General features: G+C 62.8%; 103 protein-coding genes and 1 pseudogene (2 of these 104 only partly in view). 48 read left to right on the forward strand and 56 right to left on the reverse strand.

What is annotated here, in order from left to right; all coding sequences use genetic code 11:
• The 4 genes from WDX12_RS27710 to WDX12_RS27725 form a co-directional block, all read right to left on the reverse strand.
• Positions 1-386, reverse strand: the 5' end (the start) of a protein-coding gene (locus tag WDX12_RS27710) for a transglutaminase family protein (protein WP_320295750.1). The gene continues 409 nt to the left of window position 1, outside the view; the window shows 386 of its 795 coding nt (coding positions 1-386); it begins with the start codon at positions 384-386; its stop codon lies beyond the left edge, outside the window.
• 21 nt (positions 387-407) lie between these two features.
• Entirely contained in the window at positions 408-1,349 is a 942-nt protein-coding gene (locus WDX12_RS27715; RefSeq protein WP_434722720.1) for an alpha-E domain-containing protein, read from the reverse strand.
• A gap of 141 nt (positions 1,350-1,490) precedes the next feature.
• Positions 1,491-2,903: a circularly permuted type 2 ATP-grasp protein gene (locus WDX12_RS27720; RefSeq protein ID WP_320295752.1), complete on the reverse strand. Its 1,413-nt coding sequence runs from the start codon at positions 2,901-2,903 to the stop codon at positions 1,491-1,493.
• 168 nt (positions 2,904-3,071) lie between these two features.
• A complete protein-coding gene (locus WDX12_RS27725; RefSeq protein ID WP_040995065.1) occupies positions 3,072-3,308 on the reverse strand; it encodes an Lrp/AsnC ligand binding domain-containing protein in 237 nt (78 codons plus the stop codon).
• A 214-nt stretch (positions 3,309-3,522) separates the two neighbouring features.
• On the opposite strand from WDX12_RS27725, the gene WDX12_RS27730 reads away from it, so the two are divergent.
• On the forward strand, positions 3,523-3,942 hold the full coding sequence (locus WDX12_RS27730) for a DUF4864 domain-containing protein (RefSeq protein WP_434722721.1): 420 nt from the start codon (positions 3,523-3,525) through the stop codon (positions 3,940-3,942).
• Positions 3,943-3,952: 10 nt separating this feature from the next.
• On the opposite strand, the gene WDX12_RS27735 is transcribed toward WDX12_RS27730, so the two are convergent.
• From WDX12_RS27735 to coaD, 10 genes are all read right to left on the reverse strand, one after another.
• Entirely contained in the window at positions 3,953-4,309 is a 357-nt protein-coding gene (locus tag WDX12_RS27735; RefSeq protein WP_434722722.1) for a hypothetical protein, read from the reverse strand.
• A gap of 106 nt (positions 4,310-4,415) precedes the next feature.
• Positions 4,416-4,706: a hypothetical protein gene (locus WDX12_RS27740; RefSeq protein ID WP_434722723.1), complete on the reverse strand. Its 291-nt coding sequence runs from the start codon at positions 4,704-4,706 to the stop codon at positions 4,416-4,418.
• A 203-nt stretch (positions 4,707-4,909) separates the two neighbouring features.
• Positions 4,910-6,238: a hypothetical protein gene (locus tag WDX12_RS27745; RefSeq protein ID WP_434722724.1), complete on the reverse strand. Its 1,329-nt coding sequence runs from the start codon at positions 6,236-6,238 to the stop codon at positions 4,910-4,912.
• 346 nt (positions 6,239-6,584) lie between these two features.
• On the reverse strand, positions 6,585-7,715 hold the full coding sequence (tgt, locus tag WDX12_RS27750) for a tRNA guanosine(34) transglycosylase Tgt (protein WP_434722725.1): 1,131 nt from the start codon (positions 7,713-7,715) through the stop codon (positions 6,585-6,587).
• Positions 7,708-7,977, reverse strand: a complete 270-nt coding sequence (locus tag WDX12_RS27755) for a hypothetical protein (RefSeq protein ID WP_434722726.1) — start codon at positions 7,975-7,977, stop codon at positions 7,708-7,710. The genes tgt and WDX12_RS27755 overlap by 8 nt, the downstream gene beginning before the upstream one ends.
• Positions 7,967-9,055, reverse strand: a complete 1,089-nt coding sequence (gene queA, locus WDX12_RS27760; protein ID WP_434722727.1) for a tRNA preQ1(34) S-adenosylmethionine ribosyltransferase-isomerase QueA — start codon at positions 9,053-9,055, stop codon at positions 7,967-7,969. The genes WDX12_RS27755 and queA overlap by 11 nt, the downstream gene beginning before the upstream one ends.
• On the reverse strand, positions 9,055-9,504 hold the full coding sequence (locus WDX12_RS27765; RefSeq protein WP_434722728.1) for a DMT family transporter: 450 nt from the start codon (positions 9,502-9,504) through the stop codon (positions 9,055-9,057). Before WDX12_RS27765 ends, queA begins: the two co-directional genes overlap by 1 nt.
• Positions 9,505-9,514: 10 nt before the next feature.
• Entirely contained in the window at positions 9,515-10,027 is a 513-nt protein-coding gene (locus WDX12_RS27770) for a peptidylprolyl isomerase (RefSeq protein ID WP_040987166.1), read from the reverse strand.
• 30 nt (positions 10,028-10,057) lie between these two features.
• Entirely contained in the window at positions 10,058-10,663 is a 606-nt protein-coding gene (locus WDX12_RS27775; protein ID WP_434722729.1) for a peptidylprolyl isomerase, read from the reverse strand.
• Between the two features lie 17 nt (positions 10,664-10,680).
• Positions 10,681-11,181: a pantetheine-phosphate adenylyltransferase gene (gene coaD / locus WDX12_RS27780; RefSeq protein ID WP_320295760.1), complete on the reverse strand. Its 501-nt coding sequence runs from the start codon at positions 11,179-11,181 to the stop codon at positions 10,681-10,683.
• 192 nt (positions 11,182-11,373) lie between these two features.
• On the opposite strand from coaD, the gene WDX12_RS27785 reads away from it, so the two are divergent.
• Positions 11,374-11,526, forward strand: coding sequence for a hypothetical protein (locus WDX12_RS27785; RefSeq protein WP_127883694.1), 153 nt, complete (start codon positions 11,374-11,376; stop codon positions 11,524-11,526).
• Positions 11,527-11,577: 51 nt separating this feature from the next.
• On the opposite strand, the gene gyrA is transcribed toward WDX12_RS27785, so the two are convergent.
• A complete protein-coding gene (gene gyrA, locus WDX12_RS27790; RefSeq protein WP_320295762.1) occupies positions 11,578-14,364 on the reverse strand; it encodes a DNA gyrase subunit A in 2,787 nt (928 codons plus the stop codon).
• A gap of 173 nt (positions 14,365-14,537) precedes the next feature.
• On the opposite strand from gyrA, the gene WDX12_RS27795 reads away from it, so the two are divergent.
• Positions 14,538-16,265, forward strand: coding sequence for a SulP family inorganic anion transporter (locus WDX12_RS27795; protein WP_434722730.1), 1,728 nt, complete (start codon positions 14,538-14,540; stop codon positions 16,263-16,265).
• On the forward strand, positions 16,262-16,885 hold the full coding sequence (locus WDX12_RS27800; protein WP_320295764.1) for a ParB-like protein: 624 nt from the start codon (positions 16,262-16,264) through the stop codon (positions 16,883-16,885). The genes WDX12_RS27795 and WDX12_RS27800 overlap by 4 nt, the downstream gene beginning before the upstream one ends.
• Positions 16,886-16,912: 27 nt before the next feature.
• Here WDX12_RS27800 and WDX12_RS27805 read toward each other — a convergent pair whose 3' ends face one another.
• Positions 16,913-17,740: a helix-turn-helix transcriptional regulator gene (locus tag WDX12_RS27805; protein WP_320295765.1), complete on the reverse strand. Its 828-nt coding sequence runs from the start codon at positions 17,738-17,740 to the stop codon at positions 16,913-16,915.
• A gap of 85 nt (positions 17,741-17,825) precedes the next feature.
• On the opposite strand from WDX12_RS27805, the gene WDX12_RS27810 reads away from it, so the two are divergent.
• The 3 genes from WDX12_RS27810 (at position 17,826) to WDX12_RS27820 (ending at position 19,488) form a co-directional block, all read left to right on the forward strand.
• Positions 17,826-18,356: a hypothetical protein gene (locus tag WDX12_RS27810; protein ID WP_434722731.1), complete on the forward strand. Its 531-nt coding sequence runs from the start codon at positions 17,826-17,828 to the stop codon at positions 18,354-18,356.
• A gap of 32 nt (positions 18,357-18,388) precedes the next feature.
• Positions 18,389-18,766, forward strand: coding sequence for a VOC family protein (locus tag WDX12_RS27815; protein WP_434722732.1), 378 nt, complete (start codon positions 18,389-18,391; stop codon positions 18,764-18,766).
• A 92-nt stretch (positions 18,767-18,858) separates the two neighbouring features.
• On the forward strand, positions 18,859-19,488 hold the full coding sequence (locus tag WDX12_RS27820) for a MarC family protein (protein WP_126082577.1): 630 nt from the start codon (positions 18,859-18,861) through the stop codon (positions 19,486-19,488).
• A 76-nt stretch (positions 19,489-19,564) separates the two neighbouring features.
• Here the strand turns inward: WDX12_RS27820 and WDX12_RS27825 are convergent, their stop codons facing one another.
• From WDX12_RS27825 to WDX12_RS27835, 3 genes are read right to left on the reverse strand one after another with little or no spacing between them, the layout of a single operon-like run.
• Entirely contained in the window at positions 19,565-19,990 is a 426-nt protein-coding gene (locus tag WDX12_RS27825) for an OsmC family protein (protein ID WP_434722733.1), read from the reverse strand.
• Positions 19,991-20,018: 28 nt separating this feature from the next.
• Positions 20,019-20,417, reverse strand: a complete 399-nt coding sequence (locus WDX12_RS27830) for a DUF2306 domain-containing protein (protein WP_320295769.1) — start codon at positions 20,415-20,417, stop codon at positions 20,019-20,021.
• A gap of 28 nt (positions 20,418-20,445) precedes the next feature.
• Positions 20,446-20,970, reverse strand: coding sequence for a single-stranded DNA-binding protein (locus WDX12_RS27835; RefSeq protein WP_112098449.1), 525 nt, complete (start codon positions 20,968-20,970; stop codon positions 20,446-20,448).
• Between the two features lie 236 nt (positions 20,971-21,206).
• Here WDX12_RS27835 and WDX12_RS27840 point away from each other — a divergent pair, with 236 nt between their 5' ends.
• The 11 genes from WDX12_RS27840 (at position 21,207) to WDX12_RS27890 (ending at position 31,563) form a co-directional block, all read left to right on the forward strand.
• Positions 21,207-21,521: an ArsR/SmtB family transcription factor gene (locus tag WDX12_RS27840; RefSeq protein WP_042642786.1), complete on the forward strand. Its 315-nt coding sequence runs from the start codon at positions 21,207-21,209 to the stop codon at positions 21,519-21,521.
• Positions 21,518-21,991, forward strand: coding sequence for an SRPBCC family protein (locus WDX12_RS27845; protein WP_434722734.1), 474 nt, complete (start codon positions 21,518-21,520; stop codon positions 21,989-21,991). The genes WDX12_RS27840 and WDX12_RS27845 overlap by 4 nt, the downstream gene beginning before the upstream one ends.
• Positions 21,992-22,017: 26 nt before the next feature.
• A complete protein-coding gene (locus WDX12_RS27850) occupies positions 22,018-22,620 on the forward strand; it encodes an ATP-dependent Clp protease proteolytic subunit (protein ID WP_434722735.1) in 603 nt (200 codons plus the stop codon).
• A gap of 69 nt (positions 22,621-22,689) precedes the next feature.
• Positions 22,690-22,971: a hypothetical protein gene (locus WDX12_RS27855; protein ID WP_434722736.1), complete on the forward strand. Its 282-nt coding sequence runs from the start codon at positions 22,690-22,692 to the stop codon at positions 22,969-22,971.
• Between the two features lie 316 nt (positions 22,972-23,287).
• Positions 23,288-24,214 carry an IS110 family transposase gene (locus WDX12_RS27860; protein WP_434725596.1) on the forward strand — a complete coding sequence of 309 codons (927 nt, stop codon included), beginning with the start codon at positions 23,288-23,290 and terminating at the stop codon, positions 24,212-24,214.
• Between the two features lie 971 nt (positions 24,215-25,185).
• Entirely contained in the window at positions 25,186-28,107 is a 2,922-nt protein-coding gene (uvrA, locus tag WDX12_RS27865; protein WP_434722737.1) for an excinuclease ABC subunit UvrA, read from the forward strand.
• A complete protein-coding gene (locus WDX12_RS27870) occupies positions 28,107-28,517 on the forward strand; it encodes a DUF302 domain-containing protein (RefSeq protein WP_320295774.1) in 411 nt (136 codons plus the stop codon). Before uvrA ends, WDX12_RS27870 begins: the two co-directional genes overlap by 1 nt.
• Positions 28,514-28,972 carry a GNAT family N-acetyltransferase gene (locus tag WDX12_RS27875; protein ID WP_434722738.1) on the forward strand — a complete coding sequence of 153 codons (459 nt, stop codon included), beginning with the start codon at positions 28,514-28,516 and terminating at the stop codon, positions 28,970-28,972. Before WDX12_RS27870 ends, WDX12_RS27875 begins: the two co-directional genes overlap by 4 nt.
• Before the next feature lie 28 nt (positions 28,973-29,000).
• On the forward strand, positions 29,001-29,804 hold the full coding sequence (locus tag WDX12_RS27880; RefSeq protein WP_434722739.1) for a DUF72 domain-containing protein: 804 nt from the start codon (positions 29,001-29,003) through the stop codon (positions 29,802-29,804).
• Between the two features lie 246 nt (positions 29,805-30,050).
• Positions 30,051-30,305 (forward strand): hypothetical protein, encoded by a 255-nt coding sequence (locus WDX12_RS27885; protein WP_434722740.1) that lies wholly within the window; start codon positions 30,051-30,053, stop codon positions 30,303-30,305.
• A 112-nt stretch (positions 30,306-30,417) separates the two neighbouring features.
• Positions 30,418-31,563, forward strand: a complete 1,146-nt coding sequence (locus WDX12_RS27890) for a diguanylate cyclase (RefSeq protein WP_434725717.1) — start codon at positions 30,418-30,420, stop codon at positions 31,561-31,563.
• Between the two features lie 23 nt (positions 31,564-31,586).
• Here the strand turns inward: WDX12_RS27890 and WDX12_RS27895 are convergent, their stop codons facing one another.
• From WDX12_RS27895 to urtA, 6 genes are all read right to left on the reverse strand, one after another.
• Complete coding sequence (locus tag WDX12_RS27895) at positions 31,587-31,763, reverse strand: hypothetical protein (protein ID WP_095765283.1); 177 nt, start codon at positions 31,761-31,763, stop codon at positions 31,587-31,589.
• Positions 31,764-32,029: 266 nt separating this feature from the next.
• A complete protein-coding gene (gene urtE, locus WDX12_RS27900) occupies positions 32,030-32,725 on the reverse strand; it encodes an urea ABC transporter ATP-binding subunit UrtE (protein ID WP_140830182.1) in 696 nt (231 codons plus the stop codon).
• 70 nt (positions 32,726-32,795) lie between these two features.
• Entirely contained in the window at positions 32,796-33,542 is a 747-nt protein-coding gene (gene urtD / locus WDX12_RS27905; RefSeq protein ID WP_320295779.1) for an urea ABC transporter ATP-binding protein UrtD, read from the reverse strand.
• 6 nt (positions 33,543-33,548) lie between these two features.
• The gene (urtC, locus tag WDX12_RS27910; protein ID WP_434722741.1) at positions 33,549-34,772 is read right to left on the reverse strand and encodes an urea ABC transporter permease subunit UrtC; all 1,224 of its coding nucleotides are present in this window, start codon (positions 34,770-34,772) and stop codon (positions 33,549-33,551) included.
• On the reverse strand, positions 34,769-36,385 hold the full coding sequence (urtB, locus tag WDX12_RS27915) for an urea ABC transporter permease subunit UrtB (RefSeq protein WP_434722742.1): 1,617 nt from the start codon (positions 36,383-36,385) through the stop codon (positions 34,769-34,771). Before urtB ends, urtC begins: the two co-directional genes overlap by 4 nt.
• Before the next feature lie 108 nt (positions 36,386-36,493).
• Positions 36,494-37,804: an urea ABC transporter substrate-binding protein gene (gene urtA / locus WDX12_RS27920; protein WP_320295782.1), complete on the reverse strand. Its 1,311-nt coding sequence runs from the start codon at positions 37,802-37,804 to the stop codon at positions 36,494-36,496.
• A gap of 308 nt (positions 37,805-38,112) precedes the next feature.
• On the opposite strand from urtA, the gene WDX12_RS27925 reads away from it, so the two are divergent.
• Positions 38,113-38,502, forward strand: a complete 390-nt coding sequence (locus WDX12_RS27925) for a hypothetical protein (protein WP_320295783.1) — start codon at positions 38,113-38,115, stop codon at positions 38,500-38,502.
• 59 nt (positions 38,503-38,561) lie between these two features.
• Here WDX12_RS27925 and WDX12_RS27930 read toward each other — a convergent pair whose 3' ends face one another.
• The 3 genes from WDX12_RS27930 to WDX12_RS27940 all read right to left on the reverse strand — a co-directional run bounded on the left by WDX12_RS27930 (position 38,562) and on the right by WDX12_RS27940 (position 41,201).
• Positions 38,562-40,133: a GMC family oxidoreductase gene (locus WDX12_RS27930; RefSeq protein WP_434722743.1), complete on the reverse strand. Its 1,572-nt coding sequence runs from the start codon at positions 40,131-40,133 to the stop codon at positions 38,562-38,564.
• A 48-nt stretch (positions 40,134-40,181) separates the two neighbouring features.
• On the reverse strand, positions 40,182-40,730 hold the full coding sequence (locus WDX12_RS27935) for a gluconate 2-dehydrogenase subunit 3 family protein (RefSeq protein ID WP_320295785.1): 549 nt from the start codon (positions 40,728-40,730) through the stop codon (positions 40,182-40,184).
• A gap of 75 nt (positions 40,731-40,805) precedes the next feature.
• Positions 40,806-41,201, reverse strand: a complete 396-nt coding sequence (locus WDX12_RS27940) for a VOC family protein (protein ID WP_434722744.1) — start codon at positions 41,199-41,201, stop codon at positions 40,806-40,808.
• Positions 41,202-41,543: 342 nt separating this feature from the next.
• On the opposite strand from WDX12_RS27940, the gene WDX12_RS27945 reads away from it, so the two are divergent.
• Entirely contained in the window at positions 41,544-41,849 is a 306-nt protein-coding gene (locus WDX12_RS27945) for a ribbon-helix-helix domain-containing protein (protein WP_320295788.1), read from the forward strand.
• An 89-nt stretch (positions 41,850-41,938) separates the two neighbouring features.
• Here WDX12_RS27945 and WDX12_RS27950 read toward each other — a convergent pair whose 3' ends face one another.
• Together WDX12_RS27950 and cckA are read right to left on the reverse strand one after the other, a co-directional pair.
• The gene (locus WDX12_RS27950; protein ID WP_434722745.1) at positions 41,939-42,646 is read right to left on the reverse strand and encodes a DeoD-type purine-nucleoside phosphorylase; all 708 of its coding nucleotides are present in this window, start codon (positions 42,644-42,646) and stop codon (positions 41,939-41,941) included.
• 167 nt (positions 42,647-42,813) lie between these two features.
• The gene (gene cckA, locus WDX12_RS27955; RefSeq protein ID WP_434722746.1) at positions 42,814-45,393 is read right to left on the reverse strand and encodes a cell cycle histidine kinase CckA; all 2,580 of its coding nucleotides are present in this window, start codon (positions 45,391-45,393) and stop codon (positions 42,814-42,816) included.
• 211 nt (positions 45,394-45,604) lie between these two features.
• Here cckA and WDX12_RS27960 point away from each other — a divergent pair, with 211 nt between their 5' ends.
• A complete protein-coding gene (locus WDX12_RS27960; protein WP_434722747.1) occupies positions 45,605-46,327 on the forward strand; it encodes a hypothetical protein in 723 nt (240 codons plus the stop codon).
• Positions 46,328-46,540: 213 nt separating this feature from the next.
• On the opposite strand, the gene dksA is transcribed toward WDX12_RS27960, so the two are convergent.
• The gene (gene dksA / locus WDX12_RS27965) at positions 46,541-46,957 is read right to left on the reverse strand and encodes an RNA polymerase-binding protein DksA (RefSeq protein ID WP_095765270.1); all 417 of its coding nucleotides are present in this window, start codon (positions 46,955-46,957) and stop codon (positions 46,541-46,543) included.
• Positions 46,958-47,206: 249 nt separating this feature from the next.
• On the opposite strand from dksA, the gene WDX12_RS27970 reads away from it, so the two are divergent.
• From WDX12_RS27970 to WDX12_RS27985, 4 genes are all read left to right on the forward strand, one after another.
• Entirely contained in the window at positions 47,207-47,710 is a 504-nt protein-coding gene (locus WDX12_RS27970; protein WP_320295792.1) for a SixA phosphatase family protein, read from the forward strand.
• Positions 47,711-47,773: 63 nt separating this feature from the next.
• The gene (locus WDX12_RS27975; RefSeq protein ID WP_434722748.1) at positions 47,774-49,240 is read left to right on the forward strand and encodes a YcjX family protein; all 1,467 of its coding nucleotides are present in this window, start codon (positions 47,774-47,776) and stop codon (positions 49,238-49,240) included.
• A complete protein-coding gene (locus WDX12_RS27980; RefSeq protein WP_434722749.1) occupies positions 49,237-50,319 on the forward strand; it encodes a YcjF family protein in 1,083 nt (360 codons plus the stop codon). The genes WDX12_RS27975 and WDX12_RS27980 overlap by 4 nt, the downstream gene beginning before the upstream one ends.
• 165 nt (positions 50,320-50,484) lie before the next feature.
• On the forward strand, positions 50,485-51,039 hold the full coding sequence (locus WDX12_RS27985; RefSeq protein ID WP_320295795.1) for a hypothetical protein: 555 nt from the start codon (positions 50,485-50,487) through the stop codon (positions 51,037-51,039).
• A gap of 76 nt (positions 51,040-51,115) precedes the next feature.
• Here WDX12_RS27985 and WDX12_RS27990 read toward each other — a convergent pair whose 3' ends face one another.
• From WDX12_RS27990 to WDX12_RS28000, 3 genes are all read right to left on the reverse strand, one after another.
• On the reverse strand, positions 51,116-51,382 hold the full coding sequence (locus tag WDX12_RS27990; protein WP_434722750.1) for a hypothetical protein: 267 nt from the start codon (positions 51,380-51,382) through the stop codon (positions 51,116-51,118).
• Positions 51,383-51,563: 181 nt separating this feature from the next.
• A complete protein-coding gene (locus WDX12_RS27995) occupies positions 51,564-52,772 on the reverse strand; it encodes an MFS transporter (RefSeq protein WP_434722751.1) in 1,209 nt (402 codons plus the stop codon).
• A gap of 59 nt (positions 52,773-52,831) precedes the next feature.
• Complete coding sequence (locus WDX12_RS28000) at positions 52,832-53,821, reverse strand: AraC family transcriptional regulator (protein WP_434725718.1); 990 nt, start codon at positions 53,819-53,821, stop codon at positions 52,832-52,834.
• 142 nt (positions 53,822-53,963) lie between these two features.
• Here WDX12_RS28000 and WDX12_RS28005 point away from each other — a divergent pair, with 142 nt between their 5' ends.
• Both WDX12_RS28005 and WDX12_RS28010 read left to right on the forward strand, forming a co-directional pair.
• The gene (locus tag WDX12_RS28005) at positions 53,964-55,799 is read left to right on the forward strand and encodes a monovalent cation:proton antiporter-2 (CPA2) family protein (protein ID WP_434722752.1); all 1,836 of its coding nucleotides are present in this window, start codon (positions 53,964-53,966) and stop codon (positions 55,797-55,799) included.
• Positions 55,800-55,809: 10 nt separating this feature from the next.
• Positions 55,810-56,358, forward strand: a complete 549-nt coding sequence (locus tag WDX12_RS28010) for a DUF924 family protein (RefSeq protein WP_434722753.1) — start codon at positions 55,810-55,812, stop codon at positions 56,356-56,358.
• 10 nt (positions 56,359-56,368) lie between these two features.
• Here WDX12_RS28010 and folK read toward each other — a convergent pair whose 3' ends face one another.
• Genes folK through folP form a run of 3 tightly spaced genes read right to left on the reverse strand, consistent with a single transcriptional unit; the run spans position 56,369 to position 58,081 of the window.
• The gene (gene folK / locus WDX12_RS28015) at positions 56,369-56,881 is read right to left on the reverse strand and encodes a 2-amino-4-hydroxy-6-hydroxymethyldihydropteridine diphosphokinase (RefSeq protein WP_320295800.1); all 513 of its coding nucleotides are present in this window, start codon (positions 56,879-56,881) and stop codon (positions 56,369-56,371) included.
• Entirely contained in the window at positions 56,865-57,224 is a 360-nt protein-coding gene (gene folB / locus WDX12_RS28020) for a dihydroneopterin aldolase (protein WP_140642958.1), read from the reverse strand. Before folB ends, folK begins: the two co-directional genes overlap by 17 nt.
• A 2-nt stretch (positions 57,225-57,226) precedes the next feature.
• Positions 57,227-58,081 carry a dihydropteroate synthase gene (folP, locus tag WDX12_RS28025; RefSeq protein ID WP_434722754.1) on the reverse strand — a complete coding sequence of 285 codons (855 nt, stop codon included), beginning with the start codon at positions 58,079-58,081 and terminating at the stop codon, positions 57,227-57,229.
• 84 nt (positions 58,082-58,165) lie between these two features.
• Between folP and WDX12_RS28030 the strand changes: the two genes are divergently transcribed.
• Complete coding sequence (locus tag WDX12_RS28030; protein WP_320295802.1) at positions 58,166-58,786, forward strand: DUF922 domain-containing Zn-dependent protease; 621 nt, start codon at positions 58,166-58,168, stop codon at positions 58,784-58,786.
• 200 nt (positions 58,787-58,986) lie between these two features.
• Entirely contained in the window at positions 58,987-60,462 is a 1,476-nt protein-coding gene (locus WDX12_RS28035) for an MDR family MFS transporter (protein WP_320295803.1), read from the forward strand.
• Positions 60,463-60,687: 225 nt separating this feature from the next.
• Here WDX12_RS28035 and WDX12_RS28040 read toward each other — a convergent pair whose 3' ends face one another.
• The 3 genes from WDX12_RS28040 to WDX12_RS28050 all read right to left on the reverse strand — a co-directional run bounded on the left by WDX12_RS28040 (position 60,688) and on the right by WDX12_RS28050 (position 62,807).
• Entirely contained in the window at positions 60,688-61,719 is a 1,032-nt protein-coding gene (locus WDX12_RS28040) for an NAD(P)/FAD-dependent oxidoreductase (protein ID WP_320295804.1), read from the reverse strand.
• 299 nt (positions 61,720-62,018) lie between these two features.
• Positions 62,019-62,339, reverse strand: coding sequence for a 2Fe-2S iron-sulfur cluster-binding protein (locus tag WDX12_RS28045; protein ID WP_127253704.1), 321 nt, complete (start codon positions 62,337-62,339; stop codon positions 62,019-62,021).
• 99 nt (positions 62,340-62,438) lie between these two features.
• On the reverse strand, positions 62,439-62,807 hold the full coding sequence (locus tag WDX12_RS28050) for an Hpt domain-containing protein (protein WP_320295805.1): 369 nt from the start codon (positions 62,805-62,807) through the stop codon (positions 62,439-62,441).
• A gap of 301 nt (positions 62,808-63,108) precedes the next feature.
• Between WDX12_RS28050 and WDX12_RS28055 the strand changes: the two genes are divergently transcribed.
• A complete protein-coding gene (locus WDX12_RS28055; RefSeq protein ID WP_434722755.1) occupies positions 63,109-69,525 on the forward strand; it encodes a kinesin in 6,417 nt (2,138 codons plus the stop codon).
• A gap of 89 nt (positions 69,526-69,614) precedes the next feature.
• Here the strand turns inward: WDX12_RS28055 and WDX12_RS28060 are convergent, their stop codons facing one another.
• Genes WDX12_RS28060 through WDX12_RS28075 form a run of 4 tightly spaced genes read right to left on the reverse strand, consistent with a single transcriptional unit; the run spans position 69,615 to position 73,692 of the window.
• A complete protein-coding gene (locus WDX12_RS28060; protein ID WP_434722756.1) occupies positions 69,615-70,268 on the reverse strand; it encodes an ABC-type transport auxiliary lipoprotein family protein in 654 nt (217 codons plus the stop codon).
• A 37-nt stretch (positions 70,269-70,305) separates the two neighbouring features.
• Entirely contained in the window at positions 70,306-71,679 is a 1,374-nt protein-coding gene (locus tag WDX12_RS28065) for an MCE family protein (protein ID WP_320295808.1), read from the reverse strand.
• 14 nt (positions 71,680-71,693) lie between these two features.
• Complete coding sequence (locus WDX12_RS28070; protein ID WP_434722757.1) at positions 71,694-72,506, reverse strand: ABC transporter ATP-binding protein; 813 nt, start codon at positions 72,504-72,506, stop codon at positions 71,694-71,696.
• 1 nt (position 72,507) lies between these two features.
• The gene (locus tag WDX12_RS28075; RefSeq protein WP_434722758.1) at positions 72,508-73,692 is read right to left on the reverse strand and encodes an ABC transporter permease; all 1,185 of its coding nucleotides are present in this window, start codon (positions 73,690-73,692) and stop codon (positions 72,508-72,510) included.
• 77 nt (positions 73,693-73,769) lie between these two features.
• Here WDX12_RS28075 and dgcA point away from each other — a divergent pair, with 77 nt between their 5' ends.
• Positions 73,770-74,753, forward strand: coding sequence for an N-acetyl-D-Glu racemase DgcA (gene dgcA, locus WDX12_RS28080; protein ID WP_434722759.1), 984 nt, complete (start codon positions 73,770-73,772; stop codon positions 74,751-74,753).
• Here the strand turns inward: dgcA and WDX12_RS28085 are convergent.
• Together WDX12_RS28085 and WDX12_RS28090 are read right to left on the reverse strand one after the other, a co-directional pair.
• The gene (locus WDX12_RS28085) at positions 74,724-75,938 is read right to left on the reverse strand and encodes an MFS transporter (RefSeq protein WP_434722760.1); all 1,215 of its coding nucleotides are present in this window, start codon (positions 75,936-75,938) and stop codon (positions 74,724-74,726) included. The two genes, dgcA and WDX12_RS28085, sit on opposite strands and share 30 nt — an antisense overlap.
• Positions 75,939-76,128: 190 nt before the next feature.
• The gene (locus tag WDX12_RS28090; protein WP_434722761.1) at positions 76,129-76,959 is read right to left on the reverse strand and encodes a UDP-2,3-diacylglucosamine diphosphatase; all 831 of its coding nucleotides are present in this window, start codon (positions 76,957-76,959) and stop codon (positions 76,129-76,131) included.
• Between the two features lie 121 nt (positions 76,960-77,080).
• Here WDX12_RS28090 and WDX12_RS28095 point away from each other — a divergent pair, with 121 nt between their 5' ends.
• On the forward strand, positions 77,081-77,860 hold the full coding sequence (locus tag WDX12_RS28095; RefSeq protein ID WP_434722762.1) for an SDR family oxidoreductase: 780 nt from the start codon (positions 77,081-77,083) through the stop codon (positions 77,858-77,860).
• A 164-nt stretch (positions 77,861-78,024) separates the two neighbouring features.
• Entirely contained in the window at positions 78,025-80,349 is a 2,325-nt protein-coding gene (locus WDX12_RS28100; RefSeq protein ID WP_434722763.1) for an NADP-dependent malic enzyme, read from the forward strand.
• Positions 80,350-80,366: 17 nt separating this feature from the next.
• Here the strand turns inward: WDX12_RS28100 and WDX12_RS28105 are convergent, their stop codons facing one another.
• A complete protein-coding gene (locus WDX12_RS28105; RefSeq protein WP_434722764.1) occupies positions 80,367-81,101 on the reverse strand; it encodes a DUF1287 domain-containing protein in 735 nt (244 codons plus the stop codon).
• A gap of 230 nt (positions 81,102-81,331) precedes the next feature.
• Between WDX12_RS28105 and WDX12_RS28110 the strand changes: the two genes are divergently transcribed.
• Positions 81,332-82,567 carry a DUF2865 domain-containing protein gene (locus WDX12_RS28110; protein ID WP_434722765.1) on the forward strand — a complete coding sequence of 412 codons (1,236 nt, stop codon included), beginning with the start codon at positions 81,332-81,334 and terminating at the stop codon, positions 82,565-82,567.
• Here WDX12_RS28110 and gltX read toward each other — a convergent pair.
• Positions 82,485-83,858, reverse strand: coding sequence for a glutamate--tRNA ligase (gltX, locus tag WDX12_RS28115; protein WP_434722766.1), 1,374 nt, complete (start codon positions 83,856-83,858; stop codon positions 82,485-82,487). The genes WDX12_RS28110 and gltX overlap by 83 nt on opposite strands.
• A 711-nt stretch (positions 83,859-84,569) precedes the next feature.
• On the opposite strand from gltX, the gene WDX12_RS28120 reads away from it, so the two are divergent.
• The 4 genes from WDX12_RS28120 to WDX12_RS28135 all read left to right on the forward strand — a co-directional run bounded on the left by WDX12_RS28120 (position 84,570) and on the right by WDX12_RS28135 (position 91,649).
• The gene (locus WDX12_RS28120) at positions 84,570-88,346 is read left to right on the forward strand and encodes a vitamin B12-dependent ribonucleotide reductase (RefSeq protein ID WP_434722767.1); all 3,777 of its coding nucleotides are present in this window, start codon (positions 84,570-84,572) and stop codon (positions 88,344-88,346) included.
• Between the two features lie 371 nt (positions 88,347-88,717).
• On the forward strand, positions 88,718-90,250 hold the full coding sequence (locus WDX12_RS28125) for a transcriptional regulator (protein ID WP_434722768.1): 1,533 nt from the start codon (positions 88,718-88,720) through the stop codon (positions 90,248-90,250).
• A gap of 5 nt (positions 90,251-90,255) precedes the next feature.
• Positions 90,256-91,062, forward strand: a complete 807-nt coding sequence (locus WDX12_RS28130) for an E2 domain-containing protein (protein WP_434722769.1) — start codon at positions 90,256-90,258, stop codon at positions 91,060-91,062.
• 8 nt (positions 91,063-91,070) lie between these two features.
• A complete protein-coding gene (locus WDX12_RS28135; RefSeq protein ID WP_434722770.1) occupies positions 91,071-91,649 on the forward strand; it encodes a Pycsar system effector family protein in 579 nt (192 codons plus the stop codon).
• Between the two features lie 295 nt (positions 91,650-91,944).
• Here the strand turns inward: WDX12_RS28135 and WDX12_RS28140 are convergent, their stop codons facing one another.
• The gene (locus WDX12_RS28140) at positions 91,945-92,211 is read right to left on the reverse strand and encodes a helix-turn-helix transcriptional regulator (RefSeq protein WP_434722771.1); all 267 of its coding nucleotides are present in this window, start codon (positions 92,209-92,211) and stop codon (positions 91,945-91,947) included.
• Between the two features lie 230 nt (positions 92,212-92,441).
• Between WDX12_RS28140 and WDX12_RS28145 the strand changes: the two genes are divergently transcribed.
• From WDX12_RS28145 to WDX12_RS28160, 4 genes are all read left to right on the forward strand, one after another.
• Complete coding sequence (locus WDX12_RS28145; protein WP_434725719.1) at positions 92,442-92,801, forward strand: DUF6634 family protein; 360 nt, start codon at positions 92,442-92,444, stop codon at positions 92,799-92,801.
• A gap of 293 nt (positions 92,802-93,094) precedes the next feature.
• Positions 93,095-93,931: a metallophosphoesterase gene (locus WDX12_RS28150; protein WP_434722772.1), complete on the forward strand. Its 837-nt coding sequence runs from the start codon at positions 93,095-93,097 to the stop codon at positions 93,929-93,931.
• Entirely contained in the window at positions 93,928-96,180 is a 2,253-nt protein-coding gene (locus WDX12_RS28155; RefSeq protein ID WP_434722773.1) for an AAA family ATPase, read from the forward strand. Before WDX12_RS28150 ends, WDX12_RS28155 begins: the two co-directional genes overlap by 4 nt.
• A 93-nt stretch (positions 96,181-96,273) precedes the next feature.
• Positions 96,274-97,038: a metallophosphoesterase gene (locus WDX12_RS28160; protein WP_434722774.1), complete on the forward strand. Its 765-nt coding sequence runs from the start codon at positions 96,274-96,276 to the stop codon at positions 97,036-97,038.
• Positions 97,039-97,242: 204 nt separating this feature from the next.
• On the opposite strand, the gene WDX12_RS28165 is transcribed toward WDX12_RS28160, so the two are convergent.
• The 5 genes from WDX12_RS28165 to WDX12_RS28185 all read right to left on the reverse strand — a co-directional run bounded on the left by WDX12_RS28165 (position 97,243) and on the right by WDX12_RS28185 (position 108,045).
• The gene (locus tag WDX12_RS28165; RefSeq protein ID WP_434722775.1) at positions 97,243-99,075 is read right to left on the reverse strand and encodes an ATP-binding protein; all 1,833 of its coding nucleotides are present in this window, start codon (positions 99,073-99,075) and stop codon (positions 97,243-97,245) included.
• Positions 99,072-100,118: an SIR2 family protein gene (locus tag WDX12_RS28170; protein WP_434722776.1), complete on the reverse strand. Its 1,047-nt coding sequence runs from the start codon at positions 100,116-100,118 to the stop codon at positions 99,072-99,074. The genes WDX12_RS28165 and WDX12_RS28170 overlap by 4 nt, the downstream gene beginning before the upstream one ends.
• Before the next feature lie 778 nt (positions 100,119-100,896).
• Positions 100,897-101,991 carry a GTP pyrophosphokinase gene (locus WDX12_RS28175; protein WP_434722777.1) on the reverse strand — a complete coding sequence of 365 codons (1,095 nt, stop codon included), beginning with the start codon at positions 101,989-101,991 and terminating at the stop codon, positions 100,897-100,899.
• Positions 101,992-102,109: 118 nt separating this feature from the next.
• The gene (locus WDX12_RS28180; RefSeq protein WP_434722778.1) at positions 102,110-105,412 is read right to left on the reverse strand and encodes a UvrD-helicase domain-containing protein; all 3,303 of its coding nucleotides are present in this window, start codon (positions 105,410-105,412) and stop codon (positions 102,110-102,112) included.
• Complete coding sequence (locus WDX12_RS28185; protein WP_434722779.1) at positions 105,412-108,045, reverse strand: PD-(D/E)XK nuclease family protein; 2,634 nt, start codon at positions 108,043-108,045, stop codon at positions 105,412-105,414. The genes WDX12_RS28180 and WDX12_RS28185 overlap by 1 nt, the downstream gene beginning before the upstream one ends.
• Positions 108,046-108,588: 543 nt before the next feature.
• On the opposite strand from WDX12_RS28185, the gene WDX12_RS28190 reads away from it, so the two are divergent.
• From WDX12_RS28190 to WDX12_RS28210, 5 genes are all read left to right on the forward strand, one after another.
• On the forward strand, positions 108,589-108,762 hold the full coding sequence (locus WDX12_RS28190) for a hypothetical protein (protein WP_434722780.1): 174 nt from the start codon (positions 108,589-108,591) through the stop codon (positions 108,760-108,762).
• Positions 108,763-108,968: 206 nt separating this feature from the next.
• A complete protein-coding gene (locus tag WDX12_RS28195) occupies positions 108,969-109,154 on the forward strand; it encodes a hypothetical protein (protein ID WP_434722781.1) in 186 nt (61 codons plus the stop codon).
• 183 nt (positions 109,155-109,337) lie between these two features.
• Positions 109,338-109,763 carry a hypothetical protein gene (locus tag WDX12_RS28200; RefSeq protein ID WP_434722782.1) on the forward strand — a complete coding sequence of 142 codons (426 nt, stop codon included), beginning with the start codon at positions 109,338-109,340 and terminating at the stop codon, positions 109,761-109,763.
• Positions 109,764-109,883: 120 nt separating this feature from the next.
• A complete protein-coding gene (locus tag WDX12_RS28205; RefSeq protein WP_434722783.1) occupies positions 109,884-110,018 on the forward strand; it encodes a hypothetical protein in 135 nt (44 codons plus the stop codon).
• A 737-nt stretch (positions 110,019-110,755) separates the two neighbouring features.
• The gene (locus WDX12_RS28210) at positions 110,756-111,370 is read left to right on the forward strand and encodes a hypothetical protein (RefSeq protein WP_434722784.1); all 615 of its coding nucleotides are present in this window, start codon (positions 110,756-110,758) and stop codon (positions 111,368-111,370) included.
• Positions 111,371-111,387: 17 nt separating this feature from the next.
• Here the strand turns inward: WDX12_RS28210 and WDX12_RS28215 are convergent.
• Positions 111,388-112,349: pseudogene (locus WDX12_RS28215) on the reverse strand (IS3 family transposase); the annotation flags it as partial.
• Between the two features lie 110 nt (positions 112,350-112,459).
• Here WDX12_RS28215 and WDX12_RS28220 point away from each other — a divergent pair.
• Entirely contained in the window at positions 112,460-112,933 is a 474-nt protein-coding gene (locus WDX12_RS28220; RefSeq protein WP_434722785.1) for a hypothetical protein, read from the forward strand.
• A 160-nt stretch (positions 112,934-113,093) separates the two neighbouring features.
• Here WDX12_RS28220 and WDX12_RS28225 read toward each other — a convergent pair whose 3' ends face one another.
• Positions 113,094-114,037, reverse strand: partial view of a hydantoinase/oxoprolinase N-terminal domain-containing protein gene (locus tag WDX12_RS28225; protein ID WP_434722786.1) — the final stretch only. The gene runs 1,075 nt beyond the window's last position; 944 of the gene's 2,019 nt are visible here — the last part of the coding sequence; its start codon lies off the right edge, out of view; it ends in the stop codon at positions 113,094-113,096.

Raw genomic sequence — 114,037 nt, forward strand, 5'->3', positions numbered from 1 at the left:
CGCTCGATTTCGGTGCCCTGCCCGACCGCGCCGGCCAATTCGCGTATGCCCTCGCCGGCTGTGGTGAGCTGCGTCTGCTGTCCGAACAGCCAAAGCGGCGCAAAGCCCTGATGCGGACCCGTTATGCCCGCCGTATCATGCGTGGTCACGTCACCGGCGGCCTCGACGGTGATCGCGTTCTGGCCGCTCTCGGCGCTCACCAGCCGCGTGTCGTTACCGAAATGGTCGGTGAAGCGCACCTCCTCGCGAGCCCCTTCAACCTTGATCGCCCAGGAGCCGACGGTCTGCGTACGCCCGCTCAACGGCAGCAGGCGCAGCCGCTGCAGCAGATACTGCACCGGCTGATCGTAGTGGTACTCGGTGCGATGGGTGATCTTGAGCCGCATAGCGCTCGCCCTCGGCTGTGCTCAATTGAACCGGTAATCCTGGGCGATCTCGTCGCCCAGCCTGGTGTTGTCGCGAATGAACTCGGCCAGGAATTCATGCAGGCCGTGATCGAATATGTCCTTGATCGACCCCCTTTTGAGCAGCGCCTGGATCTTCTCGGCCGTTCCATGGCAGGCATGGCGTTCGCCGTAATCGTCGGCGAGGAATTTCAGATGCTCGCCGAGGAAGCGATAGCAGAAGGTCAACGAGCGCGGCATGCGCACATTGAGGATCAGATAGTCGGCGATGTTGGTCGGCTTGTAGTCGGCCTCATAAACCCAGCGATAGGAGCGGTGCGCCGACACCGAGCGCAGGATCGACTCCCACTGGTAGTTGTCCAGCGTCGAGCCGACCCAGGAGAGCGAAGGCAACAGCACATAATATTTCACGTCGAGGATGCGCGCCGTGTTGTCGGCGCGCTCGACATAGGTGCCCAACTGCGAGAAATCGAAGATCTCGTTGCGCAGCATCGTACCGTAGAACGAACCGCGGATCAGTGCCGTCTCGCGCTTGATGGCATCGAGCACGGTCGGCAGGTCGCGCTCGTCGATCGGCCTCGCCAGCATGCGCTTCAGCGACATCCAGGCTTCGTTGATGCTTTCCCAGGTCTCGCGCGTCAGCGCCGTGCGCACCATGCGGGCATTGTTGCGCGCCGTCTCGATCGACGACATCGTGCTCGACGGGTTCGAGGTGTCGCGCAGCAGGAAGTCGGAGACGTTGGCGGCGGTATAATCCTGGTACTTCTGGCTGAAGGCGATGTCCGAGCCGGCGCTGAGCAGCACCGAATTCCATTCCTCAGAAGCGCTCTGCGTGCGCGTCAGCGCCATGCGCAGGCCGGCGTCGACCAAGCGCGCCATGTTTTCGGCCCGCTCGATATAGCGGTTCATCCAGTAGAGACCGTTGGCGGTGCGGCCGAGAAGCATGGGAACGCCCTTCGGGCTAGTGAGTAGGGAATAGGCAGTAGGGAGTAGTAAACATTTGAACCTCAATGGAATATGGCATTTCCCTGTCCCCTATCCTTCCACTACTGCCTACTGCCTACTCACTACTCGCTATTCGCTGTTTCAATCATCCAACACCCACGTGTCCTTCGTCCCGCCACCTTGTGATGAGTTCACAACCAGCGAGCCTTCCTTCAGGGCGACACGCGTCAAGCCGCCCGGCACGATCTGGATGCGATCGGAGACCAGCACGTAAGGCCGAAGATCGACATGGCGTGGCGACAGGCCCTTTTCGGTCAGGATCGGGCAGGTCGACAGCGCCAGTGTCGGCTGGGCGATGTAGTTCGAGGGTTTTGCCTGCAGCTTCTTGGCGAACTCCTGGCATTCCTTCTTGGTCGCCGCCGGGCCGACCAGCATGCCGTAGCCGCCTGAGCCATGTACTTCCTTGATCACCAGCTCGCTGATGTGCTCCAGGACGTATTTCAGGCTGTCCGGCTCCGAGCATCGCCAGGTCGGGATGTTGCCGAGGATCGCCTTGCGTCCGGTGTAGAACTCGACGATCTCCGGCATGTAGGAATAGATCGCCTTGTCGTCGGCGATGCCGGTGCCGGGCGCATTGGCGATGGTGATGTTGCCGGCGCGGTAGACATCCATGATGCCCGGCACGCCGAGCGCGGAGTCCGGCCGGAAGGTCAGCGGATCGAGGAAGTTGTCGTCGACGCGCCGGTAGAGCACGTCGATCTGCTTGTAGCCTTCGGTGGTGCGCATCGCGACATGGCCGTCGACGACGCGCAGATCCTGCCCCTCGACGAGCTGCACGCCCATCTGGTCAGCGAGGAAGGCGTGCTCGAAATAGGCCGAGTTGTAGGAACCCGGCGTCAGCACGGCGATGGTCGGTGCGCCTTTGGCGCTTTGCGGCCGCACCGCGGCGAGCGATTGGCGCAGGAGTTGCGGATAGTTCTCGACCGGCCGCACCTTGATCTTCTGGAACAGCTCCGGAAAGAGCTGCATCATCGTCTCGCGGTTCTCCAGCATGTAGGAGACGCCGGACGGCGTGCGGGCATTGTCCTCCAGCACGTAGAACTCGTTCTCCGAGATGCGCACGATATCGACGCCGATGATATGGGTGTAGACGCCGGCCGGAGGCCTGACCCCGATCATCTCGGGCAGGAAGGCCTCGTTCTTGGCGACGAGCTCCCTCGGCACGCGCCCGGCGCGCAGGATCTCCTGGCGGTGGTAGATATCGTCGAGAAATGCGTTCAGCGCCTGCACGCGCTGCTCGATGCCTTGCGTCAGCCGGCGCCATTCCTGGCCGGAGAGGATGCGCGGGACGATGTCGAAAGGGATCAGCCGCTCGGAAGCTTCCTGCTCGCCATAGACGGCGAAGGTGATGCCGGTCTTGCGAAAGACGCGCTCGGCGTCCTGCATTTTCTGGGTAAGCCTGGCCGGGTCCTGCTCCTTCAGCCAGCGATCGTAAGCCTCATAAGGTCTTCTCAATCCGGAAACTTCCGGAAGCATTTCGTCGAAAGCTGCCAATCGCTTACTCCCCTCTCAGGCCATTTCACTGGCCTAGCCGGAGAAAATCAAGGGCAATCGGTGATTTAAGAGCCGATGGGGTCCGCTCTATGCGAATTGCCTAAATTTAAGGCACCAGCGGCAAGGCCGGGTCAGCTGCTGCTTCCCGGCGGGGCATCGCCAGGTCCGTCAGAACGCCCGGAAGGTCACGATCGTGAAGGTGTCCTTGATTCCAGGCAGAATCTGCACCCGCTCGTTGACGAAGTGGCCGACGTCTTCCTCGTCGTCGATATAGAATTTGGCGAGCAGGTCGTAATTGCCGGCGGTCGAGTATATCTCGGAGGCGATCTCGGCATCGGCGAGCGCGCTGGCGACCTCATAGGACTTGCCCAGGTCGCACTTGATCTGCACGAAAAATGCCTTCATTGCCCGGTCCTGCCAGCCTGCTTCAAGATTAAGCGGCCCTTGTGGCAGACTGCCGCCCGGCTTTCAAGCTTCACGCACCGCGCACCTCAAAGAGTAGCTGATCCCGCCTCCCGACGCCGAAATGGCGGAATCTTCGCAGCTCGGTGAAACCAGGCCATGCCGAAGCGCGTATGTTAGATTGCATTCGCCAAGCGCGAGTTCCGGGAGGCAGGCCATGCGCCGCGCATTGTTCGCACTAGCTCTTGTTCCGATGTTGATAGCTTCGCTTGCCTTTGCCGGCGATGCCGAGATCAAGGCCGCGCAGACGGCCATAGACGGCCAACTGAAAGCCTTCATCGCCGATGACGGCGCCACCGCCTACAGCTTCGCCGCGCCGAACGTGAAGCAGATCTTTCCGACCGTCGACACCTTCATGAACATGGTGACCAATGGCTACGCGCCGGTGCGCAAGCCCCAATCCTATTCCTTCGGCAAGGTCGAAGAGACCGGGCCCGGTTCGATCGTCCAGCAGGTGCTGATCGTCGGGCCCGACGGCAAGGACTATGAGGCGGTCTATACGCTGCAGCAGCAGGCGGACGGCAGTTTCAAGATCACCGGCTGCAGCCTGCGCGCTTCGACTTCGGTCAGCACCTGAGGGGGAACGACTAATTCTTTTTCGTGTTTCTAAAAAGAACCCAGGAAGCGAAGGCTCTTCGGTCCTTTGTCGAGGCCATGGAAAAATTATCGATAACAATCTTGACGCTTTCGATGTCAGCAAGGACGTCAGACCTGTAGAACTTTGCTTCCGGATTGTAATCCGCCTCGTGCCGCTTGCTCTGCATTTCGACAAATTTATTAGCGAAATCATCAATTTGAGCTGGGAATTTACCCATCGTTTTCTTGTCTTCACAAGCGCTTTTCGCAGTGCCATGCGCCAGGGAGCGATAAACCTCTACCCAAGCGTGTTTACTTCTTTCCGCACCAACGCCCCCTATCAGGAGATTCGCACAGGTACGAGCCATGCAATGAAACATCGCATAGTACGTGGTGCTGGCAGAGCGTCGCAGATTGGCCTGAGACGGCTTACCCTTCCCCGCGGTAGCTAGAAATTTCGCCGTATTGAGAAGATCACTTGGCCTCAGCTAAGTCTCCCGCCTCCGACTTTTCAACATAGAAGAAAATTGGAAAGCTTTCTTCACCGATTTCTGAAAGGTTATTTCGAACTTGCCGAGTAATTCCGACGGTTTCTTTTGCGTCTATCTTATTATTTTTACTCTCAAATACCACAAAAACATTTAGAATATTATCGCCGTCGGTAGTCGTATCTCTATTGACAACGACATTTAGAATTTTCCCACTATGAATCTTCTCACGAACCACCTTCGAGATCGCGGATTTCACTTTTTTGTCGGCCACCATAGCATGTACTTCCTCGAGGGTCGGCTCCGCCCACCGTCAATCCTAGATCGGCAAAAGCTTTGCACAATTCAAGAGAGTTGTCGCGCTTGCCGATCCACAATTATAGCGCAGCCAGGTCGCCTCTCGCCCAGCCTTCGGTGATCTCGGCGGGGTCGCTTCAAAGCCCGCACCTCGACGGCCGCCCGGATGTCCTGCATCACCGCTCAATCCCGGCGGCTATAGAGTGTCCTGCCCAAACCGGAGAGACCCCAGTAGGTCGAGGCTCCGGCTCGTTCGTAGGCAAGCGCGCAATCGAAGCCCACGCGCTCCGGCTGTTTTTGGGGATCACCTTCGAGAACGAGCCAGTCGGCGCGCCCGGCGCAAATCTTGTCCTGGGTGACGAGCGAGGCCTGGCGGCCCATGCGCGCCGCGAAATAATCGACAACCATGCCGGTGCGGAAATCGGCGTTGGTGGCATATGTGGCGGCGCCGCTCCTTGTCATCTCGTCCACCATGCTGGAATAGGAACCGCGCCCTTGCTCATAGAAACGAGCCAGCAACGCCACGTTGCCGCCGGCCACAAGCATGAGCACCCCGGCGGCGCAAAGCCTTCTCACACCGCCGGCGTCGAAGCCGCGTCCGATCATCTCTCCAGCCCAAAGCAGCAACAAGGCTCCGCTGACGATGAAATAGCGCGGGAATTCGAGATTCGGCAGATGCGCGGCCGCCATCAAGGCAGGCAGCCCGACGACGCCGACAACATAGAGACTGGCCCGGCGATCGCGCGAGACGCCTGCATATGCCAAAACCAGGGCGCAAACGATCGCGACGCATGTCCAGTCGCCGATCCAGTCCGGCAGACCGAAAAGATAGCGGATCATTCCGCCATAGCCGGCGGCGAACTTCTCAAGCGAGAAGGACGAATACCCGCCGACGTTGAAGCTGAACAATCGCGCGCCCACGAGGATTGCCGCGGCGAGCGGAAGCACGGCTAGGAAAGCAGGCAGGAAGGCCTGGATAACGTCCCTGTTGACGACAATCAGGCTGCGGCTGCGTCGCCAGCTTAGCCACATTGTCCAGACCGCGAGCACCGCTACCGCTTCGATCATCGTCAGATGGGAAAGGAAGCCAAGCAGAATGGCGATGGCAAGAGCGATGCTATACGGCCCCCGCTTGTCGAACCAGCGCTCCAGAAGACCCACGGAAACGATCGTGAACAGCACCAGGCCGGCATAGCCGCGCGCCTCCGAGCCGTAGTGGACCATCGGGTAGCTCACGGCAAACAGCAGCGCCGACGCAACCATGGCCCAGCGTCCGCGCGATATCGCCGCGGCCGCAATGACGGTGCACGCACCAAGCGTTATCGACAGGCCGCGCTGGACGAGCGGCGCGGCATCGGGGCCGACGACATACTGATATATCGAATTCAGGAAGTGATTGTTGTCGTGGTTTATGCGCCAGAATATCTGGTCGACCGACGTCAGGGGCTTCAGCAGCACGATGCTCCAGATCTCATCGTGCCAGAGGTCCCCGCGCGCGCCGAGCAGACGCAAGGTCAAGCCGGCAAGAACGACCGCTGAAATTACGAGTAATAGACTGTAGCTCCATGGCCGGATCGCCGCCGATCCTGACCGGCCGACATTAGCGCCTGCTACATGATCGTCAGCAGTCGACGCGTCTATTTTCACCAAAGCCGTGCCGCCCTTTGCCTCGATATGGCAAGGGATACTTACTCCTCATCTGATTTATGAAAGGTTCTCTGACGGCTTCACTGGTGCGTTTCACCGTTTCATAGAAACGGCGAAACGCCCCATCTCTTTGTTTGACGCAATTCCGGACGGAAGGCTACGGCGAAGTCGCCGAGCCCAACCGCTCACGCTTTTCCTGGAATTGCTCCAATCAAAGGGCCGGGATATCGCCCCGTGCCCAGCCTTCGGTGATCTCGGCGGCGCGCGCTTCAAAAGCCTGCGCCTCGACGGCCGCGCGGATGTCCTGCATCAGCCTCTGATAATAGGACAGGTTGTTCCAGGTCAGCAGCATGGCGCCGAGCGCCTCCTGCGAGCGTACGAGGTGATGCAGGTAGGCGCGCGAATAATCGCGCGCGGCCGGGCAATCGCTTTCCTCGTCGAGCGGCCGCGGATCGTCGGCATGGCGGGCGTTCCTGAGATTGACCTTGCCGCGGCGCGTATAGGCAAGGCCATGGCGGCCGGCGCGCGTCGGCATTACGCAGTCGAACATGTCGATGCCGCGCGCCACCGATTTCAGGATATCGTCAGGCGTGCCGACGCCCATCAGGTAGCGCGGCTTGTCGGCCGGCAGCTCCGGGCAGGTGATGTCGAGCATCTCCAGCATCACCGGCTGCGGCTCGCCGACCGCCAGCCCGCCGACGGCATAGCCTTTCAAGTCCATCGCCTTCAGCGCCTGAGCGGAGCGCACGCGCAAGGCCGCGCTGTCGCCGCCCTGGACGATGCCGAACATCGCCTTGCCCGGCTGGTCGCCGAAGGCCGCCTTGCAGCGCTCGGCCCAGCGCAGCGACAATTCCATGGCGCGCTCGATCTCCTTGGGCTTGGCGGGAAGCGCTGTGCATTCGTCGAGCTGCATCTGGATGTCGGAATCGAGCAGCCCCTGGATCTCGATCGACCGCTCCGGCGACATCTCGTAGGGCGCGCCGTCGATATGCGAGCGGAAGGTGACGCCCTGTTCGGTCAGCTTCCTCAGCTTCGACAGCGACATCACCTGGAAGCCGCCGCTGTCGGTCAGGATCGGATAAGGCCAGCGGGCGAACTCGTGCAGGCCGCCGAGCCGGGCCACGCGCTCGGCGCCGGGCCGCAGCATCAAATGGTAGGTGTTGCCGAGGATGATGTCGGCGCCGACGCCGCGCACCTGGTCCATATACATGGCCTTGACGGTGCCGCCGGTGCCGACCGGCATGAAGGCCGGCGTGCGGATCTCGCCGCGCGGCATCGAGACAAGGCCGCGCCGTGCCTTGCCGTCGGCGGCAAGCACCTTGAAGGAAAAAGTCTCAGCCATTGAATTCCTTGTCGTGCACCGGAGCGCCGGCCGCCTGCTCGTCGAGCGACTGCCGGTAGCGGATGCAGCCGCGCATGAATTTCGGCCATGGCGGCACGGCGATCGACGGCTCGGTCTTTTCCGGCAAAAGGTCCCAGAGGTCGGGGTGATGCCAGCACAGATCATGCCCGGTCGTGTCGCGATGAGCGCGGATGCCGGCGCGCAGCTTCTTCACCTCCGCGGTCAGCATATCGCGGTCCATGCTGTCGAGATCATCGTCCATCGCTCGTCTCCGCCCGGTAAAGCAGGCTTGCGTCGCCGTAGGAGTAGAACCTGTAGCGGTTCTCGATGGCATGCGCATAGGCCGAGCGCATCGTCTCAAGCCCGCTGAAGGCCGAGACCAGCATGAAGAGCGTCGAGCGCGGCAGATGGAAATTGGTCATCAGCATGTCGGCCGTCCGGAAGCGGTAGCCGGGCGTGATGAAGATGTCGGTCGGTCCGGACCACGGGTCGATCCCGCCGTCGTCGCGCGCGGCACTTTCCAAAAGCCGCAGCGATGTCGTGCCGACGCAGACGATCCGCCTTCCCCGTGCCTTGGCCGCGTTGAGCGCCGCCGCCGTCTCCGCGCTTACCGAGCCAGTCTCGGCATGCATCTTGTGATCGACCGTGTCGTCCGCTTTGACCGGCAGGAAGGTGCCGGCGCCGACATGCAGCGTGACGAAGCGGCGATCGACACCCCTGGCGTCGAGCGCGGCAAACAGCTCCGGCGTGAAATGCAGGCCGGCGGTGGGGGCAGCGACCGCGCCCTCTTCCCTGGCATAGATGGTCTGGTAGTCGGCGCGGTCGCGCTCGTCGTCGTCGCGCTTCGAGGCGATATAGGGCGGCAGCGGAATATGGCCGACGGCGTGCAGCGCCTCGTCGAGGAATGGCCCGGAAAGGTCGAAGCCGAGCAGCGCCTCGCCCGCCTCGCCCTTCTCGATCACCGTGGCGTCGAGCTGGCCCAAAAAGCAGGAACTGCCGTCATGGCCGAAATGGATGCGGTCGCCGGCGGCGATGCGCTTGCCCGGCCGCATGAAGGCCTGCCAGCGGTCCGGCGCCACGCGCATATGCAGCGTCGCCTCGACCTGCGCCACCGCCTCGCCGCGCTTGCGCACGCCCTTCAATTGCGCCGGGATAACCTTGGTGTCGTTGAACACCAGCACGTCGCCTTCGCGAAGCAGAGCCGGCAATTCGCTGACAAGCCGGTCTTGCATCGTTTCGCCCGGTTTGACGACCAGAAGCCTGGCGCCGTCGCGCGGCTCGGCCGGGCGAAGCGCGATGCGCTCTTCCGGCAGGTCGAAGTCGAACAGGTCGACGCGCATCAGTAGAGCCGGATGAGCAGCGCCCCGGCAAGCAAGAGCACGGCGCCGGCGACGCGGCCAAGCGAGATTTCGCGCACCGCCACGCCAAGGAAACCGGCGCGGTCGATCAGCATGCCGGCAAGCAGCTGCCCGGCGACCAGGAAGGCCATCAGCGCCGCCGCGCCGATGCGCGGCGTAAGAATGGTGGAGAGCGTGACATAGAAGCCGCCGAGCATACCGCCCGCGATGAACAGCCAGGGTGCCGGCGCCTTCCAGTCGAGCGATATGCCCTGCAGCCTCACCACCGCGAAGGCGATAATGCCGAGAACGATAGCGCCCGACAGGAAGGAGAATGCCGCCGCCGCGACCGGAAGGCCGAGGCCCTTCGCCAGCTGCGAATTGATCGGCGCCTGGATGGCGATGAAGGCGCCGGACAATATGCCGAGCAGGGACCAGACAGCGCCCATCATCGTTCCGCCTTTACTTGACGTCCGCCGCGACTTTCAGCGAGACGATCTTGTCGGGATCCTGCACCGGCTCGCCGCGCTTGATCTTGTCGACATTCTCCATGCCTTCGATGACCTGGCCCCACACCGTGTACTGGCGGTTGAGGAAAGCGGCATCGTCGAAGCAGATGAAGAACTGCGAATTCGCCGAATTCGGGTTCTGGGCTCTGGCCATCGAGCAGGCGCCGCGACCGTGATTGGCGTTGGAGAACTCGGCCTTCAGGTCCGGCTTGTCGGAGCCGCCCATGCCCGCGCGCGACGGCGCATAGGTGGGCTTGCTTGAATTGCCGAACTTGACGTCGCCGGTCTGCGCCATGAAGCCGTCGATGACGCGGTGGAACACCACGCCGTCATAGGCGCCTTCACGCGCCAGTTCCTTGATGCGCGCGACGTGGCCGGGCGCCAATTCAGGGTACATCTCGATGACGACCTGTCCCTTGGTCGTTTCCATGATGAGCGCGTTCTCGCGATCCTTGATCTCAGCCATGTCAGGAAATCCTTTTGAAAATTGAGGGAGTTATTTGCTGTCGGCGGCGATGCGAACCTTGATCATGCGGTCGGGGTCGGTGACCGTGCCGTTGTCGGCCTCGTCGCCCTTCTTGATCTTGTCCACGAGGTCCATGCCGCCGACGACCTTGCCGACGATGGTGTACTGGCCATCGAGGTTCGGCGCCGGCGCGAACATGATGAAGAATTGCGAGTTCGCCGAATTCGGGTCCTGCGAACGGGCCATGCCGAGCACGCCGCGCGTGAACTGCTCGCTCTGCGAGAACTCGGCCGGCAGGTCGGGAAGATCGGAACCGCCGGTGCCGACGGCTTCGGGGTTGAACCCCTTCTTCATGTTGCCGAACTTGACGTCGCCGGTCTGCGCCATGAACCCGTCGATGACGCGGTGGAAGGCGACATTGTTATAAGCGCCGTCGCGCACCAGCTTCTTGATCTGCGCGACATGCTTCGGCGCCAGATCGGGACGCAGCGCAATCGTCACGTCGCCATCCTTGAGCGTGATGATCATGGTGTTTTCCTTGTCGGCGGCGACGGCCGGGCCGGATGCCGAAAAAATGGATGCCGCGAAAAGGCCGGCAAGCACGACAAGGAACGAAGCGAGCTTCTTCAGCTGCATAGGAATCTCCGGAAAGCCTATTTGGTGAACTTGGCGGTGAGCGCGCCGGCAACGGCCGCTGGCACGAATGGGCGGATGTCGCCGCCCATCGACGCAATCTGGCGCACAAGTGTGGCGGTAATGGTGCGCACCGACGGGCTGGCGGGCAGAAAAACCGTCTGCAGTTCCGGCGCCATCGTCTCGTTCATGCCGGCCATCTGCATTTCGTAATCGAGGTCGGTGCCGTCGCGCAGCCCCCGGATCATGATCGAGGCGCCATGCTTGCGGGAAGCGTCGATGACCAGCCCGTCGAAGGACACGACCTTGATGCGGTCGCTGTCGCGGCCGAATTCGGCCTTGGTCGCGGCCTCGATCAGCTTCACGCGTTCCTCGAAGGAAAACAACGGCTTCTTGCCAGGATGAATGCCGATCGCCGCATAGACGGTATCCGCCACCGCTAGCGACGCCTTGAGCACGTCGAGATGGCCATTGGTCAGCGGGTCGAAGGAGCCGGCGTAAAGGGCGGTGCGTTCGGTCATGGCAGGCTTCTAGCGAGCCTCTCAAACAAAGGCAAATCCGATTGACGAGGCGTGCGTGAACCTTTTCGCCCCGATGAACGACAGATGAATGCGACGATCACGAACGTTTCACGCAGCGTTCACTAGGTTGCCGCTTCAAGGGATGAAACCAAATTCCCATCTTATCGTTGTAAGGTGCAGGAGAACACGCAAATGCTGATCTACATGCTTGCTACAGCAATGACCATCGTGATGCTGATCGCGACTGCATTCGGGTTGCATCAGGAAGCAGCGCGGGTGCGCGTCAAGGTCAATACCAAGCGGCTCGATGGTTTCGCCCATCGCAACGTTTACCGTCGCCACTGATCCCCGCCATGACCGAACCGGCCCAAACGGGCCGGTGAAACCTGGACGAACCTATTCGCTTTCGCCCGTATCGTCCGCGCCGCTTTCGCCCGAGGCTACGTCCTCGGCCTCTTCGTCCGACTGCGGCTCCGAAATCCGCTCCACCGACACAACCTTCTCGCCTTCGGCCGTATTGAAGATCGTCACGCCCTTGGTGGCGCGGCTGGCGAAGCGTATGCCGTTGACCGGCACGCGGATGACCGTGCCGCCGTCCGAAACCAGCATGATCTGATCGTCATTGCCGACCGGGAAGGTCGCGACCAGCCGGCCGATCTCAGCTACCTTCGACACATCGGTGGCGCGGATGCCCTTGCCGCCGCGGCCCGTCAGGCGGAAATCGTAGGACGACGACCGCTTGCCGTAGCCATATTCGGTCACCGTCAGCACGAGCTTTTCATGCGCCTTGAGGAATTCGTAGCGCTCCTCGGAGAGCTCGGCCTCCTCGCCGATTTCCTCATTGGTCAGCGCGATTTCTTCTTCCTCGCCGGCAGCGCCGACTGCCAGCCGACGCTCGGCCGCGGCGCGCTTGAGATAGGCGGCCCGCTCGGCGGGTGACGCATCCACATTCTCGATCACCGACATCGAGATGATGCGGTCGGTCTCGGCCATGGTTATGCCGCGAACGCCGACCGAATTGCGGCTCTGGAAGACACGAACATCGGAGACCGGGAAGCGGATGCACTGGCCGGAATTCGCCGTCAGAAGCACATCGTCATTGTCGGTGCAGGTCTCGACGCCGAGAATCTCGTCGCCCTCTTCCTCCAGCTTCATGGCGATCTTGCCGTTGCGATTGACCTGGACGAAGTCGCTGAGCTTGTTGCGGCGCACGGTGCCGCGCGTGGTGGCGAACATCACGTCGAGCTCGCCCCAGCTGGTCTCGTCCTCCGGCAGCGGCATGATCGTGGTGATGCGCTCGCCCTGCTCCAGCGGCAGCATGTTGATCAGCGCCTTGCCACGCGATTGCGGGTTGCCGATCGGCAGCCGCCAGACCTTCTCCTTATAGACGATGCCGCGCGAGGAGAAGAACAGCACCGGCGTATGCGTGTTGGCGACGAACAGCCGGGTGACGAAATCCTCTTCCTTGGTCGACATGCCGGAGCGGCCCTTGCCGCCGCGGCGCTGCGCCCGGTAGAGCGAGAGCGGCACGCGCTTGATGTAGCCGGAATGGCTGACGGTGACGACCATGTCCTCGCGCTGGATCAGATCCTCGTCTTCCATATCCGAGCCGCCGTCGGAGAGCTCGGTGCGGCGCGGCGTGCCGAACTCGTCGCGGACAGCGACCAGCTCGTCCTTGACGATTTGCTGGATACGAGCACGCGACGACAAAATGTCAAGGAAATCAACGATCTCGGCGCCGATCTGGTTCAACTCGTCGGCGATCTCGTCGCGACCCAGCGCGGTCAGGCGCTGCAGGCGCAGTTCGAGGATGGCGCGAGCCTGCTCCTCGGAGAGATTGTAGGTGCCGTCCTCGTTGATGCGGTGGCGCGGATCGTCGATCAGCTTGATCAGCGGCGCGACGTCGTGCGAGGGCCAGCGCCGCTCCATCAACTGCTCGCGCGCCGTCTGCGGATCGGGCGCGGTGCGGATGAGCTTGATCACCTCGTCGATATTGGCGACGGCAATCGCCAGACCGACCAACACATGCGCCCGCTCGCGCGCCTTGCGCAGCAGGTACTTCGTGCGACGGCTGACGACTTCCTCGCGGAAGCTGACAAAGGCCTTCAGCATGTCGATCAGCGTCAGCACTTCCGGCTTGCCACCGTTGAGCGCCACCATATTGGCGCCGAACGACGTCTGCAGCGGCGTGAAGCGATAGAGCTGGTTGAGGACAACGTCGGCCACGGCGTCGCGCTTCAGTTCGACGACGACACGGTAGCCCTGGCGGTCGCTCTCGTCGCGGATGTCGGAGATACCCTCGATGCGCTTGTCGCGCACCAGTTCGGCCATCTTCTCGATCATCGAGGCCTTGTTCACCTGATAGGGAATCTCGGTGACGATGATGGATTCACGGTCATTGCCGCGCTGCTCGATCTCGACGCGGCCACGCATGACGATCGAGCCGCGGCCCGTCGAATAGGCGTTGTAGATGCCGGAACGGCCGAGCACGATGCCGCCGGTCGGGAAATCCGGACCGGGCACGATCTCCATCAACGCCGTCAGGTCGATCGCCGGATTGTCGATCAGGGCGATGGCGCCGTTGCAGACCTCGGTGAGATTGTGCGGCGGGATGTTGGTGGCCATACCGACGGCAATGCCGCCGGAGCCATTGACCAGAAGGTTCGGGAAACGGGCCGGCAGCACCTTGGGCTCGCTGCCGGACGCATCGTAAGTGTCCTGGAAATCGACGGTTTCCTTGTCGATGTCCTCCAGGAGCTCATGCGCGACCTTGGTGAGCCTGGACTCGGTATAGCGCATCGCCGCCGGCGGATCGCCGTCGATCGAACCGAAATTGCCTTGACCGTCGATCAGCGGCACGCGCAGCGACCAGTCCTGCGCCATGCGTACCAACGCATCATAGATCGAGGCGTCGCCATGCGGATGGTATTTACCCATCACGTCGGCGACCGGGCGGGCCGACTTCACATATTTGCGGTTCCAGTGGTAGCCGCTCTCATGCGAGGCATAGAGGATGCGGCGATGCACGGGCTTCAGGCCATCGCGCACGTCGGGAAGCGCGCGGCTGACGATCACGCTCATGGCGTAATCGAGATAGGAGCGCTGCATCTCCTCGATGATCGAAATCGGCTCGATGCCGGTGGGGCCGCCGTCCGGCCCGCGCGGTGTCTTCTGGTCGGTCAAATCAGGTCACAATCCAGTCGGGAATCACTGCATGCTTATATAGGAAGCCTTGCCGAAACTCCAATCTCGGCCGGACTTTTCCAGAGACAATTTTGATGGTAATTTCAAATGGATACCGCTGATTGCGACGATATGGCCACCGTCGTTTTCGCCGTCATGCGGCAAGGTCGGCGATGGATCGGGCAAAAACCGCAAGTGCTGTGAACCTGGCCTCATGGCTGCCCTTGCGGGCGCTGAGCGGCTGGAGCGTCAAGGACCTCAACGGCGATCTGGCGGCCGGCATCACACTGGCCGCGATCGCCATTCCCGAGCAGATGGCGACGGCGCGCCTCGGCGGCTTCGCGCCGGAGATCGGCTTCTTTGCCTTCGTCGCCGGCTCGCTGGCCTTCGCGCTGTTCGGCGCCAACCGGCATTTGTCGGCCGGGGCGGATTCGACGATCACGCCCTTGTTCGCCGGCGGGCTGGCGCTGATCGCCACGTCCGGCTCGCCGCATTACCTGGCGCTGGCGGCCATGCTGGCGCTGATGGTGGGGCTGCTGGTGACGCTCAGCGGCGTTTTCCGTCTCGGCTGGATCGCCGATCTCCTGTCCGTGCCAGTCACGACCGGGTTCCTCGCCGGCATTTCCGTCCATATCATCGTCTCGCAGCTGCCGGGTCTGCTTGGTCTGCCGACGGAAGGTGGCGAGACGGTGCGGCGCATCGGCGAAATCGCGACCAATCTCCACCTCACCAATCCGTGGAGCCTGGCGCTTGGGCTCGGCGTGTTCGGCATCGTCTTCGTCTCGGAGCATATCAGCGCTCGGATTCCGGCCGCGTTGATCGGCATGGTTCTGGCGACGCTTGCAGTCATCGCCTTCGACTTGAAGAACCGGGGCGTCGAAGTGCTCGGCGCCTTGCCGAACGGGTTGCCGGCCCCAGGCATGCCGACCGTTGACTTCCAGGACGCACAGGCGCTTGTCCCTCTCGCGCTGCTGATCGCCATCGTCGTCATGGTGCAGACGGCGGCCACCAGCCGCTCCTTCGCGCCGCGGGACAGCGACGCGCCGGACGTCAACCGCGACTTCGTCGGTGTCGGCGCGGGCAGCATCCTGTCCGGCCTGTTCGGCGCCTTTGCCGTTAACGCCAGCCCGCCGCGCACGGCCATCGTCGCCCAGACAGGTGGTCACTCGCAGTTCTCGGGCCTGATCGCGGCGGCCATCGTCTTGGCGCTCGGCGCCTTCGGTGGCGGCCTGCTTGCCAATGTGCCGCAGGCCGCGCTCGCCGGCGTGCTGATGTTCGTGGCCCAGCATATCCTGCGCTGGCAGGTGTTCGCCAAGGTCTGGCGCCAGGCGAAGGGCGAGTTCGCGCTGATCCTGATCACGATGATCGCCATCGTCGTCCTGCCGATCGAAACCGGCGTCGCGATCGGCATCGGCCTGTCGCTGCTGCACGGGATCTGGGGCTCGACGCGCACCGAGCCGATCGAGCTGGCGCAGGTACCGGGCACGTCGGTCTGGTGGCCGCCGGGCGATTTCAGCGCGGGCGAGCAGCATCCCGGCGTGCTGGTGGCAGCGTTCCAGGCACCGCTTTCCTTCGTCAATGCCGACCGTTTCAAGCGTGGCCTGAGTAACCTGATCGACGCCAGCGAGGAACTGAAACTGGTGGTGCTGGAAGCCAGCAACATCGTCGAGATCGACTACACCGCCGCCCAGGCGCTGATCGACACCATCCGCCATTGTCGCGACAAAGGCGCGGTCTTTGCGATCGCGCGCATGGAATCGCTGCGCGCCCAGGCGGCGCTGAAGCGGTTCGGCATCGCTGAAATCGTCGGCACAGAGCGCATATTCCACAGCGTCGACGCGGCGATCAAATCACTTGGTCCGGGAAAACCGCAACAGCAGAAACAGGATGGAGTGCCATGATCGATCCCCGAGAACCCATTGTGACCCCGGTCCCCGTCGAGGACTTGCGGCCTACGCAGATAACGGTCGGCATGCGGGAGGTCGGGCTGAAGCGCCAGATGATCCGGGCGCAAGACGCAAAGAAGAAGACCGGCGCCTTTCTCGGCAGACACATGGTGCCGGTGGTGCTGGGCCCCAAAAACCGCAACTACGTCACCGATCACCATCATCTCGCCCGCGCCCTGCTCGAGGAAGGCGTCAAGGACGTGCTGGTGACCGTGATCAGCGACCTGTCCGCGCTCGACAAGGACGCGTTTCTTTTCGTGCTCGACAATCGCGGCTGGATGCACCCGTTCGACGAGAACGGTCGGCGCCGCGATTACGCGGCGATCCCTAAGACCATCGGCGAGCTGGTCGACGATCCCTACCGGAGCATGGCGGGCGAACTGCGCCGCCAGGGCGGTTACGCCAAGGACACGACGCCGTTCAGCGAGTTCATCTGGGCGGATTTCCTGCGCCGCCGCATCGACCGCAACGCGGTCGCGAAGAATTTCGACAAGGCGATGAAGGATGCCTTGGCGCTCGCCAGGAGCAAGGACGCGGACTATCTGCCTGGCTGGTGCGGCCCGACATCGGATTGACCGCGCACCCGCCGAAAGTGGCAAACCTCATTGGCCCGCGCGGCGGGAGCGATAGGCGCCGGGATTTTCTCCCATTTCGCGCCGGAAGCGGCGGTTGAAGGTCGACAGGTCGCTGAAACCGGCATCGAACGCGATCGTCGAGATCGCGGCGTTCGACGCGCGCAGTCGCACCGCGGCCCGATGCAGCCTCGTCCTCAGCAGGAATTGATAGGGCGTCATGCCGGCGACGTGCCGGAAAATGCGCAGGAAATGAAAAGGGCTGGTGGCCGTGCCGTCGGCCAGCTCGGTCAGCGACAAGGGTCGATCGGCGTTGATTTCGATCAGGCGCACCGCCTCGGCAACGCGTTTCTGGTCGCGGCGGCTGGGTGTCCGGGCAGTCGTGGAAGATCCGGCCGCGGCTAGGGCGACCGCGCCGGCGATGCGCAGGCCGAGTTCCTCGAACGCTTCGCCGTCGCCCGTTTCCCGCGCGGCTTCCGCCTCGGCGAGCAAAGGCGCCAGCGCCGGCAAGGGCGGCAGGCGCGGATCGGCAAAGCCGAGCCGTGTCACGCCCGGCAAGTCGGCCAGAACGCGCTCCAGATAGGCCGGCGAGAAATGGAAGGAGATGCAGCGGTCACCGGCGCCGTGCTCATGGCCGCATTCATAGCAGGCGCCGGGATTGCCGAGCAGGATGGCGCCCGGCGCCAGCATCGCCGTGCCTTGGCGCGTGCGATAGCGGAACGTGCCTCTGGTCACGGCAGCGACGCAGAAGCTGCGATGCTCTTCCTCGAATGGCCTGTCGCCGGCGACCGCAGCGCACACCACGTCGGACACCTGCCAGCCATGCCCGGAAGCAAAAGTTCTCTGGGTGGTCGTCATGGCGAAAAGATAGCAATTTTTCCCAAGCGAAGAACCCTGCTGCGCCCCTATTGCTTGGCCTCTCCTGACAAACGAGGCCGCAACAATGACCGATCCTTTTGCCGAGGCCCTGCACAGCGACAGGCCCAATCCAGATCTCGCCGAAAAACTCAAGCTCTATGGCCGCTTCATCGGCGCCTGGACATTCGACGCCACGCGCATTCTCGAGGATGGAACCAGGCTCACGGGTCGCGGCGAGGTGCATTTCGGCTGGGTTCTCGAAGGCCGCGCCGTGCAGGATGTCTGGATCCTGCCCGCGCGCGATGCGGGCCCCTCCCCGTCGCTCGGGCCATGGACCTTCTACGGCACGACATTGCGCGTCTACGATCCCGCCGCCGACACGTGGCACATCTTCTGGAGCGATCCGCGCAACCAGTATTACAGCCGGCAGCAAGGCCGCGCCGAGGGCGAGACGACCGTCCAGATCGGCGCCGACGGCACCGGTGCCTCGGTGCGCTGGAGCTTTTCACGCATCACCGGGAATTCGTTCCGCTGGCTCGGCGAACGCTCGCATGACGGCGGCTCAACCTGGCGCATGGAGGTCGAATTCCTGGCCCGTCGCGCGACTCCAGCCTGAGCGACCAACCAATTGTAATCATGGAGGAAACAATGCTTGACCACATCTCGATCGGCGTCCGCGACGCGGGCGCTTCGAAACCCTTCTACGACGCGGCGCTCAAGCCGCTCGGCTATTCCTGTCTAAGCCAGTCGCCCGGTTCCCTCGGCTACGGCGCCCAAGCGATCCAGCTTTGGGTGAACGACGCCGGGCGGCCGGTTCCGGCCGAAACGGAGTCTGGCCTGCATTTCTGTTTCGCGGCGCCGACGCGCGCCAGCGTTGACGCTTTTCATGCCGCGGCATTGCGCCAAGGCGGTAAGGACAATGGCCCGCCTGGGCTCCGAGCGGCCTATGGAGACAACTATTACGCCGCCTTCGTCATCGACCCGGACGGCTACCGCCTGGAGGCCTATTGCGGCAGGCCCGAATAGCCGGCTGATTTCCTCTTCCGCGCTGTTTTCAGCGCCCCGGCTTTGCTCTACCAATTGGTAGCCTGGCTTCGCCCGGCGGGAGGGGACCAGCGATGCCGAGTTTCGACAGCCTGTTCAACGCCTTCGTCACCATACTGGTGACCATCGACCCGCCGGGCCTGGCGCCGCTCTTCCTCGCCGTGACGCGCGGCATGAACCGCGAGGAGCGTCAGCAGGTCTCGGTGCGCGCTTCGGTGATCGGCTTCCTGGTCATGGCGCTGTTTGCGGTTGCCGGCGCCTCGATCCTTTCGGTGTTCGGCATAACGCTGCCGGCCTTCCGCGTCGCCGGCGGCTTTCTGTTGTTCTTCATCGCCTTCGAGATGGTGTTCGAGCGCCGCCAGGACCGCAAGGAGAAGATCGGCGACGTCGCCATCACCAAGGACATGATCCACAACATCGCCGCCTTCCCGCTGGCGATCCCGCTGATCGCCGGTCCGGGCGCGATTTCGGCGACTGTGCTTTTGTCGGGCCATTTTGAAGGCTTTGCCGCCCAGGCAGCGCTGGTCGGCATCATCTTCCTCTGCCTCGTCATCACCTATCTGGTGTTCGTGCTGTCCGAACGCATCGACCGCATCCTCGGCCAGACCGGCCGCTCGATCCTGACCAGGCTGCTGGGCGTCATCCTGGCGGCATTGGCGGTGCAGTTCGTGGCCGACGGCGTCAGGGCGCTGATGGCGGCCTAACCGGCTGCGAAGCAGTCGCCCTACTGCCTACTGCCTACTGCCTACTGCCTACCGCCTACTGCCTACTGCCTACTGCCTACTTCGCCGCCGTATCGACCACCTCGAAGTCATGCGTGATCGTCGCCGTCTTCGCCATCATGGCGCTGGCCGAGCAGTATTTCTGGATCGACAGATCGATCGCGCGCTTCACCTTGTCGTGCGACAGCGCGCGGCCCTTGACGATGAAATGCATGTGGATACGGGTGAACACTTTGGGATCGGTCTCGGCCCGATCGGCATCGAGCTCGACCACGCAATGCTCGACCGCCTCGCGGCCTTTCTCGAGGATGTGGACGACGTCAAAGGCCGAGCAGCCGCCGGTGCCGATCAGCACCAGCTCCATCGGGCTCGGTCCCGGCGTCTTGCCGTCCGGTCCGTGCGCGGTGCCCAGCACCACTTTGTGGCCGCTGCCGGATTCGCCGACAAAAGTGCGTTCCTCGACCCATTTGACACGTGCTTTCACGATGATCTTCCTTACTGAGCTGGCCGCCTTATTGGCCAAACACCACGGCGTGCATGATCCGGCCGGGCAGCAACGTGAAAACGCCCGCGCCAATCAGTGCAAAGACATACAGCGAGATCATCACCTTACGATGCTTTGCCACCCGATGGTTATGCGCGTGCCAGACCGCTAGCGGCACCGTAATCAGCACCAGGATCGACAACAGATGGATCGGGCTGAACGGACCGATGAGCCGGATCTGCTGGATCCAGAAGCTCGATATGGCGATGACCAGCATCAGCGCCACCCAGGCATAACCCAGCACGCGGTGACGCATCGTCCCTTTCGGCAGCGCCAGCTGGGCGCCGCCCACCGCCAACGCGGCCAAGGCCGCGAAGGCATGCCATGGAATGGGAGGCGGCGCCGACAGAAGCGGTCCGAGCGACATCGCGCCTTCCCCTCAAACGACCAGACGCTTAGAACGGGATCTCGTCGTCCAGCTCGCGCGACGAGCCACCGCCACCGCCGCCCCTGGAGCCACCGCCGCCGCCGCGGCTGAAACCTTCATTCGGGCCGGACTGGCCGAAATCCGAGCCACGGCTGCTGCCGCCGCCGGAATAGTTGCCGACCTGGCCGCCGCCGCCCTCGCCGCGCGCGTCAAGCATCTGCAATTCGCCACGGAACTTTTGCAGCACGACCTCGGTCGTGTATTTGTCGGCACCGGTCTGGTCCTGCCATTTGCGGGTCTGCAACTGGCCCTCGACATAGACCTTCATGCCCTTCTTCAAATACTGCTCCGCCACCTTGGCGAGCTGGTCGTTGAAGATGACGACATTATGCCACTCGGTCTTTTCCTTACGCTCGCCCGAGTTCTTGTCGCGCCAGCTTTCCGACGTGGCGATACGGATGTTGACGACCGGATCACCGGAATTCAGGCGGCGGATTTCAGGGTCCGCCCCAAGATTGCCGACCAGAATGACCTTGTTGACGCTACCCGCCATCTTATTTCTCCGCGCTCATCCGAAACAAATTTTAAGTCGCTCACCTTACAGCCTGCGGGTCGCCGCCGCCCGCAAAGGCTGGCTTTTCCCACAAGGTTTTTGTTCTCTTTTCGTTCTAGTCGCGACCGCCCTTTCTGTCAAGGAATGTCAGCAAAGGCCTTGGCTGAACATGCTCCTTGATATGGCGATCAAATGGAGGCTTGCCAAATCAATAAGTATCGACTTATGCTTTATCCATGATCGAAGCAGAGATTTTCCGGGCGCTCGCCGACCCGACACGGCGCGCCGTTTACGAGCGGCTTACCGCCAGCGAGATGAGCGTGAGCGAGCTGCGCGCCGGCATGAGCGTGTCGCAGCCGGCGGTCTCGCAGCACCTTGCCGTGCTGCGCGGCGCCGGTCTGGTGGTCGAGCGACGCGCCGGCCGCAACGCCTATTATCGCGCCGATCCGCAAGGGCTCGACCCGCTGCTCGGCTGGATCGAACGCTACCGCGCCTTCTGGCCGGAACGCATCGAGAAGTTGAAGACGGTTCTGAAGGGAATGGACCAATGACCAAGAGAAAGAACCCAACAACGGCCGACGTGCCGCTCAGCTTCGAATGCGAGCTTGCCGAGCCGCCGGAAAAAGTCTGGCGCGCGCTGACCGAACCGGAACTGCTCGCCGCCTGGCTGATGCCGAACGACATGATGGCTAAGGCCGGCACCCGCTTCGCCTTTGCCGGACCGGATGCGCCGATCGAATGCGAGGTGCTCGAGGCCGAGCCCGGCAGGGTGCTGCGCTATTCGTGGCGCGAGCGGCCCGGTGCCGATGATGCCAGCCGGCTGCCCGCTTTCGATAGCGTCGTCACCTTCACGCTGGCGCGCACTGCCTCGGGCGGCACGCATCTCAGCATCGTCCATGACGGCTTCGTGCGGGTGGCTGAGCCCGTTGCCATTGCCGGCGCCGGATGCGGGCTTTCGCTCGACGCGCGCAGGAATCCGATCGCCGCCAATGCGCCCTCAATGATGCTGCGCGCGGCCTGATCAAAAGAGAACCGAGGAAACCCGTCATGAGCATTGCCAATCTGGTGCCGATGGTCATCGAACAGTCGAGCCGCGGCGAGCGCTCCTTCGATATCTTTTCGCGGCTGCTGCGCGAGCGCATCGTCTTCATCAACGGCGAGATCAACGACAACGTCTCGGCGCTGGTCTGCGCCCAGCTTCTGTCGCTGGAATCGGACCATCCCGACAAGGAGATCTCGCTCTACATCAACTCGCCGGGTGGCATGGTGACCAGCGGCTTCGCCATCTACGACACGATGCAGTACATCTCGTGCCCGGTCTCGACGGTGTGTATGGGTTTTGCCGCCTCGATGGGCTCCTTCCTGTTGATGGCAGGTGCCCTGGGGCGGCGCATCGCGCTGCCCAACACGAGGATAGTGCTGCATCAGCCGCTTGGCGGCTTCCAGGGCCAGGCCTCCGACATCCAGCGCCATGCCGAGGACATCGTGCGCACCAAGCAGCATATGACCGAGCTCTATGCCAGGCATTGCGGCCGCAGCTACGAGGAGGTCGAACGCACGCTCGACCGCGACTATTTCATGAGCGCGGCGGAAGCCAAGGAATGGGGCCTCGTCGACCACGTCTACGACACGCGCAAGAAGGCGGCCTGACGACAAACACGCGGCAATTTGATTGCCGCGCGTCTGGCATCGCCCCAGCCGCATCCCTATAGTCCGCGCATGACCAATCCGCTTCAATCCAGGCATTTGTGCGCTGCCCTCGCCGCGCTTGCCGGCGTGCTGATGGCTGGCTTCGCCTTTGCCGACGACAACTCGTCGCAGAAACTGCCGGGCGTCAGCGGCGACTACCGCATCGCCAAGCCGGCGCCGCAACCGGAACCGGACGACGCGCTGCCAGCCGGCAACGACGGCACGTTCAAAATCGGCAATACCGATGTCAGGATCGGCGGCAGCATAACGATCGACATGGCAACGGGCGGCATGAAGCTGCCGAACCACTGATCATCCTGCACAGAAATTTTGCCGGATTGGGTGTGTCCCCTTAGCACTGTCAGCGCCCTGTGGCGATTGGCCGAGGCGCTTCTCAACTCGTCATTCTATGGCGAAGCAAGGAGCGAAGCGACGCGGTGTAGACCATAGAATCCTGTGTGTTGGTTCTGGTGTATGGTTGAAGTGGGAAGGAGACCGAGTGGATCCTGGTCGTCCTTTCGGACAGGCCGTGGCATGGCCCGGTCCCTTCCCACCGGTGAACCATCAACCTGAACAGTTGCACGGGGCTGTTCGAAGCAGACCCCGCACCACAGGAAGAGGCGTGGACATGATAGCCCAGAACTATGTCGGCTGCGACATCTCCAAGCAGTGGCTCGACTTTTTTGATGAGACAAGCGGCCGTCTTCGGCGCATCGACAACCAGGCCGATGCGATCGCGGCCTATGTGGCGGGTCTTGATCCCAGTCGGGACTTCGTCGTCATGGAGGCGACAGGGGTGCATGACCGGCTCCTGCGCCATGCGCTGGCCAAGGCCGGCGTGCCGTTCTCGCGGCACAACCCGGCCCATACCCACCACTATTCGAAGTCGACGCGCCGGCGCGCCAAGACCGATCCTCTCGATGCCAGGATGCTGAGCGACTACGGCCGTCGCTATAGCCCTGAAGCCGAGCCGGCGCCGAGCGAAGAAGTCGAGCGGCTTCAATCGCTTGCCGGCCACCGCGATCACTTGGTCAATATGCGGGCAGCGCTGAAGAAGCACCTCGCCGAGGCTTTCGAGGAGGTCGTCATTGCCGATCTGGAAGAGACGATCGCCTTCCTCGACACGCGCATCAAGGCGTTCGAGAGCCAGATTGCCGAAGTCATTCGTCAAAACCAGGACACCGCTCGCGACCATGCGCTGATGGTCTCCGTGCCCGGTGTCTCCAAGGTCGGCGCGCTCTCGCTGCTGGCGCTCCTGCCCGAGCTCGGCCAGCGCTCACCCAAGGCGATCGCAGCACTCGTCGGCCTTGCCCCGTTCGACAACAAGAGCGGCAAGCTCAACCGCAGGAGCCAGATCCAAGGCGGGCGATCACGCGTGCGCCGCGCCCTCTATATGGCAGCCCTCACGGCCATCAGAACCTGCGACCGGTTCAAGTCCTTCTACACAGCCCTTGCTGCCCGGTCGGGCTCCAAGAAGCTCGCCATCATCGCCGTCGCAAGGAAGCTCTTGGTCGTCCTCAACGCTATCATTCGCGACAAAACTGCGTTTGCGTGAACACAGTTGCCATGCCGTTACGCCAATGCGATGCGACGGTGCAGAATTTTGCACCGTTGTGCCCCTCGGCTGAGGTAACGGCATGGATCCTAGGGTCTGCGCTACGCTTCGCGTCGCTCCGCCCTAGAATGACGACGTTGCGAAGGCTCCGGCCAACTGCGAACCTGGCAGTGTCACAAAGCAGTGCCACAAAATGTAAGCCCCATCCCTGCTTGGCAGATGGATGGGGCTTCATGGATCTGAAATCCAACTTTAGCCGGGAGTGGACAGCCGGCGTTTGATTTCGGATGCAACGCGGCGTTCAGCCGACGATCCGACTATCGTCTCTGATTGTTGGGAATCGGCGAGTCACGGTTTGTCGGGCTGGCGTTTCAAGTCTGCCCTGGCACTTATGCCCGCCGCGGCTCCATCTCCGTGTGGAGCCTCAAGGGACTGTCCGGTGGCGTCATGCTCCGCTCCTGGGTCCGTTGCGACAATGTCGTTCGAAGCGCAAATCGCTATCGCCTGCGGCGTCTCGCAGGCCGCCTGTTGGGCGGCGAGGCCATCGAAAGACGGCCGGCTTCGTTGACGCCTTCGAGACTGCTCCCCAGGGCCTGGCACGTCAACCGTTGAATAGCCGGTTACCGAAAAATGTGATCGCGCGGAGGTTACGTACAGGTAAGTCCAGCGTCTTTGTGGATCAACGAGCCGGGTATCGGCGGCACTTGTTTCCACAACGCTTTCGATAACGCTTAGGGCGACTGTTTCCACAGCGCCCAACGCGGCTGTTTCCACAACGCTTTGTCAGGAGCGTGTTCGACCTTTGTTCTTTCCGCTTGCCCGCTCGCGCGAAAGACGGTTAAACCCATCATTGGCTTCTTCCGTCGAGATTGTGGCGTCTCTCGACGCGGCGGCAAAACAACCTACATAAGGGATGGCCGGGACAAACCCGCCCAATCCAGCAAATTCCAGATCTGAGGCGGCGACCGGCGATGGCCGACCATAAATACCTTTCCGTTCGCGGGGCGCGCGAACACAATCTCAAGAACGTCGATCTCGACCTGCCGCGCGACAGCCTGATCGTCATGACCGGCCTGTCGGGCTCGGGCAAGTCGTCGCTCGCCTTCGACACCATCTATGCCGAGGGCCAGCGCCGTTATGTCGAGAGCCTGTCGGCCTATGCCCGCCAGTTCCTGGAGATGATGCAGAAACCGGATGTCGACCAGATCGATGGCCTGTCGCCCGCCATCTCGATCGAGCAGAAGACCACTTCGAAGAACCCGCGCTCGACGGTCGGCACCGTCACCGAAATCTACGACTACATGCGGCTGCTGTTCGCGCGCGTCGGCATCCCCTATTCGCCGGCTACCGGCCTGCCGATCGAGAGCCAGACGGTCAGCCAGATGGTCGACCGCGTGCTGGCCCTGGACGAAGGCACGCGCCTGTTCCTCTTGGCGCCGATCGTGCGCGGCCGCAAGGGCGAGTACCGCAAGGAACTGCTGGAACTGCAGAAGAAGGGCTTTCAGCGCGTCAAGGTCGACGGTGTCTTCTACGAGATCGCCGACGTGCCGGCGCTGGACAAGAAGTACAAGCACGACATCGACGTGGTGGTCGACCGCATCGTCGTGCGCGGCGACCTGGCGACGCGGCTCGCGGATTCGATGGAAACGGCGTTGAAGCTCGCCGAGGGCCTGGCGGTGGCCGAGTTTGCCGACCGGCCGCTCGATGCCAGCCAGACCGGCGACGATGCCGTCAACAAGTCGAAGAACGAGACGCATGAGCGCATCCTGTTCTCGGAAAAATTCGCCTGCCCGGTATCCGGCTTCACCATTCCCGAGATCGAGCCGAGGCTGTTCTCCTTCAACAATCCGTTCGGCGCTTGCCCGACCTGCGATGGCCTCGGCAGCCAGCGCGCCATCGATCCCAACCTCGTCGTGCCGGACGAGAACGTCTCGCTGCGCGATGGCGCCATCAGCCCGTGGGCGAAATCGAGCTCGCCCTATTACGCGCAGACGCTGGAAGCGCTCGGCAAGGCCTATGGCTTCAAGCTCGGCGACAAGTTCAAGGATCTGAGTGCGGAGGCTAAAGAAGCCGTGCTGCATGGCACCGGCGAGCGCGAGATTACCTTCCAATATGATGACGGCCTGCGCTCCTACAAGACGACCAAGACTTTCGAGGGCGTCATCCCCAATCTCGACCGGCGCTGGAAGGAAACGGAATCGGCCTGGATGCGCGAGGAGATCGAGCGCTTCATGTCGGCCACCCCTTGCCCCGCCTGCAACGGCTACCGGTTGAAGCCCGAGGCCCTGGCGGTGAAGATCGGCGGCAAGCATATCGGCGAAGTCACCGAGCAGTCGATCCGCAAGGCCGACCAGTGGTTCACCGATCTGCCGGCGCAGCTCAACGAGAAGCAGAACGAGATCGCGGTCCGCGTGCTCAAGGAAATCCGCGAGCGCCTGCGCTTCCTCAACGATGTCGGCCTCGACTACCTGACGCTGTCGCGCAACTCCGGCACGCTGTCGGGCGGCGAGAGCCAGCGCATTCGCCTGGCCTCGCAGATCGGCTCCGGCCTTACCGGCGTGCTCTATGTGCTGGACGAACCGTCCATCGGCCTGCACCAGCGCGACAACACGCGCCTGCTCGACACGCTTAAGCACCTGCGTGACATCGGTAACACGGTCATCGTCGTCGAGCATGACGAGGACGCCATCCTGCATGCCGACTATGTCGTCGATATGGGTCCGGCCGCCGGCATCCATGGCGGCGAGATCATCGCGCAGGGCACGCCGCAGCAGGTGATGGCCAATCCCAATTCGATCACCGGCAAATATCTGTCGGGCGCGCTCGAAGTGGCGACGCCTGGCGTGCGGCGCGAGGCCAAGAAAAACCGGCGGCTGAAGATCGTCGGCGCGCGCGGCAACAATCTGAAGAACGTGACCGCGGAGATCCCGCTCGGCACCTTCACTGCCGTTACCGGTGTCTCAGGCGGCGGCAAGTCGACCTTCCTGATCGAGACGCTGTTCAAGGCGGCCTCGCGCCGCATCATGGGCTCGCGCGAGCATCCGGCCGAGCACGACCGTATCGAGGGGCTGGAATTCCTCGACAAGGTCATCGACATCGACCAGTCGCCGATTGGACGAACCCCGCGCTCGAACCCGGCCACTTACACCGGCGCCTTCACGCCGATCCGCGACTGGTTCGCGGGCCTGCCGGAGGCGAAGGCGCGCGGCTATCAGCCGGGCCGCTTCTCCTTCAACGTAAAGGGCGGCCGCTGCGAGGCCTGTCAGGGCGACGGCGTCATCAAGATCGAGATGCACTTCCTGCCCGATGTCTACGTCACCTGCGACGTCTGCCACGGCAAGCGCTACAACCGCGAGACGCTCGACGTGTTGTTCAAGGGCAAGTCGATCGCCGACGTGCTCGACATGACGGTCGAGGAAGGCGTCGATTTCTTCGCGGCGGTGCCTGGCGTTCGCGACAAGCTGGAAACGCTGAACCAGGTCGGCCTCGGCTATATCCATATCGGCCAGCAGGCGACGACGCTGTCGGGCGGCGAGGCGCAGCGCATCAAGCTCGCCAAGGAACTGTCGCGCAAGGCGACCGGCAAGACGCTCTACATCCTCGACGAGCCGACCACCGGCCTGCATTTCCACGACGTGGCGAAGCTGCTCGAAGTGCTGCACGAACTGGTTGACCAGGGCAACACGGTGGTTGTCATCGAGCACAATCTCGAGGTGATAAAAACCGCCGACTGGGTGCTCGATCTCGGCCCAGAAGGCGGTGACGGCGGCGGCGAACTGGTGGCATCGGGCACACCGGAAGCGATCGTGCGCGAGAAGCGCAGCTACACCGGCCAGTTCCTCAAGGAGCTTCTGGAACGGCGCCCCGGAGGCAAACGCGAAGCGGCCGAGTGATGGCAGGTAACGGCCTAGTCTCCATCGAAAGCCGCTTCGGTGTCGGTGAAACCATCGATCGGCTGGTCGAGACGGTCACTGGCGCCGGGCTGCGCGTCTTCGCGCGGATCGACCATGCCGCCGGCGCGCATGAGGTCGGCGCGCCACTGCGACCGACCGAATTGCTGATCTTCGGCCATCCGAAGGGCGGCACGCCGCTGATGCAGGACCGCCAGTTTGCGGGCATCGATCTGCCGATCAAGGCGCTGGCCTGGGAAGACGAGAACGGCAAGGTCTGGTTGTCCTACAATGATGCGCGGTGGCTCGCCGAACGGCATGGACTTGGCAACGCCAGCCGCGACGCCGTCGCGGCGATTGCCGCAGGCATGAAAAAGGTTGTCGCGGCTGCTGCCGGGGTGGATCAATCGTGAGACTTGCCCGCCCCGACGATCTCACCGCCATCGTCGCACTGACCGCCGAAGCCTATGCGCCTTACACGCCGATCTTCGGCGGACCCCCGGTCCCGGTCACCGAGGACTACACGCCGCGCATCGAGCGCGGTGAGGTCTGGCTGCTGGAAGAAGACACAAAGCTCGCCGGGTTGATCGTGCTCGAGCGTCATTCCGACCACGCCATGATCTTCAGTGTCGCCGTCGCGCCGGCTTTCCAGGGCAGGAAGCTCGGCATCAAATTGCTCGACTTCGCCGAGGAGCAGGCGCGGTCATGGGGCGTGCCGGAGGTGCGGCTCTACACCAATTCGCGCATGGAGCGGAACATCGCGCTCTATGCGGCCTATGGCTATCGCGAAACGGGTCGCCGGGCCAACCCGTACCGGCCAGGATGGACGCTGGTCGACATGGTGAAGCCGGTCGATAAAGCAGCCTGATTGCATTTCAAAACGGAGGAGGAAGACGATGAGCCAAGGAAAGATCCGCTCCGGCATGGGCGGCTGGACTTTCGAGCCCTGGGATACGTCCTTCTATCCGGAAAAACTCGCCAAGGCCAAGCAGCTGCACTACGCCAGCCGTCAGGTGCCGAGCATCGAGGTCAACGGCACCTATTATTCCAGCTTCAAGGAACCGACCTTCGTCAAATGGGCCAATGACGCGCCGGAGGGTTTCGTCTTCTCGCTCAAGGGCAACCGCTTCGTCACCAACCGCAGGGTGCTCGGCGAAGCAGGTGAATCGATGATGCGCTTCCTCGGCTCCGGCGTCGCCGCGCTCGGCGAGAAGCTCGGCCCGATTCTCTGGCAATTCGCGCCGACCAAGAAATTCGACGCCGACGATTTCGAAGCTTTTCTGAAACTTCTGCCCGAGAAGCAGGACGGCGTGCCTTTGCGCCACGCGCTGGAAGTGCGCCATGACAGTTTCGTCGTGCCCGAGTTTCCGGCGCTCGCCCGAAAATACAAGGCCGCGATCGTCTATGCCGACCACGCCAAATATCCGGCGATCGCCGACGTCACCGGCGATTTCGTCTATGCGCGGCTGCAGACCGGCAGCGACGACAACCCCGATTGCTACACGCCGAAAGGCCTCGACGAATGGGCGGGACGCGTGAAGACCTGGGCGGAGGGCAAGCAACCAGCCGACCTGCTGCGCGCCGATCCGAAGACCGACGCACCGGTTAAGCCGCGTGACGTGTTCGTCTACTTCATCACCGAGGGCAAGGTGCGCGCGCCTTTCGGCGCGATGGCGCTGATGAAACGGGTGGCAGCCTAGAGCGCGTCGCCGCTGCACACTTCTGAGCGATATGCATTAGAGCTACCCAGCCCTTTATTCCCACGCTTGAGCTTTGCCGGGGCGACGCGGCGCTATCGGCGGCTGGCTTGTCGGAACCTGCCGGCCATCTTGACCGTTCTGGTCTCAACCGCCGGCCGCAGGACACCGCCGAGGGCCGGTACGGCGAGGTTGACGCCTCGCAAAACGCTCGCCAAATCCCGCTGCGTCGGAAAGGAGCGAGGAAAGATGACCGTCATCCTCGGTGCGTTGCTTACGGTCGCCGGCATCGTGTACATGGCAGGCGCCGCTCTGAGGCGCGGACGACTGAGTGACCCAGCACCAACAACGCCGGATCGCCCGGCGCCGAACCTGGCAACACCGGGCCCGACACTGGAGCCGCGGCGGCGCGGACTCGGTTTCCTCGGCCTGTCGCAGAATTGGCCCGGTCTGCTGATGATGGCGGTCGGCATCCTCCTGTTGCTGTCGATGGCGGTCCTCTGACGTTGCGGAATTATGGCGCCCTCATCGCTGTCGTAACGTAATCGATACTTCCTTGCTGCACTAATGGACCTACGCCAGGTTGCAGAAGCCCGGCGGCGGCAAGGAAGCCTACATGCTGCTCGACTACAATTCATTGCTTCTGGCCGTCGGCTTCTCCGCCGCCTGCCTCAGCCTCACGCTGTTCGGCACCTGGCTGACCGCGCGTTCGGACAGGTTCCTGCTGACCTGGGCGATCAGCGTGCTGGTCGTGGTGGTCGAGGTCTTTGCCTATGACGCCTATATCAAGCAGCCCGGAGCGGCGCTTGGCGTGCTGACGCTGGCGCTGCTGCTGCTCGGCTTTTCGGTCATGCTGGGTGCCGCTTACCAATACAGGACAAGACGCTCGCCCGTGCCGCGGATCGCGCTTGGCGCGGGCTTGTCCTTCGCGCTGGCCCTGCCGCCGATGGCGCTCGGCTATGACGGCCTGGGCTTCATTCTGGAGAATGCGCTGGCCGCGCTGCTCCTGTTCGGCACCGCGTATGAATATTGGCGGGGTCGCGCGGAAGCACCCGTCCATCTCATTGGCGTGTCGCTGCTCTATTCGCTGACCGCCGTATCCTTCGTGCTGTGCGCGGCCGTGCTGGCATGGGACGGCAAGCTCGTCCTCGGCCATGCACCGAGCAACTGGGCGGAGGATCTGAGCCTCGTCATCGTCATCGCCTCCATGACCGGCATCGGCGCCTTGTCGCTGGCGCTCAACCAGGGCCGGCTTGCCCGCCATCATCAACGCGAGGCGCAAACCGATGCCTTGACCGGGCTGCTCAACCGCCGCGCCTTGTTCGACCTGCACGGCAAGACAGCCGTCGGCGCCTTCACGGCCGTGGTGGTGTTTGACCTCGACGGCTTCAAGGCGGTCAACGACCAGTTCGGTCACGCCGCTGGAGACGAGGTACTGAAGGTCTTCGCCGAAGTGCTTTCCGCCGATCTGCGCCCGGGCGACTCCGTCGCCCGCATGGGCGGCGAGGAATTCGCCATGGTGTTGAGGCGTACGTTGCCTGAGACAGCCGAGGCGACGGCCGAACGTGTCAGGTCCGCCTTCGCCGCGCGCACGGTGGAGACCGAGACCGGGCCATTGCGCTGCACGGTGAGCGCCGGCTTCGCCTTCGGCAGCGCGGACGGCATGAGCTTCGACAAGGTGCTCAGCGCGGCCGACAAGGCGCTCTATGCGGCCAAGCGTGGCGGCCGCAACCGCGTCCTGGATTTTCGTCGCGCCGGTTGAATTCTACCGCGGCGTGCGAACTCTCAATGGTGTGAGATCACTTCGTTGAAAGCGTCGAGATCGACGTAGAAGACCTTGGTAATCTCATCCAGCAGATGATCCTCGTCATAGCCTTGCGACATCAGGATGTTGATCGCGGTCATGATATCGACGCGCTCGGTCAGGCGCCGCTTCTGGTAGTCCTCGACAAAACGTTCCATCGCCGTCCCCTGGCAAGATTCTTTTTGGACGCATTGACCGACAATCACTGCGGGGAAAGCTAAGCAGGCTTGCTTGCGTGGAACTTGCGGGCGGTGTCCGCGCGCCTTCCCCCTCATTCGCGACTGATACGGAAAGCGGCCGACTCACCAAGGCCAAGAAAAGACTAGCATGCGGTATTCGGCGCACCAGAGTTGCGCAGAGCCGACGGAGAGAAATATTGGGCTTGCTATCGGTTCGCGGTGTCAGCCGAAGTCGAGCGACGATTCTAGACTGTCAGGAACTTCCGCACATCCGCGCGGTCGAGGTCCTCGGCGGGACCGGTATGCACGATCTGGCCGCGATCCATGATGTTGACCTCGTCGGCAAGCTCCCGGCAGAAGTCGAGATATTGCTCGACCAGAAGCACGGCGATCCCCGCCTGGTCACGCAGATACCGGATGGCGCGACCGATATCCTTGATGATCGAAGGCTGGATGCCTTCGGTCGGCTCGTCGAGCACCAGGAGCTTCGGCCGCATCACCAGTGCCCGACCGATGGCGAGCTGCTGCTGCTGCCCGCCGGAAAGGTCGCCGCCGCGGCGCGACAGCATCTGCTTCAAGACCGGGAACAGCTCGAAGACATGCGCTGGAACATTACGGTCGGCACGCCTGAGCGGCGCGAAACCGGATTCCAGGTTCTCGCGCACCGTCAGCAGGGGAAAAACCTCCCTGCCCTGCGGCACGAATGCGATGCCCGACCGGGCGCGATCATACGCCGCGCTCCGGTCGAGCGCCTTCCCCTCGAAGGCAACGCTTCCGCTCGTCAGCCGGTGATGGCCGACGATCGATCTCATCAAACTGGTCTTGCCGACGCCGTTGCGGCCGAGCACGCAAGTGATCTTGCCGGCGCCGGCCTTCAGCGAAACGCCGCGCAGCGCCTGGGCGGCGCCGTAATGCAGCGTGGCGTTGGAGACCTCGAGCATGGTCAGCCCCTTCGCCAGCGCTTCAGAAAAGCGAAATCGAAACGGTGGAACGAAACCCGCCAGACCATGCTCAGCGCCCCAGATAGACTTCGACGACCCGCTCGTCCGCCGAAACGAAATCGAGCGTGCCTTCCGACAGCACCGAGCCCTCGTGCAGGCAGGTGACCTTGACGCCGAGCTCGCGCACGAAATGCATGTCGTGCTCGACGACGACCACCGAATGGTCGCGCGCGATGTCCTTGAGCAGGCGCGCGGTCTCCTCGGTCTCGGCATCGGTCATGCCGGCGACCGGCTCGTCAACGAGCAGTAGCTTCGGATCCTGCGCAAGCAGCATGCCGATCTCCAGCCATTGCTTCTGGCCGTGGCTGAGATTGGCGGCGAACTCGTCACGCTTGTCGCCGAGACGGATGACGCCGAGTATGTCGTCGATGCGCCGCGTCTCGGTCGCCGAGCGGCGATGGAACAGCGCCGGGAAGATCGAGCGCGGTCCCTTCAGCGCCAGCATGAGATTGTCCTCGACGCTGTGGCTCTCGAAGACGGTCGGCTTCTGGAACTTGCGGCCGATGCCCATCATGGCGATCTCGGCCTCGTCATGCCGGGTAAGATCGACCTGGCCGTCGAAGAACACCTCGCCCTCGTCCGGCCGCGTCTTGCCGGTGACGATGTCCATCATCGTCGTCTTGCCGGCGCCGTTGGGTCCGATGATCGCGCGCATCTCGCCCTTGTCGAGCACCAGCGACAGATTGTTGATGGCGCGAAAGCCGTCGAAGGAAACCGAAACGCCGTCGAGATAGAGGATGGTATTCGACTTGTTCATGATCGCTCACTCCGCCGGCTGCGGTTCGGCGCCGGCGGTCGACCAGGCGCCCGGTGTTCTCGCCGCCGAGCGCACGATCTTTGGCTCCGGCGCCTGTGGATCGGCGCCGGCTTCGGCCGCGAGCGAAGCGGCGCGCAGCGCCCTCGCCTTGCCGCGCCAGCCGTCCCACATTCCGACGATGCCCTTAGGCAAAAGCAGCGTGACGGCGACGAACAGCCCGCCCAGCGCGAACAGCCAGAATTCCGGCAGCACGCCGGTGAACCAGGACTTGCCGGCATTGACCAACAGCGCGCCAATGATCGGCCCGACGATGGTGCCGCGCCCGCCGACGGCGGTCCAGATCACCACCTCGATCGAATTCGACGGCTCGAACTCGCCCGGATTGATGATGCCGACCTGCGGCACGTAAAGCGCGCCGGCGATGCCGGCCATGATGGCCGAGACGGTGAAGGCGAAGAGCTTGACGTTCTCGGCCCGCCAGCCAAGGAAGCGGGTGCGGCTCTCGGCATCGCGCACCGCCATCAGCAGCTTGCCGTATTTGGAGCGCACGATCGCCGCGGTGACGAAGACGGCGAGCGCCAGCGTGACGGCGCTCGCCGCAAACAGCGCCGAGCGCGTCGCATCGGCCTGCACGTTGAAGCCCAGAATATCCTTGAAGTCGGTCAGGCCGTTGTTGCCGCCGAACCCCATGTCGTTGCGGAAGAAGGCGAGCAGCAGCGCATAGGTCATCGCCTGGGTGATGATCGACAGATAGACGCCGGTGACGCGGCTGCGAAAGGCGAACCAGCCGAAAACGAAGGCGAGCAGGCCCGGCACCGCCAGCACCATGAGCACCGCGAACCAGAAATGATCGAAGCCGTGCCAGAACCAGGGCAGTTCCTTGTAGTTCAGGAACACCATGAAATCCGGCAGGATCGGATTGCCGTAGACGCCGCGCGAGCCGATCTGGCGCATCAGATACATGCCCATCGCATAGCCGCCGAGCGCGAAGAAGGCGCCGTGGCCGAGCGAAAGGATGCCGCAATAGCCCCAGACCAGATCGAGCGCGAGCGCCAGCAGCGCGTAGCACAGATATTTGCCGACCAACGCCACGATGTAGGGCGGGATGTAGAAGGCGCTTTGCGGCGACACCGCCAGGTTGAGCAGCGGCACGACGATGGCGGCTGCGAGCAAGGCGAGGATCGTGGCGGCGATGCGGCAGTCGGCGGAAAGGAAGCGCTGCGCGATCATGCTTCCACCGCCCTGCCCTTGAGCGCGAACAGGCCGCGCGGGCGCTTCTGGATGAACAGGATGATCAGCACCAGCACGACGATCTTGCCGAGCACCGCGCCGGCATAGGGCTCGAGGAACTTGTTGACGATACCGAGCGAGAAGGCGCCGACCAGCGTGCCCCACAGATTGCCGACGCCGCCGAAGACCACGACCATGAAGCTGTCGATGATGTAGCCGCGGCCGAGATTGGGCGAGACGTTGTCGATCTGGCTGAGCGCCACGCCGGCAATGCCGGCGATGCCGGATCCCAGCGCGAAGGTCAGCGCGTCGACCCACGGCGTCCTGATGCCCATCGAGGCGGCCATGCGCCGATTGGCGGTGACGGCGCGCATCTGTAGGCCCCAGGGCGTGCGCTTCATCACATAGAGCAACACGCCGAAGACGGTGAGCGCGAAAACCAGGATCCAGAGTCGGTTCCAGGTGATGGCCAGTTGGCCGACGTCGAACGAGCCGGACATCCAGGACGGGTTGCCTACCTCCTGGTTGGTCGGCCCGAAAATCGTGCGCACCGCCTGCTGCAGGATCAGCGAGACGCCCCAGGTAGCCAGAAGCGTTTCCAGCGGCCGGCCATAGAGGAACCGGATGATGCCGCGCTCGATGGCAAGACCGACCAGCCCTGCCACAAGGAAGGCGAGCGGCAGCGCGATGACCAGCGACCAGTCGAACAGGCCAGGGAACGAGGTGCGGATCACCTGCTGGACGACGAAGGTGGTGTAGGCGCCAAGCATCACCATCTCGCCATGTGCCATGTTGATGACGCCCATGACGCCGAAGGTGATGGCGAGCCCGATCGCGGCCAGCAGCAGCACGGAACCCAGCGAAATGCCGTACCAGATGTTCTGTCCGGCATCCCAAAAGGCCAACGTCGAATTGATGCCTGCGATTGCAGCTGTCGCGGCTTCCTTGACTGCTCCAGAGGCGTTGGCCTCGACCGAGGTGAGCAGCGAAACCGCGCTACGGTCGCCACGCGCACCGATCACGGCGATTGCGGCGAGCTTGTCTGCATCGGGCTTGTCTGAAACCAGAATGGAAGCGGCACGCGCCTGTTCCAACAAAGCCTTGACGCTCGCCACGCTTTCGCTGGCGATGGCTGCGTCGAGCGGGCTGATATTGGCGGCGTCCGGTGTCTTGAACATTGTGTCTGCGGCGGCGATGCGGACAGTCGGATCCTTGGAACCAAGCGTCAACGTGCCCAATGCATCGCGGATAGTGCGGCGCAACGTGTTGTTGACGCTGATCTTGGTTATGTCGTCCTCGGAGGCCTCGCCTGCTGCCTCGCCGCTCAGAGGGTCGAAAAGCTGGATGTTCTCGTCGCCTTCCTTGCCGACAAACACCATCGAGTCGGCCGTACGAATGTAAAGATTGCCGTCCGCCAATGCAGCAAGCGGCCGTTCGACAGCCGGATCGCCTGTGGCCGTCAACTCTTGAACGACTGTTCCCGTCTCGGAAAAGTCCGTTACTGTCGCGAATTTGGCGATGATGGCACGCAGATCGGCTTCCGCAGCGCCCGAAGACGACAGCGTCGTCAGCAGGAATAAAAGCGTCAGGCCAATCGCATGCAAAATCTTCATCGGTTTTTGGTGACCCTTGAAGCTTGAAGTGGGGCGTCCGGACAGTGGAGGAACTGTCCGGACGCGCGCGGTCTTGGGCATGGACGTGAAGGTCCAGCCCGGGGAGGATCAGTTCGTGCCCTTGCCGCCGCACTTGCCGGTTTTGACGTTGAAGTTGCCGCAGCCGAGTGGCGCGCGCCAATCGGAAATCAGGTCCTTGGAGTCGGGCAGGTAGTCGGACCATTCGTCGCCCATCACCAGGCCCGGCGTCTTCGAAACCGTTTGGAACTGGCCATTGGCCTGGATTTCACCGATCAGCACCGGCTTGGTGATGTGGTGGTTCGGCATCATCGTCGAATAGCCGCCGGTCAGGTTCGGCACCGAAACGCCGACCATGGCATCGATGACCTTGTCCGGATCGGTGGTGCCGGCCTTTTCAACCGCCTTCACCCACATGTTGAAGCCGATATAGTGAGCTTCCATCGGGTCGTTGGTGGTGCGCTTGTTGTTCTTGATGAACTTGTGCCAGTCGGCGATGAACTTCTTGTTCTCAGGCGTGCTGACGCTCTCGAAATAGTTCCACGCGGCGAGATGGCCGACCAGCGGCTTGGTGTCGAGGCCGGCAAGTTCTTCCTCACCAACCGAGAATGCCATGACCGGGATGTCCTCGGCCTTGATGCCCTGGTTGCCGAGTTCCTTGTAGAACGGCACGTTGGCGTCGCCGTTGACGGTCGAGACCACGGCCGTCTTCTTGCCGGCCGAGCCGAATTTCTTGATCGCCGAGACTTCGGTCTGCCAGTCGGAGAAACCGAACGGCGTGTAGTTGACCATGATGTCTTCCGCCGGCACGCCCTTCGCCTTCAAATAGGCTTCGAGGATCTTGTTGGTGGTGCGCGGATAGACATAGTCGGTGCCTTCGAGCACCCAGCGCTTCACCGAGCCGCCATCGGCGCTCATCAGGTAATCGACGGCCGGAATGGCCTGCTGGTTCGGCGCGGCACCGGTGTAGAAGACGTTGCGCTCGCTCTCCTCGCCCTCATACTGGACCGGGTAGAACAGGATGTTGTCGAGTTCCGAGAACACCGGCAGCACCGATTTACGCGACACCGAGGTCCAGCAACCGAACACGGCCGCGACCTTGTCCTTGGAAATCAGCTCGCGCGCCTTTTCGGCGAAGAGCGGCCAGTTGGACGCCGGATCGACGACCACCGCTTCCAGTTTCTTGCCGAGCAGGCCGCCCTTGGCGTTTTGCTCTTCGATAAGCATCAGCATGACGTCTTTCAGCGTCGTCTCCGAAATCGCCATGGTCCCCGACAGCGAATGGAGGATGCCGACCTTGATCGTGTCTTCAGCCGCCTTGGCGGAAGCCGATGCCAGCAGACCGGCCGCGACGACGCCCGCCGACAGGATTTTTGTTATTTTCGCGAAGTTACCCCTCATATGACACACTCCCAAGCGTGGTTGTTTTGCATCGCAGCATAGACTGTGCAAGCGACGTGCCAGACGAGAGTGCGCTCAACGGAATTTCGGGATAACGAAGAGATTACAGTCTGTTATCCGGTAGCCGGGAAAGTTTTCGCATCCGCTGCGTTGCGGCAGGTTGAGAAAAGTTTACGCAACGCTGCCTAGATTTTGCCCAAATAGTAAAAATGCCTAAACTTTCACCGCAGAGGCAAAGCAAGCCTGATCAGCCCTGTTGCGGGCCTATGGCAAAATGGGGCAAGGTCGCCGCGCAAACGAGCAACGTCATGGCCCTGCGCACGATCCTGACTTTCCTGCTTCTCGTGTCCGCCGCCGGCGGCGCCCGCGCCGATTTTGCCGATGGCAAGCTGCCGGACGGCGTCTATCACTGCGAGGTCTACCTGCTCGGCCTGTTCCTCGACCTGGGCGAGATCACCATCAAAGGCAGCCTCTATAGCGGCCCGGTGACCTTCGGCGCCGCGCCGCCGCCTTACAATTACCAGATGAACCCCAATGGCGAGATCACCTGGCTTGGTCCGCTCGGCGGCTACACCAGCGGCGGCAATTCGATCTCGATGACGCAGGCGACGCTGGACGACCCGAGCGGTCCCTCCTTCGACATCATCATGAAGCAGCAGGACGGCGCCTTCACGGCCTCGACCTGCACCAAAAGATAGCCCCGCATAAAAAAGGCGCGGAACCCTCGCGGGTCCCGCGCCAGCAGGCAGTCGGGAGGTCAAATAGTCTTTGCCGACATCTGGGCTGCGATATAGTCGGCCTGGCGGATCGCCAGCGTCACGATGGTCAGCGTCGGGTTCTCCGCCGCGCCGCTGGTGAACTGGCTGCCGTCGGAGACGAACAGGTTCTTGATGTCGTGCGACTGGCCGTGCTTGTTGACGACGCCGTCCTGTGGCTTCTCACTCATCCGGTTGGTGCCGAGATTGTGGGTCGAGGGGTAAGGCGGCGTCGGGAAGGTCCTGGTCGCCCCAACGGCGGCATAGAGCGCCTGGCCTTGGCTGTAGGCGTGGTCGCGCATCGCTTCATCGTTCGGATGGTCGTCGAAATGGACGTCGGCGATCGGCATGCCGTGCTCGTCCTTTTCGTCCTTGTGCAGCGTGATGCGGTTCTCCTCGCGCGGCATGTCCTCGCCGACGATCCACAGGCCCGCCATATGGTCGTAATGATCGAGCGCCGTGGTGAAGGAACGGCCCCAGCCGCCAGGGTTCAGGAAGGCCGCCATGAACGGCAGGCCGAGCGACAGCGTTTCCATCTCATAGCCGCCGACGAAGCCGCGCGAGGGATCGTGGCGCGCCTCGTCGCGGATGATGCCGGCCATGGTGGTGCCACGGTACATATGCACCGGCTTGTCGAAGATCGCATAGACCGAGCCGGTGGTGTGGCGCATGTAGTTCTTGCCCACCTGGCCGGACGAGTTGGCAAGCCCGTGCGGGAATTTGCTCGATTCCGAATTGAGCAGCAGGCGCGGGCTCTCGATCGAATTGCCGGCGACCGCGACGATGCGGGCCTTCTGCTCCTGCAGCTTGCCGTCCTTGTCGGCGTAGACGACGCCGGTCACCTTGCCTGAAGCGTCATGGTTGATCTTGATCGCCATGGAGTTCGGCCGGACCTCCAGATGTCCCGTCGCTTCGCCCTTCGGGATCTCGGTATAGAGCGTCGACCATTTGGCGCCCCATTTGCAGCCCTGGAAGCAGAAGCCGGTCTGCTGGCAGGAATTGCGGTCGTCGCGCTCGACCGAATTGATGGCCATGTTGCCGGTATGGCACTCCTTGTAGCCGAGCTTGTCGGCGCCGGCCTTGAGCACCTTGAAGTTGTTGTTGCCAGGCAGCCGCGGCCAGTTGTTGGTGCCTGTCACACCCATCTTGGCTTCGGCCTTGGCGTAATAGGGCTCCATCTCGGCCAGCGTCACCGGCCAGTCGAGCAGGTTCGCGCCCTTGACCTTGCCGTAGGTCGTGGCCGCCTTGAATTCATGCTCCTGAAAGCGCAGCGAGGCGCCCGCCCAGTGTGTCGTCGAGCCGCCGACCGACTTGACGATCCAGGCCGGCAGGTTCGGGAAATCCTTCGCCACGCGCCAGTCGCCCGAGGTGGTGCGCTTGTCCTTCCAGGCAAGTTGGGCAAAGGAATCCCACTCGTCGTTGATGAAGTCCTCATATTCGTGGCGGGCGCCCGCCTCGAGGATGACGACGTCGATGCCTTTCTGCGCCAGTTCGTTGCCAAGCGTGCCGCCGCCGGCGCCGGAACCGATGATGACGACCACGCCGTCGTTATTGAGATCAAATGATGCTGCCATGGTTTCCTCCCATGAAATCTGTCGAAATGCGGTTCGAGACAGAGCGGCTCAGAGCCACTCGATGTCGTTGAACCCGCGCGCGATGTAGCCGCCCTTTGAGTAGGACTCGCCTTCGTAACCGAAGATCGGCCACACCTCCTTCTGGTTGTAGAGGCTGACGACGAGGCCGCCGCGCACCGCCTGGAAGAACGGCGTCTTCTCGATGCCGGTGAGCAGCGCGACCCGTTCCTCCTCCCAGCCGAGCCCACGATAGCCGCCCTTGCCGGCCTTCTTGTCGAGCTCGGCGATGCCCTTTTCGATCAGTTCCTTGTGGGCCGGGTCCTTGGCGGCCGTTTCGTCGTGACCCTTGACGGCAATGGCGTAGTATTTGTCCGGCACCTGGTCGTGCGGATAGATGTCGCGCGCCATCTGGATGAGCGTCGCCATCGTCTCGGGCTTCAGCGCCGCGGTTTCGAGGCCCCAGGCATGTTCGGGGCTGATGACTGCGCTGCCGGAGATGATGAGCAGCGCGCCCGCGCCGCCGCGCTTGAGAAGCTCGCGCCGCGAAAGCCCAATCTTCTTCTCATCGACCGGCCTCTTTTCGTAGACTGTGACCATGATTTCCTCCCTGCTTGCTGTGCGCACCCTTGAGAGTGCCGTTGCTGGCGCCGCGCCTCTGCGCGGCAATATCCCCTATTGGAAGCGCCCCCCTCTCTGCAGGACCTCGATCTTGTAACCGTCGGGATCCTCGATGAAGAAGAAGCGGGCGATCAGCGCTCCGTCGCGGTTGAAATCGACGATCTTCTTCGGATTGAGGCCGAGCGCGCCGATCCGGTCGTGCTCGCTGTCGAGATCGGCGACCGAGACTGCGAGATGACCATAGCCGTCGCCGAGCGCATATGGCTCGGTGCGTCCCTTGTTCACGGTCAGCTCCACCTCGAACGGCGAGTCGCCATTGCTGAGATAGACGAGCGTGAAGGTCTCGAAATCGAGCCGCTGCGCCACCTCGAGGCCGAAGGCCTTGTTGTAGAAATCGACGGACCGAGCCTCGTCGAGAACCCGGATCATGGAATGGATCGCCTTCGCCAAATCGGTCTCCGCAGCTTCTGGTGCTTACGAAAACGATTATGCGCGCCGGCGAAAAAAGGTGGTGGCAGCCGATTACCACGCATGGAACTGGAAAATGGCTAGTGTCGCTCCAGTTTTAGCTGCATGCCGCCCAAAGGCGTGCCACGTTTTGGGGTCCGGCATGCAGCGAACAAAGGCTTGAAGCGCGTCGCGCCGAAACGGTTTTCGAGCGAGGCGCTTTAAGGACGAAAGTCCGATTGCCGTCGCCGGCCATCGGACCGAAGATGACAAACGCAGGCAGTGTTCAAAAAGGCGCCAGCCAACCCAATCGGCGCCCAAGACAAACAACAATGGGAGGTATCGATGTGCAGAGTCTTTGCCGGGCAGGACCCGGAAGGCTATCGGCAGATCAACAGGTCGATCCGTATCGACGGTCATTCGACCAGCATCCAGCTCGAGGCGACGTTCTGGGATCTGCTTGACGAGATCGCCGACAGCCAGGGACTGACGACGCCGAAATTCATCTCGAAACTCTATGACGAGGCCATCGAGATCAACGGCCAGATCCCGAACTTCGCTTCCATGCTGCGCACGACCTGCGCGCTCTATCTGCGCGGCCATCGGCCCAGCGCCGAGGACCAGGCCGCGTTGAAGCGGGAAGCCGCCTGAGCAATTCCAGGAATAGCGGTTTCCGTCCGGAACTGCGGGACAAGAAACGGCCAAGGTGGTTCAGCGACTCTTCCAACCGCCGAACCGCTTTAGCTCTCCGCGGCGACTTCGAGCGCCAGCCGGGTCATGTCGGTGAACAAGGCCTGGCGTTCCGAATACTCGGTCAACTCGCCGGTGGCGATATGATCGACAACGGTGAGCAGTGACAGCGCTCGCGCGCCGAACTGCGCAGCAATCCGATAGAGCGCACTGGTTTCCATATCGACGGCCAACGCCCCCAGCGCCATCGGTTCGTCGAACCGGGCGCGCCCGTCGGGATGATGAAACACGTCGCTGCAGATCGTCAGACCCGCGCTGCAGGCGATGCCGAGATCGGCCGCGCGTCGCAAAGCCAGCGCATGCAGCGCCTGGTCCGGTCCCGCCGGTTGGTAAAGCCCGAACACCTGTCCGCTGATTGCGCCCTCCGCCCGCGCTTCGCTGGAGATGACGATGCCGCGCAGGGGCACATCTTGCGACAAGCCGCCTGATGTGCCGGTGCGGATCAGCGTCTTCACGCCGTGATAGTCGAGCAGTTCATGGGCGTAGATCAGGAACGATGAAACGCCGATGCCGGTCGCCTGGATGCTGACCGGCTTGCCGCGGAACCGGCCGGTGAAACCCAGCGCGCCCCTTCGGCGGTTGACGCAGCGCGGCACTTCCAGAAAGGTTTCCGCCATCCATTGAGCGCGCTCGGGATCGCCCGGCAAAAGCACCGTTTCGGCATAATCCCCCCTCTGCGCCTCGATATGCGGCGTCACGCGCTACCACCCCATGATAAACCCATCCGGTCGCCATCATGACAGGGTGGCCGCAATGCGCAAGCGCTGGCTTACCTAGAGCAATCCCAGAAAAATGCCGAACGGACTTATCTCCTTGTCCTACGCAATTCCGAACGGAAAACCGCTCACACTTTTCCTGGAATTGCTCAGGATTCCAGCACGTCCTTGACGATCGTCGCCAGTTGCTTGAGCGAGAACGGCTTCGGCAGGAAGCCGAACTGCGCATCGGCCGGCAGGTTCTTGGCAAAGGCGTCCTCGGCATAACCCGAAACGAACACGAACTTGATGTCCGGCTGGCGTTTGCGCAGCTCGCCGAGCAATGTCGGCCCGTCCATCTCCGGCATCACCACGTCGGACACGACGATATCGACCTTGCCGCCGAGCGCCTCGAACACTTCCAGCGCCTCGACGCCCGATGACGCCTCATGCACGGTGTAGCCGCGCGAGGTCAGCGCCCTGACGCCGCCCATGCGCACCGCGTCTTCGTCCTCGACCAGAAGCACGGTGGCCGAGCCGGAGAGATCCTTGGCAGTGTCGGCCGGCTTGGCCGGGACCGTGGCCGCAGGCGCCTCGCCGGGCTCTGCCTGCTTCTTCACCTCGGCGATGTGGCGCGGCAGGAAGATACGGAACACCGTGCCCTTGCCGACTTCGGAATCGCAGAAGATGAAGCCGCCGGTCTGCTTGATGATGCCGTAGACCATCGACAGGCCGAGGCCCGTGCCCTTGCCCACTTCCTTGGTCGTGAAGAATGGCTCAAAAATCTTCTTCAGCACGTCGGGCGCGATGCCGCTGCCGGTATCCTCGACGTCGACGAGCACATAGTCGGCCGGCGTCAGCTCGCGATAGGCGAAGGATTTGCACTCTTCCGCCGTGACGTTGCGGGTGCGCACGGTGAGATCGCCGCCGCTCGGCATGGCGTCGCGCGCATTGACGGCGAGATTGACCACCACCTGCTCGAACTGGCCGATATCGACCTTGACCGGCCACAGGTCGCGGCCGTGGTCGATCTTCAGCTTGATGTCATTGCCGACCAGGCGGGCGAGCAGCATCCTGAGATCTGCCAGAACATCGGTCAGGTTGAGCACTTCCGGCCGTAGCGTCTGCTTGCGCGAGAACGCGAGCAATTGCCGCACGAGCGAGGCCGCCCGGTTGGCGTTCTGCTTGATGTTCATGATGTCGGGGAAGGACGGATCCGACGGACGGTGGTTGGTCAACAGAAGGTCGGACGCCATGATGATGGCGGTCAAAACGTTGTTGAAGTCGTGCGCGATGCCGCCAGCGAGCTGGCCGACCGCCTGCATCTTCTGGCTCTGCGCCATCTGGCCCTCGAGCGCCTTCTGCTCGGTGGTCTCGACCGCATAGACGATGGCCGATTCCTCGGCGCCTTCGCTGCCCGCGCTGTCGGCGACGGCGTTGACGTAGAAGCGGATGTGGCGCTCCTCGTTGCGGGGCAGCACGGAGTCGATCGGCTCGATATTGGCCTGCCGCTGCCGGGCCTTCTCGAAGGCGGCGGCGAAAGCGGGCCGGTCGCGCTCGTGGATGATGGTCTCGAAGCGCACCCGCCGGTCGACGGCATCGCGGTCGACCACGGATGAAAACAGCTGCAGGAATGGCGCGTTGGTGCGCAGGATGCGTCCGTTTGCATCGACGCCGGCAATAGCCATCGGAGTCGAGTTGAAGAAACGCGTGAAGCGAACCTCGGAAGCCCGCAGCTCCGCGGATGCGTCCTCGCCCTGGGTGCGATTGAGCACGATCGTGCGGGTCGGGCCGTTCAGGCCCTCGCGGCTTGCCGAAACGCGATGCATGAAGCGCACCGGCAGCGCCTGGCCGCTCATGGTGGTGAGATCCAGGTCGATGACGGCGTTGCGGGTGGTGCCCGGGTCGGCCTTGACCGAGCGCACTAGCGCCATGCCGTCGCCGGCGATGATTTCCGGCAGCGTGATGGCACCCGGCGTGAAGGAGGCGAGGTCGATGCCCAGCCACTCGGCCAGCGTGGCGTTGATATAGGTGACGCGGCCTTCCTGATCGGCCGAAAAGAACCCGGCCGGCGCATGGTCGAGATGGTCGATGGCCTTCTGCAGGTCGAGGAAGAAACGCTCCTGCTCCGCCCGTTCCTGCGAAATGTCGGCGAGCTGCCAGGCCAGCATCGGCAGCCTTTGCCCGGGCATGCTGAAGGCGCGGGCGCGGGCGCGGTACCAGCGCGCGCCGGGCTCGGCGCCCGGCTTGATCGACTGCGCCAGCCGGAACTCGCCGTCGCCAGGCTGGCCGTCGCGCAGGCCCGACGCCAGCCGGTAGATCGTCATCGACGCCTCGGGGACGTCCGACAATAACCCTTCGACGGTCTTGAGATCGGCGGCCGAGGCAGCGCCCGTCATATCGGCATAGGCGCGGTTGGCGTAGACGACGCGGCCCTTGGTGTCGGTGACCAGCAAGCCCTGCGACATCGAGTCGACGAAGGCTTTCGACAGTTCGTCGCCGGTCGAACGCGGCGCGATCTGCACGAAGCCGATCGCGGTCGCGAACAGGAAGCCGACACCGATCATGGCGAGCACGCCGAGCATGCCGAGCAGGAAAGGATCGCCGAGGCGCTCGCGGAAAAGTCCGAAGACGATCGCGGCGCCGGTCAGCACGACGATGAAGACGATGAGCCTGGTGACGGCGCCCGGACGCGTGTTCTGGTCGACGATCGGTACCGGATAGAAATCGCCGCGCGCTTCCTTGGCCATGTTCCCCCTGCTCGTGATTCCGGTGTCCGACGGGCGCGGACGGCCGGTTGAATCACATTCTCCTGTAACGGAAAAGGCCCCGGCGGCAAATGTCCGATAAAATCAACGATTCATGTTTCAAACTGTTCACGAAAGGTGATGCCAACTTGCGGTCGCTGGTCCCAACGGTCTAGTGTCCCCTCACTTCAAAGATGGCGATTGGGGTGCACCGATGCAGTGGCTGGATAACGTGGCGGGCCCGGGTTATGTCGCTGCAATCCTGTGGACGGTAGCGGCCCTCATCCTGCTGGTTGTCGTCCTGCTCGCCATCAAGGTGGTCCGCAACCTGACCTTCGGCACCTTCGTCGCCGGCGGCAGGAACCGCAAGACGCGCCTTGCGGTCATGGATGCCACCGCCGTCGACAGCCATCGCAGGCTGGTGCTGGTGCGCCGCGACGACATCGAGCACCTGATCCTGATCGGCGGGCCGACCGATGTCGTGGTCGAGCGCGACATCAGGCTGGCGGCACCTCGCCGCCCTGCGCTGACCGGCGACAGCGGGCAGCAGCAGGCGGCAGCCACCGCCCCGCGCCCGCGCGCGCCGCAACCGGCGCCACCTCCCGCACCCGCCCCGGCCAGGCAGGCGCCGCCGCCTGCCGCCCAGCCAGCCGCCGCCGCACGTCCGCGCGCGCCGGCACCCGCGCCCAAGCCGGCGGCGCCGAGCCAGCCGACGGCGAAAGTCACGCCGCTGCCGAGCTATGGGACGACGAATGGCAGCACCAGATATGCGCTGCCGCCTTCAAACGACTCCATTGACGACACGCTGATGCACGAGCTCGAGACCTCTCTCGACGACCAGCATTCCCAGCCGGCAATCGCCAAGCCCGCGGCCAAGCCTTCGCTCGATGACGAGATGACCAAGCTCCTTGGCGAGTTGGGCAGCCACAAGCGCTGACCTGGCGACAGCTTGCCGGCACAGGCGCACCTCTCCGCAGCTTAAAGCAGGTCGCGTGAAAAAGGATTCACGCGACCTGCTTTAAGTGTTTGATTTTAAGCATGTCTTTGTCCCGAAACCGGGCCCACTTTCGGGAGACATGCTTTAGGAACTGAAAAACAAAATGGCCGGAAACCCGGCCATTTTGACGTTCTTTGCTTTCCAGCCCGCGTGTCAGTCGTCGCGATAAACCTTCTCGCGACGCTCGTGACGCTCCTGCGCCTCGATCGACAGCGTCGCGATCGGACGCGCGTCGAGCCGCTTCAGCGCGATCGGCTCCCCGGTCTCCTCGCAATAGCCGTAGGTACCTTCGTCGATGCGCTGGAGCGCGGAGTCGATTTTCGAGATGAGCTTGCGTTGGCGATCGCGGGCGCGCAATTCGATGGCGCGGTCGGTTTCGGAGGAGGCGCGATCGGCTAGGTCGGGGTGGTTGGCGTTTTCCTGCTGCAGGATTTCGAGGGTTTCGCGTGCTTCGCGGAGAATGTCGTTCTTCCAGGTGATAAGCTTTTGACGGAAGTACGATTTTTGCCGTTCGTTCATGAACGGCTCGTCTTCGGAGGGTACGTAATTGGCGGTTACGATATCGTTCATTCGACTCACCCAACAACCCCAAATTTGGCGCCTATATATTCGGGGATAAGAGCCTGCACAAGCGCTATCGGCTACAGTTTCACGCAATTGTTAGTCTCGCATCGGCCGTCCGAACGACGACTTTGTTTCAACCGCATAAAAACGAATTCGCACATGATTCGTTGCAGTTGCTGGCGCCGCCCATTGTGCATGACTTGGTTCTGGTGACTAATCGCGCTTTGCCAGGAAGGTGGCGCCATGGGGGTTCGGTTGAGTAGGCTTTATCTGTTGCGGCATGCCAAAGCCGGCTGGGCGATGCCCGGCGTGCGCGATTTCGACCGCCCGCTCGACGAAACAGGAATGGCCGATGCCGAAGCGATCGGAGAGGCCATGCGGGCCCGCAACTATGTGCCGGACGTCACCCTCTGCTCCAACGCCAAGCGGGCAAGGCAGACGCTGGAAGGCCTGGCGGGACGCGCCGACACCGGCCGGGTCCTGTTCTTCGACACGCTCTACAGCGAGGACGCGGCTGGCTATCTCGACATCATCCGTAAAAACGGCGGCGCCGGTCAGCTTCTGGTGATCGGCCACAACCCCATGACCGAGGATCTTGCCATGGCGGTGTCGGGCGACGGCGACGAGGCGGCGCGCGGGATGATGAACCACGGTTTTCCGACCTCCGGCCTCGCCGTGGTGCGCTTTCCCGGCAACCTTGCCGAGGCGGCGCAGGGCAACGGCTATCTCGAAGCCTTTCTCACGCCCGCCGATCTCTGAGCCCATTTCAAACGCGCAATCCAGCGCCTATATCGGGCGCTGACGCGCAACCAGAGGCCCGATTTGGCATCATCGCTGACTAGTTTCACCGACGAGGCAAGGATTGCGCTCGACACGCTGTCGGGCCGCGCCGCCGGGCTCTTCTCTCCGTCGTTGCGTCTTGGCGTCACCGGCCTTTCCCGCGCCGGCAAGACGGTGTTCATCTCCGCCCTCGTCCACAACCTCATCCATGGCGGGCGCCTCCCGCTGTTCGAGGCGCAGAAATCCGGCCGCATCGCCCGCGCCTTCCTTGAGGAGCAGCCGGACGACGCTGTTCCGCGTTTCCAGTACGAGGACCATGTCGCGGCTTTGGTCAACGACCGCGTCTGGCCGGACTCCACGCGCGCCATCTCCGAACTCCGGCTCACCATCGAATATGAGTCGGCTTCCGGCTGGAATCGGCTGTTTTCAGCCGGAAAACTATCCGTAGACATCGTCGATTATCCCGGCGAATGGCTGCTCGACCTGCCGCTGCTTGGCAAATCTTTCGCCGACTTTTCGCGCGAGGCGGTCGAGCTGGCCGCCCTGCCCGTCCGTTCCGATCTGTCGCAAGCCTGGCGCGAGCTGGCCTCGGCCATCGATCCCGATGCCGATGCCGATGAGATGACCACGCGGCGATTGGCCGAAAGCTTCGCCGCCTATCTCAAGGCCTGCAAGCTCGACGAGCGCGCGCTGTCGACGCTGCCGCCCGGCCGTTTCCTGATGCCGGGCGATCTGGAAGGCTCGCCGGCGCTCACCTTCGCGCCGCTGATGACGCTGGCGCAAGGCTGGCCGCGCTCCGGATCGCTGCAGGCGATGATGGAGCGCCGCTACGAGGCCTATAAGACGCATGTCGTCAAACCGTTCTTTCGCGAGCACATCACCCGCCTCGACCGGCAGATCGTGCTGATCGACGCCATGCAGGCGCTCAACGCCGGTCCGGCCGCCATGGCCGATCTGGAGCGCGCCGTGACCGAGATCCTGTCCTGCTTCAGGCCCGGACGGGGCAATTTCCTGACCGATTTCTTCTCGCGCCGCATCGACCGCATCCTGGTGGCCGCGACCAAGGCGGACCATCTGCATCACGAAAGCCATGACCGGCTGCAGGCGATCGTGCGCCGGCTGACCGACCGCGCCGTCGCGCGGGCGAATTTCAGCGGCGCCGCCGTCGATGTCGTCGCCATGGCCGCGGTTCGCTCGACCCGCGAGGGCACGGTGAGGCAAGGCCGCGAGACGTTGCCGGTCATCATCGGCACCCCGCTGAAGGGCGAGAAGATCAACGGCGAGACATTCGACGGAAAGACCGAAACCGCCATATTCCCAGGCGATTTGCCGGAAAAAGTCGATGCGGTGTTCGCCGGATCGCCGCCCGACAGCACCGAGCCGGCGATCCGCTTCGTGCGCTTCCGCCCGCCGAAGCTCGAACGCACCGCCGAAGGCGTCACGCTGTCCTTGCCGCATATCAGGCTCGACCGCGCGCTGCAGTTCCTGATCGGAGATCATCTGGCATGACCATGCCCCGCAAACCGGCGGCCTTCCGTATCGAGCCCGAGGCGGAGCCGAGGCCGCAAGCGCCGCAGAACCGCATCGCCGAGGAACAACCGGCGCGCAGGCCACGGGCCGCGCGGGCCGACGTAGCAGTCGTGATCCCCTCGGCAGTCGACGTCTTCGACGAGCCGGACATCGAGGCCGCAATTCCGCCGCCGGCAACCGCGCCAAGAAAGCGTTCGCTGCTTTCCCGGCTGTTCTTCGGCGCTCTCGGCGTGCTCGTCTCGCTGGCGGTCGGCCTCTGGGCCGACCAGCTGATCCGAGACCTGTTCGCGCGCGCCGAATGGCTTGGCTGGCTGGCGGCCGGCATGGCGGCGATCGCGCTGCTTTCGCTGATCGTCATCCTCATCCGCGAATTCCTCGCCATCGCCCGCCTGGCCGAAGTCGAAAAGATGCAGAAACGGGCGCTGGATGCCGTGGCGCGCGACGATCCCAAGGCCGCACGCGCCCTGGTCGACGAGCTCTCGGCCTTCGTCGCAGCGAAACCCGAGACCGCGGCCGGACGCCGTTCGCTTGCCGAGCTGCGCGGCGAGATCATCGACGGCGCCAATCTGGTGCGGCTGGCCGAGACCGAAATCCTGTCGCCCCTCGATGCCCGCGCCAAGATCATGGTTCTCGAGGCCGCCAAGCGCGTGTCGCTGATCACGGCGGTCAGCCCCCGCGCGCTGGTCGACATCGCCTATGTCGTGTTCGAGGCTGGGCGCTTGATCCGGCGCCTATCCGAGCTTTACGGCGGCCGTCCAGGCACGCTCGGCTTCTTTCGCCTGGCGCGCGGCGTTCTCGCGCATCTGGCGGTGACCGGCTCGATCGCGGTGGGCGACAGTTTCGTGCAGCAGATCGTCGGCCACGGGCTTGCCGCGAAGCTCTCGGCAAAGCTCGGCGAAGGCGTGGTCAACGGCATGATGACGGCGCGTATCGGCATCGCCGCAATGGAAACCGCCCGCCCCTTGCCGTTCATCGCCGTGAAGCGCCCCGGCCTCGGCGATTTCCTCTCGGCACTGACCTCCTTCGCGACAAAGAAAGACGGTCGGACGGACCAATAGGGTAAACGCGAATGCCACCGCTCTGAGTCAAAGAAGTGGAGCATGATGTCGTCCGAAAACCGCTTCACACTTTTCGGCATCATGCTCCAGTGACGAAGCATTAACCAATCTTCTCCATGGTCAGCCAGGTCCCAAGAATAGACTCTTTCGTGCCGGGTGTCGTCGATGAGAAGCGTAATCCTGTCCTGCGTCCTGCCTGCCACCATTGCGATTGCCGCGCCACTCGGCCTCGTCGAAAAGGCCTTTGGCGCAGAGCCGGACAAGCAGTTTTTCCGCTCCGTCGAAGGCAGATGGGTCGGCCCTGGCGAGATCATCGCGGGCAAGTACAAGGGCACCAAATTCACCTGCGATTTCAATGGCTCGACGCCCGCCAGCAAGCTCGGCATGACGCTTGACGGCGGCTGCAGGGTTGGCGTGTTCACGCAAAAGATGTCGGCCAGCGTCGAACGCAAGGGACGCGACGGTTACAGGGGCACCTTCATGGGCGGCTCGACCGAAAGCGGCATGGACATTGTCGGCGGCAATGTCGTCGACGCCCAGAAGGTCGTCTTCACCATCAACCGCAAGCAGTTGAACGGCGTCATGCAGGCGCGTGTCCCCGACGGCAATTCGATGACCGTGACGGTGGCCGTGCGCGTCAACGATCAGCTGGTCCCGGTGATCGGCATGAGCCTGAAGCGGATCGATTCGGTCGAAGTCGGCGCCATCGCCAAGAACTGATCGGGCGCACGGTCGCGCAAACAAAAAAAGGCGGCGGCCACTTGGCCGCCGCCTTCGCATTCGCCAATGGTTGAGCTCAACCCTTGATGGTGGCGATCAGCTCGTCATAGGCCTTGCAGGCTTCGTCCAGCGTCGTCGCGCCCTGGTACTTGGTCGTCACGGCCTGCACCTTGGCGGTCAGGTCGGCGGCCTTGCTCGGGTCCTTGGTGATCGCGGCCTGAAGCGCGGTGGCCATGTCCTGCGCCTTCTTGGCGGCCATCTCCTGCGTGCATTCCGGCGCCTTGGAGCAAGCGGAACCGGCCAGCGCCGCAACACCGACGGCAACGAGCAAAAACTTCTTCATGTCAATCATCTCCTCAAAAAAGGCAGCCGCCCATCGCGGCCGCCTCCAATGGCCGAAGCCGAACGTGCCATAACCGCTGATTGTGGCGGCACGCAACGAGCGAACCGCATAAACTTGTGTAACCAGGCTGCAATATCGCGGCGGACCGGAATTCAGTCCGCCGCGTCAGCTGGAGCAAAGTTCAGTCGCGAGGCTGCAGCAGCGCCAGCACCACCGTCGACACGGCAAGGATGGCGGTCAGGGTCAAGGGCCCCGTTGCGCCATAGGTGTCCACGACATAGCCGCCGACAACCGCGCCGGTGGTGATGGCAACTTGGAAAGAGACGACCATCAGGCTGCCCGCTGCTTCCAGCGCATCAGGCGCCGCGCGCGACAGATTGGTCGGCAGCACCACCGGCCCCATGCCGAAGGCCAAGCCCCAAAGTGTGACGAACCCGAATGCAACGCCGATGTGCACACCCCAAAGCACCAATGCCAGCGCCGCAAATGCCATCAACGCCGCAGTAACCACCAGTGCCACCTGGATATTGGCGTCGGCCATGCGACCGCCGGCAACGTTGCCGACCACGGCGGCGATGCCAAATCCGAGCAGGGCCAGCGCAATTGGCCCGGTTGCCAGGAGCGTCACCTGTTCGAGGAAGGGACGCACATAGACTGAGCCGGCAAAATGCCCCGTCATCAGCAGAAGAATGGCAAGCATGCCGAGTTGAATGCCGCGCCGCCGTGTCAACCGGAACACGTCCCCAAGACTGTTGCTGGCTGTTGCAGGCAAGGTCGGCAAGCTCAGCAACTGCAGCAGCCCGGCAACCACGGCCAGTCCCGCTGTCATGGCCATGGCGCTACGCCATCCCAGCCAGTCGCTGATCAACGCGCCCATCGACGGCGCGGCGATGGTGGCAAGCGAGACGCCGAGGGTGACGATACCCATGCCTCGACCTGTCGCATTGGCGCCAACGAGCCTTGCTACGACCGCAACCGAAAGGGCCCAGAAGGCGCTGATCGCAATTCCGAGCCCAGCCCGGCCGAGCAACAACAGCCAGAAATTTGGCGCCAGCGCCGCAAGAATATTGGAACCGACCGCCAAGGCGCTGAGGCCAACCAACACCGTCTTGCGGTTCAATCGGCCGATGAGGACATTGCTCAGCATGGCCGTCACGGCGCCGACGGAAGCGGTGGCGGTGACGACCTGCCCGGCCGATCCCTCGCTGATGCCGAGATCGCGCGCCATCGGCGTCAACAGACCTGCCGGGAGGAATTCGGCGGACACCAGGGCAAAGCTGGTGGCGGCCAGCGAAATGACCGCGAACCAAGTGGTTGCGTTCCACGCGACTGGCGCGGCGGCATCAAGCTCCAGCGCCCCGTCTTCAAGCTGTAATGTTGTGTCTGTCATCAGAATATCTCCAAAGATTGGAGATACTCATAGACGAGTCCTTTCGGATGATATGTATCCTAAAATCCGAAATTCATGTCAATTCGTCCGGAAATTGTGCGACGCACAACGCCCGGCGAGACGTTGGTGATGCGCTTGAACGCGCGCGCGAAGGATGCCTCGGAATCATAGCCCAAACGGGTGGCGACCTCGGCGACGGACAAGCCGTCTTGGCCCAGCAACTCCCGGGCAAGCTGCATGCGCAGACATGCGAGATAGCGTGCGGCACCCTCCCCCAACATCGCGCTGAAGCGCTCGGCGAAAATCGAGCGCGATTGGCCTGCCAGGGCTGCGAGGCTTTCGAGCGTCCAGTTGTGGCCGGGGTCACGGTGCATTGCTGCCAGAGCGCGTCCGATATGAGGGTCGCGGATGGCGGCGAGCCAACCTGTGGTCGAGGCTCCGGTGCAATTGACCCAGCAGCGGATAAGCCGGGCTGCCAGCAAGTCCGCCATGCGCGACAGAATAGTGGCGCTGCCCATCTGCGGTTGCGCGGCCTCGGCCGTCATGGCCGCCAGCAAAGGACCAACGACCGGGTCATTGCCAGCCACGTCGCACCCCTTGATGATCGGCGGCATCAACGTGATCAGCGGGCTAAGCGCACAGGCGCCCAAGGTCATGGAGCCGCAGAAAAGGGTGCTTGTCGCGCCCGTTCCTTGCCGCACCACCTCGCAGACATTGCTCCCCAACTTGGTCACCTGGCAACCTTCGAGCGAATCGCCAGCGACGTCTGGCGCACTGGCCAGCCGGTGGGCGATGCCTTGCGGCAGCAGCACCAGATCGCCATCGCGCAACTCCTGCCAGCCTTCCGCATCGGTATGGATCCAGCACGGGCCCTGGCCGACAAAGTGAAAGCGAAGCAACGGCTGTCGCGGAAACGCGATGCTCCATGGATGGCGCAGCTCGCAGCGGCCATAGTTGACGCCACTCAAGCGAAAGTCTTGCAGGACTTCGCTGAGCGCATCCATCGGGATATAAGTCGCCGGCGACGGCCGGGACGAATAGTCAGGCATTAGCGTGATATAGATGCCGAACGTCCGGCAGGCAAGCGGAGGCCGCTTCAACGGCCGCCTACCCGTCCTGGCAGGCCCGCTGCCCTTGCCTCCCGCTCCCGGTGCATGCAAGGAGTGCTTCGAGACAACAGGGAAGGCAGGCATGGCGGTTGAAGGCTCGGGCAGCGATCTGGTGCAGGTGGTGGCGCTGCTCGCCGCGGGCGTCGTCGCCGTGCCGATCTTCAAGCGCATGGGGCTGGGTTCGATCCTCGGCTACCTCGCCGCCGGCGTGCTCATCGGCCCGTTCGGCCTGCGCGTCTTTTCCGAATCGGGATCGATCCTCCATGTCGCCGAGCTCGGCGTCGTCATGTTCCTGTTCATCATCGGCCTGGAGATGCAGCCGTCGCGGCTCTGGGGGCTGCGTCGCGAGATCTTCGGCCTGGGTGCCTTGCAGGTCGGCGTCTGCGCCGTGCTTCTGACCCTGGTCGGACTGGCCGGAGGCTTTCCCATCGCGCAGTCCTTCGTCGCCGGCGCCGGCTTCGTGCTGACCTCGACGGCGATCGTCATGCAGTTGCTGGAGGAACGCGGCGAGATCGCCGCGCCGAAAGGCCAGCGCATCGTCTCGATCCTCCTGCTCGAAGACCTGACGATCGTGCCGCTGCTGGCGCTGGTGGCGTTCCTCGCGCCCGGCGGCGCCGAAACCAGCCTTTCGGAGCGGCTGACCGAAGTCGGCATCGGCATCGCGGCGATCGTCGGACTGGTCGTGGCCGGCCGTTACCTGCTCAATCCGCTCTTCCGCATCCTGGCCGACGCCCGCGCCCGGGAAGTCATGACCGCCGCCGCGCTGCTTGTGGTGCTGGGATCGGCCCTGGCCATGCAGCTTTCCGGCCTGTCGATGGCGATGGGCGCCTTCCTCGCCGGCGTGCTCCTGTCGGAATCGACCTTCCGCCACCAGCTCGAAGCCGATATCGAGCCGTTCCGCGGCATCCTGCTCGGCCTGTTCTTCCTCGCCGTTGGCATGTCGCTGGACCTTGCAGTCGTGGCCCAGAACTGGCGGCTCGTCGCCGTCTATGTCGTCGCCTACATGGTCATGAAAGCTGTCGGCATCTACGCCGTCGCGCGTATTCTGAAGAGCAGCCACCGCGAGGCGCTCGGACGCGCCGTCTTCATGGCGCAGGGCGGCGAGTTCGCCTTCGTGCTTTATTCCTCCGCCGCCGCGGTCGGCATCATCGATGGGCAGGCCAACGCCACGCTGACCGCCATCGTCATCATCTCCATGGTGCTGACGCCCTTGGCGATCATTGCGCTGCGTTACCTGACCCCGCGCGACGAGCAGTCCCTCGATGGCGTCGACATCGCCGATGGCCTCACCGGCAGCGTCTTGATCATCGGCTTCGGCCGCTTCGGCCAGATCGCCAGCCAGCCGCTCTTGCTGCGCGGAATGGACGTCTCGATCATCGACAACGAGGTGGAGATGATCCAGGCGGCGGCCGATTTCGGCTTCAAGGTCTATTACGGCGACGGCACGCGGTTGGACATCCTGCATGCGGCCGGCGCCGGGCGCGCCCGCGCCGTCCTGATCTGCGTCGACAAGCCGGACGCCGCCGTGCGCATCGCCCAGCTGATCAAGGCCGAATTCCCTCTAGTCACCATCCTGGCGCGCGCCTTCGACCGAGGCACCGCACTGCAGCTGGTGCGCGCCGGCGTCGACTATCAGATGCGCGAGACTTTCGAATCGGCGCTGGTCTTCGGCGGCTCCGCCCTGGAGGCGCTTGGCGTCGATCCGGAAGAAGTCGCCGAGGTCATCGAGGACGTGCGGCGCCGCGACGAAGCGCGCTTCGAGACGCAGTTGGCCGAGGGCGTGCGCGCCGGCCAGCGCTTCCTCAAGGGCAACATCGGCACGCCGATCCCGACGCCGCTCACCCAGCCGCGCCGTGCCGGCCGGGCGCTGAACCAGGAAACCGCGGTCGTGCTGAACAACGCAGAGACCAAGAACTGAAGGGCAACGCATGGCAGAGCTCGATCCGCGAGCGCTTTCCGTTACGAAATTCTGGCGTGATGCCGGCGAGGACGCCTGGTTCGAAAAGAGCGACGCCTTCGACACGGATTTCGGTAACCGCTTTCTCGACCTGCATTACGCTGCCGCGCGGCGCGAATGCGACGACTGGAACGCGCACGCCGAAGGATCGCTGGCGCTGATGATCCTGCTCGATCAGTTCCCGCGCAACTGCTTCCGCGGCACCGGCCACATGTGCGCGACCGATCCGCTGGCCAGATACTTCGCCGACAGGGCGATCGCAGCGGGCCAGGATATGGAACTGGAAGAACTGGTTCGCGTCTTTCTCTATCTGCCCTTCGAGCATTCCGAATTGCTGGCGGACCAGGAGCGGTCGGTGCAACTCACAGCCGCCAAGGCGCCCGACTACCTGAAATACGCCGAGGAGCATCTGGAGATCATCCGGCGCTTCGGACGCTTCCCGCATCGCAACCGGATGCTCGGCCGCGCGACGACCGCCGAGGAGCAGGCATTCCTGGACGGCGGCGGTTTTTCCGGCTGAGCAGCCGGCTTTACCCAAGCCACCATTCGCGGCCGGACGGCAGCCGCTCGATGCCGGAAATATCGACGGCGCCGAGCCGTTCCGACACGCTCCTGCCGGCGACCGAAAGCCCCGGCGCGATCTCGGCCAAGGGCGCCAGCACGAAGGCGCGCTCCAGCATGCGCGGATGCGGCACTTCGAGCCCGGTCTCGTGGATCACCCGGTCGCCGAACACCAATATGTCGATATCGATCAGGCGCGGGCCCCAGCGCTCCTCGCGCACGCGCTTCAATCGCTTCTCGACATCGAGGCAAAGGTCGAGCAGCGCGCGCGGCGAAAGCGTCGTCTCGATCGCGGCGGCGGCGTTGAGGAAATCGGGTTGGTCGAGCTTGCCCCAGGGCGGCGTACGGTAAAGCGAGGAGACGGCGGTGACACGCGTCGCGTCGTCGCCATCCAGCATACGCAATGCCGCGCCCATGGACTTCGCCGGGTCGCCGAGATTGCCGCCGAGACTGAGGTAGACAGCGCTATTCTGGCCAGACAACGGTCACCTCGACATAATCGAGCACGCCAGGCACCGGCGCGTTGGGTTTGCGCACGGTGATCTCGGCCTTCCTGATCTGCGAAAACCTGGCCGTCAGCGCCTTCGCGACCTCCAGCGCCAGCGCCTCGATCAGGAAGCGGCGATGTCCTGTCACGATCTTCTCGATGACCGCGAAGGCGACGCCGTAATTGACGGTATCCTCGATGGAATCCTCCGTCAGCGGACGGCTGGGTTCGACCGTCAGCTCGGCATCGACATAGAAACGCTGGCCAAGCGTCTCCTCCTCGTCCAGCACGCCGTGGCGGGCGAAGAAGGCGCAGTTCTTCATGCGGATGACGTACATGATCAGTGTCCGGGAGGAAGCTCGGTTTCGCGGGCAAGCATAGCATCGGTGACCGCCAGCGCATCCACGTTGATTGCGACATCGTGGACGCGAAACAGGTCGGCTCCCTTCAAGCGAAGGATGACACTGGTAGCCGCCGTGCCGGCTGCCCGATCGGCGGGCTCGCGCCCCGTCGCGTTGCCTATGAAGCGCTTGCGCGAGGTCCCGGCCATCAACGGATAGCCGAGCGCCTGGAGCTCGGAAAACCGCGCCATCAGGTCGAGGTTTTCCTCCGCCGTTTCCTTGGCGAAGCCGAAGCCGGCATCGAGCACGATCTGGCTGTCGGCGACCTTCGCGGCGTGCGCGATCTCCAGCGAGTTGCGCAGGAAGAGGAACTGGTCCTCGATCACGTCGGGCAGCTTCTGCCGTTCGCGCCCGGTATGCATGATGACGAGCCCGGCGCCGGTCTCAGCGGCGACGCGCGCGATGCCCGGCTCGCGCTGCAGCCCCCAGACGTCGTTGACGATATGGGCGCCGGCGGCGACGCCAAGCCGAGCGGTGTCCTCGCGATAGGTGTCGACCGAAATCAGCGCCTCGCCGGAAGCGGCGAGCGCCGCGATGACCGGCAGCACGCGCGCCTGCTCTTCCTCGGCCGAGATCGGGGCGAAACCCGGCCGCGTCGATTCCCCGCCGACATCGATGACGGCGGCGCCCTCTTTCACCATGCGGCGCGCCTGCTCCAGCGCCTTTTCAGGCGCGATGAACAGCCCGCCGTCCGAAAAACTGTCGGGCGTCACATTGAGGATGCCGACGACGACCGCCTTCGGACCGAGGTCGAGATAGCGTCCATGCGCCAGCTGCCATCGCCTTGTCGTCATTGTCCATCAACCATGCGTGATCCGCGCGAAATCAATTTCGTTGCGCTGGCGACGGCCCTAAAGCAAGGTGCGTGAAGAGGCAATATGATGAAGCGACCCCTGCTCTGCGCCCTGATGCTCGCCTTGACCGCCATGCCGGCGGGCGCGGCCAATCTGGTCAAGACCTACAGTTATTTCAGCGTCGGCGGCCGCACGCTCGACGATATCCAGAACCAGCTGTCGAGGAACGGGCCCGAGGTGAAAAGCACCGGCTCGCGCCATCCCGGCGCCACGCAGATGGCGTTCACGACCCGCATCAGCTATGCGCAGAGCGCGCAGTCCTGCCGCGTCGCCGACGCGGCCGTCACCGTGAAGGTCAAGGTGATCCTCCCGGAGTGGCGGCGCCCGCGCAAATCCGATCCCGACGTCAGGCTGTTTTGGGACACGCTGTCGGCCGACATCAAGCGGCATGAGGAGCGCCATGTCGAGATCGCCAAGAACCATGCGCGCGCGCTCGAGGATGCGCTGAAGGCCGCTCCTGTGCAGAAGACTTGCGAACAGGCGAAGGTGAAGGCCGCCGCGATCCAGGTAGCCGAGCTCGCCAGGCACGACCAGGACCAGTTGCGCTTCGACCGGGTCGAGAGCGTCAATTTCGAAAGCCGTATCCTGCGGCTGATGCGCTACCGCATGGAGCGCGTCGAAGCCGGCCAACTGCCGCCGCCTTGACCTGCGGGAGCCCAAGGCCAATTTCACCCAAACATGGTGCCAGATCGCAGAAATTTTCGAGCGGCGGTCGAAATCGGCCTATATCGAACGACATATAGCGGTTCGAAACACCCCGGACCCTCATCCGCGATGGGAATGAACGGCGCGACCGGCCAAAGCCGTCTTGGCGCGCCAGGCATCAGCCTTTGAAAGAATGACGCATGGACCAGACCGTCGAAACGATGGCGACGAAAGCCGCGCCGATGAGCGAGAGCGAGAAGAACGCCATCATCGGCGGCGTGCTGTTATCGATGCTGCTGGCGGCCCTTGATCAGACCATCGTAGCTCCTGCCCTGCCCACGATCGCTCGCTCGCTCGGTCATGCCGAGTATCTGCCGTGGATCGTCACCGGCTATCTTTTGACCGCGACCGCCATGGCGCCGCTCTACGGCAAGATTTCCGATGTCTACGGACGCCGTCCCGTCATCTACGCCGCCATCCTCGTCTTCCTGCTCGGGTCGCTGGTCAGCGCGCTTGCTCCCAACATGCTGGTGCTGGTCATTGGCCGCGCCATCCAGGGCGCCGGCGGCGGCGGTCTCTTCGCGCTGGCCCAGACGGTCATCGGCGATCTCGTGCCGCCGCGCGAACGAGCGCGCTATGCAGCCTGGATCTCCGGCACCTGGGCGGTCGCCAGCGTCGCCGGTCCGCTGCTCGGCGGAGTCTTCGCCGAGCACCTGCACTGGTCGCTGATCTTCTGGATCAACCTGCCGATCGGCTTCCTGGCCATGGCCATCATCAACAATCCGCTGAGGAAGCTGCCGATCGCGGCCAAGAACCACCGCATCGACGGCCTGGGCGCGGTGCTGCTGGTCATCGCCACGTCGCTGCTGCTCCTGGCGCTCAACTGGGGCGGCAGCGCCTATCCCTGGTTCTCCCGCGAAATCCTCGGGCTGGTCGCCTGCTCGGCCGTGTTCTGGGCCTTCTTCGCGCTAAGGCTGCTGAGGGCAGCCGAGCCTTTGATCTCGCTGGAAGTCCTGAGCAACCCGATCGTGCTTGCCGGCACACTATCGATGTTCCTGCTGCAGGCCGCCAACATCGGCGCGTCGGTCTACCTGCCGGTCTATCTGCAATCGATCGTCGGGCTTTCGGTCAGCGAATCCGGCACCGCGATGCTCGGCCTCCTGCTCGGCACGGTCGCCGGCGCGACCTTCAGCGGCCGCATGATCCCACGCTTCGTCCACTACAAGCGCATCGCCATGATCGGCGTCAGCCTGGCCATTGTCTGCATTGGTCTGCTCAGTGCCATTGCCGAACACGCCTCGCTGCTCGAGGTGGAAATCCTGACCACTCTGATCGGCCTGGGCAGCGGAACCACATTCCCGGTTGCCACCGTCTCGGTCCAGAATGCCGTCGATCGCGCGCATCTCGGCGTCGCGACGGGCGTGCTGACCTTCCTGCGCACGCTGGGCGGCGCGCTCGGTGTCGCCATGCTTGGCGCGGTTGCGCTCGGCTACGGCCTGCCGCTCTCCGCAGAAGGCTCGCAGACGCATATTCAGCTGGCATCGGCGTTGCCGTTCGTGATGATCTTCGTCGCCGCCGGCATCACGCTCGTTCTGACGCTTGTCGCGCTCTTCCTGATGCCGGAAAAGGAATTGCGCGGCCGCGAAGAGCATGCCGCGCCCGTGCTCGCGGAGTAGACTCATCTGCGGCGTGTTGAGGTATGTCGAGATTCAGGTCAGGCCGAGTCGAGAATGGTGGCTTCCGAGAACCGGCCTACGCCGGCCGTAGCCTTCATAGAACGGAGACACTTATGAGGGCTTCGGCCGGCGAAGGCCGGAGCGGAGCGTACTTTAAGTACGTGAGCACCGGAAGCGCAGGAAGCTGCCGTTCGCAGGCCGGCCTCACCTGAATATCGGCGTACCTCAGTCGTGGACGCCGAGCTTCTTCTGCAAGCTGGTCGACGAGGTCGTGTACTGGAAGACTATGCGCTCGCCCGGGCTGACGATGCGCTTGGCGGCCTGCGCCATCAGCGCCACCTCGTGGAAGCCTGACAGGATCAGCTTCAGTTTGCCGGGATACCAGTTGATGTCGCCGACGGCGAAGATTCCCGGGACCGACGTCTGAAACTTCTCGGTATCCACCGGGATCAGATTCTCGTGCAGGTTAAGGCCCCATTCGGCGATCGGCCCGAGCTTCATGGTGAGGCCGAAGAATGGCAGCATGCGGGTGCACGGCACCTCGACGTCGCCGCCCGGGCCGCCCTTGATGGTCGCTGAAGCAAGCTGACCGTCGGCGCCGGCAAGGCCGCTGACCTGGCCGACCAGGAATGCGAGCTGCTTCATTTCCTGCATGGCATACATCTTGTTGACGCTGTCGGGCGCGGCCCGGAATTCCGGGCGGCGATGAACCAGCGTCACGCTTTTGGCGATCGGCTGCAGGTTGAGCGTCCAGTCGAGCGCCGAATCGCCGCCGCCGACGATGACGAGGTCATGGCCGCGGAATTCCTCCATGCGCCGGACGGAATAGAAGACGCTCTTGCCTTCATACGCCTCGATGCCCGGAATGGGCGGGCGCTTGGGCTGGAACGAGCCGCCACCGGCGGCGATCACCACCACCTTGGCTTCGAACATCTCGCCTTCGTCGGTCGCGACGCGAAAGGTTCCGTCCTCGAGCTTTTCCAGGCTCGACACCATGCGATTGAACGTGAACTCCGGCTTGAACGGATGGATCTGCTCCATCAGCTTGTCGACAAGGCCTTGCGCGGAGATCGTCGGCCAGCCGGGAATGTCGTAGATCGGCTTCTCCGGATAGAGCTCGGCGCATTGCCCGCCGGGACGGTCGAGAATGTCGATGAGATGGCATTTCATGTCGAGCAGGCCGAGCTCGAACACGGCAAACAGCCCGATCGGCCCTGCCCCGACAATGAGAACGTCCGTCTTGATGGTCTCGCTCATGCGCTGCGCCCCTTTTTGGGAATGAAGCGAGACTGCATGAGCTATCGCCTGCTGCCAAGCAGCCAGCGCGAAAGAAAATTTGGAAGGTGATTAAGGTGTGTCGAGATTCAGGTCAGGCCGAGTCGAAAATGGCGGGTTCCGAGAACCGGCCTACGCCGGCCGTAGCCTTCATGGAGCGGAGACCCTTATGAGGGCTTCGGCCGGCGAAGGCCGGAGCGGAGCGTACTTTTAAGTACGTGAGCACCGGAAGCGCAGGAACCGGCATTTGCAGGCCGGCCTCACCTGAATATCGACGCACCTTAACCCTGGCGTTCGGGGACCCGAACGATTAGCCCATCGAGCGCGTCGCGCACCTTGATCTGGCAGGAGAGACGCGAGTTCGGCTGGACGTCATAGGCGAAGTCCAGCATGTCCTCTTCCATCGCCTCCGGCTCGCCGACCTCGGCCGTCCATGCTTCATCGACATAGACATGGCAGGTCGCGCAGGCGCAGGCGCCGCCGCATTCGGCTTCGATGCCGGGCACCGCGTTGCGGATCGCGTTTTCCATGACGGTCGAGCCGTTTTCGGCCTCCACGTCAAACCGGGTCCCGTCATGGGCGATGTAAGTCAGCTTTGTCATTAAGTCACCTGAGGAGTCGCAGCCGAGATAATCACTCCACCGGACAAGTCAACTGCGGCGCGAAAGCGCCACGAAATGACGTTTTTCAAAAAGATGGTGCTAGCGGCTGATCCCGGCGATGAAGTCGCGCACTTCCTCGATCAGCGTGCTGAGCCTCTTGAGCGCCCGGACGTCTTCCGGCTGACTTTCGATGATCGCCGCGCAATCGGCCACCGCAAAGGCGCCGATGCCGCGCGCCGAGCCCTTCAGGCCATGCGCCAGGAGCACCCTTTGCCTGGCGTCGGCGTCGGCGATCTGGTCGCGGACGGTGAGCGACTGGTGGACGAACAGCGCCAGCACCTCGCGTTCGAGGTCGCGGTCGCCCATCGTCTGGCGCGCCAGATGGCCGAGATCAACCGGTCGGGCTCCAGCCGTTCCGGAGGCATCTCCCCCCGGCATGGAAAACGCAATACCACTTTCGCCACGCATACGCACTGCAACTCCATAAAGCGGGCAGACGGGCCCAAGAAAATAGGCGACTCCGGTCGCCAACGGGTTAACGACTGCAGGCGAAAAATGTTGTCACGGAGGCAGTCGGATCACGTCTCCGTTAACCTTATATTTAAAGTTTTACGTATCGCCCGGAATGCATGTTTTCTTTACCCCTGTGTGTCATTACGATACGAAGGTCCATTTTTCAGCCTCCTGCTCGGGATAGACAAGCCAGAATCGGGCCAGAATCAGGCCAAAATCATAAGTCCCGCGGCAGCTAGTACAGGGTAGCGAAGGCATGGCTAAGAAACCAACGACGACCAAGTCTCTCGAGAGTGACGTAGCCGCGGAACTGGAAAAGGCGCTTGACCTTGACCTTGACGGCGACGACGGCGGCCTCGACATGGCGGCGTCGATGGAGGACCTCGAAGCGCAGATTTCGGCGGCAGCCGACGAGTTGGCGCGCGAAGGCCGCAGCCAGAGGACGGAGCCGGCAAACAATCCCCAGCCTGCCACCTCCCAAGCTCCCAAGGCGCCAGCGGCCAAGCCTGCCGAGTTGCGTCCGGTCGAGCCGCGCAATGGGCAGTCGACCGGCTTTACCCCTCCCGCAGGTTTCACGCCCGCCAATGACGACCGCCAGAAGGACTACAAGACGCTGCTGCACAGCCTCAACCGGCGTGCGTCGAGCACCGTCTACTGGGTGATCGCCTTTATCTCGCTGGCCTGGATCGCCGGCGCCGGCGGCCTGGCCAACCTGTTGTTCGGCCCCGGCATCTGGAAGATCCGTACCTTCGACCAGTTCTTCGCCCGTCCAGAGCTGATCGGCCTTGCGGTTGCCGCGATCGTTCCGGTCATCCTGTTCTGGGCGTTTGCCGCCATGATCCGGCGCGCGCAGGAAATGCGCATCGCAGCGCAATCCATGACCGAGGTCGCCTTCCGCCTTGCGGAGCCTGAAAACCTCGCCCAGGACCGTGTCATGATGATCGGCCAGGCCGTTCGCCGCGAGGTGGCGGCCATGGGCGAAGGCATCGAGCGCACCCTGGCCCGAGCGGTCGAGCTCGAAACGCTTGTCCACGGCGAAGTCAGCCAGATCGAACGCTCCTATTCCGAGAACGAAGCCCGCATCCGTTCGCTGGTCGATGGTCTCGGCAGCGAGCGCGAGGCGGTCGTCACCCATGCCGAGCGCGTGCGCGCCTCCATTGCCGGCGCTCACGAGACGCTGCGCGACGAGATCGGCGCGGCCAGCGACATCATCCGCGACTCGATCCTCAACGCATCGACCAAGCTGTCGATGACGATCAACAATTCCGGCGACACGCTGATCGATCGCATCAATGAAAGCTCGACGTCGATCTTCGATTCCGTGGAATCGCGCCTGGACAACATCACCGACCGTCTTTCGACCTCCGGCGAGGCTTTCGCGAGCCTCCTCGACACCCGTATCGCCAAGCTGACCGACACCACGGACGGCCTGACCCGTTCGCTGACCGACCTGCTCGACGACCGCACCCATGGCATGGTCTCGCTGCTCGGCGGCGCGGCGCGCACCTTGAACTCGGAGTTCGAGGCGAGCCTCAGCGGCATCGAACGGACGCTGGCCGAACGCGGCCAGGCGCTGATCAGCGAATTCCAGACCCGCGCCGAGGCGCTCGACACCGGCACGCAGAAGCTCAACGCCGCCCTCGAAGCGCGCGCCCGTCAGATCAACGAGACGATGGTGGAGCGCGCCAAGGAAATCGCCCACGCCTTCGCGGAGAGCAAGGACACGCTGTCGGCGATGATCGATCAGGGCAAGACCCAGATCGGCGCCGACATGGCCGACATCATCTCCTCGACCTCCTCCATGCTCGAAGCCCGCGCCACCGACTTCGCCGGGCGTATGGAAGCAGCCCGACATGTGGTGTCGCGCTCCTTCGATTCCGACATCCAGCGACTGGCCGATGCCCGTGTCGGCATCGAGGAAGCCGTCGACAACCACAGCCGCGCGCTCTCGGAAAGCCGCGAACGCATGGCTGCCGCAATGCAGGAGGACCTGGCGAAATTCGCAGAGGGCCGCGCCGCGATCGATGCCGCCGTCACCAACCAGGTGCAGAAGCTGGCGGAAGGCCGCGGCCTGATCTCGCGTGCGCTGGAAGAGGATCTGCGCAAGGTCAACGAGTCGCGCGCCGCCATCGATGCGTCGCTGGGCAGCCATCTGGAGCAGCTCGAGGAAGGCCGCAACCGCCTGTCTCAGGCCATGAACGAAGACTCCGGCAGACTTGTCCAAGCCCGTACAATGATTGATGAAATGGTCGCCGGCCATGTCGGGAAGCTGGCCGAGGGCCGCAACATCCTGGCGCGCGCGCTGGAGGCCGATCTCGGCAAGCTGCAGGACAGCCGCGCCTCGATCGACGGCCTTGTCGCCGGTCAGGTCGAGAAGATCGCCGAGGGCCGCGCCGTGCTCGCCAAGGCGCTCGAAACCGACATCATCGGCATCCGCGGCTTGATCGAGACCCACTCGACCAAGCTCGCCGAGGACCGCGGCGAACTTAGCCGCGCGCTTGAAAGCGATCTGAGCGGCATCCGCGGCCTGATCGACAGCCACGCCGGCAAGCTCGCCGACGACCGCAGCCTGCTGTCGCAGACATTGGAAGCCGACCTCGCCAAGCTGGCGGAGAGCCGTTCCAGCATCGACGGGCTGGTCGCCGGCCAGGTCGAGAAGCTCGCCGAAGGCCGCGATATCCTCAAGCGCGCCCTGGAGGCCGACCTCAACACCATCAAGGGTGCCATTGCGGGACACTCGGACAAGATGCTGGAGGATCGCTCGCAGCTCTCGAAAGCGCTCGAAGCCGACCTGCAGGCCGTCAGCGGCGCCGTCGCCGATCACCAGAACAGGCTCGCGCAGGATCGCGCGACCTTGTCTAGCGCCTTGCAGGATGATCTGCAGAATGTAAGCGGCGCCATCGCCGACCATCAGAACAGGCTCGTCCAGGACCGTTCGGTGCTGTCGAAGTCGCTGGAAGACGATCTCGCCAAGCTGGCGGAGAGCCGTTCCAGCATCGACGGGCTGGTAGCCGGCCAGGTCGAGAAGCTCGCCGAGGGCCGCAATATCCTCAAGCGCGCGCTGGAGGCCGACCTCAACACCATCCAGGGCGCTATCGTCGATCATTCGCATAAGATCACCGGCCACCGCGCCGAGCTTTCGCGCGCCCTCGATGCCGATATGGCCAATGCCAGCGGCCTCATGCAGACCCATGCCGACCAGCTGTTGCAGAACCGCGCGACGCTGTCCAAGGCGCTCGAGGACGATCTTGCCAAGCTCGCCGAGAGCCGTTCCAGCATCGACGGCCTTGTGTCCGGCCAGGTCGAGAAGCTCGCCGAGGGCCGCGACATCCTCAAGCGCGCCCTGGAGGCCGACCTCGCCAAGCTTGCCGAAAGCCGTGCCTCGATCGACGGCCTTGTCGCCGGCCAGGTCGAGAAGCTTTCGGAAGGCCGCGACATCCTTACCCGCGCTCTTGAAGCCGACCTCGCCAAGCTCGCCGAGAGCCGCGCCGGCATTGACGGCCTTGTCGCGGGCCAGGTCGAGAAGCTGGCGGAAGGCCGCGATGTGCTTACACGCGCCCTTGAGGCCGATCTCGCCAAGCTGGCCGAAAGCCGTTCCGGCATCGACGGCCTCGTCGCCGGCCAGGTCGAAAAGCTCGCAGAGGGACGCGATATCCTCAAGCGCGCCCTCGAAGCGGACCTTCAAAAGCTGAGGGAAAGCCGCTCGGAGATCGACGACGTCATCGCCGGCCATGTCGGCAAGCTGTCCGAAGGCCGCGACATGCTGGCCAAGGCCCTGGAAGACGATCTCGTCAAGCTCGCCGACGCGCGCAAGGACGTCGATCGTTCGGTGTCCGGCCATATAGACCAGATCGCCGCCAGGAGCAGCGACATCTCGGCCGCCATTGCCGCCGACGTCGAGAAGATCGAGCAGGCCTTCAACCGGCAGACCGGTGTCATCGAGGAGCGCGCCGGCACCATGGAGCGTGCGCTGTCGACCGGCGTCGACAATGTCCGCGGCGTGCTGGAAAAGACCGCCGTGTTCGTGGCGGGCGCGTTGCGCGACAAGGTCATGGAAGTCACCAGCACCCTGCACGAGCAGGCCGGTGAGGCTTTCAGCGACGCCGACCGCAAGATCGCAGAACGCGCCGAGCAGACTTCCGCCGCACTGCTTTCCAGGGCCGAGGACATCGCCCAGGCCTTCGAGGCGGCGGACCGCCGCCTGCACGAGCGCGCCCAGGATACGTCCAATATGCTGATGGCGCGCGCCGACGACGCCTCGAACGCGCTGATGGCTCGCGCCGAGGAAACCGCCGACAAGCTGGCTGCACGCGCCGGTGACATCGCCAATACCTTCGATGCCGCCGACCAGAAGCTGGTTGCCCGCGCCGTCGAAACGGCGCAGTCGCTGGCTGCCCGCGCCGGCGACATCCTGCGCAACTTCGAGGGAGCCGACGAGCGGCTCTCGATGCGCATCACGGAATCGGCCGAAGCGCTGGCCGCCCGTGCCACCGATCTCGGCCGCATCTTCGACGGTGCCGACCAGCAGCTGATGGCGCGCATCGCCGAGGGTTCGGAAGCGCTTTCCGCCCGCGCCGGCGAAATCGGCCGAATCTTCGACGACGCCGACAACCGCCTGGTGTCGCGCATTGCTTCGACCAGCTCGACCATCGGCGAGCATGCCGACACGATCGTCGGTGCCTTCGCCGCCACCGAGCAGCGTGTCGCCGACCGTGCCCGCCAGACCGGGCAGGAGCTTGCCGTGCATGCCCGCGAGATCGAGCAGGCGCTGGCCGGCGCCGACGAGCGGCTGGCCGCAAGCGCCTCTGCCGCTGCCGCCCGCGTCGAGGACCAGGTCGCGAGCGTGGAAAACCGCCTCGCCTACACCGCCGAGACCATGGGCCAGAAGCTCAACGAGCAGGTCTCCAGCGCCGAGGCCCAGCTGATCGCGCGCGCCAACGTCATCGCAGAGACCTTCACTGCGGTCGGCCAGCATATTGGCCAGAGCACCAACGAAGCCGCCAAGACCATCGGCGCCAACACCCGCGAGCTCAACACCATGCTGGCGGCGCGTTCGGCCGAGATGGCCAAGATCCTCGACGAGACGGCCAAGCCGTTGGTCGAGCGCTTCGCCCAGGGCGGCTCCGAACTGCAGCGCAGTATGGAAGAAGTCACCGAACGGGCGGCCGAGAAGTTGCGCAGCGAAAACACGAACCTCGTCAACGCGCTGGCCAGCCGCACGGCCGAGACGCTTTCGGCCGTCGAAGGCGCCCGCTCCTCACTTTCCGACAGCGTGGCCGATCTCATCGGCCGCATGACGACCTCCAGCGCGCAGCTCGGCCAGTTGATCGAGCAGGCTGCCGTCAACCTTGGCCAGGTCGAGGAGCGGCTCTCGGGCAGCACGCAGAGCTTCGCCACGACCACGGAGAAGGCCGCACAGACCTTCGCCAGCTCGGCGCGTCTGGTCGATTCCAACACGACGCGGCTCACCGACCTGTCCTCGGCGACGCTGCGCGAGGTGGCCTCGATCGCCACCAAGTTCGACGAGCACAGCCGCCTGCTCTCCAGCGCCTCGAATTTGCTCAGCTCCGCGCAGAGCAATCTCGAGCACACGCTGGAGCGTCAGTCCTCGCTGGAAGACCTCGCCGTCGGCCTGGTCAAGAAGTCGGAAGACCTCGAGAAGGTGATGCGTTCCTTCGAAAGCCTCGTCGGCCAGACGATGCAGACGGCGGAGGGCCGCACGATGGAATCGGCGGAAAAGATCCGCACCGCCATCGCCGAGGTCGTCGATTCGGCGACGCGTCGCTTTGCCGACGCGACCGAGGAGATGCGTCGCACCGCTGGCTCGATCAAGAGCGAGCTCGACCTGACCCGCGCCGAGCTGAAGAAGGGCGTCATCGAGATGCCGGAAGAGGCCAAGGAATCGACCTCGGCCATCCGTCGCGCTGTCGCCGAGCAGATCAATGCGCTCAAGGAACTGTCGGATATCGTTGCGAAATCCGGCCGCAGCGGCTCAAGCGAACAGAGCGAACCGCGCGGTCTGCGCCCTGCTCCGCAGGCGCCGGCCCGCGCCACCGAGCCGCCGCTGCGCCGTCCGCCCGCGCCGCAGCCACAGCCGCAACCACAGCCAACGGCTCGCGCTCCGCAGGCGCCGCTTGCAGAGACCACGCTGCGCGGCACGCTCGACCTGGAACGTCCCGCCGAGGCGCCGCGCCGCGATCCGAACGGCAAGCCCCCGCAGGGTGGCTGGGTGCGCGATCTCCTCACCAACGCCTCGCGCGAGGAAGAGCTGCGGCCGGCAGCGCCGGTGGAGGCGCCGCGCGCGACGCCTGCCCAGCGCTCGCCGCTACATGTCATGGAGTCGCTCAACTCGCTCTCCGTCGACATCGCGCGGGCCATCGACCATGACGCCTCGATCGAGCTCTGGAACCGCTACCGGCGCGGCGAGCGCGACGTGTTCACGCGTCGCCTCTACACGCTGAAGGGCCAGCAGACTTTCGACGAGATCCGTCGCAAGTACCAGGCGGAGGCAGAATTCCGCGCCGCGGTCGATCGCTACTGCGAGGATTTCGAGAAGTTGCTCAAGGATGTCGCGCGCAACGACCGCGACAACATCATGGCACAGACCTATCTGACGTCGGACACCGGCAAGGTCTACACCATGCTGGCCCACGCCAGCGGCCGGTTGCACTGACGCAGCCAAGCAGAATCGGAACTAAAAAGGCGGGTCTCGACCCGCCTTTTTCATGTCCATAAGTTGGATTGTCGGCCTGGCCGAGAGGCTCAGATCGCCGAATCCGTCCAGCGGACGATGTCCTTCGCCGCTTGGCCGAAGGCGTTGTCCAGCGCGCCGACGTAAGCCGCGTTGCCGCTGCCGGAGACCGGTGCGCTCGCGGTGAAATTCTTCGAAGCGCGCACCTCGCCGTTGCGGTCGTTCAGGATGCGCACGAACAGCTCGACTTCGGCATGCTCGCCGCCATTGACGCGCACCTCGAAGGCGCGCACCTCGACGATGATCTGGTAGTCGATCGCCAGCCCCTCGCCCGGCTTGCCGACGCCGGCAAAGCTGCCGGAGCGCTGGAAGGTTTCGGCCAGCCTCGCCTGCACGATCAGCGGCAGCCGGTCCGCCCATTGCGCGCCCTTGAGGAACTGGATCGACCGGTCGGACGGCCTGATGACGATGTTCTGGCTGTCCAGAGCCTTCAGCGCCGATGGCTGGGCTATCAGGATCTGGCGGCGGCTGTGGGCATGCACGTCGACCGACGGCGCCGACAACTCGAACGTGTCGAGCGGCGTCGGCTTGCCGCCGAGGGCCGCGCAGCCGGCAAGCGAAAGCACCAGCAACGCTGCTGCGGACAATCTCAAACGACCCGCTACCACCCTGACCGACTTCACGCGTGATCCCCGTTGTCCCCGGATCTTACGATCAACCCGCATTCACGGTTTATTTTCTTGGCGGTCGCGGCGGCCGAAGTCAACGCCGTGCCCTTCCATCGAACTGCCGGACCTCGCCGTCGCCGCCGGACAGAATGCGCTGGGGGTTGCGGCTGAGGTCGGTCACCGCTTCCTCGATGCGGTTGATCGAGCGCCGGCTGTCCTGCACCAGCGCTTCGACATTCTGCAGACCCTGGCCGGAGAAACGCGCCAGATTGTCGGTGATGGTGCCAAGCCGCGCATTCAGCGTGTCGGCCACCTGCTTGAAGGATTTCAACGTCGCCCTGGCATCGGCCATCACGCCGTTGGCCTCGCCGGAGCCGAGGAGCTTGTCCACCTTGGCCAGGATGCCGTCGACGCGCACCGAGGCGTCGTTGAGCCGTTGCGCAAGCTGGCGGGCGTTCTTGATGGTGTCATTGATGTCGTCGGAGCGGTTGGCGATCTTGTCGGTCACCTTGGCGATGTCCGAGGCCGCCTTGTCGGCGCTGGCGCTGGCCTTCTGGATGTTGGCCAAGGCGGCCTTGACGTCGGCCGGATCGATGCCGTCGAGCACGCCGTTGACCTTGGCCAAGGTCCCTTGCGTCTGCTTGGCGAAATCGTTGATCGAGCCTACCGCCGTGTTGACGTTGCCGATGACCGTGTCGAACTGCTTCGAGGTCTCCTTCAGGTTCGCCGTCACCGTGTCGACATTGGCCACGATACTCTTGATCTGGTCCTTGTCGACGGAATTGAGCAGGCCTTCGGCGGCCTTCAGCGTGCTGTCGAGGCGACCCGAGACATTCTTCAACTGATCGGAAAGCGAGCTGACGGCCGTCAGGAACTTGTCGATGCCGTCGGAATTCTTGGCCAGCGCGTCCGAGAAGGTCTCGACATTCTTGACCGTCTGCGTCAGCGGGCCGCGAACGTCCTTGGTGAAGCCTTCGAGCTCGCTCAGCACCTTGTCGGCGCGGGTGAAGATGTTCTGCGCCGTCTGCAGAAGGTTGGTGACCGCCGACGGATTGGCCGTTATCTCGGGGATCCTGCCCTCTTTCTCCGCCTCGTCGAGCAGCTTCACTTCCTTGGGGTCGGCGCCCCGCAGCTCGATATTGGCCTGGCCGGTCAGGCCGGCCAGGCCGATATCGGCCTGTGTCGACTTGGTGATCGGCGTCAAGCGGTCGATCTCGGTATCGGCGATGGCCACCGTCGGATTGTCGACGTCGATGTAAACCCGTTTGACGTCACCGACCTTGACGCCGTTGAACAGCACGAAACTGCCGCGGCCGAGGCCCGAGGCCGACCCTGGAATGCGCACGCGCAGCATGATCGTTTCGCCTTTGTCGCCGATCGCCGCGGTCCAATAGACGAAGGCGAAGGCCGCCAGGATCGCGCCCAGTGTGAAGATGCCGACAATTACGTAGTTGGCTCTTGTTTCCATCGCCCCACTTATGGCTATGCGCGCGCCGCAAGATCAAGTTGCCGGGCACGTTTTCCGCGGAAATAGGATTTCACCCACGGCTCATCGCTCTTCAGCATGTCGTCGATCGTGCCTTCGACCAGCACCTTCTTCTTGCCGAGCACCGCGACGTGGTCGCAAGCGGTGAACAGCGTGTCGAGGTCGTGCGTGACCATGTAGACCGTCAGGTCCATAGTGTCGCGCAGCTTGACGACCAGCTCGTCGAACTCGGCCGCGCTGATCGGATCGAGCCCCGATGTCGGCTCGTCGAGAAAGACGATGTCGGGATCGAGCGCCAAGGCGCGCGCCAGCGCGGCGCGCTTGATCATGCCGCCGGAAAGCTCGGAGGGAAATTTCCGCGCCGCGTCGGCCGGCAACCCGACCAGCTCGATCTTGAGCAAGGCGAGTTCGTCCATCAGCGCCTTGGGCAGGTCGAGATATTCACGCATCGGCACCTGCACGTTTTCCAGCACCGTCAGCGCCGAAAACAGCGCGCCATGCTGGAAAAGGACGCCAAGCCGCATATCGATGCGCAGGCGGTCGGCGTCGCTTGCCTTGTCGACGTCGACGCCGAACAGGCTGATCGTCCCCGATTGCTTCGGCATCAGTCCCAATATGGTGCGCAACAGCACTGATTTGCCGGCGCCAGAAGCGCCGACAAAGCCGAGGATTTCCCCGCGCTTGATGTTGAGTGAAAGCTTGTCGAGGATCAGCTTGCCGTCTATGGCGACGGTGACGTCGCGCACCGAAAGCACGATTTCGTCGTCGTCCGTCTGCTCTGCTGCCGTGGCGCCGTTGCCGTTCGCCATTTCAGAACCCGATCGCTGCGTAGAACATGGCGAAAAGCCCGTCGAGGATGATGACGACGAAGATCGACTTCACCACCGACGCGGTCACGTGCAGGCCGAGCGATTCGGCGCTGCCGCCGACCTTCATGCCCTCGACCGAGGCAATGATGCCGATGATCAGGGCCATGAACGGCGCCTTGATCAGGCCGGCAAAGATGGTGCTGAGATCGATGGCGACGCGCAGCCTGTCGATGAACGCGGCCGGCGGAATGTCGGAATAGAGCCAGGCGGCGACGATGCCGCCGCCAAGGGCTGCGAAATTGGCGATGATGGTGAGGCACGGTAGCCCGATCACCAGCGCGACGAGGCGCGGAAAGACCAGCACGCCGATCGGATTGAGGCCGATCACCTTCAGCGCGTCGACCTCCTCGCGCATCTTCATGGAGCCGATCTCGGCGGTGATGGCGCTGCCTGAACGTCCCGCGAGCATGATCGCCGTCATCAGCACACCGAGCTCGCGCAGGATCAGCACGCCGACCAGGTCGACGACGAAGATGTTGGCGCCGAAATAGCTGAGCTGGTAGGCGCCCTGCTGGGCGACGATGGCGCCGACGATGGCCGACATCAGCACCACCACCGGTATCGCGCCGACGCCCATGCGGTCGATCTGGTTGAAGATCGCGGCCGGATTGACCGCGTGGCCGCGGCCAAGCTTCATCTGCGCGCCGCGGATCGTGGCGCCGAGAATGTTCATCGAGGCGAAGAAATCGTCGCGCATCTCATAGACCCGCCGACCAACCAGCTCCAGCGCGCGCAGGATGATGTTGGGCGGCCCGGACGGGCCCGATTCGGGCTCCCGACGAACGGCGTCGCCGACCGCGCCGAGCAGGATCGAGGCGATTTCGCTCTGCCCCTGCAAATGGACCTCGACGCCCTTCTTCTCGAAGGCGCTGGCCAGCCGGTCGATCAGCCAGGCGCCGGCCGTGTCCATCTTTTCGATATGGGAAAGGTCGAGCACCAGCTGTTTTGCGCCGCTTTTTTGCTCGATCTTGCGCATGTCGGCATCGACCAACGCCACGGTTCGCGTCGTCCACACGCCGGAAAAGGCGCAACCCAGCACGCCTCCTTCCTCGCCCACGGCAACGCGCGGCCGGTGCTCGGCGTCCTTGGCCTCGCCGCTTGCTTCGCGTTTGCGGATGGTCAACATGGCGTCCTGTTTAGCGTGGCGGGACTTGCGTGTCGATTTGCCGGCAGACCGGTGTCGCACAGCCGGAGAAGAAAATTATGGCGCGTGTCATTTCGGTCGAAATGGAGCGATTCCCGATCGCCGGCACCTTCACCATCTCACGCGGATCCAAAACCGAGGCCGAAGTCATCACCGCAACGATCACCGACGGGGGACGTTCCGGACGCGGCGAATGCGTGCCCTACAAGCGCTACGGCGAGACCATGGACGGCGTATACGCCGCTATCGAGGCGATGCGCGACCAGATCGCCGGCGGCACAAGCTGGATCGCGCTGCTTGATGCCATGCCGGCAGGCGCGGCACGCAATGCCATAGACTGCGCCCTGTGGGACCTGGAAGCCAAGCTGACCGGCACGTCGGTGGCGGCGACGATCGGGGCCCTTCCGGCCAAGCCGCTGGAAACCGCCTACACCCTGTCGCTCGCCACGCCGGAGGCCATGGCGGCGCAGGCGCGCGCCAATGCCGCGCGGCCCTTGCTCAAGGTCAAGATCGGCGGCGACAATGACATGGCCAGAATCCGCGCAGTAACCGAAGCCGCTCCCCAAAGCCGCATCATCCTCGATGCCAATGAAGGCTGGACTGACAAAAATGTCGAAGCGAACCTCGCCTTCGCCGCGCAGCATGGCGTCACGCTCGTCGAGCAGCCGCTGCCGGCGGGTAAGGACGACATCCTGCGCCGGATCGCGCATCCGGTGCCGGTCTGCGCCGACGAAAGCGTGCATGCCGCAAACGACCTCGATGCGCTGGTCGGCCTCTACGACGCCGTCAACATCAAGCTCGACAAATCAGGCGGCTTGACGGAGGCGTTGAAGTTGCGCGACCGCGCGCGCGACCTGGGTTTCGGTATCATGGTGGGCTGCATGGTCGGCACCTCGCTCGCCATGGCCCCGGCGGTGCTCCTGGCGCAGGATGCGGACTTCGTCGACCTCGACGGTCCACTGCTGCTGGCGCGCGATCGCGAACCTGGCCTTGTCTACCAGGGATCGGTCGTTTCACCCCCTGACAGGGTGCTTTGGGGCTGAGCGGGAAGCGAGGCCTATCAACACCATGCCGATGATCGCGATCGGGATCATCGCCCAGAAACCGTCGACGCCCAGGCGATCATAGAGCGGGCCCGAGGCGAGTGTCACCGCCGCCATGAAGAAGCCGTTGAAGAAATAGGCGATACCTTGCGCAGCACCGGTGCGTTCCTCGGAAACCGTCTCGCCGATCATCTTCTGCAGGCCGATCAACACCATCGCCACCGACACCGAATGCAGCGTCTGCACACCGAAGAAGCCGGCAACGCCCAGGCCGAGCGGCCAGACCAGCGGAAAGGCGATCCAGCGCACGATCGAACCGATACCGGCGATCACCATCACCCTGGCGACCGAGATGGACGCGAAGATACGGTTGAAAAACAGGAACATGCAGACTTCCGACACCACACCCCAGGCCCATAGCAGGCCGACGACGGAATCGCCGATGCCGATCGATTTCCAGTAGATCGAGACGAAGCCGTAGAGGAAGGCGTGGCTGGCGGTGATGATGCCAACGCCGAGGGTGAAATAGAGGAAATAGGCGTTGAACAGGCTCGGCGCCTTATGCTGCATCTCGGTGGCCGAAAGCGGCGAGGCCTTGCGCGGCCGCCCCATGCGCGGCGCCGCCAGCGCCGCGACCAGGGCCGCGCCAAGCGCGACGAAGATGATGACCGGAACCGCCTGGGGGCCTGTAGCCGCAAGGATGAAGCCGCCCACGACATTGGCGCCGAGATACGAGACCGAGCCCCATTTGCGCATCGCCGTGTAGTTCGAGCCGAAGCGGCGCACGCCCGAGAGCGCCAGCGAGTCGGCCATCGGCGAATGCGGCGTCCACGCGATCGTCAGCAAAAGCGACACGGCAAGCACGATGGCGTAGGTGGCCGGCAGGAAATAGCCGGCGGAGACGACCACGGACCCGGCGACCAGCGCGATATAGACGTTGGCACGGTCCTTCGCGCGGTCGGCAAGCGCGGTCAGCATCGGCGTCGTCACGACGCGCAGGAACATCGGCGCCGCCAGGATGACCGCAATCTGCTCGGCATGAAAACCTTTCGCCTGCAGCCAGAGCGGAAAGTAAGGCAGGTGGGTGCCTTGCGACACGAACAAGGTCGCGAAGATCAGGCTCATGCGCAGTTCGAAATGGCTTGGCTTGACAAGCTGTTCGGGCGATAGCGGCGGCAGCGACATGAATCGATCCAATTTCGCTGCATTCTAGTCCGTGCAACGTGTCCGATCCCTAACATGCGGCAAAGCGCGGCGGAACTGGCTGGATCAATAGATCAGAGCAAAGCTGTTGACGGACCTGGGAGCGAACGCGGCGCGCCTTTACATCAGCGCGACGAAGGCAGCAGGCTGAACCAGGGACAGGCAGCTACGTTCAAGCCGCCTGGGCCGCCCTGCCCTTGAGGTCGATGATATCGACCGGCACCAGCGCTTCATTGCCGGCCGAAGCCTCCGGCAGCACATGCGCCCAAGTCAGGATCTCCATGCGGCCGTCGAAATGCTCGACCACTGCCGTGCAGCTTTCCACCCAGTCGCCGGTGTTGATGTACTGCACGTCGCCATAGCTTTCGATCGCGGCGTGATGGATGTGGCCGCAGATCACGCCGTCGACATGCGAGCGCCGCGCTTCTTCCGAAAGCACGGTCTGGAACGAGCCGATGAAGTTCACCGCCTTCTTGACCTTGACCTTGGCCCATGACGAGAACGACCAGTAAGGCAGGCCGAGCAGGTGGCGCAGCCTGGTCACGACACGGTTGACCAGCATCGCCGCGTCATAGGCATGGTCGCCGAGATAGGCGAGCCAGCGCTGGTTATGCACCACCGTGTCGAACTGGTCGCCATGGATGACCAGCAGGCGCCGGCCGTCGGCGGTCTCGTGGATGGCACGGTCGGCGACGACAATGCCGCCGAAATGCACGCCCTGGAACTGGCGGGCGAATTCGTCGTGGTTGCCGGCGATATAGGTGATCGAGGCGCCCTTGCGCGCCTTGCGCAGCAACTTCTGCACCACGTCGTTGTGGCTCTGCGGCCAGTGCCAGCTGCGCCGCAGCCGCCAGCCGTCGACGATATCGCCGACCAGATAGATGATGTCGGCTTCGTGATAGCGCAGGAAGTCGATCAGGAAATCGGCCTTGGCCGCTTTCGAGCCGAGATGCACGTCGGAAATGAACAGGGCGCGGAAAGTGCGGGGCTCTGGGTCTGACATCACGATTTTACCCTTGGCTTTCGCGTGCCTATGCCCCGATTCATGCAACAACCGTATGACGGTTGCGGTTGGTCCAGCCCAGGCGCTAGCTTGCGTGCAAGTCAATCAGGAGAAAACCGTCATGGATCTCGGCATTCGCGGCAAGAAAGCCATCGTCTGCGCTTCGAGCAAGGGACTTGGAAAAGGTTGCGCCGTGGCGTTGGCCGAAGCGGGTGTCGATCTCGTCGTCAACGGCCGCAACGCAGAGCTGCTGGCGAAAACCGCCGCCGAGATTCGCGAAAAGTTCGGCGTCAAGGTGATCGAAGTCGCCGGTGATGTGTCGAAGCCCGACGTGCAGAAGGCGATGCTTGCCGCCTGCCCCGACCCCGACATTCTGGTCAACAACAATGGCGGCCCACCGCTGCGCGATTTCCGCGAGCTCGACCGCACCAAGATCCTCGAAGGCGTAACGCAGAACATGGTGACGCCGATCGAGCTGATCCAGGCAGTCATAGACGGCATGGCCAAGCGCGGCTTCGGCCGAATCGTCAACATCACCTCGCTGTCGGTCTATGTGCCGATCCCCGGCCTCGACCTGTCGTCCGGCGCACGCGCCGGCCTGACCTCCTTCCTCGCCGGAGTGGCACGTACCGTGATGGACCGCAACGTCACCATCAACAGCCTGCTGCCCGGCAAGCTCGACACCGACCGGCTGCGCGGCCCGCACGAGGCCGGGACAGTCGAGGATCCGGCGGCAGCCGCCGCGCGCAAGGCCCGCATCAGCGCCGACGTGCCGGCAAAACGTCTCGGCACGCCGGAGGAATTCGGCCAGATCTGCGCCTTCCTGTGCTCGGTCCATGCCGGCTACCTCACCGGCCAGAACATCCCGGTCGATGGCGGCCTCTACGTCAGCGCGTTCTGACCGTAGCCAATCCAAAAGGCTTGAGGCCCACAGCCCAACCGACTGGAATCGATTGATTATTTTCGCTCCGACATTGTGAAGGCCGGAGCCCGCTATTTGCCGTCGCGAAAACGCTCCGACGCATGCTAAAAGGCTCCAAACCAGTATCGCAGGGAGGGGCCGCAATGGACAGCGAGAGCAAGAAAACGGCCCGGTCGGACCTCGACGAGGCCGCCCTCTTCTTCCACAAGCACCCGACGCCGGGAAAGCTTGAGATCCAGGCAACGAAGCCGCTCGGTAATCAGCGCGACCTTGCGCTCGCCTATTCGCCGGGCGTGGCCGCGCCCTGCCTCGAGATCCGTGACGATCCCGCCACCGCCGCCGACTACACCGCGCGCGCCAACCTCGTCGGCGTCGTCTCCAACGGCTCCGCCGTGCTCGGGCTCGGCAATATCGGTCCACTCGCCTCCAAGCCGGTCATGGAAGGCAAGGCGGTGCTGTTCAAGAAATTCGCCGGCATCGACGTCTTCGACATCGAGATCGACGCGCCGGAAATCGAGCGCATGGTCGAGACGGTGGCAGCGCTGGAACCGACTTTCGGCGGCATCAATCTCGAGGACATCAAGGCGCCCGAATGCTTCGAGGTCGAGGAGCGGCTGAAGGCCCGCATGGGCATCCCGGTCTTCCACGACGACCAGCACGGCACGGCGATCATCGTTGCAGCCGCGGTGCTCAATGGGCTGGAACTGGCCGGCAAGGCGATCTCCGACATCAAGATCGTCACCTCGGGCGCCGGCGCCGCGGCGCTTGCCTGCCTCAACCTTTTGGTCTCGCTCGGCGCCAGGGTCGAAAACATCTGGGTCACCGACCGTTTCGGCGTCGCCCATAAGGGCCGCGTCGAGGAGATGGATCGCTGGAAAGACCCTTATGTGAAGGATACCGAGGCGCGCACGCTGGCCGACGTCATTCCCGGCGCCGACGTCTTCCTCGGCCTTTCCGCCGCCGGCGTGCTGAAACCGGAGCTGCTGCAGCACATGGCGCCGAAACCGCTGATCCTGGCCTTGGCCAACCCCAATCCCGAGATCATGCCGGAAGCGGCAAGAGCCGCGCGGCCGGACGCCATGATCTGCACCGGGCGCTCGGATTTTCCCAATCAAGTCAACAACGTGCTCTGCTTTCCTTACATCTTCCGCGGCGCGCTCGATTGCGGCGCCAGCGCCATCAACGAGGAGATGAAGATGGCGGCCGTGCGGGCGATCGCAGCCCTTGCGCGCGAGGAGCCATCGGATGTCGCGGCGCGCGCCTATTCCGGCGAGACGCCGATGTTCGGCCCCGATTTCCTGATCCCCTCGCCCTTCGACCCGCGCCTTATCCTGCGCATCGCGCCGGCGGTGGCGAAAGCCGCCTGCGACACCGGCGTCGCGACGCGGCCGATCGCCGACTTCCTCGCCTATATCGACAAGCTGAACCGCTTCGTCTTCCGCTCCGGCCTGGTGATGAAGCCGGTGTTCTCCTCCGCCAAGGCTTCGAGCGCCAAGCGCGTCATCTATGCCGACGGCGAGGACGAGCGCGTGCTGCGCGCGGCACAGGTGGTGCTGGAGGAAGGCATCGCCGAACCGACTTTGATCGGCCGCCCGCATGTGGTGGAGGTCAGGCTGAAGCGTTACGGTCTGCGCATCAAGCCCGGCGTCGATTTTGCTCTGATCAATCCGGAAGACGATCCGCGCTATCGCCATTATGTCGACCTCTTGATCGAACTGGCCGGCCGGCGCGGGGTGACGACGGAAGCCGCCCGCACCATGGTGCGCACCGACAACACCGTGATCGCCGCGCTTGCGTTGAAGCGGGGCGACGCCGACGCCATGGTCTGCGGTCTCGAAGGCCGCTTCGAGAGGCATCTGCGCAATGTCAGCCTCATCATTGGTCCCCGCGCGGGCATCAAGGACAGGGACCTGTCGACGCTGTCGATGCTGATCTCGCAGCGCGGCATCATCTTCCTCACCGACACGCATGTGTCGGTCGACCCGACGGCGGAGGAGATCGCTGAAATGACGGTGCTGGCGGCGGAGGAAATCCAGCGCTTCGGCATCGAGCCGAAGGCAGCGCTGCTGTCGCATTCGGATTTCGGCTCGCGCGATTCGCCCAGCGCGCTGAAGATGCGCCGCGCGGCGGAAATCCTCGGCCGCATCGCGCCCGGCTTGCAGTGCGACGGCGAGATGCATGCCGATACAGCACTTTCGGAGCATCTGCGCCAGCGCGTCTATCCGCATTCGCGGCTGAAGGGCGAAGCCAACCTGCTGGTCTTCCCGAACCTCGATTCGGCCAACATTACGCTGACGGCGCTGCGCGCCATGATGGACGCGTTGCATGTCGGGCCGATCCTGCTCGGCACGGACAAGCCCGCGCACATATTGACGCCGTCGGTGACCTCGCGCGGCGTCGTCAACATGACCGCGCTTGCCGTGGTCGAGGCGGCGCACAAGGCGCAGGCGGTGGTCGAGTTGGGCTAGGTGGGACGCTAAGCTTTTCAGATAGGCGCGAAGCGAAAATGCCCCGTCCGCCTGAAGACAAATAGCGTATCCTCCTCGCGGGCGCCCTGGCCGATGTTGTGAATGACCAGCGGCCGTTCCGGCGCCTCGACCGAGCGATTGGTCGAGACGATGGCTATATGCGTCAGGTTGCCGGGCAGCATCTGGGTGACGAGATCGCCCGGCTGGTAGTCGGCGGAATCGTCGCTGACGGCGAGCGAAGCGCCTCGCCGTTCGAAGAACACGGCGAGATTGGGCACCCTGCGGTGGTCGATGTTCGGATCGGTCGACTTCAGGCCCCAGGCCTTCGGATAGGCGGCGAGATTGGCCAGCATGTCCTCATGCACCAGCTTTTGCAGGTCGAGCCGGAAGGCGTGGCGATAGGCGCGGATCACGACGTCCGTGCACACGCCCCGGTCCTGCGCGACATCCCCGCCAGGATAAGGAATGCGGGTATATGTCGGATCGTAGAGCGTGGTGACGCCGATCTGCCCGCGCGCCGCATCGACCAACCTGAAGGTCCAATCGGGCGTGGCGCTCTTCGCCATCGCGGGCGTGGCGCTCTTCGCCATCGCGGGCGTGGCGCTCTTCGCCATCGCGGGCGTGGCGCTCTTCGCCATCGCGGGCGTGGCGCTCTTCGCCATCGCGGGCGTGGCTTTCCTGGCCATCGCGTCCGGCACCGCCAGGAACAGAAGTCCGAGTTGCAGCGCGCTTCGTCGGGTCATCGGGATCATGCATCGCCCCTCTCTTGCAAGCCGAATTCGTGGAATTGGTCCCGCGCGAAAGCGTCTTTTTTAGGCTCTCGGCGTTTTTGGGCCGGCGACGGCAAATTGTGTTTCCGGTCGAAAACGCCAGGTGCCGAATTGTTCTGGGTCCGGTGGCGCCGACTCTGGCATAGTCGATTAACCACGGCGGCGTAGCTTCGGGTCGATCAAGCGATTTGGGCGGGCAATTGGGGTTTCGGATGAAGGGTGCTGCGTTGAAGCTGACCCATCTGTTGGCGCTGCTTGCAGCGCTTGCAGGCTCGGCTGTCGCCGTGACCCAATCCCAGGCCGCGTCTCGCGCGTGCAGGCAACTCGAAGCCGAACTCGCCGCAACACGCGGCGGCGGCGGAGGGCCGGGCATCGTGCGCAAATATGACGATGCCATCCAGCGCCAGCGCGAGCAGCTTGCCAAGGCCCGCGGCCGGGCGAGCGACGCCAATTGCGGCTTCACGCTGTTTTCGCGCAATGTCAGCCAGTGCGCGGCGATCAATGCCTCGATCCAGCGCATGAACGCCAATCTCGACACGTTGCAGGCCAAGCGCGAGCGCCTGGCCGCCGGCGGCACGCAGCGAGACCGTGGCCGCATTCTCGCGGCGCTCGATGCCAATGGCTGCCGCGACGACGAGATCGCGCCGCGCCGCGCGCCGCTTCGGGAGGCGGCGCGCGACAATGGCGGCGGCAATCTGTTCGAGCAGCTTTTCGGCCGCCAGGACCAGCAATTCGAAACGCCCGACGCCGCCGACGTCCCGGACGCGGCGGATGTACCTGAAGATGATCCCAGCGTGCGCAACATCCGCCGTATCATCAACCAGCCGGACGGCATGGGCCTGCCGCGATTGGGCGGCGAGTTCCACACCATGTGCGTGCGCACCTGCGACGGCTATTTCTTCCCGATGTCGAACGCCGCTTCCGTCGGCGACTTCGAGCGTGACCAGAAAAACTGCGAATCGAGTTGCCCGGGCACCGAGATGCAGGTCTTCTATTCGCGCGGCATGGACGACGACTCGGGCTCGATGACCTCGTCGGCGACCGGTCAACCCTACAGCGAGCTGCCGACCGCCTATCTCTACAAGCAGGCCAATTACTCGCGCCCGCCCACTTGCGGCTGCAACGCGCAGGCCAGCAATGGCAATTTCACGATCATCGGCGGCAACCCGCCCAATCCCGAACAGTCGCAGCCGGAGAACGAGGCAGCGCCCTTCATCCCGATGCCGGCGGTAAAGCCCGATCCCGGCGCAGATCCGGAAACGCTCGCCAATGCCGAGGGCGGGCTGGACCAGGACGCGATCAAGCGGCTGACCACCAAGGCGCCGGTGTCGCCGGTCTCGGCATTGCCGCCGGACCAGCGCAAGGTCAGGGTCGTCGGGCCAGCGTTCCTTCCCGACCCATCAGCGGCAATAGATCTGAAAGCTCCGGCCCCGAAGTCCGCCCGGTAAGGGCGAGCCTCAGCGGCATGAACAACGGCTTGCCCTTGCGCCCCGTGGCTTCCCTGATCTTGCCGGTCCAGTCCTTCCACACCGTGCCGTTCCACGGTTCCTCGGGCAACAGTTCGAACGCCTGGTTGAGGAAATCGCGGTCCTCGCCGGAAAACTCGGCCGGCTCCTGCGGGCCCTCGCTCAGGATGCGCCACCAGGCGACCGCGTCCGACAGGCGGTCGAGATTGCCGCGCACCGCCATCCAGAAAGGCTCGGCCTTGTCGCCGGAAATGCCGAGCACCATCAGCCGGTCGCGCGCTTCCTCGAAGGACATATGATGCATCAGCGTGCGGTTGAGCACGAAGAGCTCGTCCGGGTCGAATTTGGAGGCGGACTTGGACGTCGCCGCCGGGTCGAAATGGCCGGCAAGCTCGTTGAGGTCGTGCGCTGCCGTGACATTCTCCGACGTGCCGACGAGCACCGCCAGCGAAGCGACCGCCAGCGGCTCGATGCCGTCCTCGCGCAGGCTTTCGATCGACAGCGCGCCGGTGCGCTTCGACAGCCCCTCGCCCGACACGGTGGTGAGCAGATTGTGGTGGCCGAAGACCGGCGGCTCGGCGCCGAGCGCCTTGAAGATGGCGATCTGCACGCCGGTGTTGGTGACATGGTCGTCGCCGCGAATGACATGGCTGACACCCATCTCGATATCGTCGACCACCGAAGGCAGCGTGTAGAGATAGGTGCCGTCCTCGCGTACCAGCACAGGATCCGACAGCGAGGCGAGGTCGACGGTCTCCTCGCCGCGCACCAGGTCGTTCCAATGCACTTCGGTCCGTTCAGGCTGCAGCGGATCGCTGGTGAAATTGGGCAGCAGGAAGCGCCAGTGCGGGCGCCGCCCGTCTGACTGATACTCGGCCACCTGCTCGGGCGTCAGCGTCAGCGCCTCGCGGCCATAGACCGGCGGCAGGCCGCGCGTGCGGCGCACCTTGCGGCGCAGATCGAGTTCTTCCGGCGTTTCGTAGCAGGCATAGAGCACCCGCGCCGCCTTCAGTCGCTCGACCGCCGCGTCGTAAATCTCGAAGCGGTGCGACTGGTATTCGGTGACATCCGGGAAGATGCCAAGCCAGTGCAGGTCGTAAAGGATGGAATCGGCGTATTCCTGCTTCGAGCGGGCAATGTCGGTGTCGTCGAAGCGCTGGATGAAACGGCCCTTGTTGTTCATGGCGAAAAGCCAGTTGAACAACGCGGTGCGCGCATTGCCGATATGAATGCGACCGGTCGGCGATGGGGCAAAACGTACTGTAACTGTCATGAGCGGGGCGTAACGGATGCTTTTGGTGTTGACAAGGCGCGCCCCCGCGCGAACGCAACAGATAGTGCAAGCCAGCTAAAATGAAAAGCCGACGCCCGACACGCTTCGCGGCAGATTGACAAACCGCGTCAAGTGCCTGCGAAGCCGAGCTTCCTGTGTCCCCGTTATCCACATATGTGACACACAAGATGTTGGGGTCACAAAAGCTACAAAAACGAATCCTTGACGGGTCGGACCGAGTCGCTTTTTATGGGCCATGCGCTCCTGTTGCGGGCGCGACCGGAGAATTCTGAGGCCGGTCTTTTTTCCCGGATTTTGTGCGTTTTGCCCGAATTTCCGCCTGTTCACGAGGCTGGCGGAAGCGTTGGGATCGTTAGGGCTTGGGTGGGCGAAAGGGAGAATTGTCGGCCTGGAAAAAATGATCTGTTAACACTATATTTAGTGTTTGCAGGCAGGCTAGACGCTAGATAGTGTGAACCTCCCTCTACGGAGGGAATCGACAAAAGTTTCAGTTTAGGGACCCGTGAGGGTCGGCCTGCAGCCTCGGCAAACGCTTGGGAAAGCGTTTTGCTGTCTGCGTGCCGGCACTTGCGACGAGGAGAGTGCCGGCGCTGCTCGCAATGCCGGCAAACGGCGGACTGCGCTTTTCGGCTGGTGGGGCAGAAATCCCCGCGGAGAAGCGCTATATATAGACACAAAGGGACCGGACCAATGCGCATCGAGCGTCGCTTCACCAAGGAAGGCCAATCTGCCTATGCGGAGATCGAATTCCGCAAGGCTTTGTCGGAGATCAAGAATCCCGACGGCTCGGTGGTGTTCCGCCTCGACAACATCGACGTGCCGGCGCAGTTCAGCCAGGTCGCGGCCGACATCCTGGCCCAAAAGTATTTCCGCAAGGCCGGCGTGCCGGCGCGCCTGAAGAAGGTCGAGGAGAACGACGTCCCCTCCTTCCTGTGGCGCTCGGTCGCCGACGAGGCCGAGCTCGCCAAGCTGCCCGAAGCCGAGCGCTATGGTTCGGAAACCGACGCCCGTCAGGTCTTCGACCGGCTGGCCGGCACCTGGACCTATTGGGGCTACAAGGGCGGCTACTTCAAGTCCGAGGATGACGCGCGCGCCTTCCGCGACGAGCTTGCCTATATGCTCGCCACCCAGCGCGTGGCGCCGAACTCGCCGCAATGGTTCAACACCGGCCTGCACTGGGCCTACGGCATCGACGGCCCGAGCCAGGGCCATTTCTATGTCGACCCCTTCACCGGCAAGCTGACCAAGTCGAAGTCCTCCTACGAGCACCCGCAGCCGCATGCCTGCTTCATCCAGGGCGTGCAGGACGACCTCGTCAACGAGGGCGGCATCATGGATCTGTGGGTGCGTGAGGCGCGCCTGTTCAAATACGGTTCCGGCACCGGCTCGAATTTCTCGATGCTGCGCGGCGAAGGCGAAAAGCTTTCCGGCGGCGGCCGTTCGTCCGGCCTGATGAGCTTCCTCAAGATCGGCGACCGCGCGGCGGGCGCCATCAAGTCGGGCGGCACGACGCGCCGCGCGGCAAAAATGGTCATCGTCGACGCCGACCATCCCGATATCGAGGACTTCATCGACTGGAAGGTCAATGAAGAGCAGAAGGTCGCCTCGCTGGTGACCGGCTCGAAGATCGTCAAGAAGCATCTCGAAGCCATCATGAAGGCCTGCGTCAATTGCGAAGGCCATGACGACGACTGCTTCGACCCGGCTCTGAACACCGCGCTGAAGCGCGAGATCAAGGCGGCCAAGAAGGACGGCGTGCCGGAGAACTATATCTACCGCGTCATCCAGTTTGCCCGCCAGGGCTACACCTCGATGTCGTTCAAGACCTACGACACCGACTGGGATTCGGATGCCTATCTCACCGTCTCCGGCCAGAACTCCAACAATTCGGTGTCGCTGAAGGACAACTTCCTGCGCGCCGTCGAGGCCGATGGCGACTGGCAGCTCACCGCCCGCAAGGACGGCAAGGTGCTGAAGACGCTGAAGGCGCGCGACCTGTGGGAAAAGATCGGCTATGCCGCCTGGGCTTCCGCCGATCCGGGCCTGCACTTCAACACGACGATGAACGACTGGCACACCTGCGCTTCCGCCGGTGCGATCCGGGCCTCCAACCCGTGCTCGGAATACATGTTCCTCGACGACACGGCCTGCAACCTCGCCTCGATCAACCTCCTGCCCTACCGCAATGCCGACGGCACGATGGACATCGCCGCCTACGAGCACACCGTTCGCCTGTGGACCGTCGTGCTCGAAATCTCGGTGATGATGGCGCAGTTCCCGTCCAAGGAGATCGCCAAGCTCTCCTACGACTACCGCACGCTCGGCCTCGGCTACGCCAACATCGGCGGCCTGCTGATGACCTCGGGCATCCCTTACGACTCCGACGAGGGCCGCGCCATCTGCGCCGCGCTCACCGCCATCATGACCGGCGTCGCCTACTCGACCTCGGCCGAGATGGCCTCCGAGCTCGGCGCCTTCCCGGACTATGACCGCAACGCCCAGAACATGCTGCGCGTCATGCGCAACCACCGCCGCGCCGCCTATGGCGACAAGGACGGCTACGAGAAGCTCGCCGTCAATCCGGTGCCGCTGGTCGCTTCCGACCTGAAGCAGCAGGCTTTGGCCGAGCATGCCCGCGCCGCCTGGGACCGCGCCATCGAGCTCGGCGAAGAGCACGGCTACCGCAACGCGCAGGCAACCGTGATCGCGCCGACCGGCACGATCGGCCTCGTCATGGATTGCGACACCACCGGCATCGAGCCCGACTTCGCCCTGGTGAAGTTCAAGAAGCTCGCCGGCGGCGGCTACTTCAAGATCATCAACCGCGCCGTGCCGGAAGCGCTGCGCACGCTGGGCTACTCCGAAAGCCAGATCGCCGAGATCGAGGCTTACGCGGTCGGCCACGGCAACCTCAACCAGGCGCCCGGCATCAACCCGTCCTCGCTCAAGACCAAGGGTTTCACCGATGAGAAGATCGCGGCGCTCAATGCGGCGCTGAAGTCGGCCTTTGACATCAAGTTCGTGTTCAACCAATGGACGCTCGGCGCCGACTGGGTCAAGGAGACGCTCGGCTTCACCGACGAACAGCTCGGCGACATCTCCTTCGAGATGCTGCCGGCTCTCGGCTTCTCGAAGAAAGACATCGACGCCGCCAACATCCATGTCTGCGGCGCCATGACGCTCGAAGGCGCGCCCTTCCTGAAGGCCGAGCACCTGCCGGTGTTCGACTGCGCCAGCCCCTGCGGCAAGATCGGCAAGCGTTCGCTGTCGATCAACAGCCACATCCTGATGATGGCGGCAGCCCAGCCCTTCATCTCGGGCGCCATCTCCAAGACCATCAACATGCCGAACGAGGCGACGGTCGAGGACGCCAAGAACGCCTATATACTGTCCTGGAAGCTGGCGCTGAAGGCCAACGCGCTCTATCGCGACGGCTCGAAGCTGTCGCAGCCGCTCAACGCCTCGCTGCTCGCCGATGGCGAGGAGGATGAGGATGAGGCGGTCGAGCAGCTGATCGCCGCGCCCGCCGCCCAGCGCGCCGTGCAGGTGACGGAAAAGATCGTCGAGCGCGTCATCGAGCGCCTCTACCGCGACCGCGAGAAACTGCCGAACCGCCGCAAGGGCTACACCCAGAAGGCCGTCGTGGGCGGCCACAAGGTGTATCTCAGGACCGGCGAATTCGATGACGGCCGCCTCGGCGAGATCTTCATCGACATGCACAAGGAAGGCGCAGCCTTCCGCGCGATGATGAACAACTTCGCCATCGCGATCTCGCTCGGCCTGCAATATGGCGTGCCGCTCGACGAATATGTCGAGGCCTTCACCTTCACCAAGTTCGAGCCGGCCGGCATGGTGCAGGGCAACGACGCGATCAAGAACGCCACGTCGATCCTCGATTACGTGTTCCGCGAGCTTGCCGTCTCCTATCTCGGCCGCCACGACCTCGCCCATGTCGACCAGTCGGACTTCGACAAGACGGCGCTCGGCCGCGGCATCACCGAAGGCAAGGCGACGCCCTTCTCCAAGGGCCTCTATCGCGGCGCCTCGCCGGTGAAGCTGGTGTCGGGCATCGGCTCCGAGCCGAAGGGCTTCGGCGGATCGGCTCCGACCACCGCCCCTGCCCGCGCCGCGCCGACCGCCTTCGTCGGTTCCAACGTGCTGGCGCTGAAGCCGGCCAGCGACGAGGCGCTCGCCTACAAGCGCGACTATGAGGAGCGCGCCCGGGAACTGGCCGAGGACATGGTGGAAGAAGAAGCCGAAGCCGCCGGCGGCACCGAGGCCCTCTTCACCGACGCCGCGGCCAACGAGGCCGCCGAGGCGAAGAAACTCGCCGCGACGAGGCGCCAGCAGTCGCTGCTCCAGGGCTACACCGGCAACGAATGCTCCGAGTGCCACAACTTCACCATGGTGCGGAACGGCACCTGCGAGAAGTGCGACACGTGTGGCTCGACGAGCGGGTGCAGCTGAGACTCAGGTGCCACCACCACCACTGCAAAGCAGGCCATAATTTTCCTTTTTTAGGCACCAATCACCCTTGTTCAGGCTGACGCGTCACTAAATCTCGGTCAACGTCAAGGTAGATCGCTCATTCGACCCACGAACTCTGCTCACCTCGGACAATAGGCCGGAAAATTCAATTCCCGGGCGCGCTTTTCGCGCCCGGGAATGCCAAAGGGAACAAATCAGGAATTGAACGCATTCCGAGCGAACTAAAAGACCGCACAATCAACGGGATTGATTTCGTCGCAGCACGTGGCGCCGGCGTCCGGTGTGAACTCACTTGAATTCATTGCGAAGTTCCTGGGCGATCCCAAGCGCCCTTTGTCATAGGAGTAAGCATGTCGAACAACTGGAAATACGATCGCGCGAAGGACGCGATTGACGCGCGCATCAAGGAAGTCGAGTCAGTGACCGTCGTGGACTACAAGCGGGACACATCGCTGAAATCGATACCGACAAACAAGGCGTACCGCATGGATGCGGTTCACCTCTATGTCGACATCCTGAACCTGAAAGGCATGCTGGAAAGCACGCAGTCGGAAGGCGAAACCTGCCACAAGCGAACGCTGCGCTTCCTCAACCTTCATTATCGGGCCGTCCATCGCATTCTGGCCGCCTCCGACGCAATCCGGGTGGACTTCCACAATCAGCGACTTCATGCCGTCATCGCCAAGCCCTATGGCGAAGACGCGGAAGACGACCGCGTTAACCGCGCCGTCGCCATCGCACAGCTGATCAGCGACGTCCTGCTCGAAACCGGGGATGACGACGAGAACATCCCGGCAGCCGAAGTTCGAATTGGCATCGACAGTGGCCGGGCGCTCGTCGTCAACAACGGCCGCAACGGCAACCGTGAACCCCTGTTCCTAGGTCGCCCCGCCAACATGGCAGCGAAGATCGCATCGAATGGGAGCGACACCGGCATATATCTGAGCAATGAGGCGAGGAAGGCAATCGGGCTCGAAGAGCTTGACGACGAAGACGTCCCTCTCACGCCACTCACTGAAGCCGAAATCGCAGATTGCCAAGAGGCGGCGAATCTTGGCCTGAGTAAGGATTCCGTCGTGTCCGACTGGCGTGCTGACAACAAGAAAAACCCGATCGGCGCTTTCGTGTTCAGCCGGGCGACTCCCCCTTTGCGCGACCTTGATATCTCGGTCCTCACGCCCGGAAACTCGAGGCGGATGGACACGGTTTCGGTGTACGCCGATGTCGACAACTTCACGGCTTATGTCGACGCACACATCGATGACGAACCGGAAGACGTCGTCCGCTGTCTCCACGTCATCCGTTCGGAACTCGACCGGGTTCTCTCCTCCGATTTCTTGGGACGGCGCATTCGCTTCATCGGAGATTGCATCCACGGCCACGTAATGGAGGGAACAGCCCACCAGACGTACGACGAGGATACGGTGTCTACCTCGACCCTGTGTGCCGGAGGCCTGCGCAGCAGCTTCGATCTGGCGCTCGAAAGGCTTGGAGCGAATGACGTGGACACCGACGATCTCGGGCTAGCAATAGGCTTTGAATTCGGCCCGACGGCGTTTACCCGACTTGGCATGCAGGGCGAGCGCGTTCGTTGCTCCACAGGTCGCGCCGTCCTCAATTCAGAAGCCGAGCAGAAGCGCTGCAATGGCGAGCAAACCGCGATCGGAAAGGTGGCGTTTGATGCGGGCCCGGAATCCGTACGGACACTCTTCGGGACAACGCGTCGGAAATCCGGGCTGACCTACGACGTGGTGCTTGAAGCGCTCACGGCCGAAGGCGACAAGGTGGCCAAAGCAGCGCATGCCGCCGCTTATGCCGTGAAGAGCCCGGCTATTGCCAAGGCTGCCGAGGAACCGTTCCGCCCACACTCGGAGGGGCGCTGACGGCAATGTCAGCCCTCGCCCTCCTGGCTGAGACTGCACGCGACAACCACTCGGATCTGGTGAGGCTGGACGGCAATGTTGCGATCTTTGCCGTTCAGCCGGTCAACGCGTCCGGTGCACCCGCGACGCGGTTTCTTATCAAGGTCATTGATACCGGAGACAAGATAGTCGCCAAGGAAGCAAAAGCCGAACACCTCCCCTCCTTCTGCCCGGAGCGCCACATCAACTTTGACGGCACGTTCTGTCTCTATTGGGCCGAGGTCGAACCCCATGAAATCACCGACGCGGAGGCTGCCGGACGATGGTGGGGAAAGCTGCTCATCTTCCTTCTCAGGCAACGCACGGCGAGAGCGCTTCGAAGTTGGCCCGGAAAAGGCGAGGCGCGTGCTCACGGACCCGAAGCCGCAAGGTACCAAGCGGCGGCTGAAGCCAGCGCACTAAGGGTCGGCGCTGCTTTCGAGAAGGGATTGAAGGTAGGGCGTCTAACGACGTTGCGAAGGAGGCTCGGCGGCCACGATCGATTGCGGCTTCTTTTCGACGGCAGAAGGCTGCTTACAGTCGACGTCGCGAGCGGCCGCGTGATGACCCTGCGCCAGAGGTGCAAGTGCGACCGAGGAAGCGGATTACCGCTGGTGGCATGCTCCGACCATGCTCAGGTGTTCGCAGACCTCGCGGCAGCGCTTGAAGGCTGGCGCCTAGCCGAGGCGGAATTCTTCGCCAGATTCAAGGGTTCGCCCCTGAAGTGCTGCGGAACGATGGATGAGTGCGCCCTCCGGGACCTTGTCGGCACTGAACTGGCGAAAGCCGCATAGGAATTGCGATGGCTAAGAACGATCAGCAGGAAAGCTATGAAAAGGCCTTGGCTGCCAACCACGGTCGTATGATGGACCTCGTGAAATTCGCGGAAGCCAAAAACGCCGCACTGCTTACGTTCTGCTCCGTTTGGATGGGAACCATTATCGGAATCCTCCGCTCCACGGATGAGCCTCCAATGGGCTATCGAACTGCCTTCCTGGTGGCGCTACCGCTGCTAGCCGTGGCAGCGGTGGTGACGCTCACGTCCTTTATTCCAAGATTGCTGCACCATCTTCGCCCTGAACGCAAAGACCATAGCAACCTTCTTTACTTCGGTCACATTGCAACCCTGGAGATCGACGATTTCGGCCCGGCAGCCAAACAGCGTTACTACCCTGCAGAAAGCCAATCTTTTACTGACGAATATCTTCAGGACCTCGCAGTCCAGGTGGCGGTGCAGGCACGCATCGCCAATCGCAAATTCAAAACCTTCAACGCAGCCGGCCGCTTGGTCCTGGCTTCGTTTGTCTGCATGGCAGCTCCGCCAGTTGTCTGGGCCGTCCAAGTCGTCTGGGAAGCCGGCCAGAACTGGATAACTTCATAAACTAGGCATCAGCACCTGCCGAGTGGCGCTCTGGTGCCAACTACCCCAGCGCTGCCCGTTCGCCGGTAGAAGCAAATACAAGGCATTCAACGCAGGGCCGATATGCCGCAGCGCATCACCATCATATGCGATCTCCGGCCGCAGCGCGTGTCATCCGGCAGGAAGAATACGGCGGACCGCCAGCGGTCGGGATCGTCGGGAACCCGGGCATGAGCACGAACGTTGCCACCCTTCGAGCGTAGGTGCAACCGAGACGCACTCGACTGGCAGCGGAAGCCGCCGAAATTCGGTTCGCTTACTTAGATTTTCTCGATTTTCCGGATCTTCGCAGAGCCACGCTCGGACCATGGTCGGGGCCAGACGGCAAGAATACGACGCCCGCCTCTTCGAGCGCCGTTCGCACCCTGCCGACAACATCGAACGCAACCCCTTTCCCACCGGCTTCGATTCTAACGATCGTCTGACGTCCAACCCCCGCAAGCTCGGCCAAGTCCTCCTGGCTGAGCTCGAGCAGCGCACGTGCCACCCGCATCAATTGGATAGTCTCGGAAAATGACTCCATTGGACAACGAAGCGGCCGCTTATCGCCGTTGTCAACAATTGGTACAATATGTATCAGATAATCGACTCAAGGATTCGAATCAGGTACTCTGTGATACAACATCGAAGGAGAAGAGCCCCTTGATGTCGCACCTGCCCGGTGATTCGGCTGGTGCGGAACCAGCAGCGAGGGGGCCCTAGAAGATGCGGACCGCAATCCAGCGGCCGTCAGCAGTGCGAGAAAGCGATATCATGCACCTTTTCGGGAAAGCGAAAGGCGAGATCGATCGTGATGCCATCATTCGAGACATCAACAAGCTAGAAGCCCTTGTCGCCGACCTATGGGTGCTCGGAGTAAGCCCGTTTGATTGCGATCGATTGTTCAATGAAGCCACCCTTTCGGACGCTCCGATCCTGGAAAACTGGCGGCTTGGGGTGCGACCAGCGTTTTGCCTTGAGGGCCTGTCTACGGGACATCCACTGCTGCCTGGTTGCCGGCGACCCATCGCGACTTCAAATATCTGGGCCTTTTCGCCGCAACTTGGCTTGGCCCGGTCGCTTTCACGCTGGTTCCGTCTCGGAGAGCCATACGACCCGGCAAGGGAGTCCTGACGTGGCGAATGGTTCAGGCAGGAATCCTTGCAGTCGAGCGACCCGGCAACGCGGCAATCCACCGCCAGTTGGCCCCCGCCAGCCCAACAACCCATGGCCAAGGCAAGGGAAAGATCTTCACGGTCCCGAAGCACGGGCATCGCTGTGCCCAGGTAATCCGGACCGAGAGAGCCTAACGGGAGACATGCCGAGTACCGGAACCAGATCGTCGAGGAGTTCCTGGAGACGCGCCAGGAGGTCGAAGTGCAACCGTCCGCCCACTCGACACTGATCTGCAGAAAAGATGACCCGCCATGAAACTCTGGATTCTATCCGACCTCCACCTTGAGCTGCAGAACCCGATGTTCGTCGACAGCGCTCCCGAGGCGGACGTCATCGTATGCGCGGGCGACCTCTGCCTTGCCGACCAGCTCGGAGAATGCGCGCAATGGCTCATCGAGCGCTACGGGCTGCCCATCGTGTTCGTGCCTGGCAATCACGAGTTCTACTTCAGCGGTGGCGTTTGGCCACCGTCGGCAAAGGCCGCCAGCCACGTTCTGATGAAAGAAATCGCCGCCGCGTCCCGATCGTGGCCGCAGCGGCTTCATCTACTCGATGACGACGTGATCGAGCTTGGCGGCGTTCGCTTCGTCGGCGGCACCCTATGGACCGACTTCATGATGGACCTGAAGGACGACAGCCACTTTGCGTTGCGGATGAAATGGGCTCCCTCGCAGCTGGCGGACTTCTCCAGAATTTGGCTTGACGATGGCAAGCCGCTGTCGCCGTCCGCGATGCTTGGATTCCATCGGATGACCCGTGGCTTCATCGAGCGCCAGCTCGCGAACCCGTTCGACGGCCAAACGGTAGTCGTCACCCACCATCTTCCGCATCCGGACTGCACGCCGGCCGCCTATACGGACTGGGACACAAACTATCTCTTCGCCTGCGGCAAGGCAGCGTTCGAGGACATCCTGAATTCCGATTCCGCGCCCGCTCTCTGGATCTGCGGCCACACGCACCATCCCAGTGACGTCAGGGTCGGCCGGACAAGGATCGTCTGCAATCCACGCGGCTATCTCAGATCCGCATCCGAGCGCGCCAATGGCTTCCGCTGGGACCTGGTGATCGACACGGAGGACTTGCCATGACGGCGCGCCCACCAGCCGCGCAGGCGAACGTTGTCAGAACGGATCTCCTTGCCAGGGCGTATCTCGACATCCTCGCCCGGGAAGACCGAACGGACTCGAAATCCATGTTGCGAGCTGGATCGAGCGATCCCCTAGATCCGGTCGAGGTATTGCTCGAGGAACTCATGGACACGCCTGCCGAAGAACGAATCTCAATCCGTCCCGATCTGGCCGCCGTCGCCGTGCTGACCGCCCGCGCCATCGAGGCCGAGCCCGGCTTGACGAGGATATTGCGGCGCGGCGCGCCGGTTGTCGCAATCGCCACCCATGCGCCGGACCGGGTCGACGCGGTCGAGAAGGTCATCACTGCCTGCGCTTTGCCGTCCGAGCGCGTCGCCGTGACCAGCTTCCACCAGTCACGGTCCGGAGGGGTCGAGGCGCTCGTCGTTGCACGCGACGGAACGGAAAAGAGCCACAAGCCGGACAGCGGCAACGACATGATCGCCAGCGCTCTCCATGCGCGCTCGACCATCATCGGCATTGCCCCGGATCCCCGGCGGCAGCTGCCGCGCGACCTGATGCGCTCGGCGGAGTATCATCTTGTCCTGCCCGAGATCGATGACAGCGCGCTGGCGCTCGTCATTGAGGCGGTCACGGGCAAACGTGCGGAGCGTTCCATAGATCCCGCGGCTATTCGGCTCCTCGACATCGCGGATCTGGTGCTTGCGTTGAGGCCCGACCGCAGTCCTGAGGAATGCCTGGCGCGGCTTGAGGACCTTATCGCCAAGAAAGGGGAATTCCATTCCGAAGGTCCGGCACTCGAGGACCTTGACGGCTACGGCGAGGCAAAGGACTGGGGCCTCGACCTGGCCGCCGATTTCGCCGACTATAAGGCCGGCCGGATCAGCTGGGATGAAGTCGACAACCGAGGCCTCTTGCTTAGCGGTCCTCCCGGGGTTGGCAAGACGAGCTACGCCCGTGCGCTTGCGAAATCCGCACGGGTGCCGCTGGTGGCTACAAGCGTTGCCGACTGGAACTCGGCAAGTCACCTCGGCGGCACCTTGCAAGCCATCAAGGAAGCCTTCTCGCGCGCACGTCGACTCGCGCCGTGCATTCTCTTCATAGACGAGCTTGATGGGATCTCCGACAGGGCGCGCCTGACCGGAGACTATGTCGAGTACTGGTCGCAGATCGTGAATCTTTTGCTGGAACTCCTGCAGGGCGTCGAGGAGCGGCCGGGAGTCGTCGTCATCGGAGCCACGAACCATCCAGACATGATCGATCCGGCGGTCAAAAGAGCCGGGCGACTGGACCACGAGATCACGATCCAGAAGCCCGACGTGAAGACGCTCGCCAAAATCTTCCGCCACCACATCGGCGCTCAACTTCCAGGTGCTGACCTTATGCCTGCAGCGCTTGCCGCCGGTGGCGCCACCGGAGCCGATGTCGAAGCATTCGTTCGGAGGGCCCGGGGTGCCGCCCGCCGCGGCCGCCGGGCACTGCGGCTCGATGACCTTTTGGCCGAAGTCCGCTCGAAACGCGAGCCGCCGTCCCAGCAAATCCGGCGGCTGCTTGCAGTCCACGAGGCGGGCCATGCCGTCGTTGCCACCGTGCTCGGCTGTATGGAGGTCGTCGGCGTCTCGATCGGCGACCGGAGCGGCCTCACCGAAATCGAAAGGATCGACGGCAATGCATCGCTCAAGCATTGCAACGACATCATCGTCATGCTCATGGCCGGCCGCGCGGCTGAAGAGCTCCTGCTCGGCAGCCCGTCCGCCGGGGCAGGCGCCATGCCCGGCTCCGACCTGTCGCGTGCGACCGAACTCGCGAAGAACATCGAACTTCGGTTCGGGCTTGGCGAACTGGGTCCGGTCTTCGTTCCCGACGGGCTCAACGACCCCCTCACGGTCGTGCCCGGGCTGCTCGCCAGCGTAAGGAAACGCATCGATGGTGCCCTGTCGGACGCAAGGGGCCTGCTGAAGCAGAACCGGACGGCACTGGACGCGGTCGCGAAGGCCCTGGAACGATCGGGCTATTTGTCCGCCGCCGAAATCTCCGGACTCGTCAGTGCCGCGAACCACACAGGCAACAGGGACGATCTAGCCAGGGACCCCAAAGACACGCTGGGCGCCTCGCTCAGGATCGCGCGGGAACGGATCGAAGCCAGTCTGGCCGACGGAAACACCGACGAAGGCGGGGATGGAGAGGACGGGGAGCATGAGGCCCGTTCCAACCACGCTAGGCAGGAAGCCGGAGAGCGCTCCGGATAGGCGTCGCGGATCGAGAACCTGAAACCGCCCGCTCCGTCGGGGATTCACCTCCAAGTCCCGGCGTATGTAACCGCCAACCAAGGACTCGATCCCATGAAGATCTGGCTGTTTTCCGACCTGCATCTGGAAGTCGCCGACTTGCGGCAGCCGCTTTCCATTCCCGATGCTGACGTCTGTATCGTCGCCGGAGACCTTTGCCGCGCGCCCGCTAACGGCGTGTACTGGCTGGCCCAGAACATCGCCCCTGTGATTCCTTGCGTGTATGTCGCCGGGAACCACGAATTCTACAAAGGCGCCATCAAGGAAGGACTGGAGGACGGTCGCGCCGCCGCGGCTCGTTTCCCCGCGGTTCACTTCCTCGAAAACCAGGCTGTCATCATCGACGGCGTCCGGTTCCTCGGAGCCACGCTTTGGACCGACTATCGCATCATGGGGCATCAGCGGTTGGCGATGATGTATGCTAAGGATAGGATGAACGACTATCGGCAGATCGCGCTCCAGCGGAATCCTTGGCAGCGCTTCCTGCCGGAGACAGCCTACGGACTGCATCAGCAGTCGAAAAGGTTTATCGAGGTCGCCTTACGGTCGTCCAACATTCCCACCGTAGTGGTGACGCATCACCTGCCGCACCAGTCGTCCATTCCGAGACGATTCACGAGAGATCTCCTCAACGCGGCCTATGCCTCCGACTTGACCGGAGTCATCCAATCTGGACGGCCGACGCTATGGATCCACGGCCACACCCACGATAGTTGCGACTACCAGGTCGGCAATACTCGCATGGTGTGCAACCCGAGGGGTTATGAGGGTGAGAACACCGAGTTCGATCCAGCATTAGTTGTTCGGGTGGGCAGCTGAATCGACGCAACCTCGTCGGTTGGTTCCCGACGCATGAGGAACGGCAGCTTCGCGCCCTCAAGTCGGTCGTAGAGGTCGTCATCTCGCGCGCTCGAAAGCTGACATAGCTCCGCGGCGGCGCAATGCCTCTTGCACGCCAATAGCGGAAATCCAATCCGTTTACCCAAACTGCTAATCTGGTGTACGGCAAAGCGCCGGCCGCGGTCAGTCGTCGTGGGATAGCAAGGAGGCAAAGCGCAGCGTGGTACTCTTGGGCTGAAGGTGATGTTCGAGAGCCTTGATGTTGAGCTTTAACGGCATCTGGCCTGCCATGCCGCTGAAGATGCAGGTTCCCGTCGGCAACGTCGGAATCGACTCCTCCGTGAGCTCATCGATGTAGGACACGGCGCTCGCAATCGACTGCAGGTCCTTCTGGTTGATTAGGCGATGGATGAAGTAGTTGTGGGCCTGAGATGTGATGGTAGCCGAGATGTCGTTCGGTCTTTGGCTGGCGATCGTCACGAAGACGCCGAACTTGCGTCCTTCCTTGATGATCTCCTCGAATGTCTCGAGGCGGTAATCCTTCCACCCCTCGGTCTCTCTTGAGGACTCGGTAGACAGGATGTTGTGAGCTTCGTCGATCACGAGGTTGAGGGTCTTTCCCTGGAACAACATCTTGTGTTCTTGGTAGATGCGCCGGCAGAGAAGAAGCGGGATCGTTTTCTTCATTTCCAGATTGACGTCGTTGAGGTTGACTACAATGATGTTACTTTCGAATAGCTCTCCCTGAATTGCAGGATCGAATACCTTCCGGATGTCCTTCTGCTTGCTGCGCAGCTTGTTTATCACCGGCGCGATGTGCTCGTTCTGAGCGCGGTTCGCTAGCACGTCGTAGATCAGTTGGACGTAGGAGAAGGCGACGAAATCCTCGATGATATCGTCAGCGAATGCGAAATTGGCGACATGCTGATAAACAACCGTGTTCAATATCGCGGCAGGATCATCGCGCAGCCAGTGCTGACCGCATCTGAACTGCGAAGTGTTGTTATGCCATTCCAGATCCATGGCTATTTCGACTACGTTTCCAGCAGGGTCCTGCTCAGGAAGTAACTGACGCAGATAGTCGAAAAGCAGGTCGGCCCTGACCTTGTCGGACATCCTGAGAATCTGCGTAACCTGTTGACGGATCATGTTCCTCAGGTGCTCGGTCGGATCGTTCCCCTCCATGACCCTTTCGTACTGCGACAGAGCGCGACGCAGGAATGGCTTCTGAGTTTTCTCCGTGGCGTCCGAGATGATTGACAGCATTTCAATGTCCAGCAGTCCGGCGTTGCTCAGCGGAATTTTGTCTCCTTGGTCGTTGCGGGTCGAGAGATTGTAGACTGTCTTGTCACTAGCGATGCAATCCGTATGTGCGTATTCGCCGTTGAAGTCGAGCACCACGATTCGACAGTTTTCGTTGAAGGCCTCGGCGTTGATCGCCCTGAGTTCCGTGACGAAATGCTGGTAGAGCGTTGCGAGGGTGTTCGACTTCCCACTTCCCGTGTTACCGAAAATGGCGATGTGGCTGTTCATCAGTCCGTCGACCGGAAGTGCAATGTCATAGCCTTCGTACTCCGACGTCGCGATGTGCAGGGCGATGCCGTCCTCTGCGATCAGATTGTGGACCTGGAGCACGCGATCGCGAGTGAGCAGGAAGGCCTCGTTGCCGACAAGGGGCAGTTCCTTCGTCCCGCCGAAAAAATGACCCTTCCGGTCGATGAAGCCGACCAGCGATATGGAGAGGACACGACACCCGCGTACCATCGGCTCGGGGTCTTCCAATCGTGAGAAATCCGGATTCGCGTTCTCGCCGTCAACTTTCCCGATGAGACTCACGAAACCCTTTCGGATGTCGATGTAGCTGCCTACCGCGATGTTCCTCAAGAGGTCGCCGTCATAAAACAGCTCCGACAGGTTCTTGTCCCTGTCGACAGTCACGAGGATGCGCCGCCCGGTGACGCCCGAGACTTCGCCGACCCGGAGGACAGCCTCCTTTTGGAGACGGACGTCGCTCATGCGGGTCTGCCGCCTTGCGGAATCACCTGACGGAGGATCGAATTGAAGACCTTGAAGTCTGTCGGAGGTCCAGCGCCCGGATCGATAACGGTCACATTCCGGTTCTGTGAGAACTTGTCCGAGAACGCGGCAACGTTGGCGCTTGAATAGGCGAATATCAGTAATTGGGCGGTTGGATTGCGAAGCGCGCGGCGGGTGATGTCCAGGATATGCTCGTCCGCGAAAGAGAAGCCGAAGGCGATGAGCAGCGCGTTGTCCCTGTCCAAGCAGTTCGAATACAAGCGGAGCAAATCGAAATAAACCCGTTCAATAAGCGTCGATTCGAACTTGCGGACATTGGGCAGGATCACCGCCCGCTTGGCCAATGCGATGGATACGGCATCTGGATTGTTCTTCTGCACGTGGCCAGAAAGGGAGACGCCATCTGAGGCGAAGCAGATTTCCATGTCTCCGTCGCGTTGCCAACTCAGAGAGCCGTGCACCTTTATCAGGTTCGTGACGGGTAGTTCCGCGATCCGGTCGTTCGAGCTGCCAGATCGATAGGTCCTGTCAAAGTACTTCTCGGGCGAAAACACATACCTGCTTCCAACCGCTGATGTTCGGTCGAAGCCGTCGTTCAAGGTTACGTTTGGAAGCTTGGAGGCCGCCTTCTCGATGAAAAGGTCGTAGTTGGTGGTGAAGATGTTCGCCTGTCGGGGGAGCAGGATATTCTTCCGCTCGAACAGAATGCCGTCCACTGCGGAAAGGAAGTCGGTGTAATTCGCTAGCGTCTCGGTGATGGCTTGGTCGTCGATGTCCGCCAGCAGATCGACGTTCGTCTCCACGAGTTCCTCGATGAACTCGAGCGCCATGAGATCGGCGTCTGCGACGTTACCGCCGATCAGCAGACTGTTGATCTCCGCCTCGATGGTTCCCGCGACCTTAATCGCGGGCATAGAAGCTCCGGACCCGACCAGGAAGTTGAGGTTCCCAGACTGAATATAGGATTCAGTTAGCTTTCGTACGTCTTCAGGATTGTCCGAGAGCATCAGTGTACGCGCCATAGGATCGCCCTACGCCGTCAACTGGACAAGGTTCAGTTCTTCTCCCACGACGACCGGGCTCAATCCCAAATCGCGGACGTCGACCGCAGCCAGCCATGATCTGGCTCCTTGGACCGATAGGTTCGAGTTGGGAAAGTTTGGCTCGAGCGCGGAAGCCGCGATTCTCGATCGTCCAAGCTCCATGAATGACCATCCGGATTTGGCGGCCAACCCCAGCTCCAACGCGAGAGGAAAGTCCAAGACTTCGGCTACGCGCCCGTCGTTTCCAGTCTCTTGAAGCGCGGGTCCCGCTGCACACACGACTACGGTCGTCGCTAACGCAGCCAGTGCGCCCGTTACTTTCGTTTGCATTTCCCAACCCTCCAAAGTCGGTGAACCATCGCCCTGGCGCGGAGAACGTGTCAAGCAATGACTTCGTTGTCAGCGAATGGAATGCCGTAGACCTGGAAAGCAATACGACGGGGCTTACTGGCAAGCATAAAGGCTCAAAGCAAACAGGCCCTGCTTGCGTAGCCGATAGGATTCGTGAATATGGCTCCTGGGTTGTATAAGGGGGTTCCATGCGTCGCGTGTGCAGTGTGGGCGTTGCTGCGTTGTTGGCGGCTTTTTCTTTGCGAGCTAAGAGCTCGGCATCAGCGCTTTCCGAGTTCAGAGCCGCAAGGATGGGCAAGAAGCGTCGGCGCTGAAACGAGTCGTACATCTGGAAATGTAGGCTACCAAGACTCGGTCTCTAAGAACTGACGGCCGGTAAGCGACCTTGCGGCTGGCAACCAAACTATCATCCGCTCCCGGTCGCTTCCGCAGCTCGCCATTCGTCGAATGTCGCTCGCGCGCGGTCGGTCAACATGGAGCCGAACTTGTCGGCATCGGCCGCGTAGAGGCAATGCCGCATGACCGTGAACGAGTTCATCATCCCGCCGTCAGTTCTCGCCTCAAAGTCCGTTTTGTATCGCCGGACATCGCCGATCGTCTCCTTCATGTAGAAGTTGAACTTGCCGCGCGATATGCCGGGATCAAGTTTAGTGACCTCCTGCGTGAAGCCATCAATTTTGTAAGCTTCAAATTCCTCGTCTTTGAAAAAGTGTTTCGCGATGCGGAGCAAGCTGAACGCGTCGAGAGGTGTGTAGCCGCCTGATTTCTTTCCGGTTGGCGTGCGGGCGGGTTCCGGTTCCGGGCTCGCACTCTCCGCCTCGATCGTTACGTACTCTTCGGTGCGGTTCAACGCCTCGGTCGTTCCTTCGCGAATTTCGCGAAACTCGCGGTCGGCGAGTTCGAAGAGGGCGGCCAGAGTGTTGATGCGCCGCTTCAGCTCGATAGGAATAGATTTCTTGTACTTGATCTTATGGTCCAACACACTCCAGGAATCTTGGACCACTGTGCGGATCTGCAACTCGAAGGGAAAGTCGCCGTAGGCGGCATACTCCTTCATTCCGCGCCTGCCCTCGGTGAGCCTTAGGTCCATGTGCAGGCCCTTGTAGCCGAAGGCATTGTCCGTTTCCTGCATCTGGGCCGTCTTGTCGGTGATTTCGAGCACCTCGAACTCCCCAGTGACGAGATCGCGTACGCGCTCAACCTCGTCTTCATAGAAGCAGACGATCCGAAGCCCCAGAAGATCGGTGATGTGGTTTCGAATCGAATAGGGAATCTTAGAGCTTTCCAGTTCCGTTTGGTATTTTCGACGGAACTTGCTGAGGCACTCCTCTCGATCTTTCACGCGCCCTTCAACCTTGGCTCCGGCGATCGCCGGATCGGTGGCTAAAAGTGAGCGGAGGAGCGTCTCCATTGCGGCTTTGGCGGACGCCATCTTGTCGCGGGAGGCATCATAGAAATCCCTAAAGACGATCTTTTCGTTCTCGTAATCCAGCGAAGGCATGCGCCCCCCTTCTTCGCATCCCGGATGTATCACACTTAAATAGCTCGAAATGCCTCTACATAGAAAGTGGATACAAGCTAGTGCGGCAGTACTGCATTGCGGTGCGTGGCTGGTGAACTCAATTCGCGTGCAGGACGGACACGATTTCACCGGTAGTCATAAACACGATCGCGCCCTGTGGCGCGGAGATTGCCTGTAGGTAGCCTTGCAACTGCTGGACATACGCAACGCGGTGCAGGCTTGTGTCGCGATCGCTCTTCCAGTCCAGAACCTCCAGCACTTTGCCATCCTCGATTGCGATCGCGTCGACACGGCCGGCGAGAAGATTGCCGGGCTTTATCTCGCCCCAGACAGACAATTCGGGCACAAGCACGGGCAAGAGTCGCTGCACATAAGGCAGCCAGTAGGTCTGCAACGCTGTCGCTGCGAGTTCGCTTGGAACCGGGAGAGATGCCTCCTCGGATTCGATGGCAAGAAGTTCGTTGAGAAGATGTCCAGCGCGTGCCGCAACATCATCCTGGGGCGATAGTTCGCCCGTCAGAAGTTCCTCCATAAGCTTGTGAAGGACCAGCCCGCGAGTCCTGCCGGCGCCTATGGGCTCGACATATTCGAACGCGCCGCTTGGTTCGCTCGCCAAGGTCGGTGGGAGGATTTCGGCACGATCCGCATCGTGGGCACTAGGATTGATCCAGTGCAGTGATGGCGAGGCTGCCTGAACGATGGCGGATTGCCGTGCGAAAGTATCCGCATCCTGAGGCAACGCGGCGGCGTCGAAATCCGGCGGCGTTCGCGGCTCCAGCTGGTTGAACTGCAATTCCTCAAGCAGGTCGAATCTCAGGTTGAGCAGTTTCGACCATGCACCTGGCTTGGCCGAGGAAAGATTGGGAACGACCAGCAGATCGCGGGCGCGCGTAGAGGCGACATACCACATACGTTGATGTTCCAGCGTCTGACGCTGCGCTTGCTCCTCGCGAGCAAGCTTGAGCGCAGAGGAACAGACGCCGCCGATGATCCAGTGCAGCGTGTTGTCGGACTGGCGATGGACGAAGCGCTCGGAGGGTCTTGCACGCGTGCCCATGTTGATGGGGATGACCACCGGCCACTCAAGGCCTTTGGCGCTGTGAATGGTCACAATCTCGACCGCGTCCTTCGACGCGTCGATCCGGCCCTCCTGCCGCGAGGCGCGACGGTCCCAATCGAGCTGGAGATGACGGAAGAAGGACCGGAGCCCCCGGACGTCGAATGGCCGCGCCAGTTCAACGATGCGATCAAGATTGGCAAGAGAGCGCGCTGCACGGTTGTTGCCGCTTCGCGCAGACAGTGCGACGCGCAGTTGAAGCTCCTCGATAGCCTCGGCCAACAAAATGCGCGGGGTCGTGAAGTTCACCCTTGCTCGGAGTTTTTGCAGGATTTCGAGGATTGAACTGGCGATGGGATGGGACACCAGAGCCGGCGGTGTCGTGATGTCAAAAAGGCCAGTCGGTGCAGCGGCAGGTCCGGCCTGATGGACCTCTTCGGCAATGTCGAGCAGCTCTTCATCGGTTAGACCCACCATGGGTCCACGCATGAAAGCACCGAAGGCAAGCCGGTCGCGCGAATCCGCCAGCGTGCGCAGCAGCGCCAGAACGTCCTGGGTCTCCTGCTGGAGTAACAGCGTCTTGCCAGCCTGCGACGCGACGGCAAGCCCGAGCGCCTCCAGTGCCCGTTCGTAGCGCCAAAGGTCAGTGCCGGTTGGCGCGAGCAGGGCAATGTCGCCCGCTTCAAGTAGGCGGCGCCTGCCATCGTGCTCGTCTTCGATCTCGATTGCACCGACCAGTTTCGAACATATCCGCGCAACGATCGCCGCCTCGTCGTCGCGCTGCTCGGGCATACTCGCCGTTCGACCGTCGCCAATGGTCACGTGGGAAGCGGAAGGCAGTCCATGGATGGCGCCTTCACGTGTTGCGGTGAGTGCGCCATAACTTGGCTGACCGTCAGCATCAAGAACGGGTTGGAACGCGGCGTTCACGTAGTCAATGATGCCTGGCTGGCAGCGAAAGTTGGCCCCGATATGGACAATGCGGTCGTCCCCCAGGCGTGCAATCGTCCGCTTCGCCTGATTGTAGCTGTCGATATCGGCACCACGAAAGGCGTAGATGGATTGCTTGGGATCGCCGACCACGAACAGCGCCCCGTCGCGAAGGTCGGCATCCTGCCAGCGATCGGGCATGGCGCGCGCCGCTATCGAAAACAGGATGCTCGCCTGGATCGGGTCGGTGTCCTGAAATTCATCGACCAGGATATGCGCAAAACGTCGACCGACTGCCTCGCGCACGGCATCGTTCTTGGTCACAAGGGCTTGGGCACGCTGCAGGAGGTCGTCGAAGTCGAGGACAGCCGCGTCGCCCTTGCGCTCGACATAGAGATCGGTCACGGGATCGAGCGCACGTGACATCTGATCGACCATCCCATCGCCGATCTGGCCGAGGAGTTCTGCGAATTGCGTCTCACAGTTATGGGAATGCGCCTCGGCCTGCTGAGCGAGTTCTGGTCCTTTGTCCTTGCCATAGGCCGATTTCCAATGGCCGAGATTGCGCTGTTTTTTGAAGGCGAACTCGTTCCATTTCATTGAGGCAGTACGCGGCGGGTCGGCAAGTTCCCGTAGCCGAGCAAAGGTCGGCTGCATCTCGAAGCAGCTCTCGTAGAATGCGGCGAGGGTTTCGAATTCCGCAACCAGGGCTCCGGTGCGGCCTTCCTTGGGATAGTCCACTTGCCAGCGTCTGAACGCACGGACGCTCTCGACAAAATCGATATCCTTGCGCAGCGAGAAGTCGATCGAAGCCGTGCCGGCCCCTGGATGCTCCAGCTTGAGCTTGGCAAGGTCGAAGCTATCCTTGACGACCTTCAACGGTTCGAACTTGGAGAGGACCGCGACCGGATCCTCGCCCTCCCTGGTTTGTATTGAGAGACGCTCGAACAGCCATTTGGAGATGACGCTCTCGAACATCGCGTCGGCCGCAGGCCCATCCATCATTCGTGATCCGGGATCGAGTCCCGTTTCGACGGAATAGGCCATGATAATCTGCTGGCACAACGCGTGAATCGTGCACGCGGTTAGCTCATCGAAGGCATCGATTGCCGACTTGAGGACTGCCTTTTTTTCGTCGAGCAGCTCAAGGGTTACAGCGCCGCGCAAGACCTTCGGGATTTCTCCTCCCAGCAGTTGGGCTGCGTATTCGCGAATGCGCAGCGACAGCTCGCTGGCAGCCAGTTCGGTAAACGTAATCGCGGCGATGCTGCGCGGCGGCGCACCGTACAACATCAGCATGACGACGCGGCCGGCAATCAGTGACGTCTTGCCCGTGCCCGCAGCCGCTTCGACCAGCAATGTCCTGTCGAGTTCAGTGAGAACGCGACTGCGCTCGAGGGCATCGCTCAGCATCACAGCTCCCTCCAAAGAGGTGCAAGCTTGTGCTGCACGGCGTTGAAACCTTCATCCTTGCGCCCTTGGTAACGATCGAGCGCCGCAGGCAGCGCGATCCTGACTTGGTTGTAGTCAGCGAACGCATCTGGTCCCGGATAGGCGATCCCAGCTCTGAGCCCTTCGACTGCGATATCGATGAAGCGTAGCAGCTTCTCTTCAGCTTGCTCGAGCACGTCGCCTTCAAGGCGCGCCGGAGGTTCCACGGTATCAAGGTAGACCAGACGGGAGATGATCGTGCTTGCCTCGGGGATGAGCTGTTTGATCGCGGCGGCGTAGAGTGCGCGCTGAACTTCCGCTCCGCCGCCGAGGACGACGTCGCGAAGATCGCGCGGCGTCTTGCCGGTCTTGTAGTCGGACATCCGGACACCACGGCGGTCCGGCTTCACGTCGACACGGTCAATGCGGCCTTTCAGCGGAATCCCGAAACGGCCGATCAAGACCTGTTGGTCTTCGCGCCAGGGATCGGAACGCTTTGCCTGCGACTCAGGCGTGCCGAACGGCACCTCGCTAAAGCTTTGCGTACCAGGGCCGAAGCGGTCATCGACCGTCAGTCCGCGGCGGGCCCGTCGCCGCGCCTCTTCGATCGTGTCCAACCAAAGCAAGCTCGGCGGCACTGCCCGGGTTAGCGGCCAGTCCTCCGCGAGGCTTCTGGCCGCGACCTCAAGGGCGCTATCGATTTCTTCTGGCGTTGCGCTGACAAGGTTGGGCATGCGCTCGACCGCGAGGCGCAGCAATTCATGCACGAGCTCGCCGAACGTCTTCGCATCGAGTTGCAGCGGCTGGACCGCGAGCTCAGGCGCGGTCATCCCTAACACCCTCAGCCACACATAGCCCAAGGGATCACGCAGAAGCCGCCGGAGCGAGGTAGCGGATTGCGGCAAGCTCAGAGCGCGCAGAATGGCCGGATGGTGCTTTCGGAACCCGCCGTCATGTGGCGTTGTCTCGAGCCTGCGCGTCCAGTCGGCCCAGCAAGAAATAACGCTTTGTATGCGCGGCAAGGCGAGCGCATCACTGGTACGAGCCAATAGACGATCACCTTCGCTAAACGCATGCTCCGGCGTTCGCGTCCGGGAAAGAGGACGCTCGGCAACCCGATGCTGTAGCAATCCGCTCTTGGCGAGGAACGCGCCTTCCGCCGATCGCCTGCTGCGCGACAGGGTAACCTTCGAATTTGGGTGGCCGGTCAGGATCTCAAAGGCCAGCAGATCGCGCTCAAGTCGGGGCAGGTCCACCAACTCGTGCTCGTTGAGCACATGCTCGGGCAGGAGCGGGTCCGCATTGTCGCCGCGCGGCCAGCTTCTGCTCGAAAGTCCAAGAAGACGCATGTGCTTTCGTGGCGCACCAACCAGGTCCGCCGCCCGTGCCCAGACCACATTGTTGGCAGGGTCGCTCTCATCTGCGATGCGCAACGACGCCAGGGTCATCTCCATTGCTGCGGCCGGCGCCAAACGAAGCGCCTCCTGCCAGAGCCCAAGGCTGCTGCCGCGCAAGAGCGACTTTCCGAGTTTGACTGCAGCTTTTGCGCCGCCCACTAGGTCGTAAAGCACTGGCATTACAATCGTTGCGATTGGGGGCCCCTCGGAAGGCGACAGTGTCTCTAGACTGCGCGCCCAGTGCTCCGGCTCGAACAGTCCTGCCTCGGTGGGGATTCCTTTCATCCAATCAGCCGGAAGCGCCTCCGACAGGTACGGGGAGAGCAGCGACAGACGACGAATGCGATCCTGCGACAGACCGTTGATCATAACGTCGGCGAGCGCCGCGCAGGTCTGGCCAGCGCGCGTGCTCAGGGCTGAAACGCCGCCAGCGAAATGGATCGGGAGATCAGCGTCCGTAGCCAGGACCAGCATGTGATCATCCCACACGCTCAGGTCAGCACTGGCGATCGCGATATCGCAGGCCTGTGTCACGCCATCGCTCAACAACCCACGCGCCCAGCGAAGCGCTTCAACCACCTCCGCGCGTGGGTCGGCGCAAACCTCACATATCAGATGTTCGGGAGGCTGCAGAGGTGTCGCCAGAATCGTACCAGGAAACCAGGTCCGGTCGCGCATCCCTGGTGCGTCCCACGTAATTTCGACGACCGTGGTGAGTGCTTTGATGAGCGGCCGCCACAGCGGGTCGACGGAAACAAGCCGGTGGAGATAGAGAGGGCCGAAGACCGTGGGCGCATGAACGACGCGTGCAAGCGCCCGATCGCGCAAGTCGCCGGGCAACAGCGCGCCGATTGGAAGATGCTCGCGCAGAAAGCCTTCGATGTGACCAAGGTCGCGCAGCCGGGCACTCGGATTGAGCGGATCGTCAAGCCGAATGTCGGCGGCCCATACACGATCCAGACTAGCGAGGACGGCCCTCGCCATGCCAGGTCTTGCCTTGACCTTTTCGAGCTCTTCGAAAGTGATTTCTGCGAGTGCTTGTGCGACGATTGGTACAAGGGTTGCGTGATCGGCTGGACGGCTGAAACCACCCGCGAGGCGAGCCGCCAGCAGCGGGACAGTGGTGACGTCGAGGCCATGGTCACCCACTTGAGCGGCTGCGACACGCTGCATGCGAAAGGCTAAAGTGCCCTCGACGACGACGGTGTGACGTTCCATGGTGGCAAGGACATTTGTTGCGGAGCTGCAGGCCAGACTTCCGACGGTAGGTTCTGACGCATCCTAGATTAGAGACTCTGAACTGCAAGGCTGCCGCGTACAAAAGCGGTGACAACCCTTTAAGGTTGCCTGCCAACGCGGTTGCGGGATCGTACTCGGCAGCAAGTTTCGGCTTGCCAAAGAGAGGTCTGGCTGACCCATTTCGGAGCGGCAGTTGATTGGCAGTTCCGGTCAAATAGCGGACTGACAGCTTGCGGCTCCCAACCGGCCACTCGCAACGCGAGATCATGTCGTAGGTTGCGGTAATGCCATCTCGGGCTGTCGGCGGAGTACAGCAACGGGCGACGTGTCGTCCGCGGGCTGATCCAGTAGGTCCTCAGATCGTCAATCAAGGTTTCGAGTGGCCAGACAGAGAGGATGGCGGCGTATCCCCCACGAAATAAAATTCGAGCCGGTGAAGATCGGCACAATCAACACCAACACAGGTCGGAGAAGCATTATGAGTTACGCAATTATCGGTTTCGGCGCGGAGGAGAGCGAGGCATGAGGCTCAGCATCCGCGCCAACAGCCTGTCGCCGTCGAAGACTTCATCAACACGCACGCGCGCATCGGCGATGGCCGCGAAACGAACGCCAAGCAACGCCGAGTGCGGAGATCGCGTCGAAAGAGTGGAGGCGTGGTTGCCGGACGATGACTGCGACACGAGCGCCGGATAACCGGAAAGTCGGTCAGGAAACGGGCCTGATCGCTGGGTGGCCGTCGGGTGTCAGCGGCTCCGTTGGCATTGCAGATTTCGTCGCTCCAAGCATCCCAGAACCAGATGGCGCAATGTCACGAGCGCTCAAGGGGTTGTGGTCGATCAGAATCCGAATGAGCATGAAATATCGGCGGCTATCGCCGTGAAAGAAGGAAGGTGAGCGAAGTGTACGACAACAGCATCGACCTCCTGGTCAACCAGGCATTCAATGTATCCCAGCGGCTCCGCTCCTCACAGTCAAAGCGCGACCGCGAGGATGCCAAGCGGCTCTCTGATGCCGTCCGGGCAGTCCTTGCTGCCAAGACGGCAAAGACGGAAGTTCTGGCCGCCTGCTTTCGCAGTTTTGAATAGGTCATCTCGATCGAGATCGGTCGAATATGGCGGCAGGAACAGGAGCCAGGCGCCCCCTTTGGCGAACCAACTGGGCTGCGCGTTCGGTTTTGTGGAAGCCCACATTGTCGAGGATGACGATGTCGCCGGGCGACTTTTCGGGAGCGAGTTGCGTTTCGACGGAGTCCTCGAAGAAGAACCGTCGTGATTTGCCTAGCGTTCGCCTTTCGGCTGAGTTCCTGCTGCGGGATCTCCTGCTCTCTCATGTTCTCGCCGCCTACATCGGCGCAGACCCACCTTATGGCCATCCCGCTCGCGGTGCTGGTCGGCGCACAGATGTATCTCCACGGCCTTGCGGCGCTGCTTTTGGTTCGAGGGTTGCTCGAACTCGGCATGTCGCCCGGCGCAGCAATGGCGCTCCTCGTTTTAGGCGGCGCGGTGAGGATCTGGGGTGTCATGGACGTCGCCTTGGTCCTCAGGCCGGCAACTATCGCCCTGTTCATGGCGCTCGCGGTCTCGGGATCATTGGTCATAGGCTATGTCTTCCAGGCGCTCTGGACGCTTCGGCCTGGTAGTGCTGCGAAACAGCTTGATCGACGACGCAATCAACGCCGCCGGGACCAAGCTTGAGAACGCCAACATTCGCGGATCGAGGTCGCTCGACGCCTACCGGCGCGGCGTGCAGGCCGGTGACGCGGTCGTTCTCAATCGCGGCGTGAGAGACCCGGCGGAAGCCCAGCGGAAGACTGCGTGATCATCAACGCCCTTTGTTGTTTGGCCGCTCTGGCCGTGCCTTATCCTCAATTAAAGCTTGCTGAGGCGCACCGCTTTGAATCTCTGTCGGCTTATCCTCAACATCATCTGGCAGGCCCCACTTTTCCCTGACCTGCCCCTCGTACCGATCAAAGTTTTGATAGCGCGTTTCAGCCTCGCTTATGCCCCATAAAATCATCCCGCTATAAGAAAAGCAACTATTGAAACAATGAACACTATCGAGCCCGGAAACAAGACAAATAGCGGCTCTCCATTTTGCGTTTGATTTATAGCATCCAGTATCAGTGTGACGCTTCCAGCCATTACAGCTAAGATAGAACCCGTCGCAAGAGAGATGTAATACACATACCGGTCTCTTTTTCCCGTTCTAAAAGCCTTAATAGTTCGGTAATTGTTCCATCTGGCATTTCGTCTCTTACTAAGCTTCCTTTCTCGCTGCTTATAGACAAAGTCGTTTACAGTGGGACTGACGAAAAGCATTGCAAAGTTGCTACTATGCCAGCGACTGTGAAAACAGTACCTAGCGCGATATCCTTAGCCGTTATGTCCCACGAAGTAAAAAAATTCATTCCCTGCCCCCTTCGTTGCCGCTAACCCCACATTGCTGTCACTTGGCGGCTTCTGCAATGGACCAGAACTCAGCGTGACGCGTTTGATCTCAATCGCGGCGAGAGGTCCGGCGGAGTCAGTGGAGGATTGCTTGTCGCGGCGCTGCCTGCACTTCGTCGGCTTTCGTGTCGACGGCATTGCAATAGTAGTTAAAAACCCGCCGGCAGCGATTGACTCCCGCAGTAGTTGGCAGATTCTGCCCCAGTTCTAAGATGGAGCGAGATTATGGGGACAGACGCATGGCAAGCCGCACGCGAACCGCAAAACCCGCCTCCACCACCTTCAACGAGGCCCGCACCGGCGCCGTCACGGCCGTCGGAAGTCAGGCAACCGCCAGCACCCTATCCGAATCCCAGACCGGGGAAGAAGAGATAACCCTAAACTGCCTCATGAACGCGCGTTATCACAGCGCGCGCGAGGCTTTTTTGGACGCGATACATCGTTGGTTTATGTTTGGCGTCATCATAAGCGGCGCTGGCGCAGTCTCAGCCCTGTTTGCCGGGGTTCCTTACGTGAACTTGGTTCTTGGCACGCTTGCTGCGGTCATCGGTGCAGCTGATCTAGCGTTCGACTTGTCAAACAGAGCACGCACACACTCGCTTATGAAGCGGCGCTATTTTGAACTGCTTTCTGATCTTCGTGATGGGCAGAAGACCGTAGCCCAGGCGGAAGCCTGTGCGCATAGGTTTAGCGCTGACGAAGAGCCGGCGTATCAAGCTCTGCTAATGGGGTCCTGGAACGCGGCGCAACAAATGGTCTATGGGAACGAGGCAGAACTTCTAAGCATTCCCCGAGCGCACCGCTGGCTGCAAAACTTTTGGCGCTATGAAGGCACGGAATACCAAAATCGATGAGAGCCGCCAGGAGCGTGCCTGTAGACCTTGCGGGCTGTCCGCTCTGTTTTCAGCGACGAGAAGAAGCTCTCCATCGCAGCATTGTCCCAGACGTTGCCCGACCGGCTCATCGAGCAGGTGATGCCGTGATCGGCCATCAGCCGCTGGAACTGCTCGCTCGTATATTGGGCGGCCTTGGTCGCTGTGGTGCAGCAGGCTGTCGGGCCGACCTCTGCGCCAGATCGCCATGAGCAGCGCGTCGGTGACGAGCTGCGCCGTCATCTCCGCCTTCATCGCCCAGCCGACGATGCGCCTGGAGAACAGGTCGACGACGGCCGCAACGTAAAGCCAACCTTCAGCGGTCCAGATGTAGGTGAAGTCGGCGATCCACTTCTGGTTCGGGGCCGATGCCTCGAAGGCGCGGTCAAGGAGATTGTCCGACACTGCCGCTCGCTCGCCCATGTCCTTCGGCAGTCCGCGGCGCCGAGGCGCCGAGGCCGGGCCCGCAGAGCATTCTGACGCATGAGCCTCTCGACGCGATGCAGGCCACAGGAGAGACCCTCAGCCAGCACGTCATGCCAGACGCGCCTGGCGCCATAGGTTCGGTCGCTGCTCTTGAAGCTGCGATCAATCGCCGTCACCAGAACCTCGTCGTGCCAGGAGCGAGCGCTGGGACTGCGATTAAACCAGGCATGGAAGCCTGAGCGGGACACATCCAGCGCGTCGCACAGCCATGCCACCGGCCAGATGTTCCGGTGCCTCGCGATGAAAGCGAACCTCATGTCACTTCCCTCGCGAAGTAGGCTGCGGCCTTTTTTAGGATGTCGCGCTCCGCCTTCAGCTTAGCGACTTCCTTGCGCAGCCGGTCAATCTCGAGCTGCTCCGGCTTCATCTGCCCATGGCCGGGAAACGCATGCTGCGGATCCGTCGACAGATCGCGCACCCATTTGCACAGCACGTTCTCGTGGACATCGAGGTCGCGGGCAGCCTGGGCCACCGCAGCGCGACAGAGCAGCGTCGGCGGTGGAGCGGAGGTCAGGCGACCTCGTCATTGGTGAGTCCAGAGCGTCTCTGCTTCAATTGACAGTCTTGGAGTCGAGGGGGGCGACAATGGTTGAAGTGTTCCAGAAAGGGAGTGGGAAACTCGAACACGAGGGGTCCGCGCTCGGAAGAATCCATGCACAGGCAAATCACCGCAAAGCGTTGGGGTACTGGCTCGGGTTCTTGAAGGGCGTTATGGCCAGCGAGCGGGTCGAGCGAGCGGAGATGCCGCCCCTCAGGGTCGAAGCTGAGCAGTTCCTGTCCCTTCTTCACGACAATGATGCTGCCGAGCTCATCCGTGATCTCGACATGTGGAGTGGCGCGCCCGATGAGGTCTACGCCGTCCTTGAAACAATAATCGGCATACGCTCACGGGAGTTTGCCGCCGCCAACGACAAGGACGAAGTCAACGAGTTCTACGGGTTCTGTGCCGGAATCGCCTGCTACAACTCCATCACACCCGCAGAGGTCGAAAAACTGCTGTCCAGGTTGGATTCGAGTGCGATCCTGCAGAAGGATAGCCGCGTGGCGTCTCTCGGATAGCCGCCATTTCTTGGACCGGGTCCACCAAAGGTCAACTATCGTCAGAATCATCGTGTTTGCGCCGTTCCTCTTATAGGAATGGCCCTATGGAACAGAAGCCTGGTCGCCGTGCACCGTGCTGCTCGCCAACCGCTGAGAGCGATCCGGCTCTTAAGAGGCATCACGAAGCGATGCGCGGCCGCCCAGTGGCGGTCGCAACGACTATGGCTTCGACGAAACTGCGTTCGCCCTCGATCGTCGCCGCCTTGATCTGCCGTGCGGTCTCGATCCGGACTTGATTTGTCCCGGCACGCTCGGCAAGGCTTGCCGCCAGGACGCGGACATGGGCCTCGGCGGCGGCCATCGCTTCGTCCTCGGTGTCGAAGTCGTCCAGCCGCTCGCCGGAATTCAGGCGGAAAAGCCCGATCTCCGGCTGGCTGACGCGAGCCTCCGCCGATATGCGCACCTGCCCGACGACCGCGCCCAGCGCATTCGCCACGTCGGCGTGTTCGGCGATATGGCAGTCATTGCCGATCAAGAGTGGGAGGCCGGCATAGTGGAGCGACGCGGAGGCCCCGAGCCCGATCACCGGCCTGTCGAGTTCGATCGAAAGCCGCGCCATTCCACCGCGCTGGCGAACCGCCCTCTGGACCAGCGGATTGGCAACGGAAACGCCGCCATCGAGCCCATCCTCGGCAAAGACCGTTTCCAGAACGGCCTCGGCCGAACGCCGCGTGACGCAAGCGAGAACCATCTCGGAAAATGCCGCCGCATCTTTCGCGATCTGATGCCCCTGGCCATCGCGCCTGCGTGCAAACAACTCGGCGCCCAATCGGGCCGCGACAGGATCCCAGTTGGCCTGCCGGCCAAGCACGTGAGCGGCGTCGGATGGTGTGAAGCCCGCGACATGCACCAGGCCGCGTGCGACCAGGCGATTGAGCGTCGCTACCTGTGAGGTCGACATAAGCAGTTCATCGAGCGCCGCGGGCATAGCGGAGATATTGGCATAGAGCCTCGCCTCGGTGATCGTCAGGCCGGCAGCGAGGCGATCCGGAACCCCCGTGCGCAAGGCAAAGCGACCATCCAGTCGGCCGGTGATGGGTTTGAGCAATTGGCGCTGCAGAT

This window comes from Mesorhizobium sp. RIZ17 (genome assembly GCF_051127865.1).
Taxonomy (GTDB): Bacteria; Pseudomonadota; Alphaproteobacteria; order Rhizobiales; family Rhizobiaceae; genus Mesorhizobium; species Mesorhizobium humile.

Coding starts and splice junctions, on each gene's coding strand:
- WDX12_RS27715 (WP_434722720.1), bottom strand. CDS start 1,349: ATGCTTCTCGGCCGCACCGCCAACGGTCTCTACTGGATGAACCGCTAT.
- WDX12_RS27725 (WP_040995065.1), bottom strand. CDS start 3,308: ATGAAGGCATTTTTCGTGCAGATCAAGTGCGACCTGGGCAAGTCCTAT.
- WDX12_RS27730 (WP_434722721.1), top strand. CDS start 3,523: ATGCGCCGCGCATTGTTCGCACTAGCTCTTGTTCCGATGTTGATAGCT.
- WDX12_RS27735 (WP_434722722.1), bottom strand. CDS start 4,309: ATGGCTCGTACCTGTGCGAATCTCCTGATAGGGGGCGTTGGTGCGGAA.
- WDX12_RS27740 (WP_434722723.1), bottom strand. CDS start 4,706: ATGGTGGCCGACAAAAAAGTGAAATCCGCGATCTCGAAGGTGGTTCGT.
- tgt (WP_434722725.1), bottom strand. CDS start 7,715: ATGGCTGAGACTTTTTCCTTCAAGGTGCTTGCCGCCGACGGCAAGGCA.
- WDX12_RS27755 (WP_434722726.1), bottom strand. CDS start 7,977: ATGGACGATGATCTCGACAGCATGGACCGCGATATGCTGACCGCGGAG.
- queA (WP_434722727.1), bottom strand. CDS start 9,055: ATGCGCGTCGACCTGTTCGACTTCGACCTGCCGGAAGAGCGCATCGCG.
- WDX12_RS27765 (WP_434722728.1), bottom strand. CDS start 9,504: ATGATGGGCGCTGTCTGGTCCCTGCTCGGCATATTGTCCGGCGCCTTC.
- WDX12_RS27770 (WP_040987166.1), bottom strand. CDS start 10,027: ATGGCTGAGATCAAGGATCGCGAGAACGCGCTCATCATGGAAACGACC.
- WDX12_RS27775 (WP_434722729.1), bottom strand. CDS start 10,663: ATGCAGCTGAAGAAGCTCGCTTCGTTCCTTGTCGTGCTTGCCGGCCTT.
- coaD (WP_320295760.1), bottom strand. CDS start 11,181: ATGACCGAACGCACCGCCCTTTACGCCGGCTCCTTCGACCCGCTGACC.
- WDX12_RS27785 (WP_127883694.1), top strand. CDS start 11,374: ATGCTGATCTACATGCTTGCTACAGCAATGACCATCGTGATGCTGATC.
- WDX12_RS27795 (WP_434722730.1), top strand. CDS start 14,538: ATGGATCGGGCAAAAACCGCAAGTGCTGTGAACCTGGCCTCATGGCTG.
- WDX12_RS27800 (WP_320295764.1), top strand. CDS start 16,262: ATGATCGATCCCCGAGAACCCATTGTGACCCCGGTCCCCGTCGAGGAC.
- WDX12_RS27805 (WP_320295765.1), bottom strand. CDS start 17,740: ATGACGACCACCCAGAGAACTTTTGCTTCCGGGCATGGCTGGCAGGTG.
- WDX12_RS27810 (WP_434722731.1), top strand. CDS start 17,826: ATGACCGATCCTTTTGCCGAGGCCCTGCACAGCGACAGGCCCAATCCA.
- WDX12_RS27815 (WP_434722732.1), top strand. CDS start 18,389: ATGCTTGACCACATCTCGATCGGCGTCCGCGACGCGGGCGCTTCGAAA.
- WDX12_RS27820 (WP_126082577.1), top strand. CDS start 18,859: ATGCCGAGTTTCGACAGCCTGTTCAACGCCTTCGTCACCATACTGGTG.
- WDX12_RS27830 (WP_320295769.1), bottom strand. CDS start 20,417: ATGTCGCTCGGACCGCTTCTGTCGGCGCCGCCTCCCATTCCATGGCAT.
- WDX12_RS27835 (WP_112098449.1), bottom strand. CDS start 20,970: ATGGCGGGTAGCGTCAACAAGGTCATTCTGGTCGGCAATCTTGGGGCG.
- WDX12_RS27840 (WP_042642786.1), top strand. CDS start 21,207: ATGATCGAAGCAGAGATTTTCCGGGCGCTCGCCGACCCGACACGGCGC.
- WDX12_RS27845 (WP_434722734.1), top strand. CDS start 21,518: ATGACCAAGAGAAAGAACCCAACAACGGCCGACGTGCCGCTCAGCTTC.
- WDX12_RS27850 (WP_434722735.1), top strand. CDS start 22,018: ATGAGCATTGCCAATCTGGTGCCGATGGTCATCGAACAGTCGAGCCGC.
- WDX12_RS27855 (WP_434722736.1), top strand. CDS start 22,690: ATGACCAATCCGCTTCAATCCAGGCATTTGTGCGCTGCCCTCGCCGCG.
- WDX12_RS27860 (WP_434725596.1), top strand. CDS start 23,288: ATGATAGCCCAGAACTATGTCGGCTGCGACATCTCCAAGCAGTGGCTC.
- uvrA (WP_434722737.1), top strand. CDS start 25,186: ATGGCCGACCATAAATACCTTTCCGTTCGCGGGGCGCGCGAACACAAT.
- WDX12_RS27870 (WP_320295774.1), top strand. CDS start 28,107: ATGGCAGGTAACGGCCTAGTCTCCATCGAAAGCCGCTTCGGTGTCGGT.
- WDX12_RS27880 (WP_434722739.1), top strand. CDS start 29,001: ATGAGCCAAGGAAAGATCCGCTCCGGCATGGGCGGCTGGACTTTCGAG.
- WDX12_RS27885 (WP_434722740.1), top strand. CDS start 30,051: ATGACCGTCATCCTCGGTGCGTTGCTTACGGTCGCCGGCATCGTGTAC.
- WDX12_RS27890 (WP_434725717.1), top strand. CDS start 30,418: ATGCTGCTCGACTACAATTCATTGCTTCTGGCCGTCGGCTTCTCCGCC.
- WDX12_RS27895 (WP_095765283.1), bottom strand. CDS start 31,763: ATGGAACGTTTTGTCGAGGACTACCAGAAGCGGCGCCTGACCGAGCGC.
- urtE (WP_140830182.1), bottom strand. CDS start 32,725: ATGCTCGAGGTCTCCAACGCCACGCTGCATTACGGCGCCGCCCAGGCG.
- urtD (WP_320295779.1), bottom strand. CDS start 33,542: ATGAACAAGTCGAATACCATCCTCTATCTCGACGGCGTTTCGGTTTCC.
- urtC (WP_434722741.1), bottom strand. CDS start 34,772: ATGATCGCGCAGCGCTTCCTTTCCGCCGACTGCCGCATCGCCGCCACG.
- urtB (WP_434722742.1), bottom strand. CDS start 36,385: ATGAAGATTTTGCATGCGATTGGCCTGACGCTTTTATTCCTGCTGACG.
- urtA (WP_320295782.1), bottom strand. CDS start 37,804: ATGAGGGGTAACTTCGCGAAAATAACAAAAATCCTGTCGGCGGGCGTC.
- WDX12_RS27925 (WP_320295783.1), top strand. CDS start 38,113: ATGGCCCTGCGCACGATCCTGACTTTCCTGCTTCTCGTGTCCGCCGCC.
- WDX12_RS27930 (WP_434722743.1), bottom strand. CDS start 40,133: ATGGCAGCATCATTTGATCTCAATAACGACGGCGTGGTCGTCATCATC.
- WDX12_RS27935 (WP_320295785.1), bottom strand. CDS start 40,730: ATGGTCACAGTCTACGAAAAGAGGCCGGTCGATGAGAAGAAGATTGGG.
- WDX12_RS27945 (WP_320295788.1), top strand. CDS start 41,544: ATGTGCAGAGTCTTTGCCGGGCAGGACCCGGAAGGCTATCGGCAGATC.
- cckA (WP_434722746.1), bottom strand. CDS start 45,393: ATGGCCAAGGAAGCGCGCGGCGATTTCTATCCGGTACCGATCGTCGAC.
- WDX12_RS27960 (WP_434722747.1), top strand. CDS start 45,605: ATGCAGTGGCTGGATAACGTGGCGGGCCCGGGTTATGTCGCTGCAATC.
- dksA (WP_095765270.1), bottom strand. CDS start 46,957: ATGAACGATATCGTAACCGCCAATTACGTACCCTCCGAAGACGAGCCG.
- WDX12_RS27980 (WP_434722749.1), top strand. CDS start 49,237: ATGACCATGCCCCGCAAACCGGCGGCCTTCCGTATCGAGCCCGAGGCG.
- WDX12_RS27985 (WP_320295795.1), top strand. CDS start 50,485: ATGAGAAGCGTAATCCTGTCCTGCGTCCTGCCTGCCACCATTGCGATT.
- WDX12_RS27990 (WP_434722750.1), bottom strand. CDS start 51,382: ATGAAGAAGTTTTTGCTCGTTGCCGTCGGTGTTGCGGCGCTGGCCGGT.
- WDX12_RS27995 (WP_434722751.1), bottom strand. CDS start 52,772: ATGACAGACACAACATTACAGCTTGAAGACGGGGCGCTGGAGCTTGAT.
- WDX12_RS28000 (WP_434725718.1), bottom strand. CDS start 53,821: ATGCCTGACTATTCGTCCCGGCCGTCGCCGGCGACTTATATCCCGATG.
- WDX12_RS28005 (WP_434722752.1), top strand. CDS start 53,964: ATGGCGGTTGAAGGCTCGGGCAGCGATCTGGTGCAGGTGGTGGCGCTG.
- WDX12_RS28010 (WP_434722753.1), top strand. CDS start 55,810: ATGGCAGAGCTCGATCCGCGAGCGCTTTCCGTTACGAAATTCTGGCGT.
- folB (WP_140642958.1), bottom strand. CDS start 57,224: ATGTACGTCATCCGCATGAAGAACTGCGCCTTCTTCGCCCGCCACGGC.
- folP (WP_434722754.1), bottom strand. CDS start 58,081: ATGACGACAAGGCGATGGCAGCTGGCGCATGGACGCTATCTCGACCTC.
- WDX12_RS28030 (WP_320295802.1), top strand. CDS start 58,166: ATGATGAAGCGACCCCTGCTCTGCGCCCTGATGCTCGCCTTGACCGCC.
- WDX12_RS28035 (WP_320295803.1), top strand. CDS start 58,987: ATGGACCAGACCGTCGAAACGATGGCGACGAAAGCCGCGCCGATGAGC.
- WDX12_RS28040 (WP_320295804.1), bottom strand. CDS start 61,719: ATGAGCGAGACCATCAAGACGGACGTTCTCATTGTCGGGGCAGGGCCG.
- WDX12_RS28045 (WP_127253704.1), bottom strand. CDS start 62,339: ATGACAAAGCTGACTTACATCGCCCATGACGGGACCCGGTTTGACGTG.
- WDX12_RS28050 (WP_320295805.1), bottom strand. CDS start 62,807: ATGCGTGGCGAAAGTGGTATTGCGTTTTCCATGCCGGGGGGAGATGCC.
- WDX12_RS28055 (WP_434722755.1), top strand. CDS start 63,109: ATGGCTAAGAAACCAACGACGACCAAGTCTCTCGAGAGTGACGTAGCC.
- WDX12_RS28060 (WP_434722756.1), bottom strand. CDS start 70,268: ATGCGGGTTGATCGTAAGATCCGGGGACAACGGGGATCACGCGTGAAG.
- WDX12_RS28065 (WP_320295808.1), bottom strand. CDS start 71,679: ATGGAAACAAGAGCCAACTACGTAATTGTCGGCATCTTCACACTGGGC.
- WDX12_RS28070 (WP_434722757.1), bottom strand. CDS start 72,506: ATGGCGAACGGCAACGGCGCCACGGCAGCAGAGCAGACGGACGACGAC.
- WDX12_RS28075 (WP_434722758.1), bottom strand. CDS start 73,692: ATGTTGACCATCCGCAAACGCGAAGCAAGCGGCGAGGCCAAGGACGCC.
- dgcA (WP_434722759.1), top strand. CDS start 73,770: ATGGCGCGTGTCATTTCGGTCGAAATGGAGCGATTCCCGATCGCCGGC.
- WDX12_RS28085 (WP_434722760.1), bottom strand. CDS start 75,938: ATGTCGCTGCCGCCGCTATCGCCCGAACAGCTTGTCAAGCCAAGCCAT.
- WDX12_RS28090 (WP_434722761.1), bottom strand. CDS start 76,959: ATGTCAGACCCAGAGCCCCGCACTTTCCGCGCCCTGTTCATTTCCGAC.
- WDX12_RS28095 (WP_434722762.1), top strand. CDS start 77,081: ATGGATCTCGGCATTCGCGGCAAGAAAGCCATCGTCTGCGCTTCGAGC.
- WDX12_RS28100 (WP_434722763.1), top strand. CDS start 78,025: ATGGACAGCGAGAGCAAGAAAACGGCCCGGTCGGACCTCGACGAGGCC.
- WDX12_RS28105 (WP_434722764.1), bottom strand. CDS start 81,101: ATGATCCCGATGACCCGACGAAGCGCGCTGCAACTCGGACTTCTGTTC.
- WDX12_RS28110 (WP_434722765.1), top strand. CDS start 81,332: ATGAAGGGTGCTGCGTTGAAGCTGACCCATCTGTTGGCGCTGCTTGCA.
- gltX (WP_434722766.1), bottom strand. CDS start 83,858: ATGACAGTTACAGTACGTTTTGCCCCATCGCCGACCGGTCGCATTCAT.
- WDX12_RS28120 (WP_434722767.1), top strand. CDS start 84,570: ATGCGCATCGAGCGTCGCTTCACCAAGGAAGGCCAATCTGCCTATGCG.
- WDX12_RS28125 (WP_434722768.1), top strand. CDS start 88,718: ATGTCGAACAACTGGAAATACGATCGCGCGAAGGACGCGATTGACGCG.
- WDX12_RS28130 (WP_434722769.1), top strand. CDS start 90,256: ATGTCAGCCCTCGCCCTCCTGGCTGAGACTGCACGCGACAACCACTCG.
- WDX12_RS28135 (WP_434722770.1), top strand. CDS start 91,071: ATGGCTAAGAACGATCAGCAGGAAAGCTATGAAAAGGCCTTGGCTGCC.
- WDX12_RS28140 (WP_434722771.1), bottom strand. CDS start 92,211: ATGGAGTCATTTTCCGAGACTATCCAATTGATGCGGGTGGCACGTGCG.
- WDX12_RS28145 (WP_434725719.1), top strand. CDS start 92,442: ATGCACCTTTTCGGGAAAGCGAAAGGCGAGATCGATCGTGATGCCATC.
- WDX12_RS28150 (WP_434722772.1), top strand. CDS start 93,095: ATGAAACTCTGGATTCTATCCGACCTCCACCTTGAGCTGCAGAACCCG.
- WDX12_RS28155 (WP_434722773.1), top strand. CDS start 93,928: ATGACGGCGCGCCCACCAGCCGCGCAGGCGAACGTTGTCAGAACGGAT.
- WDX12_RS28160 (WP_434722774.1), top strand. CDS start 96,274: ATGAAGATCTGGCTGTTTTCCGACCTGCATCTGGAAGTCGCCGACTTG.
- WDX12_RS28165 (WP_434722775.1), bottom strand. CDS start 99,075: ATGAGCGACGTCCGTCTCCAAAAGGAGGCTGTCCTCCGGGTCGGCGAA.
- WDX12_RS28170 (WP_434722776.1), bottom strand. CDS start 100,118: ATGGCGCGTACACTGATGCTCTCGGACAATCCTGAAGACGTACGAAAG.
- WDX12_RS28175 (WP_434722777.1), bottom strand. CDS start 101,991: ATGCCTTCGCTGGATTACGAGAACGAAAAGATCGTCTTTAGGGATTTC.
- WDX12_RS28180 (WP_434722778.1), bottom strand. CDS start 105,412: ATGCTGAGCGATGCCCTCGAGCGCAGTCGCGTTCTCACTGAACTCGAC.
- WDX12_RS28185 (WP_434722779.1), bottom strand. CDS start 108,045: ATGGAACGTCACACCGTCGTCGTCGAGGGCACTTTAGCCTTTCGCATG.
- WDX12_RS28190 (WP_434722780.1), top strand. CDS start 108,589: ATGAGGCTCAGCATCCGCGCCAACAGCCTGTCGCCGTCGAAGACTTCA.
- WDX12_RS28210 (WP_434722784.1), top strand. CDS start 110,756: ATGGCAAGCCGCACGCGAACCGCAAAACCCGCCTCCACCACCTTCAAC.
- WDX12_RS28220 (WP_434722785.1), top strand. CDS start 112,460: ATGGTTGAAGTGTTCCAGAAAGGGAGTGGGAAACTCGAACACGAGGGG.